The organism is Lentzea sp. DG1S-22 (assembly GCF_036321065.1).
In the GTDB taxonomy this organism is placed as follows: domain Bacteria; phylum Actinomycetota; class Actinomycetes; order Mycobacteriales; family Pseudonocardiaceae; genus Lentzea; species Lentzea jiangxiensis.
The window spans coordinates 7,566,527-7,679,912 of the sequence record NZ_CP143276.1; the positions used below are offsets into that span (position 1 = coordinate 7,566,527).

The window sequence follows — 113,386 nt, forward strand, 5'->3', positions numbered from 1 at the left end:
GAGTTCAAGCAGCCGCCGGTCGAGGAACTGGCTCGGCTCACTCGGAAAGCACCGGAGGAGGAGCCGAGGTGAACGTCGACATCGCCGCCCTGAGGGCGATCGAACGTGAAAAGGACATCCCCTTCGAGACGGTCCTGGAGGCGATCGAGTCAGCACTGCTGACCGCCTACAAGCACACCGAAGGCCACGCCACGCACTCGCGCGTGGAGATCGACCGCAAGACCGGCGTCGTGCGCGTGCTCGCGCAGGACCTGGGTCCGGACGGGTCGGTCCAGGAGGAGTGGGACGACACTCCGGAGGGCTTCGGCCGCATCGCGGCCACGACGGCGCGCCAGGTCATCCTGCAGCGCCTGCGCGACGCGGAGCACGAGCGCACCTTCGGCGAGTTCTCCGCCAAGGAGGGCGAGATCATCGCGGGTGTCGTGCAGCGCGACGCCCGCGCGAACGCCCGCGGCATGGTCGTCGTCCAGGTGGGGGACACCGAGGGGGTGCTGCCGCCGGCCGAGCAGGTGCCGGGCGAGCAGTACAACCACGGCGAGCGCATCAAGTGCTACGTCGTGAGCGTCTCCCGCGGCGCCCGCGGGCCGCAGATCGCCCTCTCGCGCACCCACCCGAACCTCGTGCGGCGGCTGTTCGCCCTCGAGGTCCCGGAGATCGCGGACGGCACCGTGGAGATCCCCGCGGTGGCACGTGAGGCAGGTCACCGTTCGAAGATCGCGGTGAAATCAACGGTTGCCGGAGTGAACGCCAAGGGCGCCTGCATCGGCCCGATGGGTGCCCGTGTGCGCAACGTCATGCACGAGCTCGGTGGCGAGAAGATCGATATCATCGACTACTCGGACGACCCGGCCACTTTCGTCGGGAACGCGTTGTCACCTGCGAAGGTCGTGTCGGTGAAGGTGGTCGACGAGCGCGCCAAGACGGCCCGCGTCGTGGTGCCCGACTTCCAGCTGTCGCTGGCGATCGGCAAGGAGGGGCAGAACGCCCGCCTGGCCGCCCGCCTGACCGGCTGGCGCATCGACATCCGCAGTGACGCGGAGGCTCCGGCCGCCGGTGCGGTCACATCCGGTTCGGCTGAATGAGCTCCAGGGGATAGAATTATCAACGGTTCATCGTCGGGAGTGGTGTCCCAGCACATCGGCCCTGTTCGCACGTGCATTGGATGCCGCACCCGGACGTTGCCCTCCGAGCTGCTGCGAGTGGTCGCGGTGGACGGTTCGGTGGTTCCGGACGTCCATCGGCGGCTTCCGGGTCGGGGTGCTTGGTTGCACTTCGATCTCGAATGTCTCCGCAACGCCGAGCGGCGACGGGCGTTCTCGCGGGCCCTCCGGGTCCAGGGAGCACTCGACGTCGCTCCGCTGCGCGAGCACTTCGAGCGGCACGGGAAACAGGTCCCGGGACAGCCCCGGGGCCAGCAGGAAACAAGGAAGCAGGTCGACCCGTCATGAGTCAGCCGTGAAGCTGAAGACATGAACGCGCGACGTTAAGACGAGGTCGATGGGACTTGCCCACCGGCCTCACGACCTAGGAGACCAGTGGCAGGCAAGGCCCGCGTGCACGAGCTCGCGAAAGAGCTCGGTGTTACGAGCAAGGAAGTTCTCAACAAGCTCGCCGAACAGGGCGAGTACGTGAAGTCCGCGTCGTCGACCGTCGAGGCCCCGGTGGCCCGGCGACTTCGCGACGCCTACGAAGCCAAGTCCTCGAAGCCGGCGCCCAAGCCGTCCGCTCCGAAGCCGAAGGCACCCGCAGCTGCCGCACCCCCCGCCCCGGCGGAGTCGAAGCCGGCAGCGTCCGACAACAGGCCCGCTGCGCCCAAGGGCATGCCCGGACCGCGTCCGGCCGCCCCGCGCCCGCCGGCCCCGAAGCCCGCTCCGGCAGCTCCTGCCGCGCAGGCTCCGGCTCCCGCGGCGCCCGCCGCGCAGCCCCAGGCCCCGGCCGCCGCACCGGCACCCGCCGCGTCGGCTCCGGCCGCCCCGAAGGCTGCCCCGGCTCCCGGCACCAAGCCGGGTGGCGGTCCGCGTCCGGGCCCGCGCCCGGCTCCGCAGCAGCAGCCCGCACAGCCCCAGCAGCCGCAGGCCCCGGCCGCGTCCGCCGGTGGCCAGTCCCCGGCCGTGGTCCCGCCGCGCACGCAGGCTCCCAAGCCCGCGGGCCCGCGCGCCCCGCGTCCGGGCAACAACCCCTTCGGCGTCGGTGGCGGCAACGCTCCCTCGCCGCGTCCCGGACCTCGTCCCGGCCCGCGCCCCGAGCAGGGCGGCGACCGCCCCGCCGGTGGTCCGAAGCCCGGTGACCCGCGTCCGGCGAACCCCCGTCCGAGCGGTGCGCCCGGTCAGGGTGGTCCGCGTCCCGCGGCCGCACAGGGTGGCGGTCGTCCCGGCCCCGGTCAGGGCGGTCCTCGCCCGGCGCCGGGTCAGGGCGGTCCCCGTCCCAACCCGGGCAACATGCCCCCGCGGCCGAACCCCGGCATGATGCCGGGCAACCGTCCGGCCGGTAACCGTCCTGGTCCCGGTGGCGGCGGTGGCCGTCCCGGTGGCGGTGGCGGTGGCGGCGGTCGTCCCGGTGGGGGCGGCGGCGGTGGCGGCTTCCGCGGCGGTGGCGGCGGTGGCGGTGGCGGTGGCTTCCGTCCCGGTGGTGCCGGTGGCGGTGGCGGCGCGCCCGCTGGTGGCGGCGGTTTCCGCGGTCGCCCCGGTGGCGGCGGCGCTGGTCGCGGCGGCACCGCTGGTGCCTTCGGTCGTCCGGGTGGTCCGGCGCGCCGTGGACGCAAGTCCAAGCGGCAGAAGCGCCAGGAGTACATGGACAACATGCAGGCGCCTTCGGTCGGTGGCGTCCGCCTGCCCAAGGGCAGCGGCGAGACGATCCGCCTGCCGCGCGGTGCCTCGCTGACCGACTTCGCCGACAAGATCAACGCCAACCCGGCGTCGCTCGTGCAGGTGCTCTTCCACCTGGGCGAGATGGTCACGGCGACCCAGTCGGTGTCCGACGAGATCTTGGAGCTGCTCGGCACCGAGATGAACTACGTCGTGCAGGTCGTGTCCCCCGAGGAGGAGGACCGCGAGCTGCTCGAGACGTTCGACATCACCTACGGCGAGGACGCCGGTGACGAGGACGACCTGCAGATCCGCCCGCCGGTCGTGACCGTCATGGGTCACGTCGACCACGGTAAGACCCGCCTGCTCGACACCATCCGCAAGGCGAAGGTGCACGAGGGCGAGGCCGGTGGCATCACCCAGCACATCGGCGCGTACCAGGTGGAGACCGAGCTCGAGGGCAACCCGCGGCTCATCACCTTCATCGACACCCCGGGTCACGAGGCGTTCACCGCCATGCGTGCCCGTGGTGCGAACGCGACCGACATCGCGGTCATCGTCGTCGCCGCTGACGACGGCGTCATGCCGCAGACCGTGGAAGCGATCAACCACGCGCAGGCCGCTCAGGCGCCGATCGTGGTCGCGGTCAACAAGATCGACAAGGAGGGTGCGAACCCCTCCAAGATCCGTCAGCAGCTGACGGAGTACGGCCTCGTCGCCGAGGAGTACGGCGGCGACACGATGTTCGTCGACATCTCGGCCAAGCAGGGCATCAACATCGACAACCTCCTCGAGGCCATCCTGTTGACCGCCGATGCTTCGCTGGACCTCCGGGCCAACCCGGACATGGAGGCCCAGGGTGTCGCGATCGAGGCGCACCTCGACCGCGGTCGAGGTCCGGTCGCCACGGTGCTCGTGCAGCGTGGTTCGCTCCGCGTCGGCTCCTCGATCGTCGCGGGTGACGCGTACGGTCGCGTCCGCCGCATGGTCGACGAGCACGGCGATGACGTCACCGTCGCGACGCCCTCGCGTCCGGTGCAGGTCATCGGTCTGACCTCGGTGCCGCGCGCCGGCGACTCGTTCCTCGTCGTCGACGAGGACCGGGTGGCCCGCCAGATCGCCGAGCGTCGTCAGGCCCGCACCCGCAACGCCGCCAACGCGGCGAAGCGCAAGCGCGTCAGCCTGGAAGACCTGGACGCCGCGCTCAAGGAAACCAGCGCTCTCACCTTGATCATCAAGGGTGACAACTCGGGTACCGTCGAGGCCCTCGAGGACGCGCTCATGAAGATCGAGGTCGGCGACGACGTCGAGCTGCGCGTGATCCACCGCGGTGTCGGTGGCATCACCGAAGGCGACATCAACCTCGCCGTGGCCGGTTCCGCCATCGTCCTGGGCTTCAACGTCCGGGCCGAGGGCAAGGCGACCGAACTCGCGAACCGCGAAGGTGTGGACGTCCGGTACTACACGGTCATCTACCAGGCGATCGACGAGATCGAGGCGGCCCTCAAGGGTCTCCTCAAGCCGGAGTACGAAGAGGTCCAGCTCGGCCGCGCCGAGATCCGCGACGTCTTCAAGTCCTCCAAGGTCGGCACGATCGCGGGTTGCATGGTCCTGTCGGGCGAGATCCGCCGCAACGCGCGTGCTCGCCTGCTCCGCGACGGCAAGGTGATCGCGGAGAACCTCCCGATCAGCTCGCTCAAGCGGTTCAAGGACGACGCCACCGAGGTTCGCGAAGGTTTCGAGTGTGGTCTCACGCTCGGCAACTACAGCGACCTCAAGCTGGAAGACATCATCGAGACCTTCGAGATGCGCGAGAAGCCGCGCGCCTAGTCGGTGGGTGAGGGGGTGCGAAGCCGCTTTAACCAGTGGCTTCGCACCCCTTTCTTCTGGAGGATCTCGCTCATGTACGTGGGTGCTCTGGAACTGGACTTGCTCTTGGGCGACGTCCACTCGTTGAAGGAGAAGCGCTCGGTGGTCCGGCCCGTCGTGGCCGAACTGCGCAAGCGCTTCGAGGTCGCCGCGTCCGAAGCAGGTCACCAGGACCTGCACCGGCGCGCGTTGATCGGTGTCGCCGCGGTCTCGGCCGACGCGGCGCATGTCAGGGACGTCCTGGCCGGCTGTGAAAGGCTGGTCGCGGGACGGCCCGAACTCGAACTGCTCTCCGCCCGGACGCGTCTCGTCGGGCCGGAGGACGATTAGGAAGGGGAGGCTCGTGGCCGACACGGCACGTGCCCGCAAGCTCGCCAAGCGGATCTCGCAGATCGTCGCTTCGGCTCTGGAGCACGAGGTCAAGGATCCGCGCCTGGCCAGGGTCACGATCACCGACACCAAGGTGACCGGGGACCTGCACGACGCGACCGTGTACTACACCGTTCTGGGCGAGCGCCTGGACGTCGAACCCGACTACGCCGGTGCCGCCGCGGCCCTCGAGAAGGCCAAGGGCGTCCTGCGCTCCCTGGTGGGCGCTCAGACCGGAGTCCGGTTCACGCCGACGCTGACGTTCATGACGGACACCGTGCCGGACGCGGCCCGGAAGATGGACGAGCTGCTGGCGAAGGCCCAGGCGGCCGACGCCGAGGTGGCCCGGCGCGCGGTGGGAGCTTCTCCCGCCGGAGAGGCCGACCCGTACAAGGCACCTCGTGAGGACGACGAGGACGAGGACTGACCTCGTCCGGATCTCTGCTCGTGACCAGGGCGGACGCGGTTCACCGCGTCCGCCCTGCCGTCGTCGCGAACAGTCCACTTGGCACGCTCGCGCTGCAATCGGATGGAAACTGTCTTGTCCGAGGGTCCCGCACAGCACTTTTGGACAGTTAGCGGCTAACGTCTCCCTGTGGCAGACGACCTGAGCACCACCATTGCCGAGGCCGCGCGGTTGCTGGCCGGCGCCCGCGATGTGACCCTTCTCAGTCACATCAACCCCGACGCCGACACGCTCGGGAGCGCTCTGGCGGTGGGGCTCGCGCTGCACCGGCGCGGGGTGGCGGTGCGGGTGGCGTTCGGTGAGCCGGAGGCCGTGCCCGAGAGCCTGAAAGCGTTGGACACGGCCGGGTTGCTCGTCCACCGCGACGAGGTGCCCGAGGCGCCCGAGCTCCTGGTCGTCCTGGACACGGGCAGCGTGCAGCGGCTGGGGCCGTTGGGGGATCGCGTCGCGAACGCCCGTGGGCCCGTGATCGTCGTCGACCACCACGTGTCGAACACGCGCTACGGGACGGTGCACTGCATCGACGAGCACGCCGAAGCCACGGCGCTCATCGCACTCAAGCTGCTCGACGAGATGGACGTCGAGATCGACGAGCCGGTCGCGCGCTGCATCTACGCGGGACTCGTGACGGACACCGGGGGTTTTCGCAAGGCGGGGCCCGAGGCGCACCGGACGGCCGCGCGGTTGCTGGAGACCGGAGTGGACGCGTACGCCGTCACGCGGCCGTTGATGGACTCGCACCCGTTCGCGTATCTCGGCATGTTGTCGAAGGTTCTGGCCAAAGCCGAATTCGATCCAAAAGCGGCGCACGGACTGGGGCTCGTGCATGCGGTCGTGGATCTGGACGACGCCCGCGGTGTTCGCAGTGAAGAGGTCGAGAGCGTCATCGACGTCGTGCGCTCCACCTCCGAGGCCGAGGTCGCGGCGGTGCTGAAGGAGCTCAGGCCCAGGTTCTGGTCGGTGTCGCTGCGCGCGGTCAGCCGGGTCGACGTTCGCGAGGTGGCGCAGGTCCTCGGGGGTGGCGGGCACCGGCTGGCGGCCGGGTTCACGTTCGACGGGGCCGCGGAGCAGGTCGTCGCCGCCCTGAAGGGCGCGTTGGAGCAGGTGGGGTCATGACACGGACAGGCAGTCCGCGGCTGCTGCGGGAGATCAACGACCGGGCCGCGATCGAGACGTTGTTGCGCACGGGCGCGATGACGCGCGCCGAGCTGGAAGAGGTGATCGGGCTCTCGAAGCCCGCGACCGCCCAGCTGCTGGCGCGGCTCGAGGAGGACGGCATGGTCGTCCGCACCGGGTTGCGCGGTGGCGGACGCGGGCCGCGAGCGCAGATGTGGGCCGTCAACGGGGGCGTGGGGTACGTCGCGGCCGTGGCGTTGTCGGCCGAGCTGATCGACGTGGTGATCGCGGACATCACCGGGTCGTTGCTGGCCGAGCACAGCGCGCCGATGCCCGGGGAGAACACCCTGCGGGTGGTGCGGGAGACGGTGCAGAAGGCCGCGGCGCTGGCCGGGCTGTCGCTCGACGCGTTGGCGCACGTCGTGGTCGGCACGCCGGGCGCGGTGGACCCCTCCACCGGGCACCTCGGGTTCGCGCCGCACCTGCCGGGGCTCGTCGACGTGGACCTCCCGTCGACGTTGCGCGAGCTGCTCGGGACGTCGGTGTCGATCGAGAACGACATCAACCTCGCCGCGCTGGAGGAGATGAGCTCCGGCAAGGCCGTCGGCGTGCGGAACTTCGTGCTGTTCTGGCCCGCGGACGAGATCGGCTCCGCGGTCGTCGTCAACGGCGTGCTGCTGCGCGGCGTCACCGGCGGTGCCGGTGAGATCGACTCGATGCAGGTGCCCGGCGGGCGCTACGGCGACCAGGTCGACAGCGACGCGATCGTCGAGCTCGCGGCGGAGTACGGCATCGTGCGGCCGACCGGGCTCGAGGCCGTCGCGCACGCGCTGAACGCGGGCACCGAGGGCAAGGCGTTCCTCACCGCCCTGGCGCACCGGATCGCGCTCGGACTGGCGAACGTCGTGTGCGTGCTCGACCCGGAGCTGGTGCTGTTGTCCGGTGCGGTGGCGCACGCGGGAGGCGAGACGTTGTGCGACCTCGTGGCGGCCGAGCTGGTGGAGCTCGTCGTGCCGCGTACGCCGGTGCACCTGGCGCAGATCACCGCGAAGCCGGTGCGGTCGGGGGCGTTGCACTCGGCTCTCGCCGTGGCGCGGGAGCGGGTGTTCGGGCTGTCCCAGCGGTCGTGAGTGGCCGCCGTCACCGCACGGGCGCACTCGTCAGCGCTTAGGTTCGTGAGGTGGAGGATCGGGTTCCCGCTCGGCGGGTGATCGGGCTGGCGGTGCCTGCCCTGGGGGTCTTGGCGGCGGAGCCGTTGTACGTGCTCGTCGACACGGCGGTGGTCGGTCACCTGGGGGCGTTGCCGCTGGCCGGGCTCGCGCTCGGCGGTGTGCTGCTCACGCAGGTGTCGACGCAGCTGACGTTCCTGTCGTACGGCACAACGGCACGCACGGCTCGGTTGCACGGTGCCGGGCGGCGCCGGGAGGCCGTCGAGGAGGGCGTTCAGGCGACGTGGCTCGCGCTCGCCGCCGGCGTGCTCGTGGTGCTGCTCGGGCAGGTGTTCGCGCGTCCGCTGGCGGAGCTGCTCGCGGGTGACGGCGCTGTCGCGGACGCGGCTGTCGAGTGGGTGCGCATCGCGTTGTTCGGTGCGCCGTTCATCCTCGTCACGATGGCCGGCAACGGGTGGATGCGTGGTGTTCAGGACACCAAGCGGCCGTTGAAGTACATCCTGATCGGCAACGGCATCAGCGCGGTGCTGTGTCCCGCGCTCGTCTACGGCGCGGGCTGGGGGCTGGAGGGCTCCGCGGTCGCGAACGTCGTGGCGCAGCTGCTCTCGGCCGGGCTCTTCTTCCGGGCGTTGTTCGCCGAGCACGTGCCGTTGAAGCCGCAGTGGCCCGCCATGCGCGCGCAGCTCGGCATGGGGCGCGACCTGGTGTTGCGGAGCTTGGCGTTCCAGGCGTGCTTCATCAGCGCGGCTTCCGTGGCGGCGCGTACGTCCGTCGGCGCGTTGGGCGCGCATCAGGTCGTGCTGCAGCTGTGGACGTTCCTCGCGCTCGTGCTCGACTCGCTCGCCATCGCGGCGCAATCCCTCGTCGGGGCGGCCCTGGGGGCGTCGAAGCGCCGGCAGGCGGAGGAGCTGGCGTGGCAGGTCACCCGGTACGGGCTGGTGTTCGGCATCGGGCTCGGGGTGGTGTTCGCGGCGCTGTTCACCGTGCTGCCGCGGGCGTTCACCTCCGACGCGGGCGTGCTGGCGGAGATCCCGCACGCGTGGTGGTTCTTCGTTGCGCTGCAACCGATCGCGGGCGTGGTGTTCGCGTTGGACGGGGTGCTGCTCGGCGCCGGTGACGTGAAGTTCATGCGGACCGCGACGCTCGGCTCGGCGGTGGTCGGGTTCCTGCCGCTGGTGTGGGCGTCGTACGCGTTCGGGTGGGGCCTCGCGGGCATCTGGACCGGGCTGTCGGCGTTCATGGTGCTGCGGCTGCTGGCCGTGGTGTGGCGCACGCGGTCGGGGGAGTGGGCCGTGGAGGGCGCCGTCCGGCAGGGGTGAGCAGGCCCACCACCGCACTCCCGGCCGGGCCCTGTGGCCGACCTCACGGCATGGAATCGTCACCAAAAAGGTTGTTTAGGCGATGTAACTAATATCCGCCTGACTCCTACCTGGGGAGAGTGCTCTCTTGCCGTCGGTCGATCGCGCCACCCGGGCCTCGTGGCTGATCTGGACCACCGCCGTACTCGTCTACTTCGCCGCCCTGTTCCACCGGACCACGCTCGGCGTGGCCGGACTGGAGGCGAGCGAACGCTTCGGGCTCGGACCCGCCCAGCTCGGTGTGTTCACCGTGCTGCAGATCGGCGTCTACGCCCTCATGCAGATCCCCACCGGCCTGCTGGTGGACCGCTACGGGCCGCGCCGCGTGCTCACCGCCGCTGCCCTGCTCATGGGCACCGGCCAGGTGCTCTTCGCCATCGCGGGCTCCTACCCGCTGGGTCTCGTCGCACGGGCCGTGCTCGGCATGGGTGACGCGATGACGTTCATCAGCGTGATCCGCCTCGTCGCCACGCACTTCCCGCCGCGCCAGTACTCGCTCGTCGTCGCGGTCACGGCCGCGATCGGCGGTGTCGGCAACCTCGTCGCCACCGTGCCGCTGACGCTGATGCTCGGCTCGATCGGCTGGACGTGGGCGTTCCTCATCGCGGGTGGCATCACCGCGCTCTACTCCGCCGTGGCGTTCCTGCGGGTGCGCGACGTGCCCGCCGGGTTCGTCGCGCCGATGCCGGAACCCGTGCCGTTGCGCAAGATCTGGCCGAAGGTGCGGCAGGCGTGGAGCGTGCCCGGCACCCGGCTCGGGTTCTGGGCGCACTTCAGCACCATGTCGACGCCGGCCGTCATCGGCCTGCTGTGGGGCTACCCGTACCTCGTGCAGGCGCAGGGCATGTCCCCGAAGGCCGCGTCGTCCACGCTGGGCCTGCTCGTCATCGGCGCGATCGTGGCGAGCCCGGTCGTCGGCGGCCTGTTCTCCCGCAACCCCGAGTGGCGCATGCCGATCTCGGTCGGGTTCCTGGCGTTCGCGCTGACCGGCTGGGCCGTGCTGCTGCTGTGGCCGGGCGGGCACGTGCCGGCGCCGGTCATCGCCGCGGTGTTCCTCGTGCTGACGGTGGGCGGGCCGATCTCGGGTGTGGCGTTCGCCCTGGCCCGCGACTACAACCCGTCGCACCGGCAGTCCACGGCCAGCGGCCTGGTCAACGTCGGTGGCTTCCTCGCGGTGACGGTCTCGGCGCTGGGCATCGGTGTGCTGCTCGACCTCCTCGAGGGCGTGCTGGCGCCCGTCACGGCGTTCCGCGTCGCCTTGAGCTTCCTCGTGCTGGTGATCGTGCTCGGCGGCTGGCGGATGCTCGTCTGGTGGCGTCGCGCGCGGGCCGCCGTGTTCGAGGCGGAGGAGCGCGGGGAGACCGTGCCGGTGCAGATCCGGCGTCGCCGTTGGGACGCTCTGCGCGTCGCTTAGGATTTCCCGCCGTGAAACCCTCTGTTGCACCGGGCCTGGTCGTCGTCGACAAGCCGGACGGCATGACCTCGCACGACGTGGTGGCGCGTGTGCGCAGGATCCTCGGCACCCGCAAGGTCGGGCACGCGGGAACCCTCGACCCGATGGCGACCGGCGTGCTCGTGCTCGGCATCGAGCGCGCGACGAAGCTCCTCGGGCACCTCGCGCTCGACAGCAAGGCCTACCTCGCGACCATCGTGCTCGGCGCGTCCACCACCACGGACGACGCCGAGGGCGAGGTCCTGTCCACAGTGGACGCTTCGGGGGTGGCCGACGACGCGGTCGCCGCCGAGGTGGCGAAGCTGACCGGCCCGATCCAGCAGGTGCCGTCCGCCGTGTCCGCGGTGAAGATCGACGGCAAGCGCGCCTACGCCCGCGTCCGCGCCGGCGAACAGGTCGAAATCCCCGCACGTCCCGTGACCGTGCACCGGTTCGACGTGCTGTTCTCGCGCCGTGAGGACAAGCAGGTGCTCCTCGACGTGATGGTCGAGTGCTCCTCCGGCACCTACGTGCGCGCGTTGGCCCGCGACCTCGGCGCCGCCCTGGGCGTCGGCGGGCACCTGGGGGCGTTGCGGCGCACGAGGGTGGGGCCGTTCGACCTGCGCGTGGCCCGGACGTTGCAGCAGCTGGAGGAGACGCCCGGCCTGTCGCTGGACCTCGACGCCGCCGTGGCCACGGCGTTCCCGCGCCGGGAGATCGATCCCGGCGAGGCTTCTGCCCTGTCGCACGGGCAGCGGTTGCGCGCCGGTGGGATTGATGGGACCTATGGGGTGTTCGGGCCTGATGGGCACGTCATCGCGTTGGCGAAGGACGAGGGCACGGCCTGCAAACCCGTGGTGGTGCTGAGCCCCGCCGGCTGAGTCGCGCCCGAGTCCGGCCCGGTCGCGAGGCGGTCGGTCGCCGGGCTCGGCGGGCGTCGTAGGCTGATCGGCGTGCAACGCTGGCGCGGACTAGACCACCTCCCCGGCGGCTGGGGCCGCTGCGTGGTGACCATCGGCGTGTTCGACGGTGTCCACAAAGGCCACCAAGCCCTCATCGGCAGGGCCGTCGAGCTCGCGCGGCAGCGCGGTCTGCCCGGTGTGCTGATGACGTTCGACCCGCACCCCTCCGAGGTGGTGCGTCCCGGCAGCCACCCCGCGCAGCTCACCACGCTGCGGCGGCGGGCCGAGCTGGTCGAGGCGCTCGGGATCGACCACTTCGTCGTGGTGCCGTTCACCCTCGAGACCAGCCGGATGCCCGCGGACCAGTTCGTGCACGAGGTGCTGGTCGAGAAGTTGCACGCGGCGGCGGTCGTGGTGGGGGAGAACTTCACCTTCGGGCACAAGGCTGCCGGTAACGTCGCCTTGCTGCGCCAGCTCGGGCAGCGGTTCGGATTCGTGACAGAGGGGGCTGACCTGGTGTCCGCTGACGACCTCACCTACTCGTCGACCTACATCCGCGCGTGCATCGACGCGGGGGACGTGAAAGCGGCGGCCGAGGCGCTGGGCAAGCCGCACCGGCTGGAGGGGATCGTCGTCAAGGGCGACGGGCGGGGCAAGGACCTCGGGTTCCCGACCGCGAACCTGTCGACGCCGAAGTTCGCCGCCGTGCCCGCCGACGGCATCTACGCGTGCTGGTTCACCGACGCCAAGGGCAAGACGCTCAAGGCCGCGGTGAGCGTCGGCACCAACCCCACGTTCTCCGGGCGGGAACGGCGGGTCGAGGCGTTCGTGCTCGACGTGGACGAGGACTACTACGGCCAGCGCGTGGCCGTGGACTTCGTCGAACGGCTGCGCGAGATGGAGAAGTACGACTCCGTCGAGGCCCTGCTCGAGCAGATGCACCGGGACGTGGACCGGACGAGGGAACTGCTGGCGGAGTCGTGACCGTCAGATCAGGCGAAGTGGGCATCTGAGAGCCGTTGTGCTGGCAGGATGCGCTCAGGAGTGCGGCTACGGGAGAGGCCAACGTGGAGGACCACAAGATCGTTCAGCGCAACCTCGCCCTGCAGCGGGAGTGGTACGGGGAGCCCCTGGGCGACCGAGTGCGCCGGTTGGTCGTGGCCTTCAACGTCTCCCAGGCCCAGCTCGCGGACGTCCTGGGCATCAGCGCGCCCATGCTCAGCCAGGTGATGAGCGGTCGCCGCGCCAAGATCGGCAACCCGGCCGTGCTCGCTCGGATGATCATGCTGGAGCGCAAGGTCCTCACACCGGACGTGGCGACCGGGGCGCCGGAGGCGTTGCAGCGCGCGCTCGACGACGTGCGCGAGTCCAAGCCGACGGTGTCCCGCGACTCGTTGCCGGTCAACGGTGACGAGAGCGTCGCGTACCCCGTGTTGCGCCGAGTCGCCGACCGCACCGAGCTCCAGCAGGCCGCCGACCTGCTCTCCGACGACTTCCCCGCCATCGCCGACCTCTTCCGCCGCGTCATCCGGGCCGCCGGCAGGTGAAGTTCTTCACCGCCCTCTACCCACCGCCGAACGTGGTCTCCGAGCTCGACGCCGTGCTGGACCGCGATCTGGGCCTGGAGTGGACGAAGCCGGAGAAGTGGCACATCACGTTGTGCTTCCACGGTGAAACCGCAGATGAGGAGCGCTTCCGGGCGCTCGAGGGGCACGAAGTCCCGCGGCTGCGGCTCAGGAACTTCGGCGACTTCCGCGGGAGAGTCCTGTGGGCGGGAATCGACGGCGACCTAAATGAGTTGGCAAGAGCAGCGGGCGCGGACGACACTTGGTTCGCGCACCTGACGGTCGCGTACGGCTACCAGGGCCAGGCGATGCCGGAGTTCCTGAGCAGTCCGTGGCAGCCGTCGGAAGCAGTGCTCGTGAGCAGCGCGGACGGCGTCCACACACCCGTGGACCGGGTGGGGCTGCGCACGTCAACGCGCCGATGAGCGCTCTGCCTGATAGCCTTCGCAGTTGGGTCTGGCTGCGGTCCGTGGCGGCCAGTACCGGCTACCCCGGCCAGCAATTCGGCGGCGTGGGGCCGCACGGACCTGAACAAGTAGGAGAAGTACCTAGTGGCACTGTCCACGGAACAGAAGAAGTCCATCCTCGGTGAGTACGGTCTGCACGACTCGGACACGGGCTCGACCGAGGCGCAGGTCGCTCTGCTGAGCAAGCGCATCGCCGACCTCACCGAGCACCTCAAGCAGCACAAGCACGACCACCACTCCCGCCGTGGTCTCCTGCTGATGGTCGGCCGTCGCCGCCGTCTGCTGAACTACCTGACCAAGGTGGACATCAACCGCTACCGCGCGCTGATCCAGCGCCTCGGTCTGCGCAGGTGATTCACGCGGAGGGGGAGTGACCGGCCGGTCACTCCCCCTCCGCGCACAACCGGGTGTATACAGATCCCTGGTTGCAAAGAGGACGAAAAACAGGACCCGCGTCGCGCGCAGCAGTTTCCGCGCCGGTCCTCGGTAGTGGTCCCCTGGTGGAAACGCCCCAGAGGACTTCGATCGAAGACCGGCCTCGTCAGAACGCGTGAGCGGTGTCCAAAAGACGAGGAGCAACAAGTAAATGACGGACATCGAGGTCCACGAGGCGACCGCCGTTATCGACAACGGCAAGTTCGGCTCGCGCTCCATCCGCTTCGAGACCGGGCGCCTCGCGCGTCAGGCCGCCGGCAGCGTGGTGGCGTACCTGGACGACGACACGATGCTTCTGAGCGCCACGACGGCGTCGAAGCACCCCAAGGAGCACTTCGACTTCTTCCCCCTCACGGTGGACGTCGAGGAGCGCATGTACGCCGCGGGCCGCATCCCCGGCTCGTTCTTCCGGCGTGAGGGCCGTCCGAGCACGGACGCCATCCTCACCTGCCGCCTGATCGACCGTCCGCTGCGCCCGTCCTTCGTGGACGGTCTGCGCAACGAGATCCAGGTCGTCATCACGGTCATGAGCCTCAACCCGGCCGACCTGTACGACGTCGTGGCGATCAACGCCGCGTCCGCGTCCACGCAGCTCGCGGGCCTGCCGTTCTCCGGCCCGATCGGTGGCGTCCGCGTCGCGCTGATCGAGGGCCAGTGGGTGGCGTTCCCGACCCACGAGCAGCTCGAGAAGGCCGTGTTCGACATGGTCGTCGCGGGCCGCGTGGTCGAGTCCGGCGACGTCGCGATCATGATGGTCGAGGCCGAGGCCACCGAGAACGTGATCGACCTGATCGGCGAGGGCGCCACCGCCCCCACCGAGGAGGTCGTGGCCGCGGGTCTCGAGGCCTCCAAGCCGTTCATCAAGGTCCTCTGCGAGGCCCAGGCGCAGCTCGCCCAGGTCGCCGCGAAGGAGACCGGTGAGTTCCCGACGTACCCGGCCTACCAGCCGGACGCGTTCGAGGCCGTCGAGGCCGCCGCTTCCGGCGAGCTCGCCCAGGCGCTGACCATCGCGGGCAAGCAGGAGCGCGAGAACACGCTCGACGAGATCAAGGCCGCCACGCTCGAGAAGCTGGCCGAGCAGTTCGAGGGTCGCGAGAAGGAGGTCGGCGCCGCGTTCCGCTCGCTGACCAAGAAGCTCGTGCGCCAGCGGATCCTGCGCGACAAGGTCCGCATCGACGGCCGCGGTCTCACCGACATCCGCGACCTCGGTGCCGAGGTGGCCGTGATCCCGAGGACGCACGGCTCGGCGCTGTTCGAGCGCGGCGAGACCCAGATCCTGGGTGTCACCACGCTGAACATGCTGCGCATGGAGCAGCAGATCGACTCGCTGTCCCCCGAGACGCACAAGCGCTACCTGCACCACTACAACTTCCCGCCCTACTCGACCGGTGAGACCGGCCGCGTGGGGTCGCCGAAGCGCCGCGAGATCGGCCACGGCGCACTGGCCGAGCGCGCGCTCATGCCGGTGCTCCCGAAGCGCGACGAGTTCCCGTACGCGATCCGCCAGGTGTCCGAGGCCCTCGGCTCCAACGGCTCGACGTCCATGGGCTCGGTCTGCGCCTCGACGCTGTCGCTGCTGAACGCGGGTGTCCCGCTGAAGGCGCCGGTCTCCGGCATCGCGATGGGTCTCGTCTCCGACGAGGTCGACGGCAAGACCGAGTACGTGGCGCTGACCGACATCCTCGGTGCCGAGGACGCGTTCGGCGACATGGACTTCAAGGTCGCGGGCACCAAGGAGTTCGTGACGGCGCTCCAGCTCGACACGAAGCTCGACGGCATCCCGTCCGAGGTGCTGGCGGCGGCGCTGGGCCAGGCCCGCGACGCGCGCTACACGATCCTCGAGGTCATGGCCGAGGCCATCTCCGACCCGGACGAGATGAGCGCCTTCGCCCCGCGCGTCACGTCGGTCAAGATCCCGACCGACAAGATCGGCGAGGTCATCGGCCCGAAGGGCAAGATGATCAACTCGATCACCGAGCAGACCGGTGCCGACATCTCCATCGAGGACGACGGCACGATCTACGTCGGTGCGGCGGACGGCCCCTCGGCCGAGGCCGCGATCGGCATGATCAACGCGATCGCGAACCCGCAGCTGCCGAAGGTCGGCGAGCGCTTCCTGGGCACCGTGGTGAAGACGGCCGCGTTCGGCGCGTTCGTCTCGCTGCTGCCCGGCAAGGACGGCCTCGTCCACATCTCGAAGCTGGGCAACGGCAAGCGCATCGCGAAGGTGGAGGACGTCGTCAAGATCGGCGACAAGCTCCGCGTCGAGATCGCCGACATCGACCAGCGCGGCAAGATCAGCCTGATCGTGGTGTCCGAGGACGCCGCGAAGCCGGCTGAGGCCCCCGCTGCCGCCGAGGACGCTGCTGCTGAGGCGGCTCCCGCGCAGTGAGTGCGACGAGCAACAACGTGACGGCCGCGGGTGCATCCACCCGCGGCCGTCCGCGTACTCCCGTGCTGGGCCACCTCCAGAAGCCCGGCAGCACGCGGGTGCTCGAGATGTCCGCGGGCTCCGAGGTGCGGCGCAGCATGCTGCCCTCGGGCCTGCGGGTCATCACCGAGCGCATCCCCGGCGTGCGGTCCGCCTCGGTCGGGCTGTGGGTGCAGGTCGGGTCCCGTGACGAACGGCCCGAGGTCGCGGGTGCCGCGCACTACCTCGAACACCTGCTGTTCAAGGGGACGTCGCGGCGCACGGCGGCGGCCATCGCGGAGGAGATCGACGCGGTCGGCGGCGAGCTGAACGCGTTCACCGCGAAGGAGCACACCTGCTACTACGCGCACGTCCTGGACGAAGACCTGCCGCTCGCGGTGGACCTCGTCGCGGACGTGGTGTTCGAGGCCCTGTGCGGTCCGCGCGACTTCGAGACCGAACGCGGTGTCGTGCTCGAAGAGATCGCGATGCGCGACGACGACCCCGAGGACCTGCTGCACGACGCCTTCATCGAGGCGCTGTTCGGCGGGCACGCGCTGGGCCGTCCCGTCCTCGGCACCGAGAAGTCCATCCAGGACATGCAGCGGGACAACCTCTTCTCGTTCTACAAGAAGAACTACACGTTGCCGCGCATGGTGTTCTCGGTCGCGGGCAACATCGAGCACACGCACGTGATGCGCCTGGTGCGCAAGGCGATCGGCGACCGGTTGTCGAAGCAGGGCAGCGCGGTGACGCCCCGGGCGGGCCGCGCGCGCATCGCCGACGCCCGCAAGCTGGTGCTGCACACCGACGACACCGAGCAGGCGCACATGATGCTCGGCATGAAGGGGCTCGACCGCCACGACGAGCGCCGGTTCGCGTTGAACGTGCTGAACGCGGCCGTCGGCGGTGGCATGAGCTCCCGGCTGTTCCAGGAGGTGCGCGAGCGGCGGGGCCTGGCCTACCAGGTGTACTCGTCGGTCGGGCTCTACGCGGACACCGGCACGTTCGCCGTCTACGCGGGCTGCCAGCCGGACCGCCTGGGCGAGACCGCCGGCGTCATCCGCGAGGTGCTCGTGGACGTGGCGCGCGGTGGCCTGTCGGACGCCGAGGTGGCGCGCGGCAAGGGCCAGCTGCGCGGTGCTCTCGTGCTGGGGCTGGAGGACACCAGCTCCCGGATGTCGCGCATCGGCAAGTCCGAGCTGAACTACGGCGACCACCTGAGCGTGGAAGCGACTTTGGCGCGCATCGACGCGGTGTCCGCCGACGAGGTGGCGCTGCTCGCACGTGATCTGCTGCGCCGTCCCGTCGCCGCGGCCGTGGTCGGCCCTTACGATCACGCCGACGATCTGCCGGACCAGGTACACGAGGTGATTGCATGATTCGCGTCGGAGTTCTCGGCGCGCGGGGCCGCATGGGTTCCGAGGTGGTCCGCGCGGTCGAGGCCGCGAAGGACATGGAGGTCGTGGCGGCCATCGACGCCGACGACCCGCTGCAGACCCTGGTGGATTCCGGCGCGCAGGTCGTCGTCGACTTCACGCACCCCGACGTGGTGATGGGCAACCTGGAGTTCTGCATCGGCGCCGGGATCCACTGCGTCGTCGGCACCTCCGGGTTCGACCAGGCCAAGCTGGACGCGGTCGCGGCACTGCTGGCGGACAAGCCGTCCGTCGGCGTGCTGGTGGCGCCGAACTTCGGCATCGGCGCCGTCCTGCTCATGCGCTTCTCGGAGATCGCCGCCCGCTACTACGAGTCGGCCGAGATCATCGAGCTGCACCACCCGCGCAAGGCCGACGCCCCCTCGGGCACGGCCGCGCACACGGCCCGCCTGATCGCGGCGGCGCGTTCCGGCATGGACCCGATGCCCGACGCGACCACGCAGGAGGAGCCGGGTGCGCGCGGCGCCGTCGTCGACGGCGTGCGGGTCCACTCGCTGCGGATCTCCGGCATGATCGCGCACCAGGAGGTCGTGTTCGGCGGCGAGAGCGAGACGCTCACCATCCGCCAGGACTCGTTGCACCGCACCTCCTTCATGCCCGGCGTGGTGCTGGGCGTGCGGGAGGTCGTGTCGCGGCCGGGTCTGGCCGTCGGCCTCGACAAGTACCTCGACCTGTGAAGGTCAGGCTGACGGTAGGGCTGCTGATCGCGGCCCTCGCGGTCTACTTCGTCCTGCTCGCCGGTCGCGCGGTGGCCCTGCTGCGGACCGGCGAGGTCGTCGGCGTCCTGCTCGGCGTCGGCGTGCTGATCCTGCCGCTGCTCGGCGTGTGGCTCGTGTACTCGAACCTGCGCTTCGGGTGGGAGACCGAGAAGATGGCCCGCGAGCTCGACGCGGACGGGCTGCTACCGGACGTCTCGCACCTGCCGCGCCGGCCGTCCGGGCGGGTCGACCGGGACGCCGCCGACTCGTGGTTCGAGGAGCGGCGGGCCGAGGTCGAGGCCTCGCCGGACGACTGGCGGACCTGGTTCCGCCTCGCCTACGCGTACGACGTCGCGGGGGACCGCGGCCGGGCGCGGCAGACGATGCGGAAGGCGATCGAGCTGCACTCGTGAACGAAGCCCCGGGCCCATCGGTCCGGGGCTTCTCGCTGTGATGAGCCTTGCTGGTGCGCACTGCGCGAGGTCATCCCGGGCAGGGCCGACGACGACCTCGCCCTCGAACTGCTCGCCACCGTCAAGACCGTCGCCCTGCAGGTGGTCGACCGGCACGGTGGCTGCCAGGTGCTCACCACGCTGGGCGACGAGCAGCACAACCGCCACCCGCACCGGCACGTCGCGGTCGGTGAGGGCGTCGCCCGGTTCGTGCGGCGCGGCTGAGCTATCCCCGGAGCACCGCGGCGATCAGTTCCGCCGCCAGGTCGCCCTTCTGCACGACCAGCACGTCCTCCAGCCCGAGCCAGCCGGCCATCAGCCGCAGCTCCGCGGCCAGCTCGGCCGCCACCCGAGGCCGGTCCACACCCTCCTCGGCCCAGGCCGACTGCACCCGCAGCACGCCCGCCGCCCGGTCGGCCTTGATGTCCACGCGGCCCACCAGCTCCCCGTCGAGCAGGAACGGGAACACGTAGTACCCGTGCACGCGCTTGGGCTCCGGCACGTAGATCTCGATGCGGTACCGGAAACCCCAGATGCGCTCCGTCCTGGCCCGCTCCCAGATCAGCGGGTCGAACGGGCACAGCAGGGCGCGGCCGGTGACCCGGCGGGGCGCGGAGGCGTCGCGGTGCCGGTAGCCCGCGGCACGCCAGCCGTCGACGGCCACGGGTTCGAGGACGCCCTCCTCGACCAGGGACGCCACCGCGGCCTGCGAGCGGCGGGGGTCCAGGCGGTAGTAGTCGCGCAGGTCGGGTTCGGTGGCCACGCCCAGGGCGACGGCGGAGCGCTGGACCAGTTCGCGGGCGCCCTCATCGGGCGTGTACCTCCGCTCCAGGACGTCGGCCGGGATCACGCGCTCGGTCAGGTCGTACAGGCGCTCGAACGAGCGGCGGGTGCCGGTGGTCAGGACGCCGACCCCGAAGAGGACCTCGCAGACGCGCTTGACCTCGGACCAGTCCCACCAGGGGCCCTTCGCGCGGCCGGAGTCGCCCATCAGGGCCTTCTCCAGGGCGCCTGCGCCGATCGGGCCGAGCTCCTTCACGGCGGCGAGCACGTCGTCCACCAGTTGCGGCGAGCGTTCGAGGATCGTCCGGTAGTTCTGCCACCAGCCGCGCTTCTTGGCTCCCGAGTGGAACAACGGCCAGTCCGCGACCGGCACCAGGGAGGCCTCGTGCGCCCACGTCTCGACCAGCATGCGCGGCTTGCGGGCCGAGTGCGTCCAGGCGGCCTCGTCGAGCAGCGAAGGCGCGTAGGCGCCCAGGCGGGAGAACAGCGGCATGTAGTGCGCGCGCACGGCCACGTTCACCGAGTCGATCTGCAGCAGCTGCACGCGGGACAGGACTCGTTGCAGGTGCCTGCGTGTGGCCGCCGACGGCCTCGGGTCGGTGAAACCTTGCGCGCCCAGCGCGATCCGGCGGGCCACGTCCGCACTCATCCTCTGCACGAGGGCGATGGTGCCACGCACCCCTGACAATTCCGGCGTCGATAAGGTGCGTCCATGGCCGACGCCGGCGTGCACACCGCCACCGCTGCTGATCTCGCGGAGATCGTCCGCATCCACCGGGAGACCTGGCGGCTCGCCTACGCCGACCTGCTGCCGTCCGAGGTGCTCGACACGCTCGACACCGACGACGCGTGGTCGAGCGCCATCCAGCTCGGCGCGGTGCTGAAGGCGACCGAGGGGGAGTGGACGGTCGGGTTCGTCGTGGCGAGCAAGGCGCCCGAGGACGAGGTGGCGAAGGCCGACGGGTCGTTGCCGGAGGACGCCGCGACGACGGCGCTCCTGAGCGTCCTCGTGGAACCCCGCTGGGGCCGCAGGGGTCACGGCACGCGGCTCGTCGCGGAGGCCGGCAGGCGGCTGGGCGAGACGGGGGCCACCAGGGGCATCGCGTGGGTGCCGGAGGCCGACAAGGCGTCGAGGAACTTCTACGAGCGACTGGGCTGGACGGGGGACGGCACGGTGCGCACTTTGGACGCTGCCGGGCGTCCGCTGCGCGAGGTCCGGGTGTCCGGTCCGCTGAGCGTCCGGCTCGACGACTGACATCTGTGTAACCTCGGCACGGTGCTCGCCTTGGTTGGCCTCACCTTCGGGGTCGCGCTCGGCTCGGCCGTCATTCCCCTGATCAGCATCGAGATGTTCGTCCTGGGGCTTTGCGCGCGCTGGCCGGACACGTCGTTCTGGGTCGTCGGCGCCTCGGTCGCCGTGGGCCAGGTGCTGGGCAAGCTCCTGTACTTCTACGCGGCGCGCGGCGACATCCACCTGCCGAAGTTCCTGCACCGCAAGCCCAGCGACAAGCCGTCGAGGCTGAGGCGCTGGTTCGGGCCCGGCACGCGCCCGCACCGCTGGGCCGAGTGGATCCACGACAAGTGCCGGGCGCACCCGAACTGGATGGCCGGCACCCACGGGGTGAGCGCGCTGGTGGGGGTGCCGCCGTTCATGGCGACGAGCGTGCTCGCCGGGCTCTCGGGCATGTCGACGCTGATGTTCGTCGCCACCGGCATGGTCGGCCGCTTCGCGAGGTTCAGCCTCCTCGCGGCCTCCCCGGCCGTCGTGATGGCGTGGTTCTAGTAGCTGAAGAAGATCGACGCCGTCACGGAGAAGGCGATCAACACGGCTGCCACGGTGATTCGCGCTGAGTCGAGCACGGTTCTGAAGTTATCGATTCCGAACCGCTGAAAGCCAGGCTCGGGCAGGTGGTAGCCGGATGATCTGGCTCTCACCTGCCCGGTTTTCGCCCGGTTATTCGAGGACGAGAACGCCGTCGGGCAGTCCGGGGATCTCGTAGGAGTGCCACATCGGGCGCCAGCCGGGTACCTCCAGCATGCGGCGCATGTCCGCGAACCCGGACAGCCAGCCGAGCCACGACCCGTAGGGCGGGTCGGCGGGGTCGAAGCCGCTCTGCACGAACGTCAGCCGCGTCTTGCCCTCGGAGCCCTTCAGCTCCCAGGACGACACCATCCCGTCCGGGAACTCGATCGCGAAGTGCTCCTCGTCGAGGGCGACGACCTTCGCCGGGTTCGGCTCGTCCTCGAAGCTGCCCATCGCCCAGCGGCCGCCGACGTGCGGCTCGATCGAGCACCGCGCCCCGAAGTACCGCGCGAACACCTCCTCGTCGGTCAGCGCGTGCAGGACGGCACCGGGTGATGCCGCGATGTCGACCTCGATCCGCTGCTCCGGCGTCGAGAAGTCGCACAGCGCGAAGACCGGCCGGCCCTCGACGTGCTCCACCAGGTTCGCGAGCGCCAGCGACCAGAACGTCTGGATGACGCCCGTGCCGCCCTCGTCCTCGATGCCCGCGCCCCACTGCGGGTACGGCGACTGCGTCGCGACGATCAGCGTCTGGCCGTCGCGCTCCTCCACGCCGAGCTCGAGCGTGTACTCGGTGCCCTGCAACAGCCACGAGAAGCGCACACCGGTCGGGGTGACCTCCAGCAGCTTCTGCCGGCCGCGCTCGCCCTCCGGCGTGTAGCGACCCCAGAACTCGTAGACGCCCTGCTCGAGGTCCACGTCGGCGTGTTCGGCGAGCCACACCCGCATGTCGTCGGCCGTCGTCAGCGCCCGGCGGATCCGGGCGGGGTCGGCGGTGGTGCGTACGCGGACAACTCCGGTGCTCATCGATCGTCTCCCTTGGGGTAGCAGGCGAGCGCGATGCGGAACGCATCCCCTTCCGCGCCGCCGTATCGGGTGAAGAGGTCCTGCAACGTCGTCTGCAGCTCGGCCAGGAACTCCTGGCGCTCCTCCGGCCGCACCCGGATCTCTCCGGACACGCCGACGGACGGCAGTTCGCTCGACCTGTCGAGCGCCGCCACGTCGACCTGGATCTGCTCCGCGAGGTCCACGAGGTGCCCCAGGGCCAGTTCGTCGCGGGCCCCGATCCGGCCGACCAGGCGGGGCGACAGCCAGTACGACCGCGCCACGGCCTGGTAGAGGCCCTCCTGGACGCCGCGCACCTTCCGCTCGGCGACCTGGGTGGCCAGACCGGCCTTGACCAGCTGTTTGACGTGGTAGTGCACGCGTTGCGGGGTCTGGTCGAGCACCTCGGCGACCTCGGTGCACGAGCGCGGCGCGGCGAGCTGCCGCAGCACCTCCACGCGCTGCGGCTTGAGCAGGGTCTCGGCCTGCTCCATCCGGTCCAGGTAGATGACGTCTCTCATCGCAAAAAACACTTTGAACGTTCAAAAGTCTTTTGTCAATCGCATGAACAAGTATCGACTGACAGATATTGAAATCTGTCAGTTGTTGCGGCAGGCTGGAGAACATCGAAGAGACGAAGGGGTTCGAAATGCAGAAGCGCCAGCTCGGAGCCACCGGTCCGGTCGTGTCCGCCCTCGGTCTGGGGTGCATGGGCATGTCCAACGCCTACGGCCCGGCCGACCGCGACGAGAGCATCGCGACCGTGCGGGCGGCCCTGGACGCGGGTGTCACGTTGCTCGACACCGGTGACTTCTACGGCCAGGGCCACAACGAGATGCTCATCGCCGAGGCGATCAGGGGCCGTCGCGACGAGGCCCAGCTCAGCGTCAAGTTCGGCGGCCTGCGCGACGCCGACGGCGCGTTCATCGGGTTCGACACCCGTCCGGCCGCCGTGGCCAACTTCCTCGCGTACTCGCTGCAGCGGCTCGGCACCGACCACGTCGACGTCTACCGGCCGGCGCGCCTCGACCCGGCCGTGCCGATCGAGGACACCATCGGCGCCATCGCCGAGCAGGTCGAGAAGGGCCGCGTCCGGCACATCGGCCTGAGCGAGGTCGGGCCCGAGACCATCCGCCGCGCCCACGCCGTGCACCCGATCGCCGACCTGCAGATCGAGTACGGCCTGCTGGAACGCGGTGTCGAGCGGGAGATCCTCCAGGTCACCCGTGAGCTCGGCATCGGCATCACCGCGTACGGCGTGCTGTCGCGCGGCCTGATCTCCGCCACCCCGCTCGCCCTCGGCGCGGACGACTGGCGCGGCCACGCGCCGCGGTTCCAGGGCGACAACCTGACCCGCAACCAGGACCTCGTCGACAAGCTCGGCGAGCTCGCGCGGGACAAGGGCGTCACGGTCGCGCAGCTCGCCATCGCGTGGGTGGCGGCGCGCGGTGAGGACGTGGTGCCTCTTGTCGGCACGACGAAGCGTGCGAGGCTGACGGAGGCGATCGGTGCCGTCGACGTGACGTTCACCGAACGGGAATTGCAGGAGATCGAGGCTGTCGTCCCTGTCGGGGCAGCTGCGGGCACGCGCTACGCGGCCGAGCAGATGGCCGTGCTGGACAGCGAGAGGTGAGTGGGAAGTGGCGGAGGCGCTGACCGCGGAGGCGATCCTCGCGGCGACCGAAGAGGTGCTGCGCAGGTACGGTCCCGCCAAGGCGACGGTGGTCGACGTCGCCAAGGCGCTCGGGGTCAGCCACGGCAGCGTCTACCGCCACTTCGCCACCAAGGCCGCGCTGCGCGAGGCGGTGACCAGGCGCTGGCTCGACGCGATCCACGAGGAGATGGAGCCCGCGTTCGACCGGGAGGTCCCCGCCTCGCGGATGCTCAGGGACTGGCTGCAGAAGCTCTTCGACAAGAAGCGGCGCTCGCACACCGAGGACCTGGAGCTGTTCACCACGTTCCGCACGCTCGTCGGCGAGAGCAGCGCCGTCGTCGAGTACCACCTGGGGCACCTCGTGGGGCAGCTCACGCGCATCATCCAGGCCGGAGTGGATACCCACGAGTTCGTGACGGACGACGTCGGCAGGACGGCGCAGGCGGTGTGGGACGCGACGCAGGTGTTCCACCACCCGGCTCACGCCCAGGAGTGGGGGAATCCTCACATTCAGGACGCGTTCGACGCGGTCGTCTCCCTGGTCGTCGCCGGACTGCGGTACAACCGAATCCCAAGTGCCGCAGGCGATGCTTGAGGGTCACGGAGGTGAGCGGTGCCGCCTGACGAGTGGATCGATCTGCTGGGAGCGCCCGAGAGGCGCCCGGACCCGGTTGACTGGGACGCGGTCAGGGCACGGGCCGGCACGGCGCTGCCCGGCGACTACGTGCACCTCGTCGAGGCCTACCCCCCGCTCATCGTCGGTGGCTACGTTCGCATCCTCCACCCAACGGCGCGTGCCGGTTTCATGAACTGGATGTCAACAGCGCCCAAGATGTTGCGCGCGTTGCGCCGCCAGCCGGGTCTGCGGGCACACCCGGAGTCCCCGGCCTGCTGCCCTGGGGCATGACCGTGAACGGCGACCACTGCCTCTGGGTGACCGGGGGAGAGCCGGACGAGTGGACCGTGATGATCACGGACATGCGGCAGAAGTGGTCCTACGACGGCACTTTCTCGAGTTTCACCAGGAAGTTCCTGACCGCGGAGATCCGCTGCCCGCTCTTCCCGGACGACGTCCCCGGCGGCTCCAAGCCGTTCCAGGAGCCGTAGGGACGCCGTCCGGTTCCCTCCCGACCCCCCGGTCAGCTCGATGCGGCGGTCACCAGCGCGTTGCCGCTGCCCGTGCGGCCCGTGACCGACAGCACGGCGTCGCCCAGCGGTTCCGCCGAGACGTCGAGGTCGCTGCGGGCGGTGCCGGACGTGGACACGAGGTCGATGCGCGCGAGCGCCCCCTGGCGGATGCCGACGCGGATGTGACCCGACCCGGTGCCGAGGTGGATCTCGCCCGAGGCGGCGTCGGCGACGGTGAGGTCGCCGCTGCCGGTGCGCACCTGGACGTCGCCCTGCACCGCACCCAGCCAGACGTCGCCGGTGCCGGTGACCAGCGTGGTGGTGCCCCCGACCGACGACACCTCGACGTCACCGCTGCCCGTCTTCGCCTTCAGCGACGAGAGCATCGTGCCGAGGCGCACGGTGCCGGCGCCGGAGTTCACCTTGGTCTCGCCAGTTGCCCGGTCCGCGGACACGTTGCCGGTGCCGGTGTTCAGGTCCAGACGGCCCGCACCCCCGGTCACGGTCACGTCCGCCGCACCGGTCCGTGAAGACACGTGCGAACCGACGGGTGCCGTCACCACCACCGAGAGCGGCACCGCGCGCAAGGGCAGAGCCTTCGACGACTCGATGCGCAAGCGGTTGCCCAGCAGTTCGACGCGGGCGTCGCGCACGGCGTCCTCTGGCCCGGCCGGCGCGGCGGTCTTGTCGGGGCCGAACTGGCCGCTGACCCAGCTCAGCACGCCGGCCAGCCCCTCGGTCCACGTGTTGCCGGCGCCGGGGTCGTGCCGCACCTCGACGTGCACTCCGGGCGCGTCGACCAGCTGCACCTGCACGCGGCCGCTGAGCAGCGAGATGTCGATCTCGGCGGTGCCCGCGGGCTCGAAGCTCTGCCGGCGCACCACGCCGGTCTGGTCCTGTTCGGTCATCCCGCTCACCCCTGCACCCATCCGCGGACGCGCGAGCCCGAGCCCGCGTTCCCGCTCCACCCCTTGTGCTGGTGCTTGTGCTTGCCGTGCACGGCACCCCCGACGGCCTGCTGGATGAACGAGTTCAGCGACACGCCCTGGGCCGCGGCGGCGGCCTCGGCCTTCGACTTGAGCTCGTTGATCATCCGCAGGGTGATGCGGCTGATGTCACCCGTGGCGTCACCGGCGCCGAAGCCCGGTGCCTCCTGGCGCGGGGCGGGCTCCGGCTCCGGCTCGGCCGACCCGGTGACGACCACCTGCACGTCCCGCCCGGCCAGCCGGACGTCCACGACCTGGCCGTCCAGGGAGGCGGTGACCTCCGCGGCCAGGTCGGACAGTGCGTTCATGATTGCCAGTCGCGCGGCTGGCTCGAGCGCTGCGGACAACGCGGCGGCCGTTCGACGGGTGTTCTCGTCCCCCGCAGATGCGGCCGTCGCCAGGTCCTCGCGCAGTGACGCGATGTACGGCGACAGATCCATGACACCACTATGACGTCACTTGCGACATCGTGCAACCAACTCGTGGTGTCAGGGCTAATGTCGGCTCATGCCGAGAGTGCGCTTGGTGGCGAAAACCGAGTTCATCCCGCCGGACGACGTGCCGTGGACGACCGACGCGGACGGCGGCGCGGCGCTCGTCGAGTTCGCCGGCCGGGCCTGCTACCAGTCGTGGGACCGCTCGAACCCCATGACGAACACCAACGCGACGTTCCTGCACCACCTGCTCGACGTCGGCCACCTCGCCGCGTTCGAGCACGGCAGCGCCTCGCTCTACCTGACCGAGCTGCCGCGGTCGCTCACCCACGAGCTGATCCGGCACCGGCACTTCTCGTACTCGCAGCTGTCCCAGCGCACCGACCCGACCGACGTCGTCGAGCCCTCGCTGATCGCCGAGGACCCGGAGCTGCACGCCCGCTTCGTCGCCGCCACCGAGGCGAGCCTGAAGGCGTACGAGGACCTGGTGAAGAGCCTGGAGAAGACCGTCAACGGCCGGCGCGCGCGGCAGATCGCACGGTCCGTGCTGCCCAACGCCACCGGCACCGAGATCGTCGTGACGGGCAACTACCGCTCGTGGCGGCACTTCATCGCGATGCGCGCGACCGAGCACATCAACGTCGAACTGCGCGAGCTCGCCGTCGCCTGCCTGCGCGAACTGGTGAAGGCCGCTCCCAACGCGTTCGCGGACTTCGTCATCTCGACACTCCCGGACGGCACGGAAGTTGCCTCCAGCCCGCTCGTGGTTGAAGGCTGACGTCCATGAAGCGGCTCATCGTGGACGTCCGGCCCGGCGAATACGCGGTCACGCGCCTGGCACCGGACGCACCCGTCCCCACCGGGCTGCTCGACCTCACCGACGTGCTGGTGTCCGTGACCAGGACCCCGGCCGAGCTGTCGATCATCGCCCCCGCGTCGTCCGCACCGGGCGGCGACGTGTCGGAGAAGGGCTGGCGGCTGCTCACCGTGCGGGGGCCGCTCGAGTTCACGCTCACCGGCATCATGGCCGCCCTCGCGGGTGAACTGGCGGCGGCGGGCGTCTCGCTGTTCGCGCTGTCCACTTACGACACCGACCACCTGCTCGTGAAGCAGGCCGACCTCGGCCGCGCCGTGAAGGCGTTGCGTGCCGCGGGTCACGAACTGGTTGTAGCGCCGGAAGCCTAGGAACCGATCCTCCGGTTGGCGGGTCTCAAGCACCGTCAACGCCCCCGGTTCCGAGGTTGTAGGAGCGCACGTTGCACGGACAGGCAGTCGAACCACGCGTCATCGCGGGCAGGTACGCCCTGGTGGCGGAGCTCGGCCGCGGTGGCATGGGCATCGTGTGGAGGGCCCAGGACCGTCACATCGGGCGCTTCGTCGCCATCAAGGAACTGCACCTGCCGGACGGCATCGCGCACGAGGAACGCCGTGTGCTCGAAGAGCGCGCTCTGCGTGAGGCGCGCACCGCCGGCAAGCTCAACGACCCGTCCATCGTGACGGTCTACGACGCGATCAACGAGAACGGCACGACCTACATCGTCATGGAGCTGGTCGAGGCGGCGACGCTGTCGACGCTGATCAGCGCCCACGGCCCGATGCCGCCGAACCAGGTCGTCTCGATCGCGCTGCAGGCGTTGTCCGCGCTGGAGACCGCGCACGCGGCCGGGATCGTGCACCGGGACGTGAAGCCGGGCAACCTGATGGTCCGCCCGGACGGCAAGGTCAAGCTCACCGACTTCGGCATCGCGCAGGCCGTCGACGACCCGCGCCTCACGACCAGCGGCAGCCTCATCGGCTCGCCCGCCTACATGTCGCCGGAGCGCATCCACGGCCACGAGGCCGGTCCCGCGTCCGACCTGTGGGCGCTGGGCGCGACCCTCTGCTACGCCGTCGAGGGCTGGAGCCCGTTCGAGCGCTCCTCCACGGCCTCGACGCTGCACGCGATCATGAGCGAGACCCCGCGCCTCACCCGCGCGACGGGCGTGCTCAGCGCCGTGATCACCGGTCTGCTGATCGCCGACCCGAACGCCCGCCTGTCCGGCCCGCAGGCCCGCGCGATGCTCTCCAGCATCGGCAACCAGCCGACGCCGCCCACCGGCATCCCGCCCCAGGCGACGCAGCAGTACCAGCATCCTGCGGCCGCCGACCCCGCGAAGAAGAAGCGCAACCGCGTCCTCGCGCTGGTCGGCGCCGCCGTGATCGCCGTGGCGGCGTTCACCGGCGGCATCTTCACGCACAGGGCGTTCACCGCGCCCGGAGGCGGCAGCGGCAGCCAGGCGCTGACCTACGGCGAGGGCGCCGAGGTCCCGGTGTTCGGCCTGTACGAGAACACGTGCGGCCTCGGCGACGTCGCGCCGACCAAGCTGCTCAACTCCGACACCCGCGAGGAGTGCGACAAGCCGCACGACTTCGAGGTGTTCGACGTGATCGACACCCTGCCGCTGCAGACGAACCTGCCGGACGCGGCGTATCCGGGCGTCGACGCGCTGAAGAGCCTCGGCGTGGCGCGCTGCGAGATGACGCTGAACTCGGAGTGGATCAAGGACGGCTCGAAGCTCGAGGTCACCACCCTGGTTCCCGGCGAGAGGGCGTGGACCAAGGACAAGAGCGGCAACGCCGACCGCAAGATCTGGTGCGTGGCCGGCAACAAGGACGGCAGCAAGCTCGACGGAAGCATCAGCGCGAAGAAGGACAACTGAACGTGAAGAGAAGGATCGCTCCCGCCCTGCTCGTCCTCGGCTGCGTGGCCGCGTTGACGGCCTGCGGGAACAACGAGGACAAGTTCGTCTCCGAGCTCAAGGCCGCCGGGTTCAGCAACCCCGGCGAGCCCAGCACCGAGAAGGAGAAGAAGTCCAAGAAGGTCGGCAAGCGCACCGTCAAGTCCTCGGAGAAGACCATCGAGGTGGTGGTGCGGGTGAAGGGCTGCGACCTGGAGATGGCCAAGATCTCCGGCCAGTCCGGCTACTGGCTCGACGAGCTGCACGTGAACGGGCAGGAACCGGAATGGCCCGGCTACCCGGAGAACCTGAACCGCGACCAGGTCGTCAAGCTGCTCGCGGACAGCTCGGCCAAGCCGGCGGGGTTCCAGGGCTGCTATAAGCCGAACGAGCCCTGACCCGCCGCTGTGGTGCAATGGTCGGGTGAGTCTCGCCCGCGATGAACGCAAGGCACTCGTCGACCTGATGACCGAGCTCGGCCCGGACGCGCCCACGCTGTGCGACCCCTGGCGGACCTTGGACCTGGCCGCACACCTCGCGATCCGCGAGAGGCGGCCCGACACCGCACCCGGCATCGTGCTGCCGGTCTTCGCCTCCTGGACCGGGAAGGTCCAGGAGGACTACAAGCACAAGGCGTGGAGTGAGCTCTTGGACCTGGTGCGCACACCGCCGTTCTGGATCAAGCCGATCGACGACCTGATGAACACCGCCGAGTACTTCGTGCACCACGAGGACGTGCGCCGCGCTCAGGCCGGCTGGGAGCCACGGCCGTACGACGCGCGGCGCGAGGCGACGCTGTGGAAGGTGCTGCCGCTCACCGCGCGCATGACGTACAAGTCGTCGCCGGTCGGCGTCACCCTGGTGCGCCCCGACGGCGAGCACGTCGTCGCCAAGCAGGGCGCGAACGGCGTGGTGATCACGGGTGAGGTGCCCGAGCTCGTGATGCTCGCGTTCGGGCGCGACCAGGTCCGTGTGGAATACAGCGGTGACCCCGACTCGGTGCAACGTGTGCGGTCGTTGAACCGAAGCGTGTGAACTCGGGTAGTTTCTGCGCATGCCAGGAAGCCCCTACGCAGGGCCGGACCGCCCGTTCGGCCGCGTTCTCACCGCCATGGTCACCCCGTTCGACCCCCGCGGCGAGGTCGATCTCCCCAAGGCGCAGGAACTGGCGAAACACCTGGTGGACTCGGGCAACGACGGCCTGGTCGTGAACGGCACGACCGGGGAGAGCCCGACGACGACCGATCGCGAGAAGGCCGCGCTGCTCACCGCCGTCGTCGAGGCCGTGGGCGACCGCGCCACCGTGGTCGCCGGCGCCGGCACCTACGACACGGCCCACAGCGTCCACCTGGTGCAGCAGGCCTCGAAGGCCGGCGCGCACGGTGTGCTGGTCGTGACGCCGTACTACTCGCGTCCGCCGCAGGAAGGCCTGCTGGCGCACTTCACCGCCGTCGCCGACGCCTCCGAGGTGCCGGTGATGCTCTACGACATCCCGCCGCGCGCGGTCGTGCCGATCGAGGTCGACACCCTCCTGCGCCTGGCGGAACACCCGCGGATCCTGGCCGTGAAGGACGCCAAGGGCGACCTGCACGCGGGCAGCAGGGTGATCGCGAGCACCGACCTCGCCTACTACTCGGGTGACGACCCGCTGAACCTGCCGTGGCTGTCCGTTGGCGCCGTCGGGTTCGTGAGCGTCATCGGCCACCTCGCGGCGGACCGCCTCCGCGACATGGCCGACGCCTACGAGTCGGGTGACGTCGTGCGCGCGAAGGAGATCCACGAGTCGCTGCTGTCGCTGCTGCGGCCCTTCCGCCGGGTACCCGGCGTGACGTACACGAAGGCGGCGCTGCGCCTGCGCGGACTGGACGTGGGCGAACCGCGTCTGCCGCTGGTGCCGGCCGCCGCCGAGGACATCGAGGCCATCGCGGCCGAACTGGGAGTCAACGCGTGACCCAATCGACCGAACTGCCGCCCCCACTGCCGGAAGGCGGCCTCCGCGTCGTCGCACTCGGCGGAATTGGCGAGGTCGGCCGCAACATGACCGTCTTCGAGCACGCCGGCAGGCTGCTCGTGGTCGACTGCGGCGTTCTCTTCCCCGAAGACGACCAGCCGGGCGTCGACCTGATCCTGCCCGACTTCCGCGCCATCGAGGACCGGCTCGACGACATCGATGCCATCGTCCTGACGCACGGCCACGAGGACCACATCGGCGCGGTCCCGTTCCTGCTGAAGCTGCGCCCCGACGTGCCGGTCGTGGGCTCCCGCTTCACGCTGGCGCTGCTCGCCGCCAAGTGCCGCGAACACCGCCAGAACCCGCGGCTCGTCGAGGTCCGCGAGGGCGAGCGCCGCTCGTTCGGCCCGTTCGAGCTCGAGTTCTTCGCGGTCAACCACTCGATCCCGGACGCGCTGGCCGTCGCCATCCGCACGTCCGCCGGCCTGGTGCTGCACACCGGTGACATCAAGCTGGACCAGCTGCCGCTCGACGGCCGCCTGACCGACCTCGCGGGCTTCTCCCGCCTGGGCGACGAGGGCGTGGACCTCTTCCTGGTCGACTCGACCAACGCCGAGGTGCCCGGCTTCGTGGTGCCCGAGCGCGAGATCGGCCCGGTGCTCGAGAACGTGATCCGCAAGGCGGACCAGCGGGTCATCGTGGCCTGCTTCGCCTCGCACGTGCACCGCGTGCAGCAGGTGCTCGACGTGGCCGTGCAGTACAAGCGCAAGGTCGCCTTCGTCGGCCGCTCGATGGTCCGCAACATGGGCATCGCGTCGGACCTGGGCTTCCTGAACGTGCCGGACGGCCTGTTCGTCGACCTCGACGAGGCCATGCGGATGCAGGAGGACGAGGTCCTCTTCGTCTCGACCGGGTCGCAGGGCGAGCCGCTGTCCGCGCTGTCGCGCATGGCCCGCGGCGAGCACCGCCAGATCTCGATCCGCGAGGGCGACACGGTGATCCTCGCGTCGTCGCTCATCCCGGGCAACGAGAACGCGGTCTTCAACGTCGTCAACGGCCTCGCCAAGCTCGGCGCGACCGTCGTGCACCAGGGCAACGCCAAGGTCCACGTCTCCGGCCACTCCCCGGCCGGTGAGCTGCTGTTCCTCTACAACGCCGTGCGGCCGTCGAACGTGATGCCGGTGCACGGCGAATGGCGTCACCTGCGCGCGAACGCCGCTCTGGCCGTGGCCACCGGTGTCGCCGAGGACCACGTCGTGATCGCCGAGGACGGCGTGGTCGTGGACCTCATCGACGGCAAGGCGGCGGTGTCCGGCCGAGTCGTCGTCGGCCACGTGTACGTCGACGGCCTGTCCGTGGGCGACGTCGGCGAGTCGACGCTGTCCGACCGCCTGGTGCTGGGCGAGGGCGGCTTCATCTCGATCTCGGTCGCCATCGACACGGCTTCCGGCCGCGCCGTGACGTCACCGACGATCTCCGGCCGCGGCTTCTCCGACGACCCCAAGGCGCTGGAGGCCGTCGTGCCGCTCGTGGAGATGGAACTCGCGCGCACGGAGGCCGAGGGCATCACGGACACGCACCGGGTCGCACAGGCCGTGCGGCGCGTTGTCGGGCGTTGGGTCGCGGAGACCTACCGCCGCCGTCCGATGATCGTTCCGACCGTCATTCCGGTCTGACACTTCGAATGGAATAGCGCGTTTCTCCGTGACCCTGCTGTGATCTGCGTCCCCCTCGTCCGATAAGGTTTGATCCCAGACCATGGACGAGGGGGTTCGCCCAATGGCCGACGTCTTCAGCCCACCGGGCAAAGACGACGTTCTCCTTCCACCGATCTTCACCTGGCACGACCCGTTCGGTCTGCCGTTCGACGTCCCGGTGACCAAACCGCAGGTCCTGCTGGTCCTGTCCGTCGTGATCATCCTGACGTTCTTCCTGGTCACCACCAGGAACCTGAAGCTCGTCCCGTCGCGCTGGCAGTTCGCCGCCGAATCGGTCTACGACTTCGGCCGCAACACGATCGCGCGTGAGCAGATCGGCGCCAAGGAATTCGCGCCGTACGTGCCGTTGATCGTCAGCATCTTCTGCTTCGTGCTCGTGAACAACCTCTACGGGCTCATCCCGCTCGTGCAGTTCCCGACGTTCACGCACAGCGGCTTCCCGTTCGCCGTGGCACTGCTGGTGGTCTTCCCGCTCTACCACTACGTGGGCATCCGCAAGTTCGGCCTGAAGGGCTACCTGCGCAACCAGTTCGTCATCCCGGACGTGCCGAAGCCGGTGCTGTGGGGCCTGCTGATCCCGACCGAGGTGATCCTCAAGTTCTTCTTCGACCCGGTCAACCTCGCGATCCGGGTGTTCGCGGCGATGTTCGCCGGGCACCTGCTGATCCTGGTGTTCACGCTCGGCAGCGAGTTCATGCTGCTGCAAGCGCCGATCCACCTGAAGCCGGTGTCGGCGCTGGGGTTCGCGCTGGCGATCGCGCTGTTCTTCCTGGAGGCGCTGGTGCAGGTGCTGCAGGCGTACATCTTCGCGTTGCTGTCGGCGCACTTCATCGGGCGCGCGCTGGCCGAGCAGCACTAGGCCGCCGCCCCCGAGCGCTCAGGGGCGCTGGCACACCAGGTGCAGCGACTCCTCGGGCGTGGCGCCGGGGAACGACGGCGTGAACACCGGACGGCTGCGGCGCACGACCCGCAGGCCGACCTCGCCGAGGTGCTTCTCGAAGTTCTCCTCGGAGAACGACGACACCTGGATCTCCTGGCCCATCCAGGGCAGGGTGACCTGTTCGACGTCGATCGGCACCGTGGCGAGGAAGAAGTGGCCGCCCGGCCGCAGCCACGCGGAGACCTGGCCGAGGGTCCGGACGATCTCGGCCTGGGTCATCTGCAGCAGCGAGAAGACCGCGCAGATGACGTCCCACGAGCCGGGCGGCGACTCGAAGTCGCGGATGTCGATCTTGTGGAACGTGGCGTCGGGGACCTGGGAGGACGCGAGGTCGACCATGACCGGCGAGACGTCGAGGCCGGTGACCCTCATGCCGGCCCTGGTGAGGGTGCGCGCCACGGGAACGCCTGTGCCGCAACCGATGTCGAGCACCCGCGAGCCCGAGGGCTGCGTCGCGGCGAACCAGGCGAGAGTGCCGTGCAGTGCCGGCTGGTGCGACCAAGCGCGTTGGTACTCCAGCCCGAGCGTGTCGAAGACCTCGGCCGCGTTCATGCCCCGCCCCTCATTTCGACCCAATCCACCTCTTGTGAAGTGTGGAGAACCTCTCTGCACGGCTTCTGGATGGCTTCTGGACGGATCCTGACGGTAGGTTGCCGGGTGACTGCGGACAGCGACGAAGTGAGATGGAAGTTGCAGAACGAGTTGCGCGTCAGCTTGCTGGGCGCGCTCGCGGCCACGGTGGGCGGCGAGGCGCTCGCGCTCGGTCCGCCGCGGCAGAGGGCCGTGCTGGCCGTGCTCGCGTTGCGGGCGAACCACGTCGTGTCGCGCAGCGAACTGATCGACGCGGTCTGGGGTGACGAGCCACCGGCCAGCGCCGACAACGGCATCCACACCTACGTCGCGGGACTGCGCAGGCTCTTCGAACCCGGCAGGGCTTCGCGCGCGCCGAGCTCCGTGCTGCTCTCCACGGACGCTGGATATTTGCTGAGGCTCCCATCCGGCAGTTCGGACGCCGCGGTGTTCCGCGCTCATCTGGACGAGGCCGCGCGTCTGCGTGAGAAGCCCGCAGAGGCTCTCGCGCAGTTCGACGCGGCGTTGGGGCTGTGGCGTGGCATCGCTCTCGAAGGCGTGCCGGGGCCGTTCGCTGCGGTGGAACGCGCGCGCTTGGCCGAAATGCGGCTCACGGCCGTGGAGCAGCGTGCGGCGTTGATGCTGTCGGTCGGGCGTGAGGCCGAGGTGGCGGCGGAGCTGACGACGCTGGTGAGCGCGCATCCGTTGCGGGAGAGGCTGCACGGCCTGCTGATGTCGGCGCTGTACCGCTGCGGCCGGCAGGCCGAAGCGCTCGCCGCCTACGCGGACCTGCGCCGGGTGCTGGTCGAGGAGCTCGGCATCGAGCCCGGTCCGGAACTGCGCCGGCTCCACGAGCAGCTGCTCGTCGGCCGTCACGACCCGGAGCCCGAACCGGCGGCGCCCGTGCTCGTGCCCGTTCAGCTGCCGCACGAGGTCCGCGACTTCACAGGCCGGGAGAAGGAGCTGGCGAAGCTCGCCGAAGTCGTTCCGCACGACCACTCGCCGGTGCTCGTCGCGATCACCGGCACCGGCGGCGTCGGCAAGACGGCGCTCGCGGTCAGGTTCGCGCACCAGGTGGCGGCGCGCTTCCCGGACGGGCAGCTGCACGTCGACCTGCGCGGGTTCGACGCCTCGTCGCCGCCGGTGCAGCCCTCGGCGGCGTTGCACCAGCTGCTGCAGAGCCTCGGCGTGCCGGCCGAACGCATCCCGGACGACCTGCCCGCGAGGTCCGCGCTCTACCGCAGCGTCCTGGCGGGCAAACGGGTCCTGGTGCTGCTCGACAACGCGCGGCTGGCCGAGCAGGTCCGCCCGCTGCTGCCGGGACGGTCGACGTCGATGGTGCTCGTGACGAGCCGCAACCACCTCGGCGGGCTCGTCGCGCGCGACGGTGCGCACTCGGTGACGTTGTCGACCCTCACGCGCGACGAAGGCCTGGCGCTGCTGACCTCGGCGGTGGGCGCGGACCGCGTGGAGGCCGAGCCCGAGGCCGCCGCGAAGCTCGTCGAACTGTGCGGGCACCTGCCGCTCGCCGTGCGGATCGCGGCCGAACGGGTCGTCACGCGGCCGCACCTCACGCTGGCCGACCTGGCGAGCGACCTCGCCGACGAGCGCGACCGGTTGAACGTGCTGGCGACGGGCGACGACGAGGACACGGCGGTGCGCGCCGCCTTCTCGTGGTCGTACCTGGCGCTGAGACCTGACGCGGCGAGGGCGTTCCGGCTGATCGGCCTGCACCCCGGTGCCGAGGTCAGCCTGAACGCCGTCGCCGCGCTGGCGGGCGTGCCGGTGCCGCGGGCACGGGCGTTGCTCGACGTGCTGGCGGGCGGGCACATGCTCGAGGAGGTCGCGCGCGGCCGGTTCCGGCTGCACGACCTGCTCCGCCTGTACGCCACGGAGCTGAGCGCCGCCGAGGAGTCGGCGGGTGGCCGCGGCGAGGCCGTGGAACGCCTGCTGCGGTGGTACTCCGACACCGCGAACGCCGCGGGCACCGTCATCGCGCCGCCGGACCACCCGGCGTTCCTGCTGCCACCGCTGTCCACACAGGACTTCACCACGCACGACGAGGCGTTCCGCTGGTGCCGCGCGGAGTCCGCGAACCTGCTCGCGGTGACGCGGCTCGCCGAAGGGGAGCACTCGCCCGCGGCGTGGCAGATCCCGCTCGCGCTGTGGAACTACTTCATCGTGTCGAGCGCTCTGGACGAGTGGACCCGCACGTACCGCGTCGCGGAACGCGCCGCCGCTCGTGACGGCAACCAGGCAGCGCGCGCCTGGGCGGTGCACGGTCTGGGGCTCGCGGCGTTCCGCGGCCAGCGCTTCGCCGACGCCCTGGAGCTGTTCGACCGCGCGCTGGCGATCCGCCGCGAGATCGACGACCGGGTCGGTGCGGCGTGGAGCCTGACGGGCCTGGGCATGGCCTACGGCGGCCTGCGCCGGTTCGACCTGGCCGTCGAGCGGTTCGGCGAGGCGCTGGACCGGCACGCGGAGGTCGGCTCGTGGTTCGGCGAGGGCGGCACGAGGCTGTTCCTGAGCGATATCCTGCGGCTGGCCGGGCGGTACGAGGAGTCGCTGGCGTCGGCGAGCAGGGCGTTCGACGTGATGGACTCGCACGGTGCCGTGCACGGCAAGGCGATGGCTCTGGTGAGCATCGGCTGGGCGCTCGTGAAGCTGGGGCAACGGGTCGAGGCGCGCGACTCGTTCCGCGAGGCGGTGGGCTTCCTGCGCGTGCTCGGCGACCGCAAGAGCCTCGCGGAGGCGTTGCACGGGGTGGGCGAGGCGAGCGCCGCGCAGCCGGAGGTGGCGCGCACCCACCTGCTGGAGGCGCTGACGATCTACGAGGACTACGACCACCCGCTCACGCCGGAAGTGCGGGCGCGGCTGCACGAGCTCTCCTAAGGGAGATCCCCGATGTGCGTCGCCTGATATGTAGGCAAGCTACATGTCATGCAGAAGCGCGCGCGAACGTTGCTGGTGTGGTTGCACGTCGTCACGTCCGTCGGCTGGATGAGCCAGGCCGTCGCGTTGCTGGCGTTGTTGCTGTACGGCATGGAAACCGGTGATGTCAGCGCGTTCGAGATGGCGCGCTTCCTCGACCACCGGGTGCTCGCCGTCATGGCGAACATCAGCGCCTTCACCGGCATGATGCTCAGCGCCACGACGCCGTGGGGCTACTTCCGGCACTGGTGGGTGCTGACCAAGTTCGTCATCACCGTCGTGCAGCTCTACGTCGGCATCTTCATCCTCAGCGGCAACCTGGAGGCGGCCGCGCACGGCCACGTCACGGCGTGGATGCCGGTGGGCACCTCGCTCATGATCAGCGCGATCGCGTTCCAGGCCTGGCTGAGCGTGGCGAAACCGTGGGGCCGCACGCCGTGGGCGGACCCGAAGGTCAAGCTGCCCACGGCGAGCACGGCGGTGTTCGTCGTCGCGCTGGTCGCTGCGCTGGCCGACGTCGCGGTCAGCCTCCGCACGGGTGGACCGAGGCCGTTGTTCATGCTGGTGACGGTGATCGCCTACTCGATCACGCGGGCCGCCAGGGGGAGGAGCCGGTCGTCGGGCGCGTCGGGTCGTGGAACCTCGGGAGGTCCGGCTCGTCGAGGCGCAACGGCACCAAGCCCTCGGTGATCGCGACCATGATCCGCTCGTGGGCGCGGCGGGCATCGCCCACCGTGTCGGCCCTGAGGTCCGACAGCTCGACGGGCTTGCCGAAGTGGACCTTGAACGTCGGCCGCCTGCGGACCGCGCGCAGCCACGACGTCAGGTACGGCAGGACGTCCCTCCAGCTGCCGACGCTGAGGTTGCCCCAGTAGACGGCCTCGTGCGCGCCCCACTGGCTGATCGGGATCACCGGGATGCCGCCGCCGAGCGCCATGCGGGCGACGCCGGTCTTGCCGCGCTCCGGCCACATGCCGGGATCCAGCGTGATCTTGCCCTCGGGGTAGACGGCGATCGGGTCGCCGCCCTTCTGCAACGCCTCGACCGCCCGGTGCATCGCCTCGCCCACGTTCGCCGACCGGCGGTCGACGCGCAGGTGACCGCACGCCTTGAGGACCGGGCCCATGACCGGCGCGTCGAGCAACCCGCCCGCGAGCATGAACCGCGGGTTGACGCCCATCTTGCGGCACGCGGCGACGAGCACCATGGGGTCGAGGTTGCCGATGTGGTTGGACGCCAGCAGCAACGGTTTGCCGACGAGCTCCGGCGGGATGTCGCCCGATACCTCGAGCTTGCCGGTCAGCGCGATGAGGCCCCGGTCGACAGCCATGAGCACGCGCCAGAGGAGCGGTGTGGACACGCCGGGCAGCGTACGGCGTGTCGTGCGGACACCGTGGCGGATCCGGGGAACCATGGGGATTTCGCACGCGTCCCGGTTGCAAATGGGGCTGGTGGGATGCGAGGGACTACCTTGTAGACATGGCCGGGCGTACAGGGACTTCGAGAAAGACCACGTCACGCGGCAAAGCGCCAGCCAAGCCGCGGGCACGATCCACCGCGTCCAAAAAGCCCGTGGCGCGCAGGAGTGGTGGCGGTGCCTTCAGCGCCGTCTGGGGGGCTTTGGGACGTGGCGTCGGCACCGTGGTCCGGGGGATCACCGGCACCAAGGGACTCGAACCGGAACATCGGCGTGACGGGCTCGGCCTGTTCCTGATCGCGCTCGCGTTCATCACGGGCGCGGGGGTCTGGTGGCAGGCGGGCGGACCGGTCGGCCGGTGGGTCGACGTCGCCGTGCGCAGCTCCGTCGGGTTCCCCGCGGTGTTCGTCCCGGTCGTGCTGCTCGGCATCGGCGTGGTGCTGATGTCCACCGATGCCAAGCCGGAGGAGCGGTTCCGGCTCGTCGTCGGCGGCACGTTGATCAGCATCGGCGTGCTCGGCATGTTCCACCTGATCGGCGGCCTGCCGATGGACCCGCTGGCCCGCCGCGACGCCGGTGGCGCGCTGGGGTACCTCGCCGGCGGCTTCCTCGCCCAGGGCCTCACCCCGTTGGTCGCGGGCCCGCTGCTCGTCATGATCTTCGTCTTCGGCCTGCTCTGCGTGCTGCACTGGCCGGTTCGCGAGGTGCCGCAACGACTTCGCGCCCTGGTGCACCGCGAGCGCACGGCCGAGCCGTTCGACTCCGAGGACGTGCCGGAGGAGGAGCCCAAGCCGGTTCGCCTGCGCCGCCCGTCGCGCCGCCGCCAGGCCGCCGAGACCCCGGTGGAGGAGCCGCAGGCCGAGCTCCCGCTGGACGAGCCCGCGGAGCCCGCCCCGAAGCCCGCCCCCGCGGCGAAGAAGGCCCCGGCCGCGGCCCCGGCCCCGGAGATGGCCGTGCGCGCGGTCGAGGGCAACTACCAGTTGCCGCCACCTACGATCCTGAAGGACGGCGACGCACCGAAGGCCCGCAGCAAGGCCAACGACCAGATGATCGAGGCCATCACCGGCGTGCTGGACCAGTTCTCGATCGACGCCCAGGTCACCGGTTTCACCCGCGGCCCGACAGTCACGCGCTACGAGGTCGAGCTCGGCCCCGGTGTGAAGGTCGAGAAGATCACCGCGCTGACGAAGAACATCGCGTACGCGGTCGCCACCGACAACGTCCGGCTGCTCGCGCCGATCCCCGGCAAGTCCGCGGTCGGCATCGAGGTGCCGAACAGCGACCGCGAGATGGTGCGCCTCGGCGACGTGCTGCGCGCGCCGTCGACGTTGAAGGACACGCACCCGATGGTGATCGGCCTCGGCAAGGACATCGAGGGCCACATGGTCACCGCGAACCTGACGAAGATGCCGCACCTGCTGGTCGCGGGCTCCACGGGTTCGGGCAAGTCGTCGTTCGTCAACTCGATGCTGGTCTCGCTCCTCGCGCGCGCCACGCCCGACGAGGTCCGGATGATCCTCATCGACCCGAAGATGGTCGAGCTGACGCCGTACGAGGGCATCCCGCACCTGATCACGCCGATCATCACGCAGCCGAAGAAGGCGGCGGCCGCGCTGGCGTGGCTCGTGGAGGAGATGGAGCAGCGCTACCAGGACATGCAGGTCAACCGGGTGCGCCACATCGACGACTTCAACCGCAAGGTGAAGTCCGGTGAGATCGCGGCGCCGCCCGGCTCCGAGCGCGTCTACCGGCCGTACCCGTACATCATGGCGATCGTCGACGAGCTCGCCGACCTGATGATGACGGCGCCGCGCGACGTCGAGGACGCGATCGTCCGCATCACGCAGAAGGCCCGTGCCGCCGGCATCCACCTGGTGCTCGCCACCCAGCGCCCGTCCGTCGACGTGGTCACCGGCCTGATCAAGACGAACGTGCCGTCGCGGCTGGCGTTCGCCACGTCGTCGCTGACGGACTCGCGGGTCATCCTCGACCAGCCCGGTGCCGAGAAGCTGATCGGCATGGGCGACGGGCTGTACCTGCCGATGGGCGCCGGGAAGCCCGTCCGGATCCAGGGCGCGTTCGTCGGCGACGAGGAGATCTCGCAGATCGTCGACTTCACGAAGAACCAGGCCCAGCCCGAGTACACGGACGGGGTCACCGCGGCCAAGGCCGGGGAGAAGAAGGAGATCGACGCCGACATCGGCGACGACCTGGAACTGCTCGTGCAGGCGACCGAGCTGATCGTGACGTCGCAGTTCGGGTCGACGTCGATGCTGCAGCGCAAGCTCCGCGTCGGGTTCGCCAAGGCGGGGCGCCTCATGGACCTGCTGGAGACCAGGGGCGTCGTCGGGCCGTCCGAGGGCTCGAAGGCACGCGAGGTGCTGATCAAGCCGGACGAGCTCGAGAACGTGATCTACCTGATGCGTGGAGGCGGCCCCGCCGACGGCGAGTGACCTATCCCAGGCCGGCCTGCTCGATGCTCTCGGCCGTCGAGCTACCGGTGCCTCCGAACTGGCGCACCGCCTTGTAGTACAGGTCGGCGGTGCGCTTGCACGCCCAGTTCGAGTCGCACTGGGCGTACATGTCGGACTTGAAGTTGTCGTCGACGCGCAGCCGGTTCGGCTCGCTGAACCGGGCCTGCCGCTTGTAGTTGCGGTAGCCGAAGTCGTGGCGGTGGCAGGCCGGCAGGAACTTGAAGCCGAAGGGGTTGTCCGGCGAGTACGAGCAGCCGTCGGAGGACCAGTCGAGCTGGTCCGCGTGGGGCTGCTGGGCGCGCAGTGCCGTGAACTGGCTCAGGGACTTCGCGTAGAGGTAGTCGTCGGTCACCGCGACGATGTCCGCGGCCAGCGCCGGGGAGCCCGTGAAGATGAGGGCCAGGGATGCGGTGGCACCCACGAACGCCGAGCGCAGCGTCTTCGTCGACATGGCGAGCTCCTCCGGTTGTGAGCATGTCTCGCCAGTTGTAGCGGGTGATCGTCCGTCGTAGGTAGACACGATCCGGTGAACGTCAGGTGATCGGACGCCCGCAGGCGATCGCGGTGGCCACGCGGAGCTCGCGGGGCAGGCCCAGGGCGTGCAGCACCTCGTGGTCCGCCACGCCGCCGAGCAGGTGGCCGCCAAGGCCCAGCTCGGCCAGGCGGAGGCAGATGTTCTGGGCCGCGGCGCCGGCTTCGACCAGGCCGAAGCGCCCGGCGCGTTCGCCGTACTTCTCGAAGGACTCGCCGTCCGCCAGCACGAGGACGATCGCCAGCGGTGGCGCCGACGGGGTTCCGAGGACCTCGGCCAGGTCGGGCGGGGCCTCGCCGATGTCCTGCAGGGCGTGGCGGCGGAGGTCGTAGCGCACCGCCCGGCCGTTGTGGAAGGCGTAGCAGCGCAACGGGTTCAGGCCGCCCGCGGACGGGTAGCTGTTGTCGGACAGGGCTCCCAGCACGGCGCCGAGATGCTTGTCGCCCAACGGCTTGTCGGCGAACTCGCGGGTGCTTCGGCGGGCCCGGAACAGCTTCTGCAGCCGGCCGCCGGGGCGCGGGAGCGCGACGGGGGCGCTCGGGAGCTCCAGCGGGTCGACCAGCGGTGGCCGGGGGCGGAAGTCGCGCAGTCGTTCGCCGAGGCGGCGCCGGTGCAGGACCGAGTAGCGGCTGGCGGCCCAGAAGTCGTCGAACATGGTTTCACCCCAGCGGATGCGGTGCGGGATTGGGGAACGCGCCCGGTGAGGCGCGCGGGTAGCGCCAGGCCAGCTCGCGGGCCCGGTCGCCCAGGTGGGGCCAGCGGTGGTCGGCGTGCAGCGGTGCCAGGTCGGGGGACAGGACGCGGACGCAGTGCAGCCCCACGGCCGAGAGCTCCGGCGTGGTCAGCTCGCGGTAGGCGAGCCGGATCCCCGCACGGTCCAGGGCGTGCACCAGCTCGGTGAGTTCCGCCGCGGTGCCGCGGGCTTCGGCGTCGGGTGGCGGGTCCGCCTCGAAGCCGCGCAGCCACGGCAGCGCGTCCCACTCCGCCGGGTGGGTGGCGTAGTAGGCGGCGTGCCGGTCGAAGTCGATGGCCTCGACGGGCTCGTCGCCGTGGCGCGCCAGCCACACCTCGACGAACACGGTGCCCTGCACCCATTCCTCGTAGGCCTTGCGGAGTGCTTCCGCGACCGTGGCGCGGCAGGCCAGGCCCAGCGTGGGGCGAGGCTTGCCCGCGACGGGGAGGGAGCCCGCCACCGCGACCACCGGGTGCGGGCTGTAGGCGGGGGTGAGGTCGAAGGCCTGGACGCCGTGCGGGAGGTCGGCCGCGAACCGTTGCGGTGCAAGGGAGTGCAGCCAGGTGGTGGTGAAGGCGTCGCGTTCGACCAGTTCCTGGACGGCTCGCAGCAGCGCGTTGGTCGTCGACGGGCCGGCCGCCAGGCCCGAGGACGTCGTGTGCAGGCCGTACGAGGCGTCGAGGCCCACGAGACCGGCGGGCACGCGGATCGGTTCGTTGGCGGGCAACGTCCAGGCGCGCGTGTACGGAGTGTCGACGTATCCCTTGCGGTAGCGGTAGTTCGGGGACACGCGCTGTTCGACCGTGTGCAGGCTGAAGTGTTCCAACGGCCAGCACTCGCCGGTGGTGGCGATCTCCAGCGGTGCGCGGGCGGCGGCGTGCCGTTCCAGTGCCTCGGCGATCGCGGCCACCTCATCCGCACCGCCCGAGGTGCCGCCGGTGGCGAACGGCTCGGGCACGGCGGCCCAGCCTTCGACGTCCACATCGGACAGGCTGTGCGGCACCGGGTGCAGCTGCGCCACCACGCCCTGCCGCCAGCCGACCGCGCGCTCGGCCAGCGCCTCGGCGACGGTCCTCACCGCTGCACCCGGTAGTGCCGGAAGAGCCAGTACCCGAAGGCCAGCGCCCCGCCGAGGTAGAGCGTGCCGCCGATCCAGGCGCCCGCTTCACCCGCCTGCGCGACGGGCCCGAGCACCATCAGCACCACGAACGGCTCGACGCACCAGAGCAACGACCAGCCGAGCAGTCTGAGCAGGCTCCTCCACGGCTTCGGCGACCGGGCGACGAACCCCGACGCGACCGCCCACGCGAGCGCCACCCCGACACCGCCGAGCCACCAGCCCCGGTGCAGGTCGAAGATCGCGCCCGCCGTGGCGAACGGCAGCACGACGACGAGCAACGGGAAGACCGCGGCGGGGAGGACGAGAGCGCCGCGAGGGCGTTCGAGGTCCTGGGTGTCCCGGTGCAGGGCGGCGGGGATGTGCACGGCCGCGCCGACCGAGGAAACCGCGCAGCAGCAACAACAACAGCAACAGGTGGGCGTCGCGGCGCTCGCGGCGGCCGCACCGGGTGAGAACTGGTCAGGTAACCGGACTGCCGTCGCGTTCATGGTCCCCCCAAGGAAGTGTCACGCGCCCGAGCTCCACCGTCGGGCAGACCTCGCAGCCGGCCGCGGGCAGCACGCTCTCACGCGTGGTCGTGAACTCGTCCAGGTTCACGGTGACGACCGTGTCGAGCAGTGCCAGCGAGCCGTTGCGGATGTTCCGGATCGCCTGCTCCGCAAGCGAAAGCGGGAACTCGTGCCGCAGCGCCGCCGGGTGCGGGGGAGGGGGCGGATCCCCCCACCGCCGCCCCGCCCGCACGGCGAGGCACGCCAGGCACGCGCCGGCACCGGGAACCACGAACGGTCCGATGGCGGCGGTGTGGTGGTACGCGAGGTCCAGCAGGAGGTGCGGAACCTTCGTCTCGCGCGCCACCTCGACCAGGTCGAGCAACGTGCCGGTCGTCCGCACGACGAGCAGGAGGTCCGGGTTCTCGTGGTGCGGCAACCGCTCCGCCAGCCCGGCGGGCGCCTGTCCGACGACGCGCGTGCCGACCCCCACCGGCCCGTCCACGCCGTCGGGCGGCAACCCGGCCGGGCGGAGAGCGCCCAGGGTCGTCAGCTGGGCCAGGTACGGGCGAGCCGGTTCCCCCAACCTGCTCTCGTCGACCGTCCTGGCCACTCCCCCCGACACCGGCTCGAACAGCCCCGCCAGCGCCACGGCCACTGCCCCGGGCAGGTCCGGGATCAGGTACGCGAGGTCCGCACCCGCGTACACGACGAGGCCTTCGTCCCGGACCCGGGCGTGCCAGGCGGGGTCAGCGACCAGGCTCATCCTCGTCCCCCCGCCTCAGGAAGTTCTCGATCTCCTGCTCGCTCGGCAGCTCGCCCGCCGGGTCCATGAGGTTCTCGGCGATCGGCGGCAGCGGCTGCTCAGCCCACGCCGGCTGGTAGTCGTCGCTGGGCAGCAGCCCGTGCCGCGACGCGAACTCCTCGGCGGCGTCCCGGATCGACTCCCGCAGCGTCCCCACCACCGCGGTCTCCGCCGTGTACGTGAGCTCGACCAGCAACGCCCGCACGTTCTCCAGCTGGTTCTCGTCACCGGCCTTGCGCGCGAGCTCCGGCCAGAACTGCCGCTCGAACAACCGCACGAAGTCCGCCGCCACCGCGTCGGTCGCCGTGCGCAGGCGCGTGAAGCTGTCCATGACGTCATCGCTGGGCACCCGCAGGCCGGCGAGCCTGCCGCCCGCCTCGAGTGCCCAGCGACGCGCGTGCGGCCAGCCGTACTTCCACCGCACCAAGCCCAACCGCATAGCCCGGAGGAGGAGTCGCGGTTGGACGTCTCCCATCGGAACGAGGTGCCGGATGTCGCGCACCTTGATCCGAACCCAGTCGTCGGGCCCCTCGGCCTCGCCCATGCCGAGCACCGCGGCGACCGACTCGCCCTTCTCCCGTGCCGCGATCAGCTCGGCGATCGCGGGCAGCGAGAACCCCCGCTGCTGCAACCGCTGCACCAACGTCAGCCGCTCGACGTGCGAGGCGTCGTAGTACGCCACGCGCCCCTGCCGTCTCGGCGCGTGCAGCACACCCTTCGTCTGGTACATGCGAATGGTGCTGCTGGGCAGGCCGATCCGGGCGGCGAGCTCGTCGACGGTGAGCGATTCGGGCACGCCACCGATCCTGGCGCGCCCGCGTTATGTGAGTCAAGACTATTCGAGTGATCACTCGAATAGTTACAACTCCAGGAGCATCCGGCTGTTGCCGAGCGTGTTCGGCTTCACGTAGCTCAGGTCGAGGAACTCGGCGACGCCCTCGTCCACCGACCGCATGATCTCCTCGTAGACCTCGGGGCTCACCGGCGTGCCCTCGATCTCCACGAACCCGTGCTTGGCGAAGAACCTGGTCTCGAACGTCAGCACGAAGATGCGCGTGAGCTGCAGCTCCTTGGCCGTCGCGATGAGCTGCGCCACGATCCGGTGACCCACACCCCGGCCGAGCGCCATCGGGGACACCGCCACGCTGCGGATCTCGGCCAGGTCCTCCCACATCACGTGCAGGGCCCCGACGCCGAGCAGCTCGCCGTCCTCCTCGGCCACCCAGAACTCCTGGACCGCCTCGTACAGCGTGACCAGGGGTTTGGCCAGCAGGACCTTGCCCGCGTACCCGTCGATCAACGTCTTCATGGCGCGCACGTCGCTGGTGCGGGCGCGCCGCACGACTACCCCACTGGTCACAGCCGTCAAGTATGGGCGCCGCTCTTGGTGCGGTCGTCAGCAGAGGTCCAAGTCCTGAAATACGCTCTGTGGCCAGCTACGGGCTGATCTGTGCGGTTTAATTGCGCAGGACGGCCTGTGAAAGGTGGATGAGGTGTTGCGAAGCTTCCGGTTCGGCAACTACCGCTCGTTTCGGGAGGAGCATGAGTTGTTGCTCATGCCGCTCTACTCGAACGAGCGCTCGGTGCTGCCGGTCGCGGCCATCTACGGGGCGAACGCCTCCGGCAAGTCCAACCTGCTCGACGGGCTCAAGTTCATGGCGGACGCGGTGCGTGAGTCGTTCGCGGCGTGGGCGCCGGGTGGTGGAGTGCCCAGACGGCCGTTCAAGCTCGATCCTGGTCGTCGCCGGGAGCCGTCGGTCTTCGTGGTCGAGTTGATCATTGCCGATGTCCGGCACACCTACGGCTTCGAGGTGGATGACGAGCGGGTGCGGGAGGAGTGGCTGTACAGCTACCCGGAAAAGCGCAGGCGGGTGTTGTTCGAACGGCAGGGGAGCAAGATCAAGTTCGGGAGCACGGTGGCTGGGGGTGCCGCCATCACCGAGTTGCTCGGTGAACTGCTTCGGCCGAACGCTCTGCTGCTCAGCTTGGCTGCGCAGTCCGGGTTCGAGGTCGTGCTGCCCGCGTTTCGCTGGTTCGCGGAAGACGTCGTGTTCCGCAACGAGGTGCGCACGAGATTCGATCAGGCTGCGATCGCTCGGTTCCTCCAATCGGAGCGCTCGTCGGCAATCAAGCTCACCGAGCTGCTCAGGCTCGCTGACCTGGGGATCAGCGGCATTCGGTTTCATGTGCCGAAGCTGACCGATGAGCCCGTGGACGACCGTGATCTGCCTTACGCGCTGGGGCAGATGGCCAACCGCGTCAGGCTGACTCATGGACCACAGGGGCACGCTTTCGACCTCGACGAGGAGTCCGCTGGCACGCTGTCGTGGTTGATGCTGCTGCCGCAGGTGCTGCTGACGTTGCAAAGTGGCGGTTTACTGGCCATCGACGAGATCGATGCCAGTCTGCATCCGCGCCTGACCGCAGCTCTGGTCGGTCTGTTCCGCGACATGGAAGCGAACCCGAATGGTGCGCAGCTTCTGTTCACGACGCACGACGCGAGCTTGCTCAGCCCGGTGCTGGGAGATGAAGTGCTCACCCGGGAAGACGTCTGGTTCGTGACGAAGAACGAAGACGGCGCCTCGGAGTTGTACCCGTTGACGGATTTCAAGCCGCGGAAAGAAGGCGAGAACCTGGAGCGCCGCTACCTGGGAGGAAGCTACGGGGGCATTCCGGACGTGCAGGCTGAAGCGTTCATCTCGGCGATCTTGCGTGGTGCTGATGGCGCGACGTGAAAATTCGCCCCGCCGTCGGACACCTTCGAGGATTTCCACGAGCCGCGTGCTCGCCGTGTGCCGTGGACAAACCGAGCAGGCATACCTCGACGGGTTGAAGCGGCTGTCCAAGCCGGTGACCTTGAAACCTGTGGTCAAGGTCGGCTCACCAGCACAGCTCGTCAGGTACGCGGCGAAGCGGCGCCAAGCCGACCGAGGCGGTTTCGACGAGTACTGGTGCGTCGTCGACGTCGACGAGTTCGACATCGACGAGGCCGTCGCCGCGGCCGGCTCGGAGGGGATTTCGCTGGCCGTGTCGAACCCCGTGCTTCGAGGTGTGGCTGATCCTGCACTTCGCGGACTGCACCGCGGGGATCTCCAGCCCGAGGGCTGCCGCGGAGAAACTGCGCAAGCACCTGCCCGGCTACGCGAAAGGCGCGCTCGACTTCGCCGTGCTCGCGGAGCGCGTCGACAAGGCGGTCGAGCGGGCCAAGGCGTTGGGCTCGGACAACCCGTCGAGTGACATGTGGCGGCTCGTCGAGGTCGTTCGGAAGCACTGAGTTCAAGCGCCCAGACCTGGGGCGGTTACCCTGAGCGCCGTGTCTTCTCCCACCACTCCGCGACGTGTGTCGCTGCTGACCCTGGGCTGCGCCCGCAACGAGGTCGACTCCGAAGAGCTCGCCGGACGTCTCGGCGAAGGCGGCTGGGAGCTGGTGGACGAGGGCGCGGACGTCGTCGTCGTCAACACGTGCGGCTTCGTCGAGCAGGCGAAGAAGGACTCGGTCGACACGCTGCTCGCCGCGTCCGACACCGGCGCCAAGGTCGTCGCGGTCGGGTGCATGGCGGAGCGCTACGGCAAGGAGCTCGCGGACAGCCTCCCCGAGGCCGCCGCGGTCCTCGGCTTCGACCAGTACAACGACCTCGCCGAGCGGCTGCAGGACGTGCTGCACGGCAAGCCCGTCGAGTCGCACGTGCCGGTCGACCGCCGCACGCTGCTGCCCATCACGCCGGTCAAGCGCCAGGAGGCCAAGGACGCCGTGCAGGTGCCCGGCCACGGCTGGGGGCCCACCAAGACGCCCCGCAAGCGCCTCGACGACGCCCCCGTGGCGCCGTTGAAGATCGCGTCCGGGTGCGACCGGCGGTGCAGCTTCTGCGCCATCCCGAGCTTCCGCGGCGCGTTCGTCTCGCGGCACCCGGACGAGGTCGTGGCCGAGGCCATGTGGCTCGCCGAGAACGGCGTCAAGGAGCTGTTCCTCGTCAGCGAGAACTCCACGAGCTACGGCAAGGACCTGCCGCGCGAGCAGGGTGCGCTGGAGCAGCTGCTGCCGCGTCTGGCGAGCATCCCCGGCGTCGAGCGCGTGCGGGTGAGCTACCTGCAGCCGGCCGAGACCAAGCCGAGCCTCGTCGCCGCCATCGCGAAGACCGACAAGGTCGCGAACTACTTCGACATGTCGTTCCAGCACTCCAGCGAGAACGTGCTGCGGCGCATGCGCCGGTTCGGTGACACGGACAGCTTCCTCAAGCTCGTGTGGCAGATCCGCGAGCACGCGCCCGAGGCCGGCATCCGCAGCAACTTCATCGTGGGCTTCCCCGGCGAGACCGAGGAGGACCTGCTTGAGCTCGAGCGGTTCCTCACCGAGGCGCGCCTCGACGCGGTCGGCATCTTCGGCTACTCCGACGAGGACGGCACCGAGGCCGAGGGGCTCGACGGCAAGCTCGACGCGGACACCATCGCGGAGCGCGTCCAGCGCGTCGGCAACCTCGTCGAGGAGCTCACCAGCCAGCGCGCGGAGGACCGGGTCGGCACCGAGGTCACGGTGCTGGTCGAAACCGAGGAGGACGACGAGAACGACTGCGTCGGCCGCGCCGAGCACCAGGCGCCCGAGGTCGACGGCGAGTGCGTCGTGCTGGAGGCCGAAGGGCTCAAGCGCGGTGACCTCGTGCGCTGCCGCGTGGTCGACTCCGAGGGCGTGGACCTGATCGTCGAGGTAATCCCGACATGACGGAGGCCCGGAAGGTCCCGCTGCTCAACGTCGCGAACATCCTCACGATGGCGCGGCTGGCGCTCGTTCCGGTCTTCCTGTTCTCCCTGTTCGAGGCGGGTGGCTTCGACACCACTTGGCGCCTCATCGCGTTCGCGATCTTCGCGATCGCGAGCTTCACCGACCACATCGACGGCACGCTCGCGCGCAAGCACGGGCTGATCACCGACTTCGGCAAGATCGCCGACCCGATCGCGGACAAGGCGCTGACCGGGTCGGCGCTGGTCGGCCTGAGCATCCTCGACGTGCTGCCGTGGTGGATCACGATCACCATCGCCGTGCGCGAGGTCGGCATCACGCTGCTGCGGTTCTGGGTGATCCGCTACGGCGTGATCCCGGCGAGCCGCGGCGGCAAGGCCAAGACGCTGGCGCAGGTCATCGCGATCGGGTTGTTCGTGCTCCCGCAGAACGACGTGCTGCAGCTGATCGCCTGGGTGATCATGGTGGTCGCCCTCGTCCTCACCGTCGTGACGGGAATCGACTACGTCGTCCGAGCGTTTAAATTGAAAGCCCGCGCGGGTAGGGCGGTGGCGTGACCGACGTCGTCGCACTGCTGAAGGCGCGCGGGCAGACCGTCGCCACCGCGGAGTCGCTGACCGCGGGTCTGCTGTGCGCGACGATCGTCGACACACCGGGGGCGAGTGCCGTGGTCCGCGGTGGGTTGATCGTCTACGCCACCGAGCTCAAGCACGTGCTCGCGGGCGTGGACCAGCGGTTGCTCGACGAGCACGGTGCGGTGCACCCCGACGTCGCGGTCCAGCTGGCCGAAGGTGCCCGGACGAGGTGCGGATCGGACTGGGGGATCGGGCTGACGGGAGTCGCCGGACCGGACCCCCAGGACGGGGTCGCTCCGGGGACGGTCCACATCGGCTTGAGCGGGCCTGGAGTGTCCACAGTGCGGACAATCACTGTGCGTGGTGATCGCGCAGCGGTCCGTTCCGGTGCTGTGGAAAAAGCCCTGGTCCTGCTGTCGGACTGCCTGCTGGACGCCGTGGACGGGAACAAATGATGACTCCGCGTTCGTTCGCCCTTGGCGGACGTGTTCGGAAGTCAGTGCCCGTTGTCGGTGTCGATCGGTAACGTAGGGACACGGCCGGCCGGAAGGAGGCGCGCGATGACCGTGCTGCTGCGCGAGGCGATCGGTGATCGGCTTCGCCATGCCCGCACCAACCAACGCCGCACGCTGCGCGAGGTCTCTCGGACCGCCCGCGTGAGCCTGGGGTACCTGTCCGAGGTGGAGCGCGGCCGCAAAGAGGCGTCCAGCGAACTCCTCGCGGCCATCTGCGAAGCATTGGAACTGCCGCTGTCCGAACTGCTGCACCACGTCGCCTCCGACATCGGCGCCGTCCAGCAGACGCCGGACACGGTGCCGGACACCGTCCCGGACGGACGTTCGGACAGGGGCAAGCTGGAGGGTGGCCGCGTGCTGCCGTCCACGCTCTCGGACGACCTGTCCGACCTGCGCCTGCAGCCCATGCTGAGCCACCGGCTCACGAGCAAGATCGGCGAGACGCCCAAGGCGGTCGTCGCGGCTTGACCCCCCGTCCTCCCGACCCCGTCCGCCACCTGGCGGGCGGGGTCGCCTGCATTCAGGTGACATGTCACCGTTTGTGGTCCGGGCCACGTGACGGTCTGCAACAAGAACGCGTCCTCGTACGTTCAACTGACAGCGAGGGCAGCGTGCTGGACGGCAGGCAACGGCTTGGCATCGGCACGCTGGGTCACCGCGTCCCCGGACGCGGGTGCGGGCAGGATTGGCGCGTCGTCAGGCGTGTTCTCCTAAGTCCCGGGGTGGGTCAGGGTGTTCCCGGATATCTCCCCGTGTCGGTGGATACCCCGACGCACAATTGAGACGATGGATCCAACACCGGCACCGAGAAGGCAGGCGTAGGAGATGGCCAGTCCGTTCGTGAAGTTCTGGAAGTACCTGATGGCTTCGTTCTCGTCGAAGATCGACGAGCACGCTGACCCGAAGGTGCAGATCCAGCAGGCCATCGAGGAGGCGCAGCGTCAGCACCAGGCGCTCTCTCAGCAGGCCGCGGCCGTCATCGGCAACCAGCGGCAGCTGGAGATGAAGCTCAACAGGCAGCTCGGCGACGTCGAGAAGCTGCAGGCCTCCGCTCGCCAGGCGCTCGTCCTCGCCGACGAGGCGCGCGCCAAGGGCGACGAGCAGAAGGCCGCGCAGTTCGAGAACGCCGCGCAGGGCTTCGCCACCCAGCTCGTCACCGCCGAGCAGGGCATCGAGGACCTCAAGACGTTGCACGACCAGTCGCTGCAGGCCGCGGCGCAGGCCAAGCAGGCCGTCGAGCGCAACTCGATGATGCTGCAGCAGAAGCTGGCCGAGCGCACGAAGCTCCTCAGCCAGCTCGAGCAGGCGAAGATGCAGGAGCAGGTCTCCGCCTCGCTGACGCAGATGAGCGAGCTCGCCGCACCGGGCAACGTGCCGTCGCTCGAAGAGGTCCGCGACAAGATCGAGAAGCGCTACGCGACCGCGATCGGGTCCGCCGAGCTCGCGCAGAACTCCGTGCAGGGCCGGATGCTCGAGGTGCAGGCCTCGACCACCCAGCTCGCCGGGTCGTCGCGGCTCGAGCAGATCCGCGCGTCCATGCACGGCGGTCAGGCGAGCACGCCGCAGCAGGTGACCGCGGGCAACAGCGCCGCCGCGCAGATCCAGGCCGAGATCGCGCAGCGCGTCCAGCAGGAGCAGAAGACCACGCAGCAGCAGGTTCCGCCGGCTCAGAACTGAGCCACGGGGCAGGAGGAGTCAGCAGGTGATCATGGAGCCCTGGAGAAACCGTCCCAACAACGAGATCGTCCGCAAGGTCGTCGGCGAGTTGGGTGCGTCGCTCCAGGGCCACCCGCTGGCCGAGCAGGCGCGCTACCGCCTGCAGAAGTGGAACGACCCCGTCGCCAAGCTCGAACGCAAGCGCAAGCGCACCAACGCGGTGCTGACGTTCTGGCTGGCGCTGATCACGATCTTCGGCACGCTCGCCGTCTTCGGGTTCACCGGCGTGCTCGGCACGTGGGCCACCGTCGGCGGCACGATCGGCGCGGCCCTGCCCGGGCTCCTCGCCGTCCGCAGCGGGTTCAAGCTGAAGGAGCTGGGCGCCGCCCGGCAGCGGCTCGCGCTGTCGCCGCCACCCCCGCCCCGTCCGCCGCTGCCCGCGCACATCTCCGCCGCGCGCGTGCCGATGGAGAAGCTGCACAGCGCCGAGGACGCGATGACGCAGCTGCTGGTGCAGCTCGACTCGCCCGCGCTCACGTCGATGCCCACGGAGTCCGTCCAGCACGCCCGCCAGACCGCCCAGGAGGCCGCCACGGCCATCCGCGCGGTGTCGGCGCAGCTGCAGGCCGTCGAACGCGCCCGTGACACCGCTCCACCGCTGGAGCGCACGGCGCTGGTCGAGGGCGTCCGGGTGCTCAGGATCCAGCTGGCGGACGGCGTGGACCGCTATTGCGCGTTGGTGGCGGAGGCCGGCAAGGCGCTGGCCGCCAGCACGCAGTTCCAGAACCCCGGCGAGGTCTTGGACGACGCGACGGACCACATGGCGGGCTTGGCGTCCGCGATGCGCGACGTATCAGGCTATTCAGCGTACTGATTGTCACCCTATGTAGTTGCGTACGGCTATTCGGCGAGTGTCCCTGGGATCTCTAGGGCAATCGTGTGATTATCGGACTGTTATCTAGCCGTGGCCGCTACATGGCGTGGCAGGATTCCGGGGCCGGTCTGCGGGAAGTCCGGCTGAATTGCCGGGAGGCAGTGCGTTGGCGTTGTGGACCGTGCACGGGGACGGTCGGATCACCGACAGTGAAACCGTCGCACCCCAGGAACGGGTGAGCTGGCCGCTCACCCTCGGGTTCGGGGTGCAGCACCTCGTGGCCATGTTCGGCGCCACGGTGATCGTCCCCACCGCCACCGGTCTTCCCGTCGCCACCACGCTGCTGTTCTCCGGCCTGGGCACGCTGCTGTTCCTGGTGATCACCAAGAACCGCGTCCCGAGCTACCTGGGCTCGTCCTTCGCCTTCGTGGCGCCGCTCGTGGCCGCGCGCGAACAGGGCATCGCCGCGCAGCTCGGCGGTGTCGTCGCGGCCGGTCTGCTCGTGATCGTGGTGGGCATCGCGGTCAAGGCGCTCGGCGTGCGGCTGCTGGAGTCGGTCATGCCGCCGGTCGTCACCGGCGCCGTTGTGATCATCATCGGCCTGAACCTCTCGCACCAGGCCACCTCGAACTTCGGCGAGCAGCCCCTGCTCGCGGCGCTCACGACCGCGGTGATCCTGCTGGCCGGCGTGCTCGGCCGCGGCCTGGTGTTCCGGTTCTCGATCCTCATCGGCTTCGTGGCCGTCTGGATGGGCGGCCTCGCGTTCGGCGCTGTGTCGTCCGAACGGCTCGCCGCGCTGCGCGACGCGGCGTGGGTGGGCCTGCCGAGGCTCCACCAGCCCGAGCTGCGGCCGTCCGTGGTGCTGCTGATGCTGCCCGTGGTGATCGTGCTCGTGGCGGAGGTCGTCGGCCACGTGAAGGCGGTCGCGGCGCTGACCGGCCGCAACCTCGACGGCAGCGCCGGTGACGCGATCATCGCGAACGGGCTGTCGACCGCGCTGTCCGGCCTGGGCGGTGGTGCGGGCACGACGACGTACTCCGAGAACATCGGCGTGATGGCCGTGACCCGCGTCCAGACGACGGCGGCGTTCGCGTTCGCCGGGGTGTTCGCCGCGGCGCTGGCGTTCTCCCCGAAGGCCATCGCCCTCTTCGGCACGATCCCGCCGGGCGTGCTCGGCGGCTGCACGCTCGTGCTCTACGGCCTGATCGTGCTGATCGGCGTGCGGATCTGGATGGACCGCGGCGTGGACCTCGCGAACCCGGTGAACGCGATGGTCGGCGGCGCCGCGCTGGTCGCCGGGGTCGGCGACCTGACCGTCGAGATCGGCGACCTGGAGATGGGCGGCATGGTCTGGGGCTCGCTGCTCGTGGTGATCCTGCACCCGGTGATGCGCTGGCTCAGGGCAGCGCGCCGCACCTGACGACCGGCCCTGAGCGGGCTCTACCTCAGTGCCCGGTTGATCCTCGACACGAGTCCGGGGCCCTCGTAGATGAACCCGGTGTAGATCTGCACGAGGCTCGCGCCGGCGTCGACCATGCGCTTGGCGTCGTCGGGGGTCGCGATGCCGCCGACGCCGATGACCGGCAGGTCGCTGTTCTTGGTGATGAACCGGACCACGTCGTTCGCGCGCTGCGTGAGGGGCTTGCCGCTGAGACCGCCGGTTTCGGACGCGTGCGCGCTCTTGAGACCCTCACGGCTGAGGGTGGTGTTCGTGGCGATGAGGCCCTTGATGCCGTTGTCCACGCACACCTGGATGACCTCGGCGATGGCGTCCTCGGTGAGGTCGGGTGCGATCTTGACCAGCATCGGCTTCGAGGTGGCCGCGGTGAGGGCCTGGACGAGCTCGGTCAGCGCGCCCTTGTCCTGCAGGCTGCGCAGGCCGGGCGTGTTCGGCGAGCTCACGTTGACGGCGTAGTAGTCGCCGTGGTCCTTCAGGGCGTTCAGCGAGTTCAGGTAGTCCTGCACGGCGTCTTCGACCGGCGTGACCTTGGACTTGCCGAGGCTGATGCCCAGCGGCGCCTTGAGTGGCGTCCGGGCGAGCTTCGCGGCGAGCGCTTGCGCTCCCGCGTTGTTGAAGCCCATCCGGTTGATGATCGCCTCGTCCTCGCGCAGGCGGAACAGGCGCGGCTTCGGGTTGCCCGGCTGCGCGTGCCACGTGACGGTGCCGACCTCGACGAACCCGAACCCCAGCGCGGCCCACGCCGGCAGCGCGCGCCCGTCCTTGTCGAGGCCCGCCGCGAGCCCCACGGGGTTCGGGAACCGGACGCCGAAGACGGTGCGCGGGTTGTCCTGGTTGCGGGCGAACCTCGCCAGCGGGCTCAGCCGGGCCATGACGCCGAGCGTGGTCTCGTGGACCCGCTCCGCGTCGCCGCCGTGCATTCCGAACAACGCCCTGCGAACCACCTGCTTGTAGACCACGCGCTCACCCTATAACGCCAGCTCAGGGTAGCCGGCGTCACATCGGTCCCGGCACCTTGACCGTCGCCTGCCCGTCCAGCGGCATCCGGGGCTTCGCGAGGAACGTCACCGGCAGCTCCCGCAGGCCCCGGCTCCCGAGCGACACCCGCCACCCGAGCGGCCGCGCCGTGTCGAGGGCCAGCCCGGCGCACCGCTCCAGCAGCGTCCGGAACGCGATCTCGCCCTCCAGGCGGGCCAGCGGCGCGCCCAGGCAGAAGTGGATGCCGTGGCCGAACGCCAGGTGCCGGCGGTCCGCCCGCTCGATGTTGAGCTGGTCGGCGCGCGGGTAGCGGTTCGGGTCGTGCTCGGCGGAGGCCAGGGACAGCAGCACGACGTCACCGGCCGGGATCTGCACGCCGCCGATCGTCAACGGCCGCGTGGCGAACCGCAGCACGTGCGAGGCCGGGCCGTCGAAGCGCAGGAACTCCTCGATGGCGCCGGGCAGCAGGGACGACGAGCGCTGCAGCAGTTCGAGCTGCTCGGGGTGGCGCAGCAGCGCCAGCGCGCCGTTGCCGACCAGGTCCACGGCGGTCGTGTAGCCGGCCACCAGCAGCAGGAACGCGAGCGAGGCCAGTTCGTCGTCGGTGAGCGCGGCCTCGCCCTTCGCCCTGGCCAGGCCGCCGATGAGGTCGTCGTCGCCGGAGGTGCGCTTGTGGGTCACCAGGTCGCGCAGGTAGCCGGAGGTCTCCTCGCGGGCCGAGGCCGCGTCACCGTCGGCCAGGCCGGTCACCACGTCGGCCCAGTAGCGGAAGTTCTCCTGGTCGACGGCGGGGACGCCCAGGAGCTCCATGATCACGGTGATGGGCAGCGGGGCGGCGAAGTCCGCGATCAGGTCGCAGCGCCCGGAGTCGGCGAACGAGTCGGCCAGTTGGGCGGCCACCTGCTCGATCCGGGGGCGCAGGCCGGCGATGCGGCGCGGCGTGAGCTGGCTCGACACGGCCCGGCGCAGGCGCGTGTGATCAGGCTCGTCGCTGTTCATCATGTGGTCGGACAGGTCGCCGAACCACCACGACGCGAAGTGCGGATGGCGGCGCAGGGGTTCGGCGAGCGCCGAGCCGTGGGAGGACAGCAGCGGGTTGTCCAACGCGGCACGCACGTCGGAGTAGCGGGTCACGAGCCACATCGGCACGCCGAAGGTCTCGACCCGGTGCACGGGGCCGGCGTCGCGCAGGCTCTTCAGCACCGCGTAGGGGTCGTCGGTGAAGCCGGGGCGCAACGCATCCAGATCTACCGCCATATTGGGGCACACGGCCAGGAGAGCGCCTCGGTTCAACCGGACTGGCATTTTGGGCAGAAGTACACGAATCTGCCGTCGATCTCGTCCGATCGGACCCTTGTGCGGCAACGCAAACAGGGTTTGCCCGTCCGCTCGAACACGTAGTGCTGCACCCGGAGGTCGCCGGTGGTGCTCTGCTCCGGCCGCCACTGGTTCGCCTGCAAGAGCTTGCGCGACAACGCAACCGCTCGTGAGGCGTCGACCGACGAGACGGGTGCCGTCGGCAGGACGCGCAGCAGGAAACACACTTCCGCGCGGTAGAGGTTGCCGACACCGGCCATCACGCGCTGGTCCAGCAACGCGAGCCCGACCGGCCGCGAGGGGTCCGCGGTCAACCGCCGGGCGGCCTCGTCGGCGTCGAAGTCGTCGGCCAGGAGATCAGGTCCGAGGTGCGAGATCAACTCGTCCTCGCGGGAGGTCGGGACGAACTCCATGTCGTGCAGCGCGAACCCGATGGCCTGCCGGTCGTCGACCTCGAACACCGCGCGGGCCTGGTGCGCGGGACGGCGCCAGCGCTCACCGGGGCGGTAGAGGTGCCACGAGCCGTCCATGCGGAAGTGGCTGCGCAGGCTGTTGCCGTCGGAGAAGTGCGTGAACATGTGCTTGCCGTACGTCCGCACGCCGAGGACGTCCAGACCGGCCAGGTCGACCGCGGCCAGCCTGGGGTGGCGCAGTTCACCGCGGATCAGCGTCTTCCCGGCCAGCGCCTGGTGCATGCGGTGACCCGCGAGGAAGACCGTGTCCCCTTCAGGCATCCACCGCTTCCTGGATCTCGTCGTCGTCGAAGTCGTGGTGCACGGCGCGGCGCCGGCTCCGCGAGATGCGCTGGATGCGGGCGAGCAGCAGGTTGAACGCCAGCGCGACCTCACGGGCACCCGGAGTACCCCACTCGTGGATCGGCATGCATGCGCCCTGTGCCTGTTGCACGGCCAGACGGTCCGGTAACGCCACCGGCATGACCAACGGGCCGAAGATGTCCCGCAGCTCTTCGATGCGGAACTGGTGTTCGTGCGAACGCGGCCGCACGCGGTTCACGACGACGCCCAGCGGTTGCAGGTCGGCGTTGTTGCTCTCGCGTTCGTTCTGCACCGCCTCGAACGCCCGCTGCACGCCCGCTACGGCGAACATCGTCGGTTCGGTGACCAGCAGGGCGCGGTCGGCCGCCACGAGCGCCGAGCGGGTCAGCTGGCCCAGCGACGGCGGGCAGTCGAGCAGCACGAGGTGGTACGGGAACTCGTCGTACATGTCCCGCAACGTGCGCAACGCGTCTTTCAGGCGGTGCAGGCGCGACTCGTTCGGATCCGGGTGGTTGAGCAGCTCGGCGTCCTCGGACCCGGACAGCACGTCGATGCCGTCACCCCACCTGCTGGGGCGGATCGCCTGTTCCAGGTTCTCCTCGGACGGGTCCTGCAGGACGTCGTAGATGCTCGCCTTGGACTCCTCGGGCTCGAGCGTCGACGTGGCGTTGCACTGCGGATCGAGGTCGATCACGAGCGTGCGGACGCCGCGGCGGAGAGCGGCTGAGGCGAGGCCGAGCACCACCGTCGTCTTGCCGACGCCTCCCTTGAGGCTGAGCACGGACACCGTATGCACAGACCTACTCTAGGGTCTCCTACTCTGTTGGCCATGCGACCGGACGCCGTACACAGGGTGCTCGACGCCGAACTGGCCGCCGCGCGGGAGCGCAGGGGTGGGGAACCGCCCCGTGTGCTCGACGTCGGAGGCGGCAGCGGTGTCTGGGCCGTGCCCCTCGCCGCGGCGGGCTGCGCGGTCACGGTCGTGGAGCCCTCCCCGAACGCGCTGGCCACGCTGCACACGCGTGCGCGCGAGGCGGGGGTGACGATCGACGCGGTCCAGGGCGACACCGACTCGCTCGGCGTTTCCGCTGGTGAGGCAGATCTGGTGCTCGCGCACGGGCTGCTGGAGGTCGTGGACGACGCCTCGGCGGCGCTGTCCTCTCTCGCCGCCGCCGTCGCCCCCGGCGGGGCGGTGTCCGTGCTCGTCGCGAACCGGTTCGCGGCGATCCTGCACCGCGCGATCGCCGGTCGCATCGTCGACGCGCGCAGGCTGCTGGACGACGACGCCGGCCAGCTCGCGGGCACGCGCGACCCGTTGCAGCGCCGGTTCGACGTCCCAGGTCTCGAGAAACTCGTCCTCGAGGCGGGGCTGTCCGTCGAGCTCCTGCAGGGGCATGGCATTGTCTCAGACCTCGTACCAGGTGTGGTGCTGGACGCGAATCCAGGTGCCGCCGACGCCCTCGCCGAGCTGGAACTGGCCGCCGCCACGCGGTCCCCGCTCCGGGACGTCGCCGCCCGGCTGCACGTCCTCGCCCGCCGAACCGCCTGACAGCGTTTGCATTCGGGACAGTTATGTCCCCATGAGTGGTCCCAAACGACGCGGCGGCGAAAGATGATGACTCCGCTGCCGACGTAGGGAACCGACGCGATGCAAAGTTCCGACCTGCTGGCCTCCCTGGTCAACGAGGCCGTTGCGGGTGACCGGCCCGCCGTGGAACGGCTGCTGGCCTCCGTGCGTCCGCTCGTGGCCCGGTACTGCCGTGCGCGAGTCGGACGCAACGAAAGGGCGTACGCGTCGGCTGACGACGTGGCGCAGGAGGTGTGCCTGGCGGTGCTGACGGCACTGCCCACCTACCGCGAGCAGGGAAGACCTTTCCTGGCGTTCGTCTACGGCATCGCCGCGCACAAGGTCGCGGACGCCCACCGCGTCTCGGCGCGCAACCGGTCCGAGCCCGTCGCCGAGGTGCCGGACGGCCCGTCGCTCGCCGTCGACCCGGAGGAGAACGCGCTGCTCGGCTCGCTCTCGGTCCGGCTCGGCCAGTTGCTGAGGAGCCTGCCGGACAAGCAGCGCGAGATCCTGCTGCTGCGGGTCGTGGTCGGCCTGACGGCGGAGGAGACCGCCGAGGCGACCGGGTCGACGCCGGGAGCCGTGCGGGTGGCCCAGCACCGCGCGCTGGCGAAGCTGCGGACCTCCGCGGGGGTCGAGGAGCTGATTTGACCGGTGCCTTCTACGACGACCTGTCCGGGACGTACGACCTCATGTTCCCGGACTGGGACGCGTCGATGGCCCGGCAGGCGTCGCAGCTCGCGGAGTTCATCCCGGCGGGCTCGCGCGTTCTCGACTGTGCGTGCGGCATCGGCACGCAGGCGATCGGTTTGGCTCTGCGCGGCTATCAGGTCGTGGGCACTGATTTGAGCCCCAGGGCGGCCTCTCGGGCCGTTGTAGAGGCCTCTGCGCGTGGCGTCGCGTTGCCCACGTTCGCCGCGGACATGCGGGCGTTGCCGTTCGCCGACGACTCGTTCGACGTCGTGCTCGCCGCGTACAACGCCCTGCCGCACCTGCTGACCGCGGACGACGTGCTGGCGGCGTTGCGGGAGATGCGGCGCGTGCTGCGGCCCGGCGGCAGGCTCGTCCTCTCGACGCGCGACTACGACGCGATCCGGCGGGAACGGCCGTTGTCGACGCCGCCGTCGGTCGGACCGGGCCGCGTCGTGTGGTTCCAGCTCTGGCACTGGGACGGCGACCGGTACGAGCTGGAGATGTTCCGGCTGCACGAAACGGAGTCGTGGCGGGTCGTGGTGGGCAAGGCACGATATTGGGCGATTACCCGTCACGAAATCACCGATTTGGCGGAACGAGCCGGTTTCGGTTACGTGGAGTGGTTGCTCTGTGCCTATTATCAACCGCTGCTCATTGCTACAAACGGGTGACGTTTGGAACTTATCCCTACTTTCCGCATAAGGAGTGACGCGTCGCACGTCTCCTCTCCGGGACGTCGACGAGGGGACGCTTCGGATGGAGAGTTCGGCTTCAACCGCAGAGCTGGTCAGCATGGCCGTGCAGGGTGACCGCAAGGCCACTGAGCTGCTGCTTCGCCACCTTCGACCGCTGGTGGTGAAGTACTGTCGCGCGCGTGTGGGGCGCTCCGCGACAACTGCGGACGACGTCGCGCAGGAGGTGTGCCTGGCCGTGCTGACGGCTCTCCCGAACTACCGGGAGCAGGGCAGGCCGTTCCTGGCATTCGTCTACGGCATCGCGGCGCACAAGGTCGCCGACGCGCACCGGGCGCTGGCTCGTAACCGTGCGGAGCCGGTCGCGGAGGTGCCCGATCAGGTCGTGCGCGGCTTCGGACCGGAGGACTTCGTCCTCCAGGACGAGCTGAACGGCACCCTCGGGCAGCTCTTGCACGTCCTCCCCGCCAAGCAGCGCGAGATCCTCGTGCTGCGCGTCGTGGTGGGTTTGTCGGCCGAGGAGACCGCGGAGGCGGTGGGGTCGACGCCCGGCGCCGTCCGCGTCGCGCAGCACCGCGCGCTCGGTCGTCTGCGCAAGGAGATCGCGGCTCTGAGTCTCCCGATCGGGTGACATTCGTTTGCATTTGTGACAAGTCGTGCGGAGTGCGTGGGGTGGACGTACCCAAACGACATACCTAGAGGCAGGAAGACGCCGACATAAGGACCAGGGGGCATGGGAAGTTCGGACTCCGCGCTTGCCGCCGAGCGGCTGCGCATGGACGGGGTGCTGGTGCAGCACTTCCGCGAGTCGGGGCTGACCGGGCCGCGCTGGGACCAGTTCCACCGTCAGCTTCTCGGGCTCGGTCTCGGGATCGTCACGAAGCTCGTGCGGTCGGGTGCGATGTTCTCCCGGTGCGGTCAGCAGGGCCGGTACCTGCACCGCCAGGAGATCCCGCCGCAGGAGGCGGAGGAACTGGCGAGCGACGCGGTGTACGAGGGGTTCGTCTACTTCCGGGACCGGGGGGTCCTCGGCAGGGAGTGGACGGTCGAGCAGGGCCTGCCCTTGCGGGAGTACTTCGTCAACGCCTGCGTGCTCGCGTTCCCGAACGTCTACCGCCGCTGGCAGACGCGGGTGAACGGCTGGCAGGACGTGCGGCTGGTCGACACCCTCGCCTCGCTCGAGAACGTCGTCACCGAGGGGAACCCCGAGGACGCCGTCGTCGAGCAGCACGCGGTGAACGCCGTGTTCGCCGCGCTGAGCGAGGACAGCAGGCGGTTGCTCTTCCTCCATGACCAGGGCTATTCGCATGCGGAGATCGCCGAGCTGCTGAGGCTCACCCCGCGCGCGGTCGAAGGACGGATCCGGCGAGCACGTCTCGCGGTGCGCCGGCGTCCAGAAGAGGAACGGTGATCTGCGTGGAGTTCACGCCCGGCCTGCACCGGAAGGTCCCCGCGGAGGTCGTCCAGCGCTCCTCCGTCGGCGGCCCGGTGTCCGCCTCCCCGAGCACGGTCGACGCGCTGGTCGAGCGGACCGCGGGCGGTGACCGGGAGCCGGTCGACCCGCCCGCGCCCTCGTACTACTCGAGTCGTCCGGACACCGCTGAGGACCACGTTGCGCGCGCTGTCGCCGGTGACCGAGTCGCCATCGAACGGCTGCTGGGCACCATCCGGCCGTTGATCGTCCGGTACTGCCGTGCGCGCGTCGGCTCGTTCGCGTCGGCGGACGACGTCGCTCAGGACGTGTGCCTCGCCGTGCTGACCTCGCTGCCGTCGTACCGCGACCAGGGGCGGCCGTTCCTGGCGTTCGTCTACGGCATCGCGGCGCACAAGGTGGCGGACTCGTTCCGCAGCTTCTCGCGCAACCGCGCCGAGGCGGTGCCGGAGCTGCCCGAGTCGATGGACACCGCGGCGGGCCCCGAGCAGCGGGCGATGCAGGGAGAGCTTTCCGACCGGATGGCGGTGCTTCTGCGCGTGCTGCCCGAGAAGCAGCGCGAGATCGTTGTGCTGCGTGTCGTGGTGGGTCTGTCGGCGGAGGAGACGGCCGAGGCGGTCGGATCGACGCCCGGTGCCGTGCGCGTGGCTCAGCACCGGGCACTGAACCGGCTGCGCAAGGAGATCAGTGGCGCCAGCGGGTGATGTCGGCGATCCCCTGCGGGCTGGCGTCCTTGTACCGCTCCATCTCGCCGCGCCGCACGTCCGCGATCGTGCCCGCCAGCTCCTGGCCGAACGCCTCGGTGAGCACGGCGTCCTTCTCGAACTGGTCGACGGCTTCCTTGAGCGACGTGGGCAGGCGCGGGACGTCGTCGAGCAGCGCGGGGTCGACGTTCAGGCCTTCGGGCAGCGAGGCCCCGGTGGCGATGCCGTCCAGCCCGGCCGCGATCACACCCGCGACGACCAGGTACGGGTTCGCGGTGAGGTCGAAGCACTTGATCTCCAGGTTGTCCCGGACCAGGCGTAGCGCCGTCTCGCGGTTCTCCTCGCCCCACGCCGCGAACGGTGCCGCCCACGTGTGCGGCACGAGCCTGAGGTAGCTCGCGAGAGAAGGACAGCCGATCGCGCACAACGCGCGGATGTGGTTGAGCACACCCGCGCTGAACTGCCTGGCCTCGTCCTGGAAGCCGTCGAAGAGGTTCGTGCCGCCGCGCCAGAGGCTCAGGTGCAGGTGACCGCCGTTGCCGACGCCGCCGTTGACGACCTTGGGGGAGAACGAGGGGCGCAGGCCGTGCCGGACCGTGACGGCGCGGACGGTCTCCTTGACCAGGACCGCGGTGTCGGCGGCGTTCACCGGGTCCTCCGGCGCGGTGGAGACCTCGAACTGGCCGGCGGCGTACTCCGGGTGGAACTGGAGGACCTCGACGTCCTGCTGGTCGAGCGCCCGCAGGAGGTCGACGCAGTAGTCGGACAGCTCGACCTGGCGGGCGTGGCCGTACGCCGAGCCGCTGGTCGCGGGCACCCAGTCGTCGGTGCCGGCCTTGCCGACGCACCACTCGACCTCGAAGCCCGCCCGGGCGGTGAAGCCCTTCGCCGCGAGGTTCTCGACGGCCTTGCGGGCCTGCAGCCGCTGGTCCATCGGGTAGGGAACGCCGTTCTGGAAGTGGCGGTCGGCGGGCGCCCAGGCCCAGCCCGGCTGGCCCGCCAGCACCGTGAGGCGGTCGAGGTCCGGGTGCAGCCGCAGGTCGCCGACCGGGCCGCCCGCGAACCGGCCCTGGATGATCCAGTCGTCGAACAGGAAGACGTCGAACACCGGTGACGCCCCCACGCCGTGCGCCGCCGCGTGGGCGAGCTTGCGCAGCGGCACGGACTTCGCGCGCGTGATGCCGCTGTTGTCGACCCAGGTGAGCGCCACGACGCTCACGTCCCTCGCGTTCAGCCCGTCGAAGAGTTCCGTCGCCCGGTCGAACCGCTGGTCCCGCTCCGCTGAGTCCACGATCCTGAGGTTATGGGCACCTTGCCGTTCGTCGCCGAACTCGGGCTGGTCGACCACCACTGCCACGGCGTGCTGCGGACCGACAGCACTCGCGAGGAGTTCGAGTCGTTGCTGTTGGAGGCCGATGCGGTGGCCCCGCTCGGCGGATCGTTCTTCGACTCGGCGGTCGGGTTCGCGGTGCGGCGGTGGTGTGCGCCGTTGCTGGACCTGCCGCGGCACGCGCCGGCGGAGGAGTACCTCGAACGGCGGAACTCGCTGCACATCGCCGAGGTGTCGCGGACGTTCCTGATGGCGTCCGGGATCCACACGTTCCTCGTCGACGGCGGGTTCCAGGCCGACCGGCTGTTGTCGGCCGCCGAGCTGGCGTCGCTGGGAGGGGGAGTCGCGCACGAGGTCGTGCGGCTGGAGGAGCTGGCCGAGTCGTTGCGGCCTTCCGTCTCCGCTGCCGAGTTCGTGCCCGCCGTCCGGGAGCGGCTGGCCTCGTCGTCCGCGGTGGGGGCGAAATCCGTTGCGGCGTACCGGATCGGGCTCGGGCTGCCGGGTGAGCGGCCCGCCGACGCGGACGTGGTGCGGGCGGTGGCGGCGTGGTCGCCGGGACGCCTGGCGGACCCGGTGGTGATCACTTGGCTGGCCTGGGAGGCGTTGTCCGCAGGGCTGCCGTTGCAGTTCCACGTGGGGTACGGCGATTCGGACCTCGATCTGCACTTGTGCGATCCGTCGTTGCTGACGCCGTTCCTGCGTGCGACCGCATCGCTCGGTGTGCCCGTGTTGTTGTTGCACAACTACCCGTTCCACCGTCAGGCCGGGTACCTCGCGCAGGTGTTCCCGCACGTGTTCTGCGATCTCGGGCTCGCGACGCACGGGGTGGGGCACCAGGCGTCGCGGGTGTTCGCGGAGGCGTTGGAGATCGTGCCGTACGGCAAGTTCCTGTTCTCGACCGATGCGTTCGCCCTGCCCGAGCTGTACTACCTCGGCGCGTTGCTGTTCCGGCGCGCGTTGTCGGATTTCTTGTCCGATGGGCTGCGCCGCGATGCGTTCGTGGAGGAGGACGCACACCGGATCGCGCGGCTGATCGCGTCGGAGAACGCGGCGCGCGTGTACAAACTGTAGGATTTGCCTCGAACTGGCGTTCGAGAGGGGTGTTCATGGGTCGCAGTGCGAACCTGCCACGCGGCCTGCGTGACCGGTTCCGTGCGCGTGACGGTGTGTGGCCCGACGACACGGGCTGCCGGATGCTGCACGTCGACATGGACGCCTTCTACGCGTCGGTGGAGATCCGTGAACGCCCTGAGCTCGAGTCCGTGCCTGTCGTCGTGGGTGGCGTGGGCGGGCGTGGTGTCGTGTGCTCGGCCAACTACATCGCGCGTGAGCTGGGCGTGCGTTCCGCGATGCCCACGGCGCATGCCCGCCGGTTGGCGCCTCACGCCGTGTACCTGCCACCGCAGTTCGACCTCTACCAGGAGGTCTCGCGCGGGGTCATGGCGATCTTCCGCGACATCACGCCGCTGGTGGAGCCGCTGTCGTTGGACGAGGCCTTCCTCGACGTCGGTGGCGCCCTTCGCCGGCTCGGCCTGACACCGGGCGGTGTGGGCGAGCTGATCAGGTCCCGTGTGTTCGCTGATCACGGTGTGTCGTGTTCGGTCGGTGTGGCGTCGACGAAGTTCCTCGCGAAGCTCGCCTCGGGCATGTGCAAGCCCGACGGCATGATGGTCGTCCCGACCGCTTCCGCCCTGGAGTTCCTGCACTCGCTGCCGGTGTCCGCGCTGTGGGGCGTCGGGGCGAAAACCGCTGCGCGCCTCGAGGAACTGGGCCTGGAGTCGGTCGCCCAGGTCGCGGCCACGCCGTTGCCGCGCCTGCGCCGCATGATCGGCGTCGCACTGGCGGAACACCTGCACGCCCTGGCCTCCGGCGTCGACGACCGCGCGGTGGAGCCGGTGACGCGGGAGAAGTCGATCGGCGCCGAGGAGACGTTCGAGGTCGACCACCTGGACCGCGCCGTGCTGCGCCGCGAGTTGCTGCGCCTGTCGGAGCGTTCGGCGGGTTCGTTGCGCGCCAAGGGTTTGCGCGGGCGGACCGTGTCGATCAAAGTCCGCTTCTCCGACTTCTCGACGATCACCCGCTCCCGCACGCTGCCGGTCTCGACGGACGTGACGCAGGAGATCTACCGCGTCGCCACCGAACTGCTCGACACCCAGGTCCCGCCGGGAGCGGTCCGCCTGATCGGCGTCCGCATAGAGGGTCTTGACAACGCCGACTCGGCCCAGCAACTGATCTTCGACGCCCCCGAGAACGGCTGGCGCGAAGCCGACCAAGCCGCTGACCAGGCCCGTTCCCGCTTCGGCTCGCTGGCGGTCCGCCCGGCCTCCCTGCTGCGCAAGGGTCCGGAAAGGCCAGCCGACTTCGAACCGAAGCCCGAGTGATCGCGACCTGTCCACAACCCGGGAGTTGTCCACAGCTTCCCGCCCACCCCACCACCCCCACCCCGTCCGGCCCCAAGCTGGACCCATGCGCCACCCCATCGACCTGGAAGCCCTGGGCACCCTCTTCGTCCACCGAGTGGCCCCCGTGGCCGCACTGCTCCACATCGGACTGTCCGCGTCCCTGATCGACCAGCGCTCCCGTCCCGGCGGCCCCTGGCAACGCCTGTTCCCGAGCATCTTCCTGCTGTCGAGGGCGGGCCCCTCCCGCGAACAACTGGTGCAGGCAGCCCTCCTCTACGCGGGCGAAGGCGCCATGCTGACCGCCTTCGACGCCCTCTACCTGCACGGCATGAGGGCCGTCCTCCCCTCGGCAGACGCGATCCACGTCCTGGCCCCACGCCACTCCAGGGCCTGGGGCCACGCAGCCCTGCGCCTGGAACGAACGGACCGCCTCCCCAAACCGGTCCTGCGCCGAGGCTTCCACGTGGCACCCCTCGAACGAGCCGCGGTGGACGCCATCCGCCGCACCCGCTCCATCCCGGACACCAAGGCGATCCTCGACGAGGTGACGCACTTCGTGGGCATCCAGGCCCTGCGAGCGGAACTGGCCCTCGCCCCGCACAAGGGCACCACCCTGGCCCGCAAGCTGCTGGGCGACTCCCCGGCCCGCCAGCTGGAACTGGCGGTGATGGACCGCCGCCTCCCGGCCCCGCGCACCCCGCTCCCCGTCGGCTGACCAGCCCGCGCGGCCGCCACCCGGCACCGGTGCACCCGGGTGGCCGGCCCGCTCACCACCCACACGACCCGCCCACCGGTCTCGCCGTTCGCCGGCCCGGCAAGTACGCCCAGCCGCACCGGCTCGCTGCCCGACCGCCGTCACCTGGCGGCTCCACCGCCACCGACCTCACCGCGTCCGCCCCACCATCGCCGATCCGCTGGTGTTGCACCCACCGCCTCGTCCGCTCCAACGTCTGCCCGCGTCACCTTCCACCCCCGCATCGCTCGATCGTCGGACCGCCCAATGCCCACACCACCGATCGCCCCGGCTTGGTCAGCGGGTCTGACACTTTTCCGCAGCCATGAACCTGACCGCAGCGGCGAACCCAGGCTCGGGCAGGCCACCCGAGTCCGCCCGAGTCCGTCCGTCCGCCCGAGTCCGCGCCCGCCCGAGGGGCCCACCCAAGCCGCCCCCACCTACCTCAAGGACGCCGGTACTGGGCCGGAGACCCAGCAGTCGCCGGATCCTCGAAACTCCCCGCCTTCCCCCGATCCACATGAAAAGTCGTCAACGTCGTGACCGGCGAAGCAGCGTCCCGCCGATCGCCGATCACCCTCATGTGCGTGGTGAACCGCCGCGGCGTCACCTCGTACACGTCGTAGCCGTACCTGTTGCCCTCGAAGTACTTCAGGTGCGGGTTGGCCGCGCCCATCACCGGACCGTTCACCGCGTTCCACTCCGGCGAGTAGGCGCCGGAGGTGATCGAGTGCGCGGTGAACTCCGTGCCGATCACCGGTGACGAGAGGTCGTCGAAGTCCGGGCGGATGTCGTCCACGAACGCCGAGTGCCAGTCGCCGGTCAGGACGACCAGGTCCTCCAGGCCCGTGGTGGCGACGTGGCCGAGCACCTCGCGGCGCTCGGACAGGAAGCCGTCCCACTGGTCGGTGAAGTAGTAGCCGCCGCCGGGGCGGGCGAGTTGGGAGAGCATGATCGAGTTGATCCACACCTGCCAGGCCTCGCGGGCGCCGGAGATGCCGTCGAGCAGCCACTTCTTCTGCTCGGCGCCGAGGATCGTGCCGTTGGCGAGGTTCTGCGCCGAGCGGTGCTGGCGTAGGTCCAGCACGGTCAGGTCGAGCAGGGAACCCCACTCGCGGCGGCGGTGGATCCGCGGTTCCAGTGCGCTGCCCGAGCGGATGGGGAGGTGTTCGTACCAGGCCTGGTAGGCGGCGGCCCGGCGCTTCACGAACGGTGCGGCGCCCTCGGTGCCGCTGTAGTCGTTGACGACCTCGTGGTCGTCCCAGGTCAGGTAGAACGGGTGGGCTGCGTGGGCGTCGCGCAACGACGGGTCGCCCTTGTAGAGGGCGTGGCGGCGGCGGTAGTCCGCCAGGGACAGCACGGCGGGGCCCTCGTGGTCGCGCACGTGTGCGCCGCCGACCTGGCCGTGTTCGTAGATGTAGTCGCCGAGGTGCACGACGAAGTCGAGGTTCTCCCGGGCGATGCCGCGGTGGGCCGCGTAGAAGCCGTCGTGGAACGCCTGGCAGTTCGCCGTCGCGAAGCGCACCTTCGAGACCGGGCCGACGGGTGCCGTGCGGGTGCGGCCGACGCGCGAACGCTTGCCGAGCGCCGAGAACTGGTAGTAGTAGGTTCGGCCGGCGCGGAGTCCGTGGACCGGCACGTGCACGCTGTGCCCCAACAGGTTCGACGCGGCGATGGTGCCCGAAGCGACGCGCGAGCGCATCGTCCGGTCCAGGGCCACGGTCCATTCGACCTCGACGATCTCGGGCAGCGGCTGCTCGAACGCCAGCGGTTCCGGCGCGAGCCGCGTCCACAGGACCACGCTGTCGGGCAACGGGTCCCCGGAGCCGACGCCCAGGGTGAACGGCGCGGCGTCCCACGAGGCGCCGAGGTCCAGTGCGGCGGCGTGCGCCTGTGCGGGTGACAAACCGGCGGAGAGCGGCCACACGGTGCCAAGAGCGCAGGCGGCGGCCGCGGCCCGGAGGAGATCACGTCGGTTCAGCATCAGCGGTCCTCCACCGTGAACGAGATGTTGTCCGCGTAGCCGTCGTTCGACGTGCCGCCACCGGATCGGGTCATCTGCAGCGTCACCACGGCGGTGCGGCTGCCCGGCGGCACGGTGCCGCTCGCGGTGCGCTCGAAGAGGCCGGTGCGGCCCGAGCGCTCCTCGGCGGTCACCGGGCCGAGCACCACCAGGCCGCGCGGTGTGCCGCCCGCGTCGAGGAACTCGACCGACAGACGGGCGCCGTCCTGCTGCGAGGCGTAACCGCCGAGCCAGGCGGAGACCGCGAAACGAGACGCGCGCCGCGGCAGCGCCACGCTCTGCCGCAGGGTGCTCAGAGGCGTGTCGCCGCCGCCGAAGAACGACGCGCCGCGCTCCGCCGGCCCGGGGTCGCCGGGGCCCGGATAGCCCTGGCCGGCGTCGTACCGCAGCACGACCGGGGCACCCGCGACCGTGAGCCAGCCGGTCAGGCCCTGCTCGGCGGCGCCGTTGACGATGAGTTGGGTCATGCGGCTGATCCGAGCAAGCGGGGCTGTCCCCGGCGGATCACGCCGCCGAACGGCGCGTGAACGGCAGGCCACAAGGCTCCGGAAGTGCCTCACGAAGGCCTCACCACTGCCCCAGGAGGATGATGGTGACAGAACAGACCGCATGAGACGGCCGACTGGGTAGTCGCCGGGGCGCGCGACTCGTATCCTGGAAGGTGACGTCCCCAGGGTGGGTCGTCCGCCGGGTTCGGCGGAAACCGCGAACACCCGGCGCCCGCGACCGCTGTGCCGGAGGAGGAACGATGCCACTCTCCGAGCACGAGCAGCGACTGCTCGACCAGATCGAGCGCGCGCTCTACGCCGAGGACCCGAAGTTCGCATCAACCGTACGGGGCGCCAAGTTGCGGCGGCCGTCCAAGCGACGCCGCGTGCAGGGCATCGTGTTGTTCGTGGTCGGCGTGGCCGCGCTCATCACCGGAGTGATGCTGCCGCAGCTCTCGATCGCCAGCATTCCCGTGGTGAGCGTCTTCGGCTTCCTGCTCATGTTCTTCGGTGCGCTCATCACCCTGACGACGTTGCGTCGCGGTGACCAGGTCGCCGAGGGAACGCAGGAGGACGGCAAGCCAGCGCGCAGCCGCAGCTCGTTCTCCGAACGGATGGAAGAGCGCTTCCGCCGTCGCTTCGACGAAGAGCAGTAGCCGACCGACGAAGCTGAAGTGCGATGGGCCCGCCCCCGGCAGGGGAGCGGGCCCATCGCTTTTGCCTTCCCGGACTCCCCGTCAGACCCCGGCGGGCTCGCGCTCGGGCGTCTCCGCCACCGGCGCCGGGGCGGGCCTGAGCACCGACTTCGGGAACAGCCTCGCCCGCAACGACAGCGGGGCGTTCTTCTTCAGCGACTGCCTCACCGCGGCCAGCGCACCGGGCAGGCCCGCGTCCGCGACCGGGTTCGCGCTGTACCAGGACCGTTCGATCGACCCGACCACGGACCGCAGCCCGTCCCTGCCCGCCTCGTCCAGGTTGTGCTCGCGCGCCAACCGGCGGGCGGCCGTCCTGATCGTCTCGGCCGCCGGCACTGCCGCGCCGCGGTCGATCGACTCCGCCATGAGCTCGCTCCACGCGGCCGTGGCCGCCCCCGGACCGAGCGCCGCCACGGCGTGCAGGTGGTTGCGCCGCCGCACGCCGCGCACCAGCAGCGGTGTCAGCACGACACCCGCCAGCACCAGCACCGCCGCGAGCCACCACGAGAGCAACGCCGCCGCCAGACCCACGCCTATCAGCCACAACCCGGCGACCGCCGGTATGAGCAGCTTGCGCGCCCACGACACGCCCAGCAGACCGGCGCCGATCACGCCGAGCAGCGCCAGCACCAGGAACGCCGACAGCAGCGCCGCCAGCAGCAGCACCACGCCCAGCGCCCACAGGTGCCACGGCGGTGGCCCCTCGGCCTGCGCCTGCGGCAGCCCCTGGTCGCCGTCCTCGCCGTCGGGCGAGGCGGACGCCTGGGCCGAGCCGGACGTGGACGGCGCCACCGACTCGGTCGTCGTCTCGGCGGTCGGCACCTCCTCGCCACCCGGCGCGGTCTCGCGCAGGTACGGCGGCACGACGCCGCGGCCGTCGGAGATCGGGGTCGGGTCGAAGGTCATCCAGCCGTGGTTCGGGAAGAAGATCTCGACCCACGCGTGCGCGTCGTCCGTGCTGATCACGCGGTAGGCGTTGTCCGCGGCGGCGACACCGGCGGTGAAGCCGATCGCCACGCGCGAGGGCAGGCCGACCACGCGCGCCATCACGGCCATCGCGGAGGCGAACTGCTCGCAGTAGCCGACCTTGCTCCTGAGCACGAAGTCGGTCAGCGCGTCCCTGTTGACGTCGCCCTGCGTCTTGAGCTCGTACTTGAAGTCGGTGGTGGGGCTGTTGAAGAACTCGGTCAGCTTGGCGGCCTTGTCGAAGTCGTTGGTGGCGCCCTCCACGATCTTGTTCGCGAGGTCGACCACCTCCTGCTCGACGCCGTCGAACTTGTAGTACTCGGACTCGACCGCGTTCTTCTGCGAGGGCGCCAGCCGCAGCGCCTGCTTGGTGGGCGTCGACAGGACCGCGTCGATCTCGTAGGACGCCGGTTCGCGCTCCCGCTCGGTGTAGATGACGCCCTTCTTGGCGTCGAAGCGGTAGTCGTCGTCCGGGGTGTCGATGCGGCGCACGGCGCCGTAGGTCGGCAGCCAGAAGCTCCGCCAGTCGCGCGGCTCGATGTTGATCCGCGTCGTCTTGCCCTCGCCGCGGTCGCCCGCCTGCGGGGGAGCTCACCGCGCGCCGGCTGGCCGCCGGGTGGGGTGCCGCGTTCCCAGCCCTTGTTCGGCACGTACTGCGCCAGCGTCGACGCCCGCATGTACGTCTGCTCCGGCAGGCCGCGCACGTAGAACACCTCGGCGGGCCTGCCGCGGTTGAGCATGCCGCGCAGCGACGTCATCTCGCTCAGCCCGATGCCGCCCTTGCCGCCGCCACCGGACCCGCCGCCGGGGAGCCTGCCGACCGTGCCGACGACCGTGAAGCCGGCCCCGACGACCAGCGCGATCACCATCGCGATGCTCGCGACCGTCGTCGCCGACCCGCCGGACCCGCTCGCCGACCCGGACCCGAGCCGGCCGCGCCAGGCCTCGTGCCGGTGCTGGCCGTCGACCGCGAGCAGCATCGCGAACGCGGCCGCTCCCAGCACGAACGTCCAGAACGGCAGCATCTCGTCGGCCAGCGACGCGGGCACCGCGAACACGCACAGCAGCACCAGCCCGGACGCCGCCGGAGCGGCCGCCGCCACGGCGAGGGTGTCGACGAGCACCGCGACCAGGCCGATCGCGAGCACCACGAGCGCCTGGATCGCGGGCGACGCGTGCACCGGGGGCACCCCGGTCTGCACCTGTGCCACCGACTCCGCGAGCACGTCGCCCAGGTCGCCCAGCGCCTCGGGGCCGGGGATGAACAGGAAGATGCCCGACCGCGTGTGCAACGCCGTGAGCAGGCACAGCAGCACGAAGACCTGGGCGATCGCCACCAGGGGCGGCGTCAGCCGGGTCGCGCGCAGGAAGGCCCCGGTCACGGTGATCGCGACGATCACCACGCCGATGCGCACGAGCCACAGGTCGCCCTCGATGACCCCGGACAGCGCGGTCGACGCGCACAGCACGGCCAGAGCGGCGATCCACGGCGTCGCCGAGGTGAACCACTCGGGCTCGGTGCCCTTCGCTGGAGCGGAACGGCTTCCCATCTCAGCCCACCTCCGAGCGCACCGACGGACCCCGGTTGCCTGCCGAGGCGCACAACTCCTGCCACACCTGCTGCATCGACGCGGACGGCTTCGCGATCGCCACGCCCCAGCCCGCGCCGGCCAGCATCCGCCGCGCGTCGTCGGGGTCGGGCGCCGAGGCGTCCGTGCCCCCGGACCACGCGTTGACGTCGAGCAGCACGGCCAGGCTGCGCATGCCGCGCGGCCGGTACCGGATGAGCTCCTCGACCGAGGCGGGGGACACGCCGCCCAGCACCGCGATGACCTCCTGGCCCGCACCGGGGTCGATCCCGCCGCTCAGCTCACGGCGGTGCGAGCCCTGCAGCGCGGCGAGCGAGTCCAGCACCACGTGGTCGCTGTGCCCGCCGTCGGCCGACCCGCCCGCGAGCACCCGCCCGTCCTCGGCGACCAGGCGGACCTGGTGGCCGAAGTGGTGCAGGTGCAGGCAGATCGACGCCACGAACGAGATCGCCCATTCGAGCGAGGCCGTCGGTCCGCTGCCACGGTGCGCGTGCACCCGGTGGTCGAGCAGCACCGTCGTGCCGCCGCGCCACGGGCGTTCCTCGACGCGCACCATCAGCTCGTCCCGCCGGGCCGTCGACCGCCAGTGGACCTTCCGCAGGTCGTCGCCCTGGCGGTACGGCCGCACCACCGCGTCGTCCTCGCCCTGACCGGCGCGCAGCCGCACCGAGCCGTCGTCACCCGCGCCCATGCCGGACCCGCCGGGCAGCCCGGCCAGCCGGACTACGCGGGGCACCACGACCAGGCGCGACCGGCCCGCGAGCTCGCGGTCGAACTCGGCGAGGCCGAACGGGTCGGTGATCCGCGCCATCAGCGGGCCGACCTGCTGGACGCCGCGCATCACCGGCTTGAGCGGGTAGCGCAACGTCGTGGGCGTGTTGCGGGGCAGCCGCTCCACCAGGAACCGCGGCCGCGCGCCCAGGGCGTACGGCACGGTGTCCTCGAGCATCAGCCCGCCCGTGGGCAGCCGGCCGGTGCTGCGCAGGTCGAGCTTCACCTCGGAGGCGGCGCCGACCGGAACCCGGCTCGGAGCGAGGTACCGGGCGGCGTGCAACCCCACCCTGGCCCTCGTCGCGAGCCACGCGGCCAGCAGCGGCAGCGCGATGACGAAGGCCGCCACGCGCAGCAGGTCGCGCTCGTTCAGCACGGCGGCGCACACTCCGGCGGCGAACCCCGCGGCCAGCAAGCATCTTCCGCGCGTGGTCAGACCGGAGAGTGCGGTGCGCATCGTTAGCGTGGTGTCCCTGCGTTGTTGTTGTTCATGCTGCGGACGAACGCCGCGCTCGGGTCGAGTGCCGCCGTCGGCACCGGCACCCGCTGCAGCAGCGCCCTGATCAGCTCGGCGGGGGACCGGCGGGCGGCCTGCGCCTCGGCGGTCAGCACCAGGCGGTGGGCGAGCACCGGGATCGACACCGCGTGGATGTCGTCCGGCACCACGAAGTCGCGACCGGCGAGCGCCGCCTGCGCGCGGGCGGCGCGGACGAGGTGCAGCGTGGACCGCGGGGACGCGCCCAGCCGCAGCTCCGGCAGCCGGCGCGTGGCCGACACCAGGTCGACCGCGTACCGGCGGACCTCGGGGGACAGGTGCACCCGGCGCACGGCCTCGATCAGCCGCAGGATCTGCGCCGCGTCCGAGACGGGCCGCAGGTCGTCGAGCGGGTTGTGGCCCGCGTGCTCGTCGACCATCGCGAGCTCGGCCTGCGGGTCCGGGTAGCCGATCGACACGCGCGCGGTGAACCTGTCGCGCTGCGCCTCCGGCAGGGCGTAGGTGCCCTCCATCTCCACGGGGTTCTGCGTCGCGATCACCATGAACGGCGACCCCAGCGGGTACGTGTTCGCGTCGACCGTGACCTGGTGCTCCTCCATGCACTCCAGCAGCGCGGACTGCGTCTTGGGGGAGGCGCGGTTGATCTCGTCGCCGACCACGATGTTCGCGAAGATCGGGCCCGGCCGGAACTCGAAGTCGTTCTCCTGCCGGTTGTAGATGGACGAGCCGGTGATGTCGCTCGGCAACAGGTCCGGCGTGAACTGCACGCGGCTCACGGTGCAGTCGATCGAACGGGCAAGCGCTTTCGCCAGCGAGGTCTTGCCGACACCCGGCACGTCCTCGACCAGCAGGTGCCCTTCGGCGAGCAGCGTCACGAGGGCGAGACGGACCACGTCGGGTTTGCCGACGAGCACCCGTTCGACGTTGGCGGCGATCCGCTGGACGGCGCCGTGAAGCTCCCCCAGAACCTGATCTACCGGCGCGTGGCTGTTCGCGCTTGGGCTTCCCGGCGTCACTAAACCTCCAGCAGCCGTGTCCGGAACACGGACGTGTGAGCGTTTCACGCAGTGTGTCAAACCACGGCTAAGTGCCCTACACCTGCGGGCCGCATCGGGTTCGCTCCACCAGTTTCCACCTTCCCCCACCAACGCGCCCGAACCCCGTGTTTCGACGGAAATTTGTACGCCGTTCGAGTGCTTTACGGGGGCTGAACCCTCACCCGCGAAGGTGGTGCCGCACGAGTTCCCCCACCGTCCCCCCACCTCGCTCCACTTCGTCTACCAGCGGAAACAGGCCGCGGCATGGTGTGTAAGCGCCTGTTTCAGCGTTGACTGTGGTGAAAAGTGGGGTACTGTGGCGGCCGGTGGGGCAGACGGGGGCTCCACTGCCGGTCTCGTCGTCCGGCAAGGGAGGTGGCTGCCGATGTTCCTCGGCACTCACTACCCGCGTCTGGACGACAAAGGTCGGCTGACACTGCCTGCGAAGTTCCGGGACGAGCTGGCGGGAGGTCTCATGGTCACCAAGGGCCAGGACCACTGCCTGTACGTGTTCCCCGGGCTGAGTTCGAGCAGATGGCGAGGAAGGTCGCCGAGGCGCCGTTCACCAACGACGCCGTACGCGCCTACCAGCGGTATCTGTTCGCAGGTACGGACGAGCAGCGTCCGGACGGTCAGGGCCGCGTCCTGATCGCACCGGAACTGCGCCGGTATGCCGGGCTGACCAAGGAGTGCGTGGTCGTCGGCGCGTTCACCAGGTTGGAGATCTGGGACGCGGCGGCCTGGCAGACCTATCTCGAAGAGCACGAGGACGGCTACGCCACGGCTCGCGAGGAGGTCATACCGGGCGTCTTCTGATGGCGGTCAGCCGAGCAACAGGCCGGATGTTCCACACGCGACTCGGGTGCCGTGAGGCCTCGGTCCGCTCGAGTATCGGCCCTGGCGCACCTTCCCCGGCGCCAGGTTCGACGGGCGGGCGGGGACCTGACGTCACCCGATCGCGCATTAAGGGGAGTAGAGGGACGATGGATCAGCCGCGGCACGTTCCGGTGCTGCTGGACCGCGTCCTGGAACTCTTCGCCCCGGCGTTGCGGGGCAGGCCCGCCGTCGTCGTCGACACGACGCTCGGCATGGGCGGCCACTCCGACGCGCTGCTCGGCGCCCACCCGGAGCTCACGCTCATCGGGCTCGACCGCGACCCGCAGGCCATCGAGATGGCGGGTAGGCGGCTGGCGCGCCACGGCGACCGGGTCCACCTCGTCAACGTCACGTACGACCACATCGACGAGGCCGTCGCCGACCTCGGGTACTCGCGCGTCGACGGTGTGCTGATGGACCTCGGCGTGTCCTCGTTGCAGCTCGACGAGGAGGAGCGCGGCTTCGCGTACTCGAAGGACGCCCCGCTCGACATGCGGATGTCCAAGGGCACCGGCATGACGGCGGCGGACGTGCTGAACACGTACTCCCACGGCGACCTCGCCCGGATCCTGTCCACCTACGGCGAGGAGCGGTTCGCGGGCAAGATCGCCTCGGCCGTGCTCAAGGAACGCGAGAAGGAACCGTTCACCAACTCCGGGCGGCTCGTCGAGCTGCTCTACGCCGTCGTGCCCGCGGCTTCGCGGCGCACGGGCGGGCACCCGGCGAAGCGCACGTTCCAGGCGTTGCGCATCGAGGTCAACGGGGAGCTGGAGTCGCTGCGGCTGGCCCTGCCGGCCGCGCTCGGCGTGCTGGGCGTGGGCGGGCGGATCGTCGTCGAGTCCTACCAGTCCCTCGAGGACCGGATGGTGAAGCAGGCCTTCGCCGAGCTCGCGAAGTCGAAGACCCCACCGGGCCTGCCGGTCGAGCTGCCGGGCCACGGGCCCGAGATCAAGTTGCTCACGAAGGGCGCGGAGCTCGCGTCGGAGCAGGAAATCGAGGACAACCCGCGCGCGGCGCCGGTGCGCCTGCGCGCGGCGGAGCGGATCGGAGAACCGAGATGACGGCACCCGCACGCGTCGGCGGGCCGTCGCCCCGCGACCCCTCCAGGAACAAGCGCCAGGACAAGGACAAGGCGCGGCGCCGCACAGCCGGTGCCGAACGCGCCTACGCGCGGCGGGCCCAGCGCGCCCAGAACCTGCGCAGCGGTTCGGCCGCCCCGCAGAAGGCCGTGTCCAAGGCGCCGTTCGTCGTGCTCGTGATGCTCGTGCTGGGCGCGGGCGTCGCCGGGATCATGTACTTCTCCACCCAGGCCGCCGCGGACACGTACCGCCTGCAGGAGGCGCGCGCCGAGGCCGAGAAGCTGACGCTGCAGATGGAGCAGCTGCGCCGCGAGGTGGCGCTGCTCGAGTCGCCGACCGACCTCGCGCGCCGGGCCACCGAGATGGGCCTCGTCGAGCCGCCGAGCCCGGCGCGGCTGCGGCAGAACCCGGACGGGTCGATCGAGGAGTTCGGCAAGCCGAGCGCGCCGACCAAGCCGACGCCGACCCCGCCGCCGTCCCCCGAGACGCCTCCGCCGCCGGCCGGTGAGCAGCCTCCGGCGGGTCAGACGCCGCCCGCCGGCCAGACGCCTCCGGCGGGTGGCTGATGCCGGGTCCGCAGTCGAAGGGGTCGCGCCGCCCGCTGTCGGTGCGCGGCGCTCGCCCGGCCACGCGCCTGGGCGGCAACAGCAGGGTGCGCATCGCCGTCGGCCGCATCCTGCTGATCGGTGCGTTGCTGATCGCGGGCGTGAAGCTCGTGCAGGTGCAGGGCATCCAGGCCGACGAGCTGTCGCAGCAGGCGCAGAAGCAGCGCACGACGCGGCAGGACATCCCCGCCGAGCGCGGCTCCATCCTGGACCGCAACGGCAACCAGCTCGCGTTCTCGATCGAGGTGCGCGCGCTCTACATCCTCCCGCAGCGCGCCCGCAAGACGTGGGACGACGCCCGCGCCGCCAAGCCCGCGGACTACCCGCTGTCCTACGACGACCACGCGCGCGAGATGGCGAAGTTCATCTCGTCGACGCTGGGCCCGGAGGTCAACGGCGAGAAGACCGACGAGGAGACGATCTACCAGCAGCTCGTGCAGGACATCAGCTACGAGGTCCTGGTGAGCGAGGCCGAGCCGGCCAAGGCCGCGAAGATCGTCGAGAAGTACCCGGCGGAGATCGGCTCGGAGTACCGCTCCAAGCGCATCTACCCCAACGGTGAGCTGGCCTCGAACGTCATCGGCGCCGCCAACTGGCGCCAGGACGAGAAGCCGCCGACCACCCAGGGCATCCTCGGCCTGGAGAGCGCGCAGGACAACCTGCTCGCCGGCCGCATGGGCCGCCGCATCGTCGACACGATGTCGGGCGACGACACCGTCGTCATCCCGAACACCGAACGCGAGCTCGTGAAGCCGCAGCCGGGCAAGAGCCTCGAGCTGACGATCGACATCGACACCCAGTACGCCGTGCAGCGCATGGTCACCGACTACGCGAAGAAGTCGGGTGCCAAGAACGCGTCGGCGGTCGTGCTGGACAGCCGCACCGGCGAGATCGTCGCCATGGCCAACGACAAGACCTACGACCCGGCCGACTTCGGCAAGTCCTCGGAGGACCAGCGCCGCAACGGCGCGGTCTCGTCGAACTTCGAACCCGGCTCGGTGAACAAGATCGTGACGGCCGCCGCCGCCATCGAGCTCGGCCTGTTCAAGCCGGACGACGTGCTGCAGGTGCCGGGTTCGATCAAGGTCGCCGACCGCGTGATCCGCGACGCGTGGACGCACGGCACCGTGCCGATGTCGTTCACGGGCGTCTTCGCGAGGTCGTCGAACGTCGGCACCCTGCAGGCCGCGCAGCAGGTCGGCCAGGAGCGCTACGCCGAGATGCTGCAGAAGTTCGGCCTCGGGCGCCGCACCCAGTCCGGCGTGCCCGCGGAGGAGTCCGGCGTCGTGCCGCCGCTGAACCAGTGGTCCGGCTCGACCTTCGGCAACCTGCCGATCGGCCAGGGCCTGTCGATGACGCTGCTGCAGATGACCGGCATGTACCAGGCCATCGCCAACGACGGCCTGCGCATCCCGCCGCGCCTGATCCGCGCCGAGATCGGCGAGGAGGGCGCGCGGTCGGAGAAGCCGCGCCCCGAGGGCGTGCGCGTGGTGTCGCCGGAGACCGCGAAGACCGTCCGGGACATGTTCCGCTCGGTGACGCAGTCCGATCCGCGCGACGCGAACCAGAACGGCACCGGCAAGGCGGCGGCGCTGCCCGGCTACCAGATCGCGGGCAAGACCGGCACGGCGCAGCAGATCGACCCGGTCTGCAAGTGCTACTCCCAGTCGCAGTACTGGATCACGTTCGCCGGCATCCTCCCCGCCGACAACCCGCGCTACGTCGTCGGCATCATGCTCGACGCGCCGGACGGCACCCCGTTCAGCTCGTCGGCCGCGCCGTTGTTCCACGACATCGCGGCCTACCTGACGCAGCGGTTCCAGGTGCCGATGTCGGCGGAGCAGACGCCGTTCGTGCAGCTGCAGATGTAGGTGACCTGAGCCACGCCCAGGCGTGACAACAGGACAAGCAACTGTTCATGTGAACAAGAATTCGAAATGAGACGCGGACCATCACGTCTGATGCTCTTGAACCGGAGCATGAGGCGAGATGGGGTTCTACGTGTCTTCCACCGTTGACACGATCTTGGCGGGAATCTGGCGGTGACTCCCGTTCCCGCTGTTCAGCAAGGTGAGGAAGGATCAGTCGTCCACTCGTTCTGGCTCCACCTGAACAGCACTCCCGTTTCGGGTGCAATGATCGAACTGGAAGCGCAAAGGCGTTCGTACGTCGTCGTGAACGCCTGGGAAAAGGACCTCGCCGCGAAGTTCAAGGCGGCCAACCCGAAGATCAGGACGTTCGTCTACAAAGACCTTTCCTCGACCCGCGGCTACGCCTGCGAGAACGGCGTCGACGACGCCGACCTCCCCACCGGGGTCGGGTACTGCGAGGCGGACCCCTCCTGGTTCCTGCGCGGTGCCGACGGCCGGCGGTTCGAGTACGAGGGTTACCGCGACCACTGGCAGATGGACGTCGGCAACACCGCCTACCAGAAGGCCTGGGCCGAGAACGTGGTCGCGTCCTCGGCGAAGGCCTTCGACGGCGTGTTCATGGACAACGCGCTGTTCGCCTGCGACACCTACCACCCGGGCGCCTGCCCGGCGGCGTACCCGACCGACGCGGCGATGCGCGAGGCGTACGTCTCGATGCTCGCGAACACGAGGCAGAAGTTCGTCGACGCGGGTCTCGAGACCGTCGCGAACCTGTCCGGCGCGCGCCTGCACGAGGGCGCCTGGGACTCCTACGTCGACCACCTCGACGGCGGCTTCGACGAGTGGTGGCTGACCTTCGGCGACACCGACCTGCTCTCCGAGTACCCGCAGGGCTGGAGCAGGCAGATCGCGCAGATCACCGCGAACGAGGCCAAGGGCAGGACCACCTGGGTGCAGCCGCACCACAGCGGCGCCGAACAGCCGTTCCGCTACGCCTTCGCGAGCTACCTGCTCGCCGCCGGGTCCCGCACGGCGATCTCCGAGATCGAGCAGACCGACCGCTACGGCAACCCCTCGCCGTGGCGCGCGGAGTACGACTGGGAGCTCGGCGACCCGCTCGGCCCGCACCGCGAGGTGGCGGAGAACGTGCACCGGCGCGACTTCGAGTGCGGCACGGTGATCGTCAACGCGAACAGGACCGGCAGCGCCCCCGTCACCGTGAGGCTCTCCGAGGCCCAGAAGAACGAGCGCGGTGCGCCGGTCAGTTCCGTGGCGTTGCCGGGGACGAGCGGATCCGTGCTGCGCAAGGCCTGTCAGGGCGTGCGGTCGTCGTGCACCGGCTCCGGCCGGGCGACCATCACCGGGCACGAGGCGTGGTAGAGCGCCGCCCGCGTGATGAGCCCGACCCCGTCGTGCTGTCCGCCGCGACCCACCACGACGAGGTCGGAGTCCAGATCGGCCAGGGCCTCGTGCGGGTGGCGTGACTCCACCAGGACCTCGGGGGTCAGCTCGGGGGCCGTGGTGCGCAGCAGCAGCACCGCCCGGCGCACCGCCGCCTCGTCGCGCGGCGCGGTCCCGCCGTGCTGGGCCGGTGGGTGGACGTGCAGCAGCCGCAGCGACGCCCGGCGGGTGCGGCAGAGCTCGACCGCGCGCCGCAGCACGACCGCGTCCTCGCACCCGCCGACGGCCGCGGTGACCCAGCCGTACTCGCCGCGGATCGCCTTCGGGCGGCCGCGGACGACCACGACGCCGCACCGCGCGCGGCGCAACACCGGGAGGACGAGGGACCCCAGACCCAGGCTGCGGTGCTGTTCTCCTCTGCACCCCAAGACCAAGGTCGCGCTGGAGTCCGACGCCCCCACCAGTGCGGCCACCGGATCGTCGCCGCTCGGGCGGAAGTGCGCGGTGAGCATCGGGAGCCGTTCCAGGACCCGCTGGACCGTCGTGTCGCCGGGGTCCGCGAGGTACACCTGAAGGTCCGTCCTGAGCGACCACGCGTGGCGCGCCGCCCATTCGAAAGCGTGGTACGCGGGTTCGGACGTGTCGACGCCGACCGTCACGGACCGGCTGAAATCGGGGGACCAGAAGGAGAACCTCCTGGGATCGACCGCCGTACGAGTTCTCATTGCCGCCTCCTGCCGCCCTCAACTCCACCGCAGGCGCACGTGCGCTCACAGGGCACTAAGTCACGAAGCGGGCAGGAACTTGTTCGGCCGGACGGGCTCGCCCGCGAGAACCAGCGCGAACGGCCACCCGAACGGTCCACGACCGGCGATCATCACCCGAACGCCAACGCGCCGCTCGGGCGCCGCACGCCCGCCGGTAGCCTCTTGCCCGTGCCTGCCAAGCTCGAGGGCAAGGTCGCGACCGCCCCGCCCCGCCCCAACGCCATCCGCCCTGCTTCCGTGGCTGCTCTCGCCGCGGTCGCCGACGTGCACCTGACCAGGCCGGCGCATGCCGACGTCCAGGTGACGGGGGTGACTCTGCGTGCACAGCACGTGATCGCAGGGGACCTCTACGCGGCGCTGCCCGGTGCCCACGTGCACGGTGCCGACTTCGCCGAGACGGCGATCGCGAACGGTGCCGTCGCCGTGCTGACGGACGAGGCCGGAGCCGCCCGCGACTCGCTCAAGGACGTGCCCGTGCTCATCCACCCGCGACCTCGCGAGGTCGTGGGCCTGCTCGCCGCACACGTCTACGGACAGCCGTCGACGAAGGTCAAGCTGTGGGGGGTCACCGGCACGTCCGGCAAGACCACCACCACGTACATGATCGAGTCGGTGCTGCGCGCCGCCGGGAGGAACACCGGCCTGATCGGCACGGTCGGCACCCGCATCGGCACCGAGCAGCTCGGCAGCTCGCACACGACGCCCGAGGCGCCGGACCTGCAGGCGCTGTTCGCGGTCATGGCCGAACGCGGCGTCACCGACGTGGCGATGGAGGTGTCGAGCCACGCGCTGCACATGGGCCGCGTCGCCGCCACCGAGTTCGAGATCGGCGCGTTCACGAACCTCAGCCAGGACCACCTCGACTTCCACGCCGACATGGAGGAGTACTTCCAGGTCAAGGCGCAGCTGTTCGACGGCCGCGCGCGCAAGGAGGTCGTCTGCGTCGACGGCGAGTGGGGCCCGAGGCTCGTCAAGGACACGACGATCACCGTCTCCACCACCGGGCCCGCCGACTGGACCGCGAGCGACGTCGTCGTCAGCGCGACCGGCGAGCAGACGTTCACCGCGCACGGTCCGGACGGCGACATCGAGATCCACCTCCCGCTCGCCGGCAGCTTCAACGTCGCCAACGCCCTGCTCGCCATCGCCTGCCTGCACGCCGAGGGCGTCGCGGCCGAGGCGATCCGGGAAGGCCTGAGCACCGTCGGGGTCCCCGGCCGCATGCAGCGCGTCGACGAGGGCCAGGACTTCACCGCCGTCGTCGACTACTCCCACAAGCCCGCCGCCGTGGCGCTCGCACTGGACGCCGTGCGCGCCAAGACCGACGGCCGCGTGATCGTCGTGCTGGGCTGCGGTGGCGACCGCGACCGGGCGAAGCGCCCGCTGATGGGCGAGGCCGCCGCGGAACGCGCCGAGGTGTTGATCATCACCGATGACAACCCGAGGAGCGAAGAAGCGTCCTCCATTCGGGCCGCCATGCTCGAAGGCGCTCTCGCCACCGCGAACCGGGGCGAGGTGCTGGAGATCGGCGACCGGAAGCTCGCGATCGAGAAGGCCGTCGAGCTGGCACGTCCGGGGGATGTCGTCGTGGTCGCGGGCAAGGGGCACGAGACGGGACAGGAGATCGCCGGCGTGGTCCACCCGTTCTCGGACGTCGAGACGCTGACCGCCGCCATCAGAGAGGCGCACCGTTGATCGCACTCACGCTCGCCGAGATCGCTGAGATCGTCGGCGGACGCCTGCACGCCACCGACGGCAGTCCGGTGGTCACCGGCACCATCGAGTTCGACACCCGCAAGATCACCGAGGGCGGCCTCTTCCTGGCACTGCCCGGCGAACGCGTGGACGGCCACGACTTCGCCGCGCAGGCGGTGTCCTCGGGCGCCGCCGGTGTGCTGGCGGGCCGGGAGGTCGACGCCCCCGCGGTGATCGCGCCGCCGGTGCCGACCAGGCACGCCAACGCCTACGTGCTCGCCGGCGACACGAACGGCGAGGGCGCCGCGGTGCTCGAGGCGCTGGCCAAGCTGGCCCGCCACGTCACGGACCGCCTGGAGGACCTGACGGTCATCGGCATCACCGGCTCGGCGGGCAAGACGTCCACGAAGGACCTCATCGCCCAGGTGCTGCGGCCGGTCGGCGACGTCGTGGCGCCGCCGGAGTCGTTCAACAACGAGCTGGGCCACCCGTGGACCGCGCTGCGCTCGACCGAGGACACCCGGTTCCTGGTGCTGGAGCTGTCCGCGCGCGGCATCGGCCACATCGCGAACCTGTGCGAGGTCGCCCCGCCGAAGTTCGGCGCGGTGCTCAACGTCGGCACGGCGCACCTGAGCGAGTTCGGTTCCCGCGAGGGGATCGCGCGGGGCAAGGGCGAGCTGGTCGAGTCGCTGCCCGAGGACGGCGTCGCCATCCTCAACGCCGACGACCCCCTGGTCGCCGGCATGGCGAGCCGCACGAAGGCCAAGGTCGTCCTCGTCGGGGAGAACCCGAAGGCCGACGTCCGCGCCGAGAACATCGTGCTGGACGAGCAGGCCCGTGCGAGCTTCACGCTGAAGACCGCGCGGGGCGACGCCGAGGTCAAGCTCGCGGTCAACGGCACCCACCAGGTCGCCAACGCGCTGGTCGCCGCCGCGATCGCGCTCGAGCTCGGTGCCACGCCGGAGGAAGTGGCCCAGCGGCTCGGCAGCGCGCAGAGGGTCTCCGCGCACCGCATGGTCATCACGGACCGCGCGGACGGCGTGACCGTGATCGACGACGCCTACAACGCGAACCCCGACTCCGTGCGGGCGGCGTTGAAGGCGCTGGCGTCGATCGCGCGCTCGACCACGCCCGCGCGGCGCAGCTGGGCAGTCCTCGGCCCGATGGCGGAGCTGGGCGACGACGCGGTGCGCGAGCACGACGAGATCGGCCGTTTGGTGGTGCGCCTGGACATCAGCAAGCTGGTCGTCGTCGGTGAGGCGGCCCGGCCGATGCACCAGGGCGCGCACCTGGAAGGATCTTGGGGCGACGAATCCGTCGCAGTGCCGGACGCCGACGCCGCTGTCGCGTTGCTCCAGGGGGAAGTCCGGCCCGGTGACGTAGTGCTGGTCAAGGCATCCAACGCCTATCGCCTGTGGCGCATTGCCGAGGCCCTGCTGGAGGCAGGAACCAAGTGAAGAGCATCCTGATCGCGGCAGCGATCGCCCTCGCGGTGTCGATCCTGCTGACGCCCTACCTGATCAAGATCTTCTCCCGGCAGGGCTTCGGCCAGGAGATCCGCGAGGACGGTCCGCAGCACCACAAGACCAAGCGCGGCACGCCGACCATGGGTGGCCTCGCCATCCTGGTCGCGATGTGGGCCGGCTACCTCGGCACGCACCTCGTGAACTCGATGTCGGCCTCGGCGTCCGGGCAGACCCCGACGGCGTCGGGCCTGCTCGTGCTGATGCTGACGACCTCGCTGGGGCTCGTCGGCTTCCTCGACGACTTCATCAAGATCCGCAAGTCCCGCAACCTGGGCCTGAACAAGACCGCGAAGCTGGTCGGCCAGTTCATCGCGACGATCACGTTCGCGATCCTGGTGCTGCAGTTCCCGAACAAGGACGGCCTGACGCCCGCGTCGGTCAACCTGTCGTTCGTCCGCGACATCACCGTGGTCTCGTTCGGCGTCATCGGGTTCATCGTCTTCTGCTACGGCATGGTCGCCGCGTGGTCGAACGCCGTGAACCTGACCGACGGCCTCGACGGCCTCGCCGGCGGTTCGTCCGCCATGGTGTTCGGCACGTACGTCGTGATCTCGTTCTGGCAGTGGCGCTACAACTGCTCGAGCTACGCCGTCGCCGGCTGCTACGACGTCCGCGACCCGCTGGACCTCGCGGTGATCGCCGCGGCCGCGATGGCCGGCTGCATCGGCTTCCTCTGGTGGAACGCCGCCCCCGCCAAGATCTTCATGGGCGACACCGGCTCCCTCGCGCTCGGCGGCCTCGTCGCCGGTCTCGCGATCGCCACCCGCACCGAGCTGCTGATGATCGTCATCGGCGGTCTGTTCGTGGTCGAGGCACTGTCGGTGGCGTTGCAGGTCGCGGTCTTCCGCACCTCACGACGGCGCCTGTTCCGCATGGCGCCGTTCCACCACCACTTCGAACTGGCCGGCTGGGCGGAAACCACGGTCATCATCCGGTTCTGGTTGATGGCGGGCATCTGCTGCATGTTCGGTCTCGGTGTCTTCTACAGCGAGTGGCTGACGGGCGGGTTCTAGGACGATGACGAAGCTGGCCGGGATGAAGGTGCTGGTCGCCGGTGCTGGAGTGACCGGCCGGTCCGCCGCGGAGGCGTTGCTCGCCGCGGGCGCCGAGGTCGTGGTGACGGACTCGTCCGCCGACCGCCTCGCGGCGCTCGAGACGCTGCTCGAAGGCGTGGAGCTGGTTCCGGGCCTCGCCGAACCGCCCGCCGGCACGGCGCTGGTGGTCACGAGCCCGGGCTGGCCGCCGTCGAGCCCGCTGCTCGCGGCCGCGGCGTCGGCGGGCGTCGAGGTGATCGGCGAGGTCGAGCTGGCCTGGCGGATGGCCGCCGAGCTGGCCGACCCGCCGGTGTGGCTCGCGGTGACGGGCACCAACGGCAAGACCACCACGGTCGGCATGCTGGAGTCGATCCTGCACGCCGCCGGTGCGGACGCCGTGGCCTGCGGCAACGTCGGCCTGCCCGTCGTGGACGCACTGCTGGCCGGCCGCCGGGTGCTCGCCGTGGAGCTGTCGAGCTTCCAGCTGCACTGGGCGCCGTCGGTGCGGCCGCAGGCGGGCGCGCTGCTCAACCTCGCCGAGGACCACCTCGACTGGCACGGCGGCATGCGGGCCTACGCGCAGGCGAAGGCCCGCGTCCTCACCGGTGACGTGGCGATCGGCTGGCTCGACGACGACCTGGTCGTCGACCTGCTCGAGGAAGCTCCCGCGCGTGACCGCGTCGGGTTCACGCTGGAGGAGCCGGAACCCGGTCAGCTCGGTGTGCGCGGCGGCTGGCTGGTCGACCGCGCGTTCGCCGACGACGAGCCGCTGGTCGAGGTCGCGAAGATCCGCCCGGCCGGTCCTCCCGGCATCGCGGACGCTCTCGCCGCCACGGCTCTTGCGCGCGCGTACGGCGTTCCGTCCGAGGCCGTGCGCGAAGGCCTGGAAGCGTTCGAACCGGCCGCGCACCGCGCCGTGCTGGTCACCGTCGACGCGGCGGACGTCCAGTACGTCAACGACTCGAAGGCGACGAACCCGCACGCCGCGGTGGCCTCGCTGCGGGCTTTCGACAGCGTCGTCTGGATCGCGGGCGGGCTGCTCAAGGGCGCGTCGGTCGAGGACATGGTGCGCACGGAGGCCCACCGGCTGCGCGGAGCCGTGCTGATCGGCGCGGACCGCCAGGCGATCGCGGACGCACTGGCGAAGCACGCGCCGGACGTGCCGGTGCGCGTCCTCGACGTCGCCGGGACCGGCGAGCCGATGCAGGCCGTGGTCCGCGCGGCGCAGGAACTGGCGCGGCCCGGCGACACCGTGCTGCTCGCGCCCGCCGCCGCGTCGATGGACATGTTCAGCGACTACGCGCACCGCGGGGTGGCGTTCACGGACGCCGTGAAGAGCCTCACGGGCGGCCGGTAGGGTTCGAAACGGCGACACGCCCCAGGAATCCCCGTTCGAGCGCTTGACACAGGAGACGATGATCTGGTGACCGTCGTCGCAGACAAGCCGGGAAACAAGCGGAAGGGCCGGCCCGCGGGCCGCGTCGGCTCCGTGCGCAGCGGGATGACCGCGTGGCTGGGCCGGCCGCTGGCCGACTTCCACCTCCTGCTCGCGATCTTCGGCATGCTCACCGTGCTCGGCCTGGTGATGGTGCTGTCGGCGTCGGCGCCGGGCCAGGTCGCCTCCGGTGTGTCCGCGTACAGCGTGTTCCAGAAGCAGCTGATCTACGTCTGCGTCGGCTCGGTGCTGTTCTGGCTGGTGCTGCGGTTCCCGCTGCGGCGGCTGCGGCACCTGTCGACGGCCGCGATGGGCATCGGCGTGCTGCTGCTGGCGCTGGTGCTGACGCCGCTCGGCGACGTCCGCGGTGGCGCCCGGTCGTGGTTCACCGTAGGGCCGATCTCGTTCCAGCCCATCGAGGCCGTGAAGCTCGCGCTGGCGCTGTGGGGCGCGCACGTCCTGGTCACCAAGCGGGCGCTGCTGTCGCAGTACCGGCACCTGCTGGTGCCCGTCGTCCCCGTCGCGATGCTGGTGTTCGCACTGGTCATGCTGCAACCCGACCTCGGCGGCACCATCACGCTCGGCGTGGTGCTGATCAGCCTGCTGTGGTTCGTCGGCGCCCCGATGAGGTTGTTCGGCGTGATCGCCGGTGGCGCGGTGGTGGGTGCCGTCGTGCTCGCTATCGGTGCCGCGTACCGCCTGCAGCGCGTGACGACGTTCCTCAACCCCGACGCCGACCCGCTGGGCGCGGGTCTGCAGGCGCGGCAGGCGATGTTCGCGCTCGCCGAGGGCGGCCTGTTCGGCAAGGGGCTCGCGCGGGGCAGCTCGCAGTGGCGGTACCTGCCCAACGTCGAGTCGGACTTCATCTTCGCCGTCATCGGCGAGGAGCTCGGGTTCGTCGGCTGCGGCCTGGTGCTGGCGCTGTTCGGCGGGCTCGCGTGGGTGGGCCTGCGGATCGCCGCGCGCAACACCGACCCGTGGATCCGGATCGTGGCCGCGACGCTGACGGTGTGGCTCGTCGCGCAGGCCGCGATCAACATCGGCTACGTCGTGCGGCTGCTGCCCGTCACGGGCATCACGCTGCCGATGATCTCCTCCGGCGGCACGTCGATCGTCACGACCATGGTGGTGTTCGGCATCCTCGCGAACTGCGCCCGGCACGAGCCCGAGGCCGTGTCGGCGCTGCGGTCGCTCGGCCCCGGCCGCGTCGGCGGGCTGCTGCGGCTGCCCGCGCCCGAGGCGTACCGGCCGCCGCCCAAGCGCAAGCCCGTCCGCCCCTCCACGCCGCCCCGCGCACCGGGACGCAGCCGGACGCAGCAACTCCCGGTGGTCGACGAACGTCGTGTGGCCGGGAGGTCCGCTCCGCCCTCGGAGTACCGTCGCCGCGAAACGCGGCGGGTGAACCAGGGCCGCTCCGAGCAAGGCAGGTCGACCCGCGGTCGCGGGCGGTACAACTGAGTCGAATTTCCTGAGTTCAACACAACCGGAGGCAAGTCTTGACCGGGCACCCCGCCCCCAGTGGTCCGTGCGTCGTGGTCGCCGGCGGTGGCACCGCCGGACACATCGAGCCGGCACTGGCGCTGGCCGACGCGGTCATGCGGCTGCGGCCGGACGCGCGCGTCGTCGCGCTCGGCACCGAGCGCGGCCTCGAGAGCAAGATCGTTCCGGCCCGCGGGTACCCGCTGGAGCTGATCCCGCCGGTGCCGATGCCCCGCAAGCCCACGCTGGACCTGCTGAAGCTGCCGCTGAACGTGCGCGGTGCCGTGAAGCAGACGCGTGAGGTGCTGGAGCGCGTCGGCGCCGACGTCGTCGTCGGTTTCGGCGGCTACGTGGCGCTGCCCGCGTACCTGGCCGCACGGGGCCGCGTGCCGATCGTCGTGCACGAGGCGAACGCGAAGGCCGGTCTCGCGAACAAGGTCGGCGCCAGGTTCGCCGAGCACGTCGCGGCGGCGGTGCCGGACTCCGGCCTGGCCGACGCGCAGATCATCGGCATCCCGCTGCGCCAGTCGATCACGACGCTGAACCGCGCCGCGCTGCGCGACGAGGCCCGCCGCTTCTTCGGCCTCGACCCGCACGCGCCGACGCTGCTGGTGTTCGGCGGTTCGCAGGGCGCGCGCTCGATCAACGAGGCCGTGGCGCCCGTGGCGGCCGAGTTCGCCCGTGCCGGCGTCGGCGTGCTGCACGCGTACGGACCGAAGAACACCGTTGCGGTGCAACAGGTTCCCGGCCGGCCGCCGTACGTTCCGGTGCCGTACCTGGAGCGCATGGACCTCGCGTACGCCGCCGCGGACGCCGTGCTGTGCCGTTCCGGCGCGATGACCGTCGCCGAGGTGTCGGCCGTCGGTCTGCCCGCGGTGTTCGTGCCGCTGCCCATCGGCAACGGTGAGCAGGCCCTGAACGCCGGTCCCGTCGTCGCCGCCGGTGGTGGCCTGCTGGTGCCGGACGAGGAGCTGACGCCCGAGAAGGTCGCGTCGCTCGTCGTCCCGCTGGTGGCCGACCGCGACCGGCTGGCCCGGATGTCCGCCGCGACGCTCGGCACCGGCCGTCGCGAGGCGGACGAGGTCCTCGCCCGCACAGTGCTGGATGTGATCAAGAAGTGAGCCTCGAACGCGTGCACCTCGTCGGCATCGGTGGTGCCGGCATGAGCGGTATCGCCCGCATCCTGCTGGCCCGCGGCGTGCAGGTGTCCGGATCGGACGCCAAGGACTCGCGGACCGTGCTGGCCCTGCGCGCCCAGGGCGCGCGGATCGCCGTCGGCCACGACGCGGCGAACCTCGACCAGCTCGTCGGCGGTCCGACCGAGGTCGTGGTGTCGACCGCGATCAAGGACACGAACCCGGAGTACTCGGCGGCGCGCGAGCGAGGCATCACGGTGCTGCGCCGCGCCGAAGCGCTTGCCGCGCTGATGGAAGACCACCGGGTCGTGTGCGTCGCCGGAACCCACGGCAAGACGTCGACGACGTCGATGCTGACCGTGGCGTTGCAGCACTGCCGGCTCGACCCGTCGTTCGCGATCGGCGGCGACCTCAACGAGTCCGGCGCCAACGCCCACCAGGGCACCGGTGGCGTGTTCGTCGCGGAGGCCGACGAGTCCGACGGCTCGTTCCTGTACTTCTCGCCGTCGGTCGCCGTCGTGACGAACGTCGAGGCGGACCACCTCGACCACCACGGCACCGTCGAGGCCTACACGGCCGTGTTCGACTCGTTCCTGGAGCGGATCCAACCCGGTGGCGTTCTGGTGTCCTGTGCGGACGATCCCGGTGCCGTCCGGCTGGCCGCCGAGGCCCGTGCGCGCGGGATCCGCGTGCGCGAGTACGGACGTTCGGCCACCGACGCGCGTCTGGTCGACTACAAGCCGCTCGAGTCCGGTGGCCTCGCGTCGGTCGAGGTCGACGGCGTCGCGCTCGAGGTCCGGGTCGCGGTGCCGGGCGAGCACATGGCGCTGAACGCCGTGGCCGCCCTGCTGGCCGGACTGGAGCTCGGCGCGGACCAGGCGGGCTTGCTCGGAGGCCTCGCGGCGTTCGGTGGCGTGCGGCGGCGGTTCGAGTTCAAGGGCCGTGGCGGTGGCGTGTCGGTGTACGACGACTACGCACACCACCCGACCGAGGTCGACGCGCAGCTGCGCGCCGCCCGTCCGGTCGCCGGTGCCGGCCGCGTCGTCGTGGTGTTCCAGCCGCACCTGTACTCCCGGACCCGCACGTTCGCGACCGAGTTCGCCGCCGCGCTGTCGCTCGCGGACGAGGTCGTCGTGCTGGACGTGTACGGCGCCCGCGAGGAGCCGGAGCCGGGCGTGACGGGTGCGCTGGTCGCCGACCAGGTCACGGCTTCGGTGCACTACGAGCCGTCGTTCGACCGCGTGCCGCCGCTGGTGGCCTCGCTGGTGCGCGAGGGCGACCTGGTGGTGACGATGGGCGCGGGCGACGTGACGATGCTCGGCCCCGAGATCGTCACCGCGCTGGCCGGCGAAGAGCAGGCATGAGCGCCCCGGTTCGTGGCAGGTCCACGCGAGCTCGTCCCGCGAACCGGAGACCGAAGAGCGCCGAGTACCGGGCGCGGCGCAGGGTCATCCTGCGCCGCCGCCTGGTGGCGCTGCTGACGCTGGTGTCCGTCATCGCGTTGGTGTACTGCGTTTTCTTCACGCCGTTGCTGGGCGTCTCGCAGGTGCAGGTGCGGGGCAACTCGGTGCTCACCGAGGAAGAGGTCCGCGACATCGCGGCGATCGAACCGGGCTCACCGCTGGTGCGCCTGGACCTCCAGGGCATCCACGACCGCGTCGCCGCCATCCCGCGCGTCGCCGCGGTGGAGGTCGAACGCCAGCTCCCCGGCACGGTCCGGCTGCTGCTCACCGAACGCAGCCCGGTCGGCTCGGTGAAGATGCCCGACGGCTTCCACCTCGTGGACTCGACGGGCAAGGACTACGCGATCGTGCCGGCGGCCGCTCCGGGCGTTCCCGAACTGGTGCTGACGCTGCCGTCGTCCTCGGACCCGGCCACGCGCGCCGTGGTCGGGGTGCTGAACGAGCTGCCGGAGAAGCTGCGGCCCGACGTGGTGTCGGTGTCGGCCACCACCGGTGCCGACGTGAGGCTGACGCTGACCGGCGACCGCGTGGTGAAGTGGGGCAGCTCCGAGCTCACCCCGCGCAAGGCGGCCGTGCTGCTCGTGCTGCTCTCGAAGCCGGGCACGACCTACGACGTGTCGTCGCCGGACCTGGCCACGGTTTCGTAGTCCACCAGTTGTGTTGTCAGGCCCGGCGAACGACAGATCGCCGGGCCTGACCCGTGTCCTACGGGCGCGGCGTCCGCGGCCTCGACGGCGTCGGGAACCGGCGCGGGCGGCGGTACTTCGACCAGGGGTTCGGTGGGGAGCACACGGGGTTGTCCCGGGGTTCGCCGCTAGCCGATCGGCCTCAGCCGCGTCAGCGCGGCTCGGACGACCAGGCTGCCGAGCCTGCTCGTGACGAGTTCCACCACGATCGCTTCCAAGACGAGCGAACGCACGGACGCGGGTGCGGGTGCCAAGACGTGCCTCCTGGTGATGACGACTACCGTGCTCATCGGAGAGCCACCGGCGGTATTAGCCGCAGGGATCGTTGTCACCCGAAGGAAGTACTCAAGGCAGCGTGGTGGTCCCTGTCCGCCGCTGAGCTGTGGGTGCCGGCTCCGCGGTGTGTCATTTCGAGGTACCTGCCGGGCGGAATCCGTCTCGGGAAAACGGGTGGAAGCGGCCAAAGCATGGGCGAGACGATCTCCGGTGAGAGGTCCGACTAGGCTTGGGGTGCGCCGTGCTCGTCATCGTGCGTACTGCTTGACGGCACGACCGGGGAGTAGTAGCGCACAGTGTTGGGACTCTGCGGCGTGGCTGCTGGACCGACGCACCGCCGGTGCTTACCGTCCAGCAGGAACATACGGGGTTGACATAACTCTGGACCTCGACGAGGTCGGGAGCGGCAATCCGGGTGGATCACACCCAGCACCACAGCGCGGACCACGATCAGGAAGGCGGATCCGATGACGCCCCCGCACAACTACCTCGCGGTGATAAAGGTCGTCGGCATCGGTGGTGGCGGCGTCAACGCCGTCAACCGCATGATCGAGGTCGGGCTCAAGGGCGTCGAGTTCATCGCGGTGAACACCGACGCGCAGGCCCTGCTGATGTCCGATGCCGACGTCAAGCTCGACATCGGCCGTGAGCTCACGCGCGGCCTCGGTGCCGGCGCGAACCCGGAGGTCGGCCACAAGGCCGCCGAGGACCACCGGGAGGAGATCGAGGAGGTCCTCAAGGGGGCCGACATGGTCTTCGTGACCGCCGGCGAGGGCGGCGGCACGGGCACCGGCGGCGCGCCGGTGGTGGCCTCGATCGCCCGCAAGCTCGGCGCACTGACCATCGGTGTCGTGACGCGCCCGTTCTCCTTCGAGGGCAAGCGCCGCGCCAAGCAGGCCGAGGACGGCATCCAGGCCCTGCGCAACGAGTGCGACACGCTCATCGTCATCCCGAACGACCGGCTCCTGCAGCTGGGCGACATCGGTGTCAGCCTCATGGACGCCTTCCGCTCCGCGGACGAGGTGCTCCTCTCCGGTGTCCAGGGCATCACGGACCTGATCACGACCCCCGGTCTGATCAACCTCGACTTCGCCGACGTCAAGTCGGTCATGTCCGGTGCCGGCTCGGCGTTGATGGGCATCGGCTCGGCCCGCGGCGAGGGCAGAGCCGTCCAGGCCGCGCAGAAGGCGATCAACTCGCCGCTGCTGGAGGCCTCGATGGAGGGCGCGCACGGCGTGCTGCTGTCGATCGCCGGTGGCTCCGACCTGGGTCTCTTCGAGATCAACGAGTCCGCTTCGCTCGTGCAGGAAGCGGCGCACCCCGACGCGAACATCATCTTCGGTACGGTCATCGACGACTCGCTCGGCGACGAGGTCCGGGTCACGGTGATCGCGGCCGGGTTCGACGGCGGGGGACCGACGCACAAGAAGCTGGAGCCGACGGCGTTGTCCTCGCCGCCCAGGACCGCTTCCGGGCCGATCGCGTCCGCTTCCGCCACGCCCGCGCCCGTGCAGCAGCCGGTGGCTCCGCCTCCGGTGCAGGCTCCGCCCGTCCAGGCCCAGCCGGTGCAGGCCCAGCCCGTGCAGCCCCAGCCCGTGCAGGCCCAGCCGGTGCACGTTCAGCCCGCTCCGGTTCAGCCGGCTGAGGTCCGGTCGGTTCAGCCGCCCACCTCGGTGCCGCCGCAGCCGTCGCATTCGCAGGGGAACGGGTACGCGCCTTCCGTGCCTCGGTCGCTGGCCCAGAACGGGTCGATTCCCTCCCGTCCCGTGCCGGTCACCGACGACCCGGACGACGAGGTCGACGTTCCGCCGTTCATGCGGCGGTGAGGATCGTCGGCTGATCTTGTCGGACCCCCTGAGTAGCGTTTGGGCTCAGGGGGTCTTCCTTTCGGGGACGCCTGCGGCAGCTTGCTCTGGGGCGGGCTTGTGCCGCCTGTGGGTGGGGGCCGGTTGGGTGGAGAGCCGGTCGGTGGGCGTCGGTCAGCGTCGTTGGCTGGGTGCCTGTGGATGGGTGCCTGTTGGCGGCTGCCTGTGGGTGAGTCTCTGTGGGCGGGCGCGGCTGTTGCGTTGGTCGCCTCCCTGGTTCGTTGGCGGCTGGCGCGTTTGTTGTTCGTAGGTGGTTGGGGTGCGTGCGGTGACGTTGCGGTTGCGAGCACTGCACGGGGCTCTGCCCCGGACCCGCCAATCTGATCGAAAACCGGGCCGGCGCCGTTCGCGGGTTGATGGCACGCCTGGTGCTTTGGGCGGCTGCCGGTTGCTTTGAGGGTGGCGTTGCCCCACCCGGTTCGTGTGCGAAAAGCCAAGAGCAAAAGCGACTCGCCGTCGGCTTCGCGGAAGCGAGTGGCTCACCCCGCCGACGCCCCGCCCGCTCTCCCCTCGCCCCGGCCGTCACCTCGTCGCGCCCGCACCCGCGCCTTCGCCGACGCCGTGATCTCCCCCTACGACGCCCTACCGTCCTTCTCGCCTCCCCTTCCCCTCGCCATCGGCCTCGCGGTCCGGCAACGGGCGTGCGAACTAGGGTGTAGGCGTGCGCATTCGTCGTGTTGTCACCACCCGCGCCGGTGGGGTTTCCAAGGGGCCGTACGAGTCGTTCAACCTCGGCGATCACGTCGGGGACGACGGGGAGGCGGTCGAGGCCAACCGGGCTCGTCTTGCTGCGGGGATCGGGTTGACGCCCGAGCGGCTGGTCTGGATGGAGCAGGTGCACGGGCGGACCGTCGCCACGGTGGACGGGCCTGTGGCCGGGGCGCTGGAGGCCACTGATGCTGTTGTGACGAAACGGGCTGGTCTGGGGCTTGTCGTGTTGACGGCTGACTGCGTGCCCGTGTTGCTCGGGGATCAGGAGGCCGGGGTTGTCGGGGCGGTGCACGCCGGGCGTGTCGGGGCTCGGGTCGGGGTGGTGGTCGAGGCGCTCAAGGCGATGATGGCGCTCGGGGCGGAGCTGGAGCGCATCGAGGTTCTGCTCGGGCCCGCTGTGTGCGGTGAGTGCTACGAGGTGCCCGCCGAGATGCAGAAGGACGTCGAGAAGCACCTGCCCGGTAGCGCGTCGAAGTCGCGGAAGGGCACGCCTGCGCTGGACCTGAAGGCCGGGTTGTGGAACCAGCTCGCCAGTGCCGGGGTCGGGAAGATCGGGGTCGACCCGCGGTGCACGTTCGAGGAGAAGGACCTCTTCAGCCATCGGCGGCAGGCGCCCACGGGGCGGCTTGCGTCCGTGATTTGGATTGAGCCGTGAACCGCGCCGAGGAGTTGCGGCAGAACCTCGCGGAGGTCGAGGAACGGATCGCCGAAGCGTGTGAGGCGGCGGGGCGTGAGCGAAGTGAAGTGATGTTGCTCGCGGTGACGAAAACCTGGCCGGCGAGCGATGTCGAGATCCTTTACGAGCTCGGGTTGCGGAACTTCGCGGAGAACCGGGATCAGGAAGCGAGTGCCAAGGTCGCCCAATTGAGACATCTCGAAGGCGCGAGATGGCACATGGTCGGGCGATTGCAGCGCAACAAAGCGAAGTCCGTCGTCGGGTGGGCCGATCAGGTCGACTCGGTCGACAGCGTCCGGCTGGCCGAGGCGCTGGCCAAGGCGGCGCGGGCCCGCGGGCGGACGTTGGACGTGTTGCTGCAGGTCAGCATCGACGGCGATACGTCGCGCGGGGGAGTGGCGCTGGGCGATGTGGCGGAACTCGCTGGCGTGATCGCTCGTTCGGGTGATCTTATTCTGCGAGGTGCGATGACTGTCGCGCCTTTGACGATGGATGCTTCGCAGGCGTTTCAAGCGTTGGCTTCGGTGGTATCTGGGCTACGTGATGATCATCCCACTGCCACCGGTGTGTCAGCGGGAATGAGTGGTGACCTGGAAGATGCCATCTCGCACGGATCGACCTGTGTGCGTGTCGGAACGGCGTTGCTCGGCAGCCGGCGACTAACCTCGCCATAGGTTGTCGGGAACCTCGGGACCGTCCGCACCGTCCCCTAAGAGTGGGGCACCGCCGAGGAGGGGCTGGAATGAGCGCTTTGCACAAGCTGAAGGCCTACTTCGGGATGGTCCCCGCCGAGTACGCAGACGACCCCGGCTACGACGACGACCGGGGTCGCTACGGCGACTACCGGTCCGAGTACGCGGCCGAGGCCGACGACTACGACCCCTACCCGCGGCGCAGTCGCGTGTTCACGCCGGGCCGGTCGGAGCTCCAGGGCTCCGGGTACCGGCCCGACATCGACGAGCCGGACGACTACGAGCCGGAGTCGCGGCGCGGGGGCACCCCCTCGAGCACGCGTCGCTGGAGCGCCGATGCACCCGTGCACGGCGCACTCGCGGTCGAGCCGCAGCGTGAACCCGTGAGCAGGCTGCGTCCTGTCGCCGCTGAACCGGCAGGCAACCCGATGGCGCGCATCACCACGCTTCACCCCCGTAACTACAGCGAGGCGCGCACGATCGGGGAGCACTACCGCGACGGCACCCCGGTGATCTTGAACCTGACCGACATGGACGACGCGGACGCGAAGCGCCTCGTCGACTTCTCGGCCGGACTCGCGTTCGCTCTGCGCGGGTCGATGGACAAGATCACCAGCAGGGTGTTCCTTCTCTCACCGCCGAACGTTGACGTCACGGCGGAGGACCGGAGGAAGCTGGCCGAGGGCGGGTTCGGCAACCACGGTTAGAGTTGACCCGTGGACCCGATCCGTCTCGTCATCTTCTACGTCCTCTTCGCGTTCTCGCTGTTCCTGACCGCGCGTGTCGTGGTCGAGATGGTGCGGACGTTCGCGAGGGAGTGGCGCCCAGCGGGCGGCGTAGCCGTGACGCTGGAGACCGTCTACACGGTCACCGACCCACCGGTTCGTGCACTCCGTCGGGTGATCCCGACTGTGCGGATCGGGGGCGTCGGGCTGGACCTATCGATTATTGTGCTGTGGCTGGTCGTTATCATTCTGATGCGATTCGCAGATCCCAGGTGACGGGGAACCGTGGGATGACCGCAGCCCAGGAGTGCGAGAGGTGATCCGATGCCGTTGACCCCCGCTGACGTGCACAATGTTGCATTCAGCAAGCCACCGATTGGCAAGCGGGGCTACAACGAGGACGAGGTTGATGCGTTCCTCGACCTGGTTGAGGGCGAGCTGGCCCGCTTGATCGAGGAGAACAACGACCTCCGTCAGCAGGTCGAGCAGCTCGACCAGCAGCTCGAGACCGCGCGTGCAGACCTCGACGACGCACGCGCCAAGGCTTCCTCCGGCCCCATGACGAGCCGCATGCCGGTGGAGGAGCCGCGCCGCCTGGCGCCGGTCCCGCCGCCCACGGTGATGGAGCAGACGTCCCCCGGTGGTGGCGGAGACCACCACGTGCAGGCCGCGAAGGTCCTGGGTCTCGCCCAGGAGATGGCGGACCGGCTGACGGGCGAGGCGAAGGCCGAAGCGGACGGCATGCTGTCCGAGGCCCGCACGAAGTCCGAGCAGTTGTTGTCCGAGGCTCGCGCCAAGGCCGACACGATGGTCAACGAGGCGCGCACGCGTGCCGAGACCATGCTGAACGACGCGCGCACGCGTTCGGAGACGCTGGAGCGGCAGGCCCGTGAGAAGGCCACCGCGCTGGACCGCGACGCGCAGCGCAAGCACGCCGAGGTGATGGGGAACATCACCCAGGAGAAGAACACGCTCGAGAAGCAGATCGACAAGCTGCAGACGTTCGAGCGCGAGTACCGCACGCGACTGAAGACCATGCTCGAGTCGTCCCTGCGCGACCTCCAGGACCGCGGCCCGGCCGCTCCGTCCGAGGGCCGTTCCCAGGGCTACTCGTTCGGCGCACGCGCCGAAGCGGGCTGAACTACTGTTCGCTAGGTGCTCTTCGTAGTTCTGCTTCTGGTGTTGGCTGCCCTCGGGCTGCTCGTACCTGCGCTGACCACGTCCGACAACATCTGGGCGTGGTCGTCCGTGGGAGCGAGCGTGCTCGCCGCCCTGGTCCTCGCTTGGGACTGGTGGCGGCGGCGTCCGGGGGACCCCGCGGCCGACGCGCAGAGTGTAGATCAACTCGCTGCAGAAGATGATCAACGGGTGGTCGAGCCGGCGGTAGCCGACACGCCGCCCGCGGACGAGGAACCACCGGAAGAGGACACCGACGCGGCGGACCTGCTCGTCGTGGCCGATCTGGTGGACGAGGTCCGGGTGCTGGACGAACGGCCCCGGTACCACCTGAGCTCGTGTTCCTGGCTCGCCGGGAGGCCCACCGTGGGCCTCCCGGTGCAGGAGGCACGGCAACTGCAGTTCACCCCGTGTGCCCTGTGCAGTCCCGATTCGACGCTGGTGTCGCGCCATCGCGCCCGGCCGCGGGACGCGTCCTCCTGATCGCCGCCGGCATCCGGCCGCGGTGACGGCCAGGGCTTTCTTCTTCCTCGTGCCGCTGTGGCACCTCCTTGTCCCACGTAAGTGGGACGCTGTCCCATATAGTAACGGGACAGCGTCCCACTTACGTGAGGAGAGATCGTGGCGGTGACGTACGTACTTGTCCACGGGGCATGGCACAGCGGTCAGTCCTGGGCACGGGTCGTGCCGAGGCTGGGAGCGAGCGGGAGCAGGGTGTTCGCCCCGACGCTCACCGGTTACGGGGAGACCCGGCACCTGCTGAGCCCGGACGTCGGCCTCGGCACGCACATCGCCGACGTCGTCGGGCTGCTGGTCGACGAGGACCTGACCGACGTCGTCCTGGTCGGGCACAGCTACGCGGGCATGGTGATCTCCGGCGTGGCCAACGAGGTGCCGGAACGGATCGCGCGCCTCGTCTACCTCGACGCCATGGTGCCCACCGACGGCGAGAGCGCGCTCGACGTCCTGCCGATCATCCGCGACATGATCGGCAGCGACTGGCGGGTGCCCCCGCCGCCCGCGCCCTTCGGGTTGTTCGGCCTCACCGACGACGCCGACATCGCGTGGCTGAACACCATGGTCTCCGACCAGTCCGCGCTGTGCCTGCGGGAACCGGTCGCCATGGACGCGCCCGCCCTGGCCGCGATCCCGCGCACGCACGTCCACTGCACGGTGACGCCCCCCGGCGTCGAACTCCGTCCGGTCCCCGCCGTGCAGCCGAACGGCGACCCCGCCGACGTGCGGGAGCTCGCGACGGGCCACGACTGCATGATCACCATGCCCGCCGAACTGGCAGGGATGCTGCTCGACATCGGATCTCAGGCCTCGGCGCGGGCGTCCGCCCCGGCGGGTGCCGGTCGTTAGGATCAAGGCTGTGAGCGACGCCCCCGGCACCGCGGGATCCCCGCAGCGACGCGCCGACGCGCGCCGCAACGCCGGGAGCGTGCTCGAGGCCGCGGCCGCCGTGTTCGTCACCTCGGGCGTCAACGCGTCGATCCGCGAGATCGCCGCCCGCGCCGGTGTGGGGACCGCGACCATCTACCGCCACTACCCGACGCGGGCCGACCTGATCGTGGCCGTCTACCGCTCGCAGGTGGAAGCGCTCTCCGAGGCAGGCCCCGCCCTGCTCGCCGCCGAGGCGAGCCCCCACCGGGCCCTGACGAGGTGGATCGACCAGTTCGTCGGCTTCGTCGTCACCAAGCAGGGGCTCGCGTCGGTCCTGCAGTCCGGCGAGGCCTGCTACGACCCGCTGCACGACTACTTCCTCGAACACCTCGTCCCCGTCTGCACGCGGTTGCTGGAGGCGGCCGCCGCGGCGGGGGAGATCGTGCCCGGCCAGGACCCGAACGAGCTGATGCGCGCGGTGGGGAGCATCTGCGCCGGCGCGAATGCGGCCAAGGGCGTGCGTTACGACGTGCGGCACCTCGTGCGGTTGCTGATCAACGGGTTGAGGCCCGGCCTCGGCGACTGATCGCGCCCGGTGGCCTGGCTCCTCAGCGGTCCAGGAACAGCAACATGATCAGCAGGGCCAGCAGCGCCAGGTCCACGACCACGCCCGTCGGCTTCGAGTCGTACCTCAGCCGCGTGATCGTGGCGCCGGCCATCAGCAGCCCGAGCCCGACGGCGGCCGCGTGCGCCACCCACTCCCACGTGACCAGGCCGACCACCAGGCCCGCGGCGCCCGCCCACTCCAGCGCGCCGATCGTGCGCCACAGCGCCGGGTTCATCCGGAAGTGGTCGCGGGCCTCGAGTGACGCCTTCGCGCCGAACAGCTTGCCCGCGCCCGTCGCCACGAACAGCAGGGCCAGCGCGATCGACAACGCGATGGTCAACGTCATCGGGCGAGCATACGGTTTGCGCCTCCGGTTACCCTGTAACTCACAGGCACCGATCCGGCCATCACCGGGGAGCCTCCGGAAGAACGGACGCGCGAGCGTCTCAGTAGAACCGGACGGGACCGGCCCGTCACAGCCGAAGAACGAGAGGCTCACCGCGAGGTGGGCAAGCGGGGTGGTACCGCGGCAGGCCGAGCCACATCGGCGTGTCGTCCTCGCGTGTCGCATCTGACCGCGAGGAGCAGTGGAGATGGCCTACCCCAGGGCCGGAGCGAACGAGGTCCCGGCGCAGCCGTCCTTTCCGAACCTCGAGCAGGACGTGCTCGGGTACTGGAAGGACGACGAGACCTTCCAGGCGAGCATCGACCGCAACCCGGCGGGTGAGCACGGCGAGAACGAGTTCGTCTTCTACGACGGCCCGCCGTTCGCGAACGGGCTGCCGCACTACGGCCACCTGCTGACCGGCTACGTCAAGGACGTCGTGCCGCGCTACCAGACGATGCGCGGCAAGCACGTCGAGCGCCGGTTCGGCTGGGACACGCACGGCATGCCGGCCGAGTACGAGGCCGAGAAGCAGCTCGGCATCACGCAGAAGCACGAGATCGACGAGCTCGGCATCGAGAAGTTCAACGAGGCGTGCCGCACGTCCGTGCTGCAGTACACGGACCAGTGGCGTGAGTACGTGACGCGCCAGGCCCGCTGGGTCGACTTCGACAACGACTACAAGACGCTCGACCTCGACTACATGGAAAGCGTCATGTGGGCGTTCAAGGCCTTGTGGGACAAGGGCTTGATCTACGAGGGCTTCCGGGTGCTCTGGTACTGCTGGCGTTGCCAGACGCCGCTGTCCAACACCGAGACCAAGATGGACGACGCCTACCGCGACCGGCAGGACCCCGCCGTCACGGTCGCGCTGCGCCTGGAGTCCGGTGAGAAGGCCCTGGTCTGGACAACCACGCCGTGGACGCTGCCGAGCAACCTCGCCGCCGCCGTGCACCCGGACGTCGACTACGTGACCGTGGTGGGCTCCGACGGCGACAGGTACCTGCTCGCCGAGGCCCGCGTCGCGGCGTACGCGCGTGAGCTGGGCGAGGAGCCCGAGGTCGTCGCGCGCCACAAGGGCTCGGACCTGGTCGGCAAGAAGTACCTGCCGCCGTTCGACTTCTTCGTGGGTCGCGAGAACGCGCACCAGGTCCTCACGGCCGACTACGTGACCACCGACGACGGCACGGGCATCGTCCACATCGCACCGGCGTTCGGTGAGGACGACAAGGTCGTGACGGACGCGGCGGGCATCGAGGTCGTCGTGCCGGTCGGGCCGGACGGCAAGTTCACCGCGGAAGTGGCGCCGTACCAGGGCGTCCACGTCTTCGAGGCGAACAAGCTGATCATCCGCGACCTCAAGGAAGCGGGCCTGCTGCTGCGCCACGAGACCTACGACCACCCGTACCCGCACTGCTGGCGGTGCAACAACCCGCTGATCCAGCGCGCGCTGTCGGCGTGGTTCGTCGCGGTCACGCAGTTCAAGGACCGGATGGTCGAGCTCAACCAGCAGATCAACTGGGTGCCCGGCCACATCAGGGACGGCCAGTTCGGCAAGTGGCTCGAGAACGCGCGCGACTGGAACATCTCGCGCAACCGGTACTGGGGCTCGCCGCTGCCCGTGTGGACCTCGGACAACCCCGAGTTCCCGCGCACGGACGTGTACGGGTCGCTGGACGAGCTGGAGCGCGACTTCGGCGTGCGCCCGGACAACCTGCACCGGCCCTACATCGACGAGCTGACGCGGCCGAACCCGGACGACCCGTCCGGCAAGTCGGTCATGCGCCGCATCCCGGACGTGCTCGACTGCTGGTTCGAGTCGGGCTCGATGTCGTTCGCGCAGGTGCACTACCCGTTCGAGAACGCGAAGTGGTTCGAGGAGCACTACCCCGGGAACTTCATCGTCGAGTACAACGGGCAGACGCGCGGCTGGTTCTACACGCTGCACGTGCTCGCGACGGCGTTGTTCGACCGGCCGGCGTTCCGCGACTGCGTGGCGCACGGCATCGTCCTCGGTGACGACGGCCAGAAGATGTCGAAGTCGCTCAAGAACTACCCGGACGTCAACGAGGTCTTCGACCGCGACGGCTCGGACGCCATGCGCTGGTTCCTCATGGCGTCGCCGATCCTGCGCGGCGGCGACCTGGTCGTGACCGAGCGCGGCATCCGCGACGCGGTGCGCCAGGCGGTGCTGCCGCTGTGGAACTCCTGGTACTTCCTGGCGCTGTACTCCAACGCCGCCGGGAAGGAGGGCACGTGGCGCGTCGACTCGAAGAACGTGCTCGACCGGTACGCGCTGGCGAAGACGCACGACCTGGTCCGCGACGTGCAGGCGGCGATGGACGGCTACGACATCTCCGGCGCGTGCCAGCTGGTGCGCGAGTACCTGGAGGTGCTGACGAACTGGTACGTGCGCCGGTCGCGGCAGCGGTTCTGGGACGGCGAGCAGGACGCGATCGACACCCTGCACACCGTGCTGGAGGTCGTCACGCGCGTGGCGGCGCCGTTGCTGCCGTACACGACCGAGGTCGTGTGGCGCGGGCTGACCGGTGGCCGTTCGGTGCACCTGACGGACTTCCCGTCGGTGTCGGACGTGCCGGCGGACGACGCCCTCGTGGCGGCGATGGACGAGGTGCGCGACGTCTGCTCGACGGCGTTGTCGCTGCGCAAGGCGAACAAGCTGCGCGTGCGGCTGCCGCTGGCGCGCCTGACGGTCGCCTCCCCGGTGGCGGCGTCGCTGGAGGACTTCGCCGAGATCGTGCGCGACGAGGTCAACGTCAAGGAGGTGTCGCTGTCCACGGACGTCGACGCCTACGGCCAGTTCCAGCTCGTCGTGAACGCGCGTGCCGCCGGTCCGCGCCTCGGGCCGAACGTGCAGAAGGTCATCAAGGCCGTCAAGGCCGGTGATTGGTCCGAAGTGGACGGTCGCGTGGTGGCCGCGGGCGTCGAGCTGTTCGAGGGCGAGTACGAACAGCGCCTGGTGGCAACGGATCCCGCTGCCACGGCCGCTCTGCCGGGCGGCGCCGGTGTCGTCGTGCTCGACACGGCGGTGACGCCGGAGCTCGAGGCCGAGGGCGTCGCACGTGACCTCGTGCGCGTGGTGCAGCAGGCCCGCAAGGACGCCCAGCTCGACGTGTCCGACCGGATCACGCTGACGCTGGACCTGCCGGACGCGGTGAAGGCCGCCGTGGAGCCGCACCTGCCGTTCGTGCAGTCGGAGACGCTGACGACCTCGGTGGTGTTCGGTGAGGGCACGTCCGAGGGCACGGTCGGCGACGGTGCCAAGGTGAAGGTCGCCGTCGCGAAGGCCTGACAGCAGTGGTGGGGGGCCGCTGTCTTCGGACGGCGGCCCTTCGTCGTTTTCGCGTCACGCGCGTTGTGGCTGACGCTTCGGGGCGAACAGGCGCCGCACCTGGCGCACGTACCAGGACCAGCGGGCCGGGGCCTTCGGTTCCCGGCCCGCCGCGCGTTCGCAGGCGTCGAACAGGTCCTCCAGGCACGCGTCGTGCAGCCATCTGATCGCCAGCACCCAGCGCAGCCGGTCCACGAGGGCGAACCGGCCGATCAGCTCGTGCCGCAGGACCGTGCCGGACGCCGAGAGCGTGTGACTGCCCGACATGTCGACGAACTCGAAGGTGATCGACTCGCCGGGCACGAACTCGGTGCAGCGGTAGCGGATCGGCCCGTGCCCGCCGTCGGCGCCGACCCCGAGCGGCCGGTCGAACTCCAGCTTGCCCCACGCCGGTGGCCAGAGCTCCTGGATGCGGTCGACGAACGGGCCCGCGGGCACGCCGAGGTCGCGGGTGTGGACGTTCCTGATCATGAGAGCCCCTTCCATACGCTGCCGTATGTTCCTGGACCGTACGGTAGCGTATGGGAGCGTGGCGCGGCGGAATCGTGACGACTGGACTGAGATAGCGCTGAGAGCGCTGGCCGAAGGCGGGCTCGGCGCCGTCGCGATCGAGCCGCTGGCGGCGCGGGCCGGCGCCACGAAGGGCAGCGTCTACCACCACTTCCCGAACCGCGAGGCGTTGCTGCGGGCGACCGTCGAGCGGTGGGAGCGGGAGCACACCGAGAAGGTCATCGAGCTCGTCGAGTCCGAGGGGACGCCGCAGGACAAGCTCAGGACGTTGTTCACCCTGGTGCTCGACACGACCCGCAAGGGCTCGGTCGAGATGGCGTTGCAGGCCGGGGCGGGCAACGAGGTGATCGCGCCCGTTCTCGAGCGGGTCACGAAGAAGCGGATCGGCTACGTCACGGAGCTCTTCGTGCGGCTCGGGTTCGACCGGGACCACGCGAGGAAGCGGGCGTTGATCGCGTTCAGCCTCTACCTCGGGCAGGCGCAGATGTGGGTGAGCCTGCCCGGCCTCGTCGAACCGGTGCTCGACGAGGCCGTGCAGGTGCTCACCGCCCGGTGATCAGGCAGGTGATCAGGAAGCGGTCGCCCACAGCGCGGAGGCGATCACGTCCGCGTTCCGGTCGAGCGCCGTGGTGCTGACGTTCGCCGTGGTGTCGCAGGAGCGGTGGTAGCAGCGGTCGTAGGCCTGGCCGGCCGTGCCGCCCCACTTCTGCGCCTGGGCCGCGGTCTTGATGCCCTCGGCGCCGGTGAAGGTGCCGCCGACCGGGATGCCCGCGCGGGCGAACGCCGCGTGGTCGGAGCGGCCGCCGACGCTGGTCAGCTCGGTCTGGACGTTGAGCGCCGTGAAGCCCGCCTGGAGCCGCTGCTGCAGCGCGAGCGAGCCGGAGGGCTGGCCGGAGGCGCTGTAGACGAAGTAGCCGGGGTTGGGCGAGCCGGTCATGTCGAAGTTCAGGTATGCCTTGATCTTCGACCGGTCGGTGGTGCTCAGCGAGTTCACGTAGAACGTCGACCCGCGCAGGCCGAGCTCCTCGGCGCCCCACCAGCCGAACCGCACGTGCTTGGTCGGCTGGAAGCCCGTCGCCCTCATCTGCAGGGCGACCTCGAGCAGGGACGCGGACCCCGTGCCGTTGTCGTTGATGCCGGGGCCCGACGTGACGCTGTCGAGGTGGCCGCCGAGCATGACCGTGTTGTTGGTGTCGCCGCCGGGGTAGTCCGCGATCAGGTTGTAGCCGGTGGCGCCGTTGTAGGTGAACGACTGGACGCGGGTGGTGAAGCCCGCCGCGTCGAGCTTGCCCTTCACCCAGTTGACCGAGGCCAGGTACCCCGGACGTCCGTGGGCGCGGTTGCCGCCGTTGGCGTTCGCGATGGACTGGAACTGGTTGAGGTGGGCTTGCACGTTCGCCACGTTGATGTCGGGCGCCGCCAGTGCCGACGGTGCGGCGGCTTGCGCCGTGGTTGCTCCGGCCATCGTCAAGGCGGCCGCCAGTGCGATCAGGATCCTCATGGTTCAACTCCGTGCAGGGTTGGGATTGAGCCACTGATCAACATGCTCCGTCGTGCATGACCCCGCTAGGGGCGAACGGCTGGAGTTGTTGACTCGTCTGATTCGTCGGAATCGATGGTGATCAACCAGAATGGTCCGGGTGGGTGACGTCACGGTCGTTCTGGGTGTCGGTGCCGTCGTGCTGCTGATCTCCGTGATCGCGGTGCGGGTGTCGACTCGCCTCGGCCTGCCCTCGCTGTTGCTGTACCTCGGCATCGGCGTGCTCCTCGGCGAGTCCGTCTTCGGCATCAGGTTCGACGACGCCGGCCTCACGCAGTCCCTCGGCATCGCCGCACTGGTGCTGATCCTGACCGAGGGCGGCATCACCACCCGCTGGAGCGCGGTGAAACCCTCGCTGTGGCTGGGGGTCGCACTGTCCACAGTGGCCGTTGTGGTGAGCGTCGCCGTCACCGGTACGGCACTGCACTTCCTGCTCGGCCTCGACTGGCGGATCGCGTTGCTCTGGGGAGCGGTGCTGTCGTCCACCGACGCCGCGGCCGTGTTCAGCGTCCTGCGGTCGTTGGGTGTCGGGGCGCGGCTCACGGGCGCGCTCGAACTGGAGTCCGGTCTCAACGACGCACCGGTCTACATCGCCGTCGTGCTGCTGGCGTCCTCGGACCGGATCTCGTGGACCGCGCCGCTGCTGGTGGTCTACGAACTGGGCGCGGGAGCGCTCATCGGCGTCCTGCTGGGCGTCCTGGGCGCCGCGGGCCTGAGACGCGCGGCGCTGCCCTCGACCGGTCTCTACCCGCTCGCCACCGTGGCCGTGTGCGTGATGGCCTACACGGCCGGCGACCTCGCGCACGCCTCCGGCTTCCTCGCCACCTACGTCGCCGCGCTGGTGCTCGGCAACGCCCGCCTGCCGCACCGCGCCGACACGCTCTCGTTCGCCGAAGGTCTCGGCTGGCTGGCCCAGATCGGGCTCTTCGTCCTGCTCGGCCTCTACGCCTCGCCGTCACGGCTGCTCGACGTGCTGTTCCCCGCGCTGGTCGCGGGCGTGGTGCTGACGTTCGTCGCCCGGCCGTTGTCGGTGGTGCTGGCCTCGCTGCCGTTCAAGGTGCCGTGGCGTGAGCAGGCGTTCCTCTCGTGGTCCGGCCTGCGCGGCGCGGTGCCGATCGTGTTCGCGCTGATCCCGCTGATCCAGGGGGTCGAGGGCGCGCGGCAGCTGGTCGACGTGGTGTTCCTGCTGGTCATCATCCTGACGATCGTGCAGGGCACGACGCTGCCGTTCCTCGCGCGCCGACTGGGGCTGGTGAAGACGGGGGAGGCGTTGGAGGTCCAGGTCGACTCCTCGCCGCTCGACGAGCTCGGCGCCGAGCTGCTGCAGGTGCACATCCAGCGCGGGTCGAAGCTGCACGGCGTCTACATGTCCGAGCTGAGGCTGCCCGGCGGCGCCACGGTGAGCCTCGTGGTGCGCGGCGGGAAGAGTTTCACGCCACAACCGACGACCCGGCTCCAGACCGAGGACCAGTTGCTCATCGTGACGACGGAGGAGGCGCGCGAAGCCGCTGAACGGCGCGTTCGAGCCGTCGACAGGGCCGGCCGCTACGCGCGCTGGAAGGGCGAGACCGGCGAATGATCGGTCTGCGAGCCTTCCCAGCATGTGAATCGGGTGTCGACGAGCGCGTCACCCTCCGCTAACGTCGTCGGCAGGTCATGAGAGCCAGCGTCAAGCCCAAGCTTGCTGGCCGGCAACCCTCCAACCGCGGTGGGGTGCCCTTGGTGAGGACCTGGTCCGGCGCGTGGGGCGCCGGTCAAGCGCGGGCCTTCGCGACACGGGGCCCCTGGCCTCGGAGGCAGCTCGATGACGCTCGCGATCACCCCTGGAACCACCACTTCCGTCCCGGCCGTCGTCGGTGCCGACCTGCGGGTTCCCCTGGTGACCGGAGAGCGCGTCACCTACGCCAACCTCGACCACGCGGCGTCGGCGCCCTGCCTGCAGGAGGTGCGCGACGCCGTCGACGAGCTGCTGCCCTGGTACGCCAGCGTGCACCGCGGTGCCGGGTTCGCCTCCCAGGTCTCGACCCGCGTCTACGAGCAGGCGCGCGACCGCGTCCGCAGGTTCGTCGGCGCGCACCCCTCCGACACCGTCGTCTTCACCCGCAACACCACCGACTCGCTGAACCTGTTGGCGCGCAGCGTTCCCCGCAACACCGCGGTCGTCCTGTTCGACAGCGAGCACCACGCGGCGCTGCTGCCGTGGCGCGGGCCGAACGTCCAGCGCGTTCCCGCTCCGTCTTCGTCCGGCGCCGCGGTGGTGGCGCTGGACCGGGCTCTCGCCGCCGCCCCGGTCGGCCCTCGGCTCGTGATCGTCACCGGGGCGTCCAACGTCACGGGGGAGCTGTGGCCGGTCGCCGAGTTCGCGAACCTCGCCCGCCGCCACGGCGCGCGCATCGCGCTCGACGCCGCGCAGCTCGCCCCGCACCGCCCGATCAACGCCCGTGAGCTGGGCGTCGACTACGTGGCCTTCTCCGGGCACAAGATCTACGCGCCGTTCGGCGCCGGCGTGCTGGTCGGCCGTGCCGACTGGTTGCAGCAGGCCCAGCCGTACCTCGTCGGCGGCGGCGCGACCTCGAAGGTCACCGACCACGGCGACCGCCTGGGCGTCGCGTGGTCCGCCGTGCCCGAGCGGCACGAGGCCGGCAGCCCGAACGTCGTCGGCGTGCACGCCCTCGCGGCGGCCTGCGAGATCCTGTCGCGGCACTGGGAGCAGACGGTCGCGCACGAGCAGGAGCTGCTGACGCGCCTGCGGGACGGCCTGCGCACGGTTCCCGGCTTCCGCGAGCTGTCGATCCTGACCGACGCCGACAAGGTCGGCGTCGTGAGCTTCACGATCAGCGGTTTCGACGCGGGCTTCCTCGCGGCGGCGCTCTCCGCCGAGTACGGCATCGGTGTCCGCGACGGCGCGTTCTGCGCGCACGTGATCGTGAGTCGCCTGGTGAAGAAGGCCGGATCGCACGAACAGCGTGCCGTGCGCGCGTCGATCGGCCTCGGCACGACGGCCGAGCACGTCGACCGCTTGGTGGCGGCGTTGCGCACGCTCGTCACCGAAGGTCCGAAGTGGACCTACACCCGGCGCGACGGCCGCTGGGTGCCCGAGGACGACGGCCGAACCCTGCCGCCGTTCCTCGCGTAGTCCCGGTAGTGGACAATGACCTGGTGAGTGACGAGTCCAAGGCCGCGGAGAAGGTCTCCGGGAAGGCCGCTGAACCGCCTGCCGAGGTGCAGGTCAGCGAGCCCGGGACGGCCGAGGCGACCGTGGTCGCGGCCGAGGAGCCCGCCGAGGCCGAGTCCCCCGCGGAGGCGGAGGACGACGAGGAGGGCTTCTCGATCACCGGCTCGCTGCCGGAGCCGAAGACCACGCTCCTCGCGGTGCTGGCCGGCGGCGTGCTGGCCCTGGACGTGCTCACCAAGGTCCTGTCCGTGGCGTTCCTCGAGGGTGCCGACCCGATCAAGGTCTTCGGGGGCGCGCTCTACCTGACGTTCGTCCGCAACCCCGGTGCCGCCTTCGGCCTCGCCGAGGGCTGGACGTGGATCCTGGCGCTGATCGCGCTGGGCGTCGTCGGGTTCATCCTCTGGATCTCGCGCAACCTCCGCTCGCAGGGCTGGGCCGTCGGCCTGGGCCTGGTGCTGGGCGGCGCCGTCGGCAACCTCGCCGACCGCCTGTTCCGCGAGCCGGGGCCGATGCGCGGCCACGTGGTGGACTTCCTGTCGCTTTTCGACCCGTTCGGCCGTGTGTGGCCGGTGTTCAACGTCGCCGACATGGCGATCGTCGGCGGTGGCGCCACGATCATCGTGCTGGCGCTCCTGCAGCACGACTACGACGGGACGGTTCACAAGGAGAAGAAGGTCGAGGACCCCGCTTGAGCGGATACCGAACGCTGCCGATTCCCGACGGTCTGGACGGCATGCGCGTGGACGCCGGCCTCGCGAAGCTCCTGGGCCTCTCGCGCACGGCCGTCGCTGCCATCGCCGACGCGGACGAGGTGCTGGTCAACGGCCGCGTCGTCGGCAAGTCCGACCGGCTGACGGCCGGGGCGATGCTCGAGATCACGCTGCCGGCGCCGCCGCAGCCGATCACCGTGCAGGCGATCCCCGTCGAGGGCCTGGAGATCATCCACGAGGACGACGACATCATCGTCGTCGACAAGCCCGTCGGTGTCGCCGTGCACCCGTCGCCGGGCTGGACCGGGCCGACCGTGGTGGGCGGGCTCGCCGCCGCGGGCCACCGCGTCGCCACGTCCGGTGCCGCCGAGCGCCAGGGCGTCGTGCACCGGCTCGACGTCGGCACGACCGGCGTCATGGTCGTCGCGAAGTCCGAGTCGGCCTACTCCGCGCTGAAGCACGCCTTCAAGGAGCGGACCGTCGACAAGGTCTACCACGCGATCGTGCAGGGCCACCCTGACCCGATCAAGGGCACCATCGACGCCCCGATCGACCGCCACCCGAAGCACGACTACAAGTTCGCCGTGATGAACTCCGGCAAGCCCTCCATCACGCACTACGAGGTGATCGAGGCGTTCCGCGCGGCGTCGTTCGTCGAGGTGCACCTGGAGACCGGGCGCACCCACCAGATCCGCGTGCACTTCTCGGCGCTGCACCACCCGTGCGTGGGCGACCTGACGTACGGCGCCGACCCGACGCTGGCCAAGCGCCTCGGGGTGTCGCGGCAGTGGCTGCACGCGCGCCAGCTCGGGTTCCACCACCCCGGCACCGGCGAGTGGGTCGCGTTCACCTCGGACTACCCGGACGACCTGGCCGCGGCGCTGGAGAAGCTGCGCGACGAGGGCTGATTGCGTCTGGGTAAATCACCGGTTGACGACGTTGCACTTGATGTCAATCGGTGTGCTCCATAGCGTTCTCGGCATGAACCTCATCGTTCTCGCAGCCTCCGGACGGACCGGTCTCGCGCTGGCCCGGCAGGCCCTCGGCCGCGGCCACACCGTCACGGCCGTCGCCCGCGACCCGCGGCGGATCGGCCTCGACCACGAGAACCTCCGCAAGGTGGCGGGCGACGTGACGGACCCCGCGAGCATCGCCGCGGTCGTCTTCCCGGACTCCGTCGTGGTGTCCGGGCTCGGCACCGACGTGCCCGGCGTGCTGCACGACGGCGCCCGGGCCGTGATCGCCGCCGGACCGCGCCGGATCGTCTGGCTCGGCGCCTACGGAACGGGTCCGTCCGCCGACGCGGCGGGTCCGGGTGCCGAGGTGCTGTGGAAGTTCTTCGGCGACCGCATCCCCGACAAGGTCGCGGCCGACAACGCCGTGCTCTCCGCCGGCGGCACCGTCTTCCACGCAGGGGTGCTGAGCGACGAACCGTCCGGTCCCGGCCGCACGGTCGGTCTCGACGCCGCGCCCCCGTTCGACCTGGGCGTCAAGATCAGTCGCGACACCGTGGCGGCGGCCATGCTCGACGAGGCCGAGCAGCCGCGGTTCGCCGGCTCGGTCGCGTTGCCGCTAGCGGCCTAGAACGTCCTGGACGGTCGTCCGCACCTGGTCGCGCAGCCAGGCGTGGGCGAGGTCGGAGTCGTAGCGCTGGTGCCAGTTGCAGTTGACCGGTGCCTCCGGCGACTCGGCCGGCAACGGGTGGGTGACCAGCCCGAACGCCTCGATCAGCGGGCGGCAGAGGATCGCCGTGGTGGTCACCAGCGCGTCGCTCGCGGCCGCGATCTGCAGGGCGGAGTGCACCGTGGCCACGGTCGCGATCACCCGCCGCCGCAGGCCCTGCGCGGCCAGCAGGTCGTCGATCGGGGCGGTGAGCCGTCCGCGCCGGGAGACCAGCACGTGCGGGTGCTCGGCGTAGGAGCGCAGGTCCAGGTCGGTGCACGGGTGGCCGGACCGCGCGACCACCTCGAGCGGGTCGGTGCCGAGCGTCTCCGAGCGGAACTCGGGGAGGTCGGGAGCACCACCGCCGAGCTCCAGGTCGACCCGGCCGTGCCGCAGGTCGTCGGTGTCGGCGGAGTGCTCGGCGAGCACCCGCAGCCGCACGCCGGGAGCCTGCTCCGCGATCCTGCCGACCAGTGCCGGCACCACCGACGAGGCCAGGGCGTCGTGGCACTGGACGGTGAACGTGCGGTCCAGTCCGGCCAGGTCCAGCTCACGGCTCGGCGCCAGCACGGCGTTGGCCTGCCGCACCAGCCGGTGCACCTCGTCGGCGATCGCCAGCGCGTACGGCGTCGGCGTCATCGTGTGCCCCGTCCGCACCAGGATGTCGTCGCCCGTCACCTTCCTGATCCGGCCGAGCGTGCGGCTGACCGCCGGCGACGACAGGTGCAGCCGTTGCGCCGCCCCCATCACGCTGCCCTCTTCGAGCAGGGCGTCCAGCACGGTCAGCAGGTTCAGATCCGCTTGCATGACGGACAATCTTGGAGGAAACCATGCTCGCCGCCACCACCGCCGCCGTCCGCACAGCCGGGGCGCGGATGTTCAAGCGCTACTCGACCGAGTCGCGCACGTCCTCCCTCGAGGAGCTCGTCGCGGCCGTCCGCGCCAACGACGCCGCCGTCGTCGACGTCCTGAAGCCCGCGCTCGCGGAGATCCGCCCGCAAGCCCGCTGGCTCGACGACGAGCACGGCTCGGGGGAGCTGGGGCCGGGCGAGTGGTGGCTCGTCGACCCGGTCGGCGGCAACATGAACGCGGTTCAGGGCATGACCGACTGGAACATCGGCGTCAGCCTGGTCCGCGACGGCCGCCCGGTGCTCGCGGTCCTGCACTTCCCGTTGTTCGACGAGACCTGCACGGCGGTGGAG

At 70.5% G+C, this 113,386-nt stretch carries 114 protein-coding genes, 3 pseudogenes and 1 riboswitch (2 of these 118 cut by a window edge); of the genes and pseudogenes, 86 read left to right on the forward strand and 31 right to left on the reverse strand.

Annotated features, from left to right (window positions below; all coding sequences use genetic code 11):
* The 19 genes from rimP to V1227_RS36075 form a co-directional block, all read left to right on the forward strand.
* Positions 1-72, forward strand: partial view of a ribosome maturation factor RimP gene (gene rimP, locus V1227_RS35985; protein ID WP_236225295.1) — the 3' portion only. It extends 453 nt beyond the left edge of the window; only the last 72 of its 525 coding nucleotides appear in the window; its start codon lies off the left edge, out of view; its stop codon occupies positions 70-72.
* A complete protein-coding gene (nusA, locus tag V1227_RS35990) occupies positions 69-1,082 on the forward strand; it encodes a transcription termination factor NusA (protein WP_236225296.1) in 1,014 nt (337 codons plus the stop codon). Before rimP ends, nusA begins: the two co-directional genes overlap by 4 nt.
* A 42-nt stretch (positions 1,083-1,124) precedes the next feature.
* Positions 1,125-1,448, forward strand: coding sequence for a YlxR family protein (locus V1227_RS35995; protein WP_329789623.1), 324 nt, complete (start codon positions 1,125-1,127; stop codon positions 1,446-1,448).
* A gap of 87 nt (positions 1,449-1,535) precedes the next feature.
* Positions 1,536-4,634 carry a translation initiation factor IF-2 gene (gene infB / locus V1227_RS36000; RefSeq protein ID WP_329789624.1) on the forward strand — a complete coding sequence of 1,033 codons (3,099 nt, stop codon included), beginning with the start codon at positions 1,536-1,538 and terminating at the stop codon, positions 4,632-4,634.
* A 72-nt stretch (positions 4,635-4,706) separates the two neighbouring features.
* A complete protein-coding gene (locus V1227_RS36005; protein WP_090095544.1) occupies positions 4,707-5,003 on the forward strand; it encodes a DUF503 domain-containing protein in 297 nt (98 codons plus the stop codon).
* Positions 5,004-5,016: 13 nt separating this feature from the next.
* Positions 5,017-5,469, forward strand: a complete 453-nt coding sequence (gene rbfA / locus V1227_RS36010) for a 30S ribosome-binding factor RbfA (protein WP_236219263.1) — start codon at positions 5,017-5,019, stop codon at positions 5,467-5,469.
* Between the two features lie 168 nt (positions 5,470-5,637).
* Positions 5,638-6,624 carry a DHH family phosphoesterase gene (locus V1227_RS36015; protein WP_329789625.1) on the forward strand — a complete coding sequence of 329 codons (987 nt, stop codon included), beginning with the start codon at positions 5,638-5,640 and terminating at the stop codon, positions 6,622-6,624.
* A complete protein-coding gene (locus V1227_RS36020; protein WP_329789626.1) occupies positions 6,621-7,754 on the forward strand; it encodes an ROK family transcriptional regulator in 1,134 nt (377 codons plus the stop codon). The genes V1227_RS36015 and V1227_RS36020 overlap by 4 nt, the downstream gene beginning before the upstream one ends.
* Positions 7,755-7,804: 50 nt before the next feature.
* On the forward strand, positions 7,805-9,112 hold the full coding sequence (locus V1227_RS36025) for an MATE family efflux transporter (protein ID WP_329789627.1): 1,308 nt from the start codon (positions 7,805-7,807) through the stop codon (positions 9,110-9,112).
* Between the two features lie 127 nt (positions 9,113-9,239).
* Positions 9,240-10,565, forward strand: a complete 1,326-nt coding sequence (locus tag V1227_RS36030; protein WP_329789628.1) for an MFS transporter — start codon at positions 9,240-9,242, stop codon at positions 10,563-10,565.
* Between the two features lie 11 nt (positions 10,566-10,576).
* Complete coding sequence (truB, locus tag V1227_RS36035) at positions 10,577-11,464, forward strand: tRNA pseudouridine(55) synthase TruB (protein ID WP_308102769.1); 888 nt, start codon at positions 10,577-10,579, stop codon at positions 11,462-11,464.
* A gap of 72 nt (positions 11,465-11,536) precedes the next feature.
* Positions 11,537-12,469 carry a bifunctional riboflavin kinase/FAD synthetase gene (locus V1227_RS36040; RefSeq protein ID WP_329789629.1) on the forward strand — a complete coding sequence of 311 codons (933 nt, stop codon included), beginning with the start codon at positions 11,537-11,539 and terminating at the stop codon, positions 12,467-12,469.
* An 83-nt stretch (positions 12,470-12,552) separates the two neighbouring features.
* On the forward strand, positions 12,553-13,032 hold the full coding sequence (locus tag V1227_RS36045; RefSeq protein ID WP_090095551.1) for a helix-turn-helix domain-containing protein: 480 nt from the start codon (positions 12,553-12,555) through the stop codon (positions 13,030-13,032).
* Positions 13,029-13,475, forward strand: a complete 447-nt coding sequence (locus tag V1227_RS36050) for a 2'-5' RNA ligase family protein (RefSeq protein WP_329789630.1) — start codon at positions 13,029-13,031, stop codon at positions 13,473-13,475. The genes V1227_RS36045 and V1227_RS36050 overlap by 4 nt, the downstream gene beginning before the upstream one ends.
* A 126-nt stretch (positions 13,476-13,601) precedes the next feature.
* Positions 13,602-13,871: a 30S ribosomal protein S15 gene (gene rpsO / locus V1227_RS36055; protein ID WP_030471762.1), complete on the forward strand. Its 270-nt coding sequence runs from the start codon at positions 13,602-13,604 to the stop codon at positions 13,869-13,871.
* A 232-nt stretch (positions 13,872-14,103) separates the two neighbouring features.
* Entirely contained in the window at positions 14,104-16,344 is a 2,241-nt protein-coding gene (locus tag V1227_RS36060; protein ID WP_329789631.1) for a polyribonucleotide nucleotidyltransferase, read from the forward strand.
* Positions 16,345-16,451: 107 nt separating this feature from the next.
* Positions 16,452-17,744: a M16 family metallopeptidase gene (locus V1227_RS36065; protein ID WP_329794194.1), complete on the forward strand. Its 1,293-nt coding sequence runs from the start codon at positions 16,452-16,454 to the stop codon at positions 17,742-17,744.
* Positions 17,741-18,478 (forward strand): 4-hydroxy-tetrahydrodipicolinate reductase, encoded by a 738-nt coding sequence (gene dapB / locus V1227_RS36070; RefSeq protein WP_329789632.1) that lies wholly within the window; start codon positions 17,741-17,743, stop codon positions 18,476-18,478. Before V1227_RS36065 ends, dapB begins: the two co-directional genes overlap by 4 nt.
* Positions 18,475-18,912, forward strand: coding sequence for a hypothetical protein (locus V1227_RS36075; RefSeq protein WP_236219282.1), 438 nt, complete (start codon positions 18,475-18,477; stop codon positions 18,910-18,912). The genes dapB and V1227_RS36075 overlap by 4 nt, the downstream gene beginning before the upstream one ends.
* Before the next feature lie 265 nt (positions 18,913-19,177).
* Here the strand turns inward: V1227_RS36075 and V1227_RS36080 are convergent, their stop codons facing one another.
* Complete coding sequence (locus V1227_RS36080) at positions 19,178-20,383, reverse strand: winged helix-turn-helix domain-containing protein (protein WP_329794195.1); 1,206 nt, start codon at positions 20,381-20,383, stop codon at positions 19,178-19,180.
* 63 nt (positions 20,384-20,446) lie between these two features.
* Between V1227_RS36080 and V1227_RS36085 the strand changes: the two genes are divergently transcribed.
* On the forward strand, positions 20,447-20,989 hold the full coding sequence (locus V1227_RS36085) for a GNAT family N-acetyltransferase (RefSeq protein WP_329789633.1): 543 nt from the start codon (positions 20,447-20,449) through the stop codon (positions 20,987-20,989).
* A gap of 21 nt (positions 20,990-21,010) precedes the next feature.
* A complete protein-coding gene (locus tag V1227_RS36090; protein ID WP_442916406.1) occupies positions 21,011-21,517 on the forward strand; it encodes a hypothetical protein in 507 nt (168 codons plus the stop codon).
* Positions 21,518-21,688: 171 nt separating this feature from the next.
* Here the strand turns inward: V1227_RS36090 and V1227_RS36095 are convergent, their stop codons facing one another.
* Positions 21,689-22,564, reverse strand: a complete 876-nt coding sequence (locus tag V1227_RS36095; protein ID WP_329789634.1) for an SRPBCC family protein — start codon at positions 22,562-22,564, stop codon at positions 21,689-21,691.
* Entirely contained in the window at positions 22,561-23,103 is a 543-nt protein-coding gene (locus V1227_RS36100) for a winged helix-turn-helix domain-containing protein (protein ID WP_236219290.1), read from the reverse strand. The genes V1227_RS36095 and V1227_RS36100 overlap by 4 nt, the downstream gene beginning before the upstream one ends.
* A 128-nt stretch (positions 23,104-23,231) precedes the next feature.
* Here V1227_RS36100 and V1227_RS36105 point away from each other — a divergent pair, with 128 nt between their 5' ends.
* Genes V1227_RS36105 through V1227_RS36120 form a run of 4 tightly spaced genes read left to right on the forward strand, consistent with a single transcriptional unit; the run spans position 23,232 to position 25,343 of the window.
* Positions 23,232-24,215, forward strand: a complete 984-nt coding sequence (locus tag V1227_RS36105) for an aldo/keto reductase (protein WP_329789636.1) — start codon at positions 23,232-23,234, stop codon at positions 24,213-24,215.
* Between the two features lie 7 nt (positions 24,216-24,222).
* On the forward strand, positions 24,223-24,831 hold the full coding sequence (locus V1227_RS36110; RefSeq protein ID WP_329789637.1) for a TetR family transcriptional regulator: 609 nt from the start codon (positions 24,223-24,225) through the stop codon (positions 24,829-24,831).
* A gap of 18 nt (positions 24,832-24,849) precedes the next feature.
* Positions 24,850-25,143 (forward strand): hypothetical protein, encoded by a 294-nt coding sequence (locus tag V1227_RS36115; RefSeq protein ID WP_329789638.1) that lies wholly within the window; start codon positions 24,850-24,852, stop codon positions 25,141-25,143.
* Positions 25,140-25,343: a hypothetical protein gene (locus V1227_RS36120; protein ID WP_329789639.1), complete on the forward strand. Its 204-nt coding sequence runs from the start codon at positions 25,140-25,142 to the stop codon at positions 25,341-25,343. The genes V1227_RS36115 and V1227_RS36120 overlap by 4 nt, the downstream gene beginning before the upstream one ends.
* 32 nt (positions 25,344-25,375) lie before the next feature.
* Here V1227_RS36120 and V1227_RS36125 read toward each other — a convergent pair whose 3' ends face one another.
* Both V1227_RS36125 and V1227_RS36130 read right to left on the reverse strand, forming a co-directional pair.
* A complete protein-coding gene (locus V1227_RS36125; protein WP_329789640.1) occupies positions 25,376-26,272 on the reverse strand; it encodes a DUF4097 family beta strand repeat-containing protein in 897 nt (298 codons plus the stop codon).
* A 5-nt stretch (positions 26,273-26,277) separates the two neighbouring features.
* Positions 26,278-26,790, reverse strand: a complete 513-nt coding sequence (locus tag V1227_RS36130) for a toxin-antitoxin system HicB family antitoxin (protein ID WP_090095564.1) — start codon at positions 26,788-26,790, stop codon at positions 26,278-26,280.
* A gap of 67 nt (positions 26,791-26,857) precedes the next feature.
* On the opposite strand from V1227_RS36130, the gene thyX reads away from it, so the two are divergent.
* From thyX to atpB, 8 genes are all read left to right on the forward strand, one after another.
* Entirely contained in the window at positions 26,858-27,562 is a 705-nt protein-coding gene (thyX, locus tag V1227_RS36135; RefSeq protein WP_329789641.1) for an FAD-dependent thymidylate synthase, read from the forward strand.
* 5 nt (positions 27,563-27,567) lie between these two features.
* The gene (locus V1227_RS36140; protein ID WP_329789642.1) at positions 27,568-27,969 is read left to right on the forward strand and encodes an ACT domain-containing protein; all 402 of its coding nucleotides are present in this window, start codon (positions 27,568-27,570) and stop codon (positions 27,967-27,969) included.
* A 71-nt stretch (positions 27,970-28,040) separates the two neighbouring features.
* A complete protein-coding gene (locus tag V1227_RS36145) occupies positions 28,041-29,483 on the forward strand; it encodes a serine/threonine-protein kinase (RefSeq protein WP_329789643.1) in 1,443 nt (480 codons plus the stop codon).
* 2 nt (positions 29,484-29,485) lie between these two features.
* Positions 29,486-29,899 carry a hypothetical protein gene (locus tag V1227_RS36150; RefSeq protein WP_329789644.1) on the forward strand — a complete coding sequence of 138 codons (414 nt, stop codon included), beginning with the start codon at positions 29,486-29,488 and terminating at the stop codon, positions 29,897-29,899.
* 25 nt (positions 29,900-29,924) lie between these two features.
* Positions 29,925-30,536, forward strand: a complete 612-nt coding sequence (locus V1227_RS36155; protein WP_329789645.1) for a TIGR03085 family metal-binding protein — start codon at positions 29,925-29,927, stop codon at positions 30,534-30,536.
* 19 nt (positions 30,537-30,555) lie between these two features.
* Positions 30,556-31,452, forward strand: a complete 897-nt coding sequence (dapA, locus tag V1227_RS36160) for a 4-hydroxy-tetrahydrodipicolinate synthase (protein ID WP_329789646.1) — start codon at positions 30,556-30,558, stop codon at positions 31,450-31,452.
* Positions 31,449-33,128, forward strand: a complete 1,680-nt coding sequence (locus V1227_RS36165; protein ID WP_442916407.1) for a ribonuclease J — start codon at positions 31,449-31,451, stop codon at positions 33,126-33,128. The genes dapA and V1227_RS36165 overlap by 4 nt, the downstream gene beginning before the upstream one ends.
* Positions 33,129-33,231: 103 nt before the next feature.
* Positions 33,232-34,029 (forward strand): F0F1 ATP synthase subunit A, encoded by a 798-nt coding sequence (atpB, locus tag V1227_RS36170; protein ID WP_329789647.1) that lies wholly within the window; start codon positions 33,232-33,234, stop codon positions 34,027-34,029.
* An 18-nt stretch (positions 34,030-34,047) separates the two neighbouring features.
* Here the strand turns inward: atpB and V1227_RS36175 are convergent, their stop codons facing one another.
* Entirely contained in the window at positions 34,048-34,662 is a 615-nt protein-coding gene (locus V1227_RS36175; RefSeq protein WP_329789648.1) for a class I SAM-dependent methyltransferase, read from the reverse strand.
* Positions 34,663-34,788: 126 nt separating this feature from the next.
* On the opposite strand from V1227_RS36175, the gene V1227_RS36180 reads away from it, so the two are divergent.
* Together V1227_RS36180 and V1227_RS36185 are read left to right on the forward strand one after the other, a co-directional pair.
* Entirely contained in the window at positions 34,789-37,572 is a 2,784-nt protein-coding gene (locus tag V1227_RS36180; RefSeq protein ID WP_329789649.1) for an AfsR/SARP family transcriptional regulator, read from the forward strand.
* A 48-nt stretch (positions 37,573-37,620) separates the two neighbouring features.
* Positions 37,621-38,301: a hypothetical protein gene (locus V1227_RS36185; RefSeq protein ID WP_329789650.1), complete on the forward strand. Its 681-nt coding sequence runs from the start codon at positions 37,621-37,623 to the stop codon at positions 38,299-38,301.
* On the opposite strand, the gene V1227_RS36190 is transcribed toward V1227_RS36185, so the two are convergent.
* Positions 38,198-38,971, reverse strand: a complete 774-nt coding sequence (locus V1227_RS36190) for a lysophospholipid acyltransferase family protein (protein WP_329789651.1) — start codon at positions 38,969-38,971, stop codon at positions 38,198-38,200. The two genes, V1227_RS36185 and V1227_RS36190, sit on opposite strands and share 104 nt — an antisense overlap.
* A 119-nt stretch (positions 38,972-39,090) precedes the next feature.
* Between V1227_RS36190 and V1227_RS36195 the strand changes: the two genes are divergently transcribed.
* Complete coding sequence (locus tag V1227_RS36195; protein ID WP_329789652.1) at positions 39,091-41,481, forward strand: DNA translocase FtsK; 2,391 nt, start codon at positions 39,091-39,093, stop codon at positions 41,479-41,481.
* A gap of 1 nt (position 41,482) precedes the next feature.
* Here the strand turns inward: V1227_RS36195 and V1227_RS36200 are convergent, their stop codons facing one another.
* The 7 genes from V1227_RS36200 to V1227_RS36230 all read right to left on the reverse strand — a co-directional run bounded on the left by V1227_RS36200 (position 41,483) and on the right by V1227_RS36230 (position 46,540).
* Entirely contained in the window at positions 41,483-41,953 is a 471-nt protein-coding gene (locus V1227_RS36200; RefSeq protein ID WP_329789653.1) for a phospholipase, read from the reverse strand.
* Positions 41,954-42,035: 82 nt separating this feature from the next.
* Entirely contained in the window at positions 42,036-42,689 is a 654-nt protein-coding gene (locus V1227_RS36205; protein WP_329789654.1) for a nitroreductase family protein, read from the reverse strand.
* A gap of 4 nt (positions 42,690-42,693) precedes the next feature.
* On the reverse strand, positions 42,694-43,845 hold the full coding sequence (locus tag V1227_RS36210; protein WP_329789655.1) for a YcaO-like family protein: 1,152 nt from the start codon (positions 43,843-43,845) through the stop codon (positions 42,694-42,696).
* Entirely contained in the window at positions 43,842-44,252 is a 411-nt protein-coding gene (locus V1227_RS36215; protein WP_329789656.1) for a hypothetical protein, read from the reverse strand. Before V1227_RS36215 ends, V1227_RS36210 begins: the two co-directional genes overlap by 4 nt.
* A gap of 94 nt (positions 44,253-44,346) precedes the next feature.
* Positions 44,347-45,141: a hypothetical protein gene (locus V1227_RS36220; protein WP_329789657.1), complete on the reverse strand. Its 795-nt coding sequence runs from the start codon at positions 45,139-45,141 to the stop codon at positions 44,347-44,349.
* Entirely contained in the window at positions 45,125-45,976 is an 852-nt protein-coding gene (locus tag V1227_RS36225; protein WP_329789658.1) for a MerR family transcriptional regulator, read from the reverse strand. The genes V1227_RS36220 and V1227_RS36225 overlap by 17 nt, the downstream gene beginning before the upstream one ends.
* Positions 45,977-46,039: 63 nt before the next feature.
* Complete coding sequence (locus V1227_RS36230) at positions 46,040-46,540, reverse strand: amino-acid N-acetyltransferase (protein ID WP_090095585.1); 501 nt, start codon at positions 46,538-46,540, stop codon at positions 46,040-46,042.
* Between the two features lie 133 nt (positions 46,541-46,673).
* On the opposite strand from V1227_RS36230, the gene V1227_RS36235 reads away from it, so the two are divergent.
* The 10 genes and pseudogenes from V1227_RS36235 (at position 46,674) to V1227_RS36275 (ending at position 54,955) form a co-directional block, all read left to right on the forward strand.
* On the forward strand, positions 46,674-47,915 hold the full coding sequence (locus V1227_RS36235; RefSeq protein WP_329789659.1) for an AAA family ATPase: 1,242 nt from the start codon (positions 46,674-46,676) through the stop codon (positions 47,913-47,915).
* Positions 47,902-48,198, forward strand: a pseudogene (locus V1227_RS40765) (RloB family protein); the annotation flags it as partial. The gene V1227_RS36235 and the pseudogene V1227_RS40765, both read left to right, overlap by 14 nt.
* 25 nt (positions 48,199-48,223) lie before the next feature.
* A pseudogene (locus V1227_RS40770) lies at positions 48,224-48,454 on the forward strand (RloB domain-containing protein); the annotation flags it as partial.
* 39 nt (positions 48,455-48,493) lie between these two features.
* Positions 48,494-49,897: a 30S ribosomal protein S12 methylthiotransferase RimO gene (gene rimO / locus V1227_RS36245; RefSeq protein ID WP_329789660.1), complete on the forward strand. Its 1,404-nt coding sequence runs from the start codon at positions 48,494-48,496 to the stop codon at positions 49,895-49,897.
* On the forward strand, positions 49,894-50,472 hold the full coding sequence (gene pgsA, locus V1227_RS36250; RefSeq protein ID WP_236219339.1) for a CDP-diacylglycerol--glycerol-3-phosphate 3-phosphatidyltransferase: 579 nt from the start codon (positions 49,894-49,896) through the stop codon (positions 50,470-50,472). Before rimO ends, pgsA begins: the two co-directional genes overlap by 4 nt.
* Positions 50,469-50,945: a CinA family protein gene (locus V1227_RS36255; protein WP_329789661.1), complete on the forward strand. Its 477-nt coding sequence runs from the start codon at positions 50,469-50,471 to the stop codon at positions 50,943-50,945. Before pgsA ends, V1227_RS36255 begins: the two co-directional genes overlap by 4 nt.
* 105 nt (positions 50,946-51,050) lie before the next feature.
* Positions 51,051-51,473, forward strand: a complete 423-nt coding sequence (locus V1227_RS36260; protein WP_090095592.1) for a helix-turn-helix domain-containing protein — start codon at positions 51,051-51,053, stop codon at positions 51,471-51,473.
* Positions 51,474-51,830: 357 nt separating this feature from the next.
* The gene (locus V1227_RS36265; RefSeq protein ID WP_329789662.1) at positions 51,831-52,682 is read left to right on the forward strand and encodes a PspA/IM30 family protein; all 852 of its coding nucleotides are present in this window, start codon (positions 51,831-51,833) and stop codon (positions 52,680-52,682) included.
* 31 nt (positions 52,683-52,713) lie between these two features.
* Positions 52,714-53,535: a phage shock envelope stress response protein PspM gene (gene pspM / locus V1227_RS36270; RefSeq protein ID WP_236219345.1), complete on the forward strand. Its 822-nt coding sequence runs from the start codon at positions 52,714-52,716 to the stop codon at positions 53,533-53,535.
* A gap of 235 nt (positions 53,536-53,770) precedes the next feature.
* A complete protein-coding gene (locus V1227_RS36275; protein ID WP_329789663.1) occupies positions 53,771-54,955 on the forward strand; it encodes a uracil-xanthine permease family protein in 1,185 nt (394 codons plus the stop codon).
* Between the two features lie 20 nt (positions 54,956-54,975).
* Here V1227_RS36275 and V1227_RS36280 read toward each other — a convergent pair whose 3' ends face one another.
* From V1227_RS36280 to V1227_RS36295, 4 genes are read right to left on the reverse strand one after another with little or no spacing between them, the layout of a single operon-like run.
* Positions 54,976-55,953 carry a quinone-dependent dihydroorotate dehydrogenase gene (locus V1227_RS36280; RefSeq protein ID WP_329789664.1) on the reverse strand — a complete coding sequence of 326 codons (978 nt, stop codon included), beginning with the start codon at positions 55,951-55,953 and terminating at the stop codon, positions 54,976-54,978.
* A gap of 37 nt (positions 55,954-55,990) precedes the next feature.
* Positions 55,991-57,229, reverse strand: coding sequence for a cytochrome P450 family protein (locus tag V1227_RS36285; RefSeq protein WP_329789665.1), 1,239 nt, complete (start codon positions 57,227-57,229; stop codon positions 55,991-55,993).
* Positions 57,230-57,261: 32 nt separating this feature from the next.
* Positions 57,262-58,023: a DNA-formamidopyrimidine glycosylase family protein gene (locus V1227_RS36290; protein WP_329789666.1), complete on the reverse strand. Its 762-nt coding sequence runs from the start codon at positions 58,021-58,023 to the stop codon at positions 57,262-57,264.
* Positions 58,016-58,861, reverse strand: a complete 846-nt coding sequence (locus V1227_RS36295) for a ParA family protein (protein WP_167976179.1) — start codon at positions 58,859-58,861, stop codon at positions 58,016-58,018. The genes V1227_RS36290 and V1227_RS36295 overlap by 8 nt, the downstream gene beginning before the upstream one ends.
* A gap of 33 nt (positions 58,862-58,894) precedes the next feature.
* Here V1227_RS36295 and V1227_RS36300 point away from each other — a divergent pair, with 33 nt between their 5' ends.
* The 6 genes from V1227_RS36300 to shbA all read left to right on the forward strand — a co-directional run bounded on the left by V1227_RS36300 (position 58,895) and on the right by shbA (position 63,153).
* A complete protein-coding gene (locus V1227_RS36300; protein WP_329789667.1) occupies positions 58,895-59,614 on the forward strand; it encodes a class I SAM-dependent methyltransferase in 720 nt (239 codons plus the stop codon).
* Between the two features lie 99 nt (positions 59,615-59,713).
* Positions 59,714-60,283: a sigma-70 family RNA polymerase sigma factor gene (locus V1227_RS36305; protein WP_329789668.1), complete on the forward strand. Its 570-nt coding sequence runs from the start codon at positions 59,714-59,716 to the stop codon at positions 60,281-60,283.
* Entirely contained in the window at positions 60,280-60,996 is a 717-nt protein-coding gene (locus V1227_RS36310) for a class I SAM-dependent methyltransferase (protein WP_329789669.1), read from the forward strand. The genes V1227_RS36305 and V1227_RS36310 overlap by 4 nt, the downstream gene beginning before the upstream one ends.
* A gap of 85 nt (positions 60,997-61,081) precedes the next feature.
* Positions 61,082-61,648, forward strand: coding sequence for a sigma-70 family RNA polymerase sigma factor (locus tag V1227_RS36315; protein WP_329789670.1), 567 nt, complete (start codon positions 61,082-61,084; stop codon positions 61,646-61,648).
* Positions 61,649-61,750: 102 nt separating this feature from the next.
* Positions 61,751-62,428: an RNA polymerase sigma factor gene (locus V1227_RS36320; RefSeq protein ID WP_236219360.1), complete on the forward strand. Its 678-nt coding sequence runs from the start codon at positions 61,751-61,753 to the stop codon at positions 62,426-62,428.
* A gap of 233 nt (positions 62,429-62,661) precedes the next feature.
* Positions 62,662-63,153 carry an RNA polymerase sigma factor ShbA gene (gene shbA, locus V1227_RS36325; protein WP_329794199.1) on the forward strand — a complete coding sequence of 164 codons (492 nt, stop codon included), beginning with the start codon at positions 62,662-62,664 and terminating at the stop codon, positions 63,151-63,153.
* On the opposite strand, the gene V1227_RS36330 is transcribed toward shbA, so the two are convergent.
* Positions 63,134-64,444 carry a glutamine synthetase family protein gene (locus V1227_RS36330; RefSeq protein WP_329789671.1) on the reverse strand — a complete coding sequence of 437 codons (1,311 nt, stop codon included), beginning with the start codon at positions 64,442-64,444 and terminating at the stop codon, positions 63,134-63,136. The two genes, shbA and V1227_RS36330, sit on opposite strands and share 20 nt — an antisense overlap.
* A gap of 12 nt (positions 64,445-64,456) precedes the next feature.
* On the opposite strand from V1227_RS36330, the gene V1227_RS36335 reads away from it, so the two are divergent.
* The 3 genes from V1227_RS36335 to V1227_RS36345 all read left to right on the forward strand — a co-directional run bounded on the left by V1227_RS36335 (position 64,457) and on the right by V1227_RS36345 (position 67,600).
* Complete coding sequence (locus tag V1227_RS36335; RefSeq protein ID WP_329789672.1) at positions 64,457-65,554, forward strand: amidohydrolase family protein; 1,098 nt, start codon at positions 64,457-64,459, stop codon at positions 65,552-65,554.
* 35 nt (positions 65,555-65,589) lie between these two features.
* Entirely contained in the window at positions 65,590-66,864 is a 1,275-nt protein-coding gene (gene dinB / locus V1227_RS36340; protein WP_329789673.1) for a DNA polymerase IV, read from the forward strand.
* An 85-nt stretch (positions 66,865-66,949) separates the two neighbouring features.
* Positions 66,950-67,600, forward strand: coding sequence for a hypothetical protein (locus V1227_RS36345; protein ID WP_329789674.1), 651 nt, complete (start codon positions 66,950-66,952; stop codon positions 67,598-67,600).
* 463 nt (positions 67,601-68,063) lie between these two features.
* Here V1227_RS36345 and V1227_RS36350 read toward each other — a convergent pair whose 3' ends face one another.
* Positions 68,064-69,602, reverse strand: coding sequence for an alkaline phosphatase D family protein (locus V1227_RS36350; protein ID WP_329789675.1), 1,539 nt, complete (start codon positions 69,600-69,602; stop codon positions 68,064-68,066).
* On the reverse strand, positions 69,602-70,108 hold the full coding sequence (locus tag V1227_RS36355; RefSeq protein ID WP_329789676.1) for a hypothetical protein: 507 nt from the start codon (positions 70,106-70,108) through the stop codon (positions 69,602-69,604). The genes V1227_RS36350 and V1227_RS36355 overlap by 1 nt, the downstream gene beginning before the upstream one ends.
* 281 nt (positions 70,109-70,389) lie before the next feature.
* On the opposite strand from V1227_RS36355, the gene V1227_RS36360 reads away from it, so the two are divergent.
* Positions 70,390-70,785, forward strand: coding sequence for a DUF3040 domain-containing protein (locus V1227_RS36360; protein WP_329789677.1), 396 nt, complete (start codon positions 70,390-70,392; stop codon positions 70,783-70,785).
* A gap of 81 nt (positions 70,786-70,866) precedes the next feature.
* Here the strand turns inward: V1227_RS36360 and V1227_RS36365 are convergent, their stop codons facing one another.
* Genes V1227_RS36365 through V1227_RS36380 form a run of 4 tightly spaced genes read right to left on the reverse strand, consistent with a single transcriptional unit; the run spans position 70,867 to position 75,662 of the window.
* Positions 70,867-72,078 (reverse strand): transglutaminase-like domain-containing protein, encoded by a 1,212-nt coding sequence (locus tag V1227_RS36365; protein ID WP_329794200.1) that lies wholly within the window; start codon positions 72,076-72,078, stop codon positions 70,867-70,869.
* Positions 72,012-73,340, reverse strand: a complete 1,329-nt coding sequence (locus tag V1227_RS36370) for a DUF3488 domain-containing protein (RefSeq protein ID WP_329789678.1) — start codon at positions 73,338-73,340, stop codon at positions 72,012-72,014. The genes V1227_RS36365 and V1227_RS36370 overlap by 67 nt, the downstream gene beginning before the upstream one ends.
* 1 nt (position 73,341) lies before the next feature.
* Positions 73,342-74,607: a DUF58 domain-containing protein gene (locus V1227_RS36375; protein WP_329789679.1), complete on the reverse strand. Its 1,266-nt coding sequence runs from the start codon at positions 74,605-74,607 to the stop codon at positions 73,342-73,344.
* A 2-nt stretch (positions 74,608-74,609) separates the two neighbouring features.
* Positions 74,610-75,662 carry an AAA family ATPase gene (locus V1227_RS36380; protein WP_374236336.1) on the reverse strand — a complete coding sequence of 351 codons (1,053 nt, stop codon included), beginning with the start codon at positions 75,660-75,662 and terminating at the stop codon, positions 74,610-74,612.
* A 406-nt stretch (positions 75,663-76,068) separates the two neighbouring features.
* Here V1227_RS36380 and mraZ point away from each other — a divergent pair.
* The 5 genes and pseudogenes from mraZ (at position 76,069) to V1227_RS36405 (ending at position 81,494) form a co-directional block, all read left to right on the forward strand.
* Positions 76,069-76,499, forward strand: a pseudogene (gene mraZ, locus V1227_RS36385) (division/cell wall cluster transcriptional repressor MraZ).
* A gap of 167 nt (positions 76,500-76,666) precedes the next feature.
* Positions 76,667-77,620, forward strand: a complete 954-nt coding sequence (gene rsmH, locus V1227_RS36390) for a 16S rRNA (cytosine(1402)-N(4))-methyltransferase RsmH (protein WP_329789680.1) — start codon at positions 76,667-76,669, stop codon at positions 77,618-77,620.
* Entirely contained in the window at positions 77,617-78,204 is a 588-nt protein-coding gene (locus V1227_RS36395) for a hypothetical protein (protein ID WP_329789681.1), read from the forward strand. Before rsmH ends, V1227_RS36395 begins: the two co-directional genes overlap by 4 nt.
* Positions 78,204-80,114 carry a peptidoglycan D,D-transpeptidase FtsI family protein gene (locus V1227_RS36400; RefSeq protein WP_329789682.1) on the forward strand — a complete coding sequence of 637 codons (1,911 nt, stop codon included), beginning with the start codon at positions 78,204-78,206 and terminating at the stop codon, positions 80,112-80,114. The genes V1227_RS36395 and V1227_RS36400 overlap by 1 nt, the downstream gene beginning before the upstream one ends.
* A gap of 264 nt (positions 80,115-80,378) precedes the next feature.
* Positions 80,379-81,494: a putative glycoside hydrolase gene (locus V1227_RS36405; RefSeq protein WP_329789683.1), complete on the forward strand. Its 1,116-nt coding sequence runs from the start codon at positions 80,379-80,381 to the stop codon at positions 81,492-81,494.
* On the opposite strand, the gene V1227_RS36410 is transcribed toward V1227_RS36405, so the two are convergent.
* Entirely contained in the window at positions 81,428-82,240 is an 813-nt protein-coding gene (locus V1227_RS36410; protein ID WP_236219385.1) for a universal stress protein, read from the reverse strand. The two genes, V1227_RS36405 and V1227_RS36410, sit on opposite strands and share 67 nt — an antisense overlap.
* 210 nt (positions 82,241-82,450) lie before the next feature.
* Between V1227_RS36410 and V1227_RS36415 the strand changes: the two genes are divergently transcribed.
* The 8 genes from V1227_RS36415 to V1227_RS36450 all read left to right on the forward strand — a co-directional run bounded on the left by V1227_RS36415 (position 82,451) and on the right by V1227_RS36450 (position 92,697).
* Positions 82,451-83,977, forward strand: a complete 1,527-nt coding sequence (locus V1227_RS36415) for a UDP-N-acetylmuramoyl-L-alanyl-D-glutamate--2,6-diaminopimelate ligase (RefSeq protein ID WP_442916408.1) — start codon at positions 82,451-82,453, stop codon at positions 83,975-83,977.
* Positions 83,974-85,434 (forward strand): UDP-N-acetylmuramoyl-tripeptide--D-alanyl-D-alanine ligase, encoded by a 1,461-nt coding sequence (locus tag V1227_RS36420; protein WP_329789684.1) that lies wholly within the window; start codon positions 83,974-83,976, stop codon positions 85,432-85,434. Before V1227_RS36415 ends, V1227_RS36420 begins: the two co-directional genes overlap by 4 nt.
* Positions 85,431-86,516 carry a phospho-N-acetylmuramoyl-pentapeptide-transferase gene (gene mraY, locus V1227_RS36425; RefSeq protein WP_090095618.1) on the forward strand — a complete coding sequence of 362 codons (1,086 nt, stop codon included), beginning with the start codon at positions 85,431-85,433 and terminating at the stop codon, positions 86,514-86,516. Before V1227_RS36420 ends, mraY begins: the two co-directional genes overlap by 4 nt.
* Positions 86,517-86,520: 4 nt before the next feature.
* The gene (murD, locus tag V1227_RS36430) at positions 86,521-87,894 is read left to right on the forward strand and encodes a UDP-N-acetylmuramoyl-L-alanine--D-glutamate ligase (protein WP_329789685.1); all 1,374 of its coding nucleotides are present in this window, start codon (positions 86,521-86,523) and stop codon (positions 87,892-87,894) included.
* 66 nt (positions 87,895-87,960) lie between these two features.
* Positions 87,961-89,430 (forward strand): putative lipid II flippase FtsW, encoded by a 1,470-nt coding sequence (gene ftsW / locus V1227_RS36435; RefSeq protein WP_442916409.1) that lies wholly within the window; start codon positions 87,961-87,963, stop codon positions 89,428-89,430.
* Positions 89,431-89,468: 38 nt separating this feature from the next.
* Positions 89,469-90,572 (forward strand): undecaprenyldiphospho-muramoylpentapeptide beta-N-acetylglucosaminyltransferase, encoded by a 1,104-nt coding sequence (gene murG / locus V1227_RS36440; protein WP_329789686.1) that lies wholly within the window; start codon positions 89,469-89,471, stop codon positions 90,570-90,572.
* Positions 90,569-91,951: a UDP-N-acetylmuramate--L-alanine ligase gene (murC, locus tag V1227_RS36445; RefSeq protein WP_329789687.1), complete on the forward strand. Its 1,383-nt coding sequence runs from the start codon at positions 90,569-90,571 to the stop codon at positions 91,949-91,951. The genes murG and murC overlap by 4 nt, the downstream gene beginning before the upstream one ends.
* Entirely contained in the window at positions 91,948-92,697 is a 750-nt protein-coding gene (locus V1227_RS36450; protein WP_329789688.1) for a cell division protein FtsQ/DivIB, read from the forward strand. Before murC ends, V1227_RS36450 begins: the two co-directional genes overlap by 4 nt.
* A 167-nt stretch (positions 92,698-92,864) precedes the next feature.
* Here the strand turns inward: V1227_RS36450 and V1227_RS36455 are convergent, their stop codons facing one another.
* Complete coding sequence (locus V1227_RS36455; protein ID WP_329789689.1) at positions 92,865-93,026, reverse strand: hypothetical protein; 162 nt, start codon at positions 93,024-93,026, stop codon at positions 92,865-92,867.
* A gap of 453 nt (positions 93,027-93,479) precedes the next feature.
* On the opposite strand from V1227_RS36455, the gene ftsZ reads away from it, so the two are divergent.
* The 9 genes from ftsZ to V1227_RS36500 all read left to right on the forward strand — a co-directional run bounded on the left by ftsZ (position 93,480) and on the right by V1227_RS36500 (position 100,829).
* Entirely contained in the window at positions 93,480-94,838 is a 1,359-nt protein-coding gene (ftsZ, locus tag V1227_RS36460) for a cell division protein FtsZ (protein ID WP_329789690.1), read from the forward strand.
* 700 nt (positions 94,839-95,538) lie between these two features.
* On the forward strand, positions 95,539-96,243 hold the full coding sequence (gene pgeF, locus V1227_RS36465) for a peptidoglycan editing factor PgeF (RefSeq protein WP_329789691.1): 705 nt from the start codon (positions 95,539-95,541) through the stop codon (positions 96,241-96,243).
* Positions 96,240-96,938, forward strand: coding sequence for a YggS family pyridoxal phosphate-dependent enzyme (locus V1227_RS36470; RefSeq protein ID WP_329789692.1), 699 nt, complete (start codon positions 96,240-96,242; stop codon positions 96,936-96,938). The genes pgeF and V1227_RS36470 overlap by 4 nt, the downstream gene beginning before the upstream one ends.
* A 68-nt stretch (positions 96,939-97,006) precedes the next feature.
* Entirely contained in the window at positions 97,007-97,663 is a 657-nt protein-coding gene (gene sepF / locus V1227_RS36475; protein ID WP_329789693.1) for a cell division protein SepF, read from the forward strand.
* An 18-nt stretch (positions 97,664-97,681) separates the two neighbouring features.
* Complete coding sequence (locus V1227_RS36480; RefSeq protein ID WP_089950699.1) at positions 97,682-97,957, forward strand: YggT family protein; 276 nt, start codon at positions 97,682-97,684, stop codon at positions 97,955-97,957.
* Between the two features lie 48 nt (positions 97,958-98,005).
* Positions 98,006-98,821 (forward strand): DivIVA-like cell division protein Wag31, encoded by an 816-nt coding sequence (gene wag31, locus V1227_RS36485; RefSeq protein ID WP_089917266.1) that lies wholly within the window; start codon positions 98,006-98,008, stop codon positions 98,819-98,821.
* Between the two features lie 15 nt (positions 98,822-98,836).
* The gene (locus tag V1227_RS36490; RefSeq protein ID WP_329789694.1) at positions 98,837-99,340 is read left to right on the forward strand and encodes a hypothetical protein; all 504 of its coding nucleotides are present in this window, start codon (positions 98,837-98,839) and stop codon (positions 99,338-99,340) included.
* Between the two features lie 138 nt (positions 99,341-99,478).
* Complete coding sequence (locus V1227_RS36495) at positions 99,479-100,222, forward strand: alpha/beta fold hydrolase (RefSeq protein WP_329789695.1); 744 nt, start codon at positions 99,479-99,481, stop codon at positions 100,220-100,222.
* Positions 100,223-100,232: 10 nt separating this feature from the next.
* Complete coding sequence (locus V1227_RS36500) at positions 100,233-100,829, forward strand: TetR/AcrR family transcriptional regulator (RefSeq protein ID WP_329789696.1); 597 nt, start codon at positions 100,233-100,235, stop codon at positions 100,827-100,829.
* A 22-nt stretch (positions 100,830-100,851) separates the two neighbouring features.
* On the opposite strand, the gene V1227_RS36505 is transcribed toward V1227_RS36500, so the two are convergent.
* Positions 100,852-101,196 (reverse strand): DoxX family protein, encoded by a 345-nt coding sequence (locus tag V1227_RS36505; protein WP_329789697.1) that lies wholly within the window; start codon positions 101,194-101,196, stop codon positions 100,852-100,854.
* Positions 101,197-101,443: 247 nt separating this feature from the next.
* Between V1227_RS36505 and ileS the strand changes: the two genes are divergently transcribed.
* Positions 101,444-104,548 (forward strand): isoleucine--tRNA ligase, encoded by a 3,105-nt coding sequence (gene ileS, locus V1227_RS36510; protein WP_329789698.1) that lies wholly within the window; start codon positions 101,444-101,446, stop codon positions 104,546-104,548.
* A 54-nt stretch (positions 104,549-104,602) separates the two neighbouring features.
* Here ileS and V1227_RS36515 read toward each other — a convergent pair whose 3' ends face one another.
* Entirely contained in the window at positions 104,603-105,058 is a 456-nt protein-coding gene (locus V1227_RS36515; protein WP_329789699.1) for an SRPBCC family protein, read from the reverse strand.
* Between the two features lie 58 nt (positions 105,059-105,116).
* Here V1227_RS36515 and V1227_RS36520 point away from each other — a divergent pair, with 58 nt between their 5' ends.
* Positions 105,117-105,653, forward strand: a complete 537-nt coding sequence (locus V1227_RS36520) for a TetR/AcrR family transcriptional regulator (RefSeq protein WP_329789700.1) — start codon at positions 105,117-105,119, stop codon at positions 105,651-105,653.
* A gap of 12 nt (positions 105,654-105,665) precedes the next feature.
* On the opposite strand, the gene V1227_RS36525 is transcribed toward V1227_RS36520, so the two are convergent.
* On the reverse strand, positions 105,666-106,598 hold the full coding sequence (locus tag V1227_RS36525; protein WP_329789701.1) for a M28 family metallopeptidase: 933 nt from the start codon (positions 106,596-106,598) through the stop codon (positions 105,666-105,668).
* 139 nt (positions 106,599-106,737) lie between these two features.
* Between V1227_RS36525 and V1227_RS36530 the strand changes: the two genes are divergently transcribed.
* The 5 genes from V1227_RS36530 (at position 106,738) to V1227_RS36550 (ending at position 112,106) form a co-directional block, all read left to right on the forward strand.
* Positions 106,738-108,216: a potassium/proton antiporter gene (locus tag V1227_RS36530; protein ID WP_329789702.1), complete on the forward strand. Its 1,479-nt coding sequence runs from the start codon at positions 106,738-106,740 to the stop codon at positions 108,214-108,216.
* A gap of 73 nt (positions 108,217-108,289) precedes the next feature.
* A riboswitch (SAM riboswitch) is annotated at positions 108,290-108,404 on the forward strand.
* 37 nt (positions 108,405-108,441) lie between these two features.
* The gene (locus V1227_RS36535) at positions 108,442-109,773 is read left to right on the forward strand and encodes an aminotransferase class V-fold PLP-dependent enzyme (RefSeq protein ID WP_329789703.1); all 1,332 of its coding nucleotides are present in this window, start codon (positions 108,442-108,444) and stop codon (positions 109,771-109,773) included.
* Between the two features lie 23 nt (positions 109,774-109,796).
* The gene (gene lspA / locus V1227_RS36540; RefSeq protein WP_329789704.1) at positions 109,797-110,504 is read left to right on the forward strand and encodes a signal peptidase II; all 708 of its coding nucleotides are present in this window, start codon (positions 109,797-109,799) and stop codon (positions 110,502-110,504) included.
* A 41-nt stretch (positions 110,505-110,545) separates the two neighbouring features.
* Positions 110,546-111,430 (forward strand): RluA family pseudouridine synthase, encoded by an 885-nt coding sequence (locus V1227_RS36545; protein ID WP_329794202.1) that lies wholly within the window; start codon positions 110,546-110,548, stop codon positions 111,428-111,430.
* A gap of 73 nt (positions 111,431-111,503) precedes the next feature.
* Positions 111,504-112,106 carry an NAD(P)-dependent oxidoreductase gene (locus V1227_RS36550; RefSeq protein ID WP_329789705.1) on the forward strand — a complete coding sequence of 201 codons (603 nt, stop codon included), beginning with the start codon at positions 111,504-111,506 and terminating at the stop codon, positions 112,104-112,106.
* Here the strand turns inward: V1227_RS36550 and V1227_RS36555 are convergent.
* Positions 112,095-112,991, reverse strand: a complete 897-nt coding sequence (locus V1227_RS36555; RefSeq protein WP_329789706.1) for a LysR family transcriptional regulator — start codon at positions 112,989-112,991, stop codon at positions 112,095-112,097. The genes V1227_RS36550 and V1227_RS36555 overlap by 12 nt on opposite strands.
* A gap of 23 nt (positions 112,992-113,014) precedes the next feature.
* On the opposite strand from V1227_RS36555, the gene V1227_RS36560 reads away from it, so the two are divergent.
* Positions 113,015-113,386, forward strand: partial view of an inositol monophosphatase family protein gene (locus V1227_RS36560; protein WP_329789707.1) — the 5' end (the start) only. Its footprint extends 393 nt past the window's final position; the window shows 372 of its 765 coding nt (coding positions 1-372); the start codon lies at positions 113,015-113,017; its stop codon lies off the right edge, out of view.

Coding starts and splice junctions, on each gene's coding strand:
- V1227_RS36005 (WP_090095544.1), top strand. CDS start 4,707: ATGTACGTGGGTGCTCTGGAACTGGACTTGCTCTTGGGCGACGTCCAC.
- V1227_RS36020 (WP_329789626.1), top strand. CDS start 6,621: ATGACACGGACAGGCAGTCCGCGGCTGCTGCGGGAGATCAACGACCGG.
- V1227_RS36060 (WP_329789631.1), top strand. CDS start 14,104: ATGACGGACATCGAGGTCCACGAGGCGACCGCCGTTATCGACAACGGC.
- V1227_RS36065 (WP_329794194.1), top strand. CDS start 16,452: ATGTCCGCGGGCTCCGAGGTGCGGCGCAGCATGCTGCCCTCGGGCCTG.
- dapB (WP_329789632.1), top strand. CDS start 17,741: ATGATTCGCGTCGGAGTTCTCGGCGCGCGGGGCCGCATGGGTTCCGAG.
- V1227_RS36080 (WP_329794195.1), bottom strand. CDS start 20,383: ATGAGTGCGGACGTGGCCCGCCGGATCGCGCTGGGCGCGCAAGGTTTC.
- V1227_RS36085 (WP_329789633.1), top strand. CDS start 20,447: ATGGCCGACGCCGGCGTGCACACCGCCACCGCTGCTGATCTCGCGGAG.
- V1227_RS36095 (WP_329789634.1), bottom strand. CDS start 22,564: ATGAGCACCGGAGTTGTCCGCGTACGCACCACCGCCGACCCCGCCCGG.
- V1227_RS36100 (WP_236219290.1), bottom strand. CDS start 23,103: ATGAGAGACGTCATCTACCTGGACCGGATGGAGCAGGCCGAGACCCTG.
- V1227_RS36105 (WP_329789636.1), top strand. CDS start 23,232: ATGCAGAAGCGCCAGCTCGGAGCCACCGGTCCGGTCGTGTCCGCCCTC.
- V1227_RS36120 (WP_329789639.1), top strand. CDS start 25,140: ATGACCGTGAACGGCGACCACTGCCTCTGGGTGACCGGGGGAGAGCCG.
- V1227_RS36125 (WP_329789640.1), bottom strand. CDS start 26,272: ATGACCGAACAGGACCAGACCGGCGTGGTGCGCCGGCAGAGCTTCGAG.
- V1227_RS36130 (WP_090095564.1), bottom strand. CDS start 26,790: ATGGATCTGTCGCCGTACATCGCGTCACTGCGCGAGGACCTGGCGACG.
- thyX (WP_329789641.1), top strand. CDS start 26,858: ATGCCGAGAGTGCGCTTGGTGGCGAAAACCGAGTTCATCCCGCCGGAC.
- V1227_RS36140 (WP_329789642.1), top strand. CDS start 27,568: ATGAAGCGGCTCATCGTGGACGTCCGGCCCGGCGAATACGCGGTCACG.
- dapA (WP_329789646.1), top strand. CDS start 30,556: ATGCCAGGAAGCCCCTACGCAGGGCCGGACCGCCCGTTCGGCCGCGTT.
- atpB (WP_329789647.1), top strand. CDS start 33,232: ATGGCCGACGTCTTCAGCCCACCGGGCAAAGACGACGTTCTCCTTCCA.
- V1227_RS36175 (WP_329789648.1), bottom strand. CDS start 34,662: ATGAACGCGGCCGAGGTCTTCGACACGCTCGGGCTGGAGTACCAACGC.
- V1227_RS36185 (WP_329789650.1), top strand. CDS start 37,621: ATGCAGAAGCGCGCGCGAACGTTGCTGGTGTGGTTGCACGTCGTCACG.
- V1227_RS36195 (WP_329789652.1), top strand. CDS start 39,091: ATGGCCGGGCGTACAGGGACTTCGAGAAAGACCACGTCACGCGGCAAA.
- V1227_RS36200 (WP_329789653.1), bottom strand. CDS start 41,953: ATGTCGACGAAGACGCTGCGCTCGGCGTTCGTGGGTGCCACCGCATCC.
- V1227_RS36205 (WP_329789654.1), bottom strand. CDS start 42,689: ATGTTCGACGACTTCTGGGCCGCCAGCCGCTACTCGGTCCTGCACCGG.
- V1227_RS36220 (WP_329789657.1), bottom strand. CDS start 45,141: ATGAGCCTGGTCGCTGACCCCGCCTGGCACGCCCGGGTCCGGGACGAA.
- pgsA (WP_236219339.1), top strand. CDS start 49,894: ATGACGGAGGCCCGGAAGGTCCCGCTGCTCAACGTCGCGAACATCCTC.
- V1227_RS36260 (WP_090095592.1), top strand. CDS start 51,051: ATGACCGTGCTGCTGCGCGAGGCGATCGGTGATCGGCTTCGCCATGCC.
- V1227_RS36265 (WP_329789662.1), top strand. CDS start 51,831: ATGGCCAGTCCGTTCGTGAAGTTCTGGAAGTACCTGATGGCTTCGTTC.
- pspM (WP_236219345.1), top strand. CDS start 52,714: ATGGAGCCCTGGAGAAACCGTCCCAACAACGAGATCGTCCGCAAGGTC.
- V1227_RS36285 (WP_329789665.1), bottom strand. CDS start 57,229: ATGGCGGTAGATCTGGATGCGTTGCGCCCCGGCTTCACCGACGACCCC.
- V1227_RS36290 (WP_329789666.1), bottom strand. CDS start 58,023: ATGCCTGAAGGGGACACGGTCTTCCTCGCGGGTCACCGCATGCACCAG.
- V1227_RS36300 (WP_329789667.1), top strand. CDS start 58,895: ATGCGACCGGACGCCGTACACAGGGTGCTCGACGCCGAACTGGCCGCC.
- V1227_RS36305 (WP_329789668.1), top strand. CDS start 59,714: ATGCAAAGTTCCGACCTGCTGGCCTCCCTGGTCAACGAGGCCGTTGCG.
- V1227_RS36315 (WP_329789670.1), top strand. CDS start 61,082: ATGGAGAGTTCGGCTTCAACCGCAGAGCTGGTCAGCATGGCCGTGCAG.
- V1227_RS36320 (WP_236219360.1), top strand. CDS start 61,751: ATGGGAAGTTCGGACTCCGCGCTTGCCGCCGAGCGGCTGCGCATGGAC.
- V1227_RS36335 (WP_329789672.1), top strand. CDS start 64,457: ATGGGCACCTTGCCGTTCGTCGCCGAACTCGGGCTGGTCGACCACCAC.
- dinB (WP_329789673.1), top strand. CDS start 65,590: ATGGGTCGCAGTGCGAACCTGCCACGCGGCCTGCGTGACCGGTTCCGT.
- V1227_RS36345 (WP_329789674.1), top strand. CDS start 66,950: ATGCGCCACCCCATCGACCTGGAAGCCCTGGGCACCCTCTTCGTCCAC.
- V1227_RS36350 (WP_329789675.1), bottom strand. CDS start 69,602: ATGCTGAACCGACGTGATCTCCTCCGGGCCGCGGCCGCCGCCTGCGCT.
- V1227_RS36355 (WP_329789676.1), bottom strand. CDS start 70,108: ATGACCCAACTCATCGTCAACGGCGCCGCCGAGCAGGGCCTGACCGGC.
- V1227_RS36360 (WP_329789677.1), top strand. CDS start 70,390: ATGCCACTCTCCGAGCACGAGCAGCGACTGCTCGACCAGATCGAGCGC.
- V1227_RS36370 (WP_329789678.1), bottom strand. CDS start 73,340: ATGGGAAGCCGTTCCGCTCCAGCGAAGGGCACCGAGCCCGAGTGGTTC.
- V1227_RS36375 (WP_329789679.1), bottom strand. CDS start 74,607: ATGCGCACCGCACTCTCCGGTCTGACCACGCGCGGAAGATGCTTGCTG.
- rsmH (WP_329789680.1), top strand. CDS start 76,667: ATGGATCAGCCGCGGCACGTTCCGGTGCTGCTGGACCGCGTCCTGGAA.
- V1227_RS36395 (WP_329789681.1), top strand. CDS start 77,617: ATGACGGCACCCGCACGCGTCGGCGGGCCGTCGCCCCGCGACCCCTCC.
- V1227_RS36400 (WP_329789682.1), top strand. CDS start 78,204: ATGCCGGGTCCGCAGTCGAAGGGGTCGCGCCGCCCGCTGTCGGTGCGC.
- V1227_RS36405 (WP_329789683.1), top strand. CDS start 80,379: ATGATCGAACTGGAAGCGCAAAGGCGTTCGTACGTCGTCGTGAACGCC.
- V1227_RS36410 (WP_236219385.1), bottom strand. CDS start 82,240: ATGAGAACTCGTACGGCGGTCGATCCCAGGAGGTTCTCCTTCTGGTCC.
- murD (WP_329789685.1), top strand. CDS start 86,521: ATGACGAAGCTGGCCGGGATGAAGGTGCTGGTCGCCGGTGCTGGAGTG.
- V1227_RS36450 (WP_329789688.1), top strand. CDS start 91,948: ATGAGCGCCCCGGTTCGTGGCAGGTCCACGCGAGCTCGTCCCGCGAAC.
- V1227_RS36455 (WP_329789689.1), bottom strand. CDS start 93,026: ATGAGCACGGTAGTCGTCATCACCAGGAGGCACGTCTTGGCACCCGCA.
- ftsZ (WP_329789690.1), top strand. CDS start 93,480: ATGACGCCCCCGCACAACTACCTCGCGGTGATAAAGGTCGTCGGCATC.
- sepF (WP_329789693.1), top strand. CDS start 97,007: ATGAGCGCTTTGCACAAGCTGAAGGCCTACTTCGGGATGGTCCCCGCC.
- wag31 (WP_089917266.1), top strand. CDS start 98,006: ATGCCGTTGACCCCCGCTGACGTGCACAATGTTGCATTCAGCAAGCCA.
- V1227_RS36505 (WP_329789697.1), bottom strand. CDS start 101,196: ATGACGTTGACCATCGCGTTGTCGATCGCGCTGGCCCTGCTGTTCGTG.
- ileS (WP_329789698.1), top strand. CDS start 101,444: ATGGCCTACCCCAGGGCCGGAGCGAACGAGGTCCCGGCGCAGCCGTCC.
- V1227_RS36515 (WP_329789699.1), bottom strand. CDS start 105,058: ATGATCAGGAACGTCCACACCCGCGACCTCGGCGTGCCCGCGGGCCCG.
- V1227_RS36525 (WP_329789701.1), bottom strand. CDS start 106,598: ATGAGGATCCTGATCGCACTGGCGGCCGCCTTGACGATGGCCGGAGCA.
- V1227_RS36535 (WP_329789703.1), top strand. CDS start 108,442: ATGACGCTCGCGATCACCCCTGGAACCACCACTTCCGTCCCGGCCGTC.
- V1227_RS36545 (WP_329794202.1), top strand. CDS start 110,546: ATGCGCGTGGACGCCGGCCTCGCGAAGCTCCTGGGCCTCTCGCGCACG.
- V1227_RS36550 (WP_329789705.1), top strand. CDS start 111,504: ATGAACCTCATCGTTCTCGCAGCCTCCGGACGGACCGGTCTCGCGCTG.
- V1227_RS36555 (WP_329789706.1), bottom strand. CDS start 112,991: ATGCAAGCGGATCTGAACCTGCTGACCGTGCTGGACGCCCTGCTCGAA.